This window comes from Bradyrhizobium sp. IC3195, assembly GCF_020193585.1.
GTDB lineage: Bacteria > Pseudomonadota > Alphaproteobacteria > Rhizobiales > Xanthobacteraceae > Bradyrhizobium > Bradyrhizobium yuanmingense.
In genome coordinates, this window is the sequence record NZ_JADYVG010000014.1 from 1 (window position 1) to 115,343 (window position 115,343).

The 115,343-nt window shown below is 58.9% G+C and carries 81 protein-coding genes and 6 pseudogenes (1 of these 87 running past the window's edge); 47 read left to right on the forward strand and 40 right to left on the reverse strand.

The genetic code is table 11. The features are described 5' to 3' along the window. Positions 1-854 (reverse strand): IS256 family transposase (locus I6F09_RS24160; protein WP_225189200.1); only part of this gene is annotated, 854 nt, incomplete at its 3' end. A gap of 1,935 nt (positions 855-2,789) precedes the next feature. On the opposite strand from I6F09_RS24160, the gene I6F09_RS24165 reads away from it, so the two are divergent. The 14 genes and pseudogenes from I6F09_RS24165 (at position 2,790) to I6F09_RS24225 (ending at position 25,223) form a co-directional block, all read left to right on the forward strand. Then, the gene (locus I6F09_RS24165; RefSeq protein ID WP_225189201.1) at positions 2,790-4,529 is read left to right on the forward strand and encodes a trehalose-6-phosphate synthase; all 1,740 of its coding nucleotides are present in this window, start codon (positions 2,790-2,792) and stop codon (positions 4,527-4,529) included. Positions 4,530-5,253: 724 nt separating this feature from the next. Beyond that, on the forward strand, positions 5,254-5,463 hold the full coding sequence (locus I6F09_RS24170; RefSeq protein WP_225189202.1) for a hypothetical protein: 210 nt from the start codon (positions 5,254-5,256) through the stop codon (positions 5,461-5,463). Positions 5,464-5,675: 212 nt separating this feature from the next. After that, positions 5,676-7,799: a prolyl oligopeptidase family serine peptidase gene (locus I6F09_RS24175; protein WP_225189203.1), complete on the forward strand. Its 2,124-nt coding sequence runs from the start codon at positions 5,676-5,678 to the stop codon at positions 7,797-7,799. A gap of 431 nt (positions 7,800-8,230) precedes the next feature. Continuing rightward, positions 8,231-8,365 carry a hypothetical protein gene (locus I6F09_RS37600; RefSeq protein ID WP_276573868.1) on the forward strand — a complete coding sequence of 45 codons (135 nt, stop codon included), beginning with the start codon at positions 8,231-8,233 and terminating at the stop codon, positions 8,363-8,365. 179 nt (positions 8,366-8,544) lie between these two features. Next, a complete protein-coding gene (locus I6F09_RS24180) occupies positions 8,545-8,751 on the forward strand; it encodes a cold-shock protein (protein WP_225145470.1) in 207 nt (68 codons plus the stop codon). 1,675 nt (positions 8,752-10,426) lie between these two features. Beyond that, positions 10,427-11,893: a hypothetical protein gene (locus I6F09_RS24185; RefSeq protein WP_225189204.1), complete on the forward strand. Its 1,467-nt coding sequence runs from the start codon at positions 10,427-10,429 to the stop codon at positions 11,891-11,893. A 9-nt stretch (positions 11,894-11,902) separates the two neighbouring features. Beyond that, on the forward strand, positions 11,903-12,559 hold the full coding sequence (locus tag I6F09_RS24190) for a prolyl oligopeptidase family serine peptidase (RefSeq protein ID WP_225189205.1): 657 nt from the start codon (positions 11,903-11,905) through the stop codon (positions 12,557-12,559). Between the two features lie 36 nt (positions 12,560-12,595). Next, positions 12,596-13,330 carry an aspartate/glutamate racemase family protein gene (locus tag I6F09_RS24195; protein ID WP_225189206.1) on the forward strand — a complete coding sequence of 245 codons (735 nt, stop codon included), beginning with the start codon at positions 12,596-12,598 and terminating at the stop codon, positions 13,328-13,330. 613 nt (positions 13,331-13,943) lie between these two features. Further along, positions 13,944-14,111, forward strand: a pseudogene (locus I6F09_RS24200) (transcriptional regulator); the annotation flags it as partial. Positions 14,112-14,184: 73 nt separating this feature from the next. Next, positions 14,185-15,297, forward strand: a pseudogene (locus I6F09_RS24205) (type II toxin-antitoxin system HipA family toxin); the annotation flags it as partial. A gap of 2,040 nt (positions 15,298-17,337) precedes the next feature. Further along, on the forward strand, positions 17,338-18,609 hold the full coding sequence (locus I6F09_RS24210) for a DNA repair exonuclease (protein ID WP_225189207.1): 1,272 nt from the start codon (positions 17,338-17,340) through the stop codon (positions 18,607-18,609). 3 nt (positions 18,610-18,612) lie between these two features. After that, the gene (locus I6F09_RS24215) at positions 18,613-22,155 is read left to right on the forward strand and encodes a YhaN family protein (protein WP_225189208.1); all 3,543 of its coding nucleotides are present in this window, start codon (positions 18,613-18,615) and stop codon (positions 22,153-22,155) included. Positions 22,156-22,434: 279 nt separating this feature from the next. Then, on the forward strand, positions 22,435-23,487 hold the full coding sequence (locus tag I6F09_RS24220) for an SIR2 family protein (protein WP_225189209.1): 1,053 nt from the start codon (positions 22,435-22,437) through the stop codon (positions 23,485-23,487). Beyond that, a complete protein-coding gene (locus I6F09_RS24225; RefSeq protein ID WP_225189210.1) occupies positions 23,484-25,223 on the forward strand; it encodes an ATP-binding protein in 1,740 nt (579 codons plus the stop codon). The genes I6F09_RS24220 and I6F09_RS24225 overlap by 4 nt, the downstream gene beginning before the upstream one ends. A gap of 161 nt (positions 25,224-25,384) precedes the next feature. Here the strand turns inward: I6F09_RS24225 and I6F09_RS24230 are convergent, their stop codons facing one another. The 5 genes and pseudogenes from I6F09_RS24230 to I6F09_RS24250 form a co-directional block, all read right to left on the reverse strand. Continuing rightward, entirely contained in the window at positions 25,385-26,011 is a 627-nt protein-coding gene (locus I6F09_RS24230) for a hypothetical protein (protein ID WP_225189211.1), read from the reverse strand. A gap of 110 nt (positions 26,012-26,121) precedes the next feature. Next, a pseudogene (locus I6F09_RS24235) lies at positions 26,122-27,424 on the reverse strand (type II toxin-antitoxin system HipA family toxin). Beyond that, positions 27,424-27,675, reverse strand: coding sequence for a helix-turn-helix transcriptional regulator (locus I6F09_RS24240; RefSeq protein ID WP_225189212.1), 252 nt, complete (start codon positions 27,673-27,675; stop codon positions 27,424-27,426). Before I6F09_RS24240 ends, I6F09_RS24235 begins: the two are co-directional and overlap by 1 nt. A 271-nt stretch (positions 27,676-27,946) precedes the next feature. After that, a complete protein-coding gene (locus I6F09_RS24245) occupies positions 27,947-28,291 on the reverse strand; it encodes a hypothetical protein (protein WP_225145479.1) in 345 nt (114 codons plus the stop codon). A 53-nt stretch (positions 28,292-28,344) separates the two neighbouring features. Continuing rightward, positions 28,345-29,511 carry a GSU2403 family nucleotidyltransferase fold protein gene (locus tag I6F09_RS24250; RefSeq protein WP_225129747.1) on the reverse strand — a complete coding sequence of 389 codons (1,167 nt, stop codon included), beginning with the start codon at positions 29,509-29,511 and terminating at the stop codon, positions 28,345-28,347. Positions 29,512-29,841: 330 nt separating this feature from the next. Here I6F09_RS24250 and I6F09_RS24255 point away from each other — a divergent pair, with 330 nt between their 5' ends. The 5 genes and pseudogenes from I6F09_RS24255 to I6F09_RS24275 all read left to right on the forward strand — a co-directional run. Next, entirely contained in the window at positions 29,842-31,371 is a 1,530-nt protein-coding gene (locus tag I6F09_RS24255; RefSeq protein ID WP_225189213.1) for a Wadjet anti-phage system protein JetA family protein, read from the forward strand. After that, positions 31,361-31,999, forward strand: a complete 639-nt coding sequence (locus I6F09_RS24260) for a DUF4194 domain-containing protein (RefSeq protein WP_225189214.1) — start codon at positions 31,361-31,363, stop codon at positions 31,997-31,999. The genes I6F09_RS24255 and I6F09_RS24260 overlap by 11 nt, the downstream gene beginning before the upstream one ends. Continuing rightward, the gene (locus I6F09_RS24265) at positions 31,996-35,430 is read left to right on the forward strand and encodes an SbcC/MukB-like Walker B domain-containing protein (protein ID WP_225189215.1); all 3,435 of its coding nucleotides are present in this window, start codon (positions 31,996-31,998) and stop codon (positions 35,428-35,430) included. The genes I6F09_RS24260 and I6F09_RS24265 overlap by 4 nt, the downstream gene beginning before the upstream one ends. Positions 35,431-35,432: 2 nt before the next feature. Continuing rightward, on the forward strand, positions 35,433-36,602 hold the full coding sequence (locus I6F09_RS24270; protein WP_225189216.1) for a Wadjet anti-phage system protein JetD domain-containing protein: 1,170 nt from the start codon (positions 35,433-35,435) through the stop codon (positions 36,600-36,602). Positions 36,603-37,527: 925 nt separating this feature from the next. Then, positions 37,528-37,653 (forward strand): annotated as a pseudogene (locus I6F09_RS24275) (integrase core domain-containing protein); the annotation flags it as partial. A gap of 775 nt (positions 37,654-38,428) precedes the next feature. On the opposite strand, the gene I6F09_RS24285 reads toward I6F09_RS24275, so the two are convergent. Both I6F09_RS24285 and I6F09_RS24290 read right to left on the reverse strand, forming a co-directional pair. After that, positions 38,429-38,614: a hypothetical protein gene (locus I6F09_RS24285; protein ID WP_225129740.1), complete on the reverse strand. Its 186-nt coding sequence runs from the start codon at positions 38,612-38,614 to the stop codon at positions 38,429-38,431. Between the two features lie 84 nt (positions 38,615-38,698). Further along, a pseudogene (locus tag I6F09_RS24290) lies at positions 38,699-39,079 on the reverse strand (hypothetical protein); the annotation flags it as partial. 1,215 nt (positions 39,080-40,294) lie between these two features. Between I6F09_RS24290 and I6F09_RS24295 the strand changes: the two are divergent. After that, positions 40,295-41,593 carry a glycosyl hydrolase family 28 protein gene (locus I6F09_RS24295; RefSeq protein ID WP_225189217.1) on the forward strand — a complete coding sequence of 433 codons (1,299 nt, stop codon included), beginning with the start codon at positions 40,295-40,297 and terminating at the stop codon, positions 41,591-41,593. Positions 41,594-41,807: 214 nt separating this feature from the next. Then, a complete protein-coding gene (locus tag I6F09_RS24300) occupies positions 41,808-42,845 on the forward strand; it encodes a pectinesterase family protein (protein WP_225189218.1) in 1,038 nt (345 codons plus the stop codon). 675 nt (positions 42,846-43,520) lie between these two features. On the opposite strand, the gene I6F09_RS24305 is transcribed toward I6F09_RS24300, so the two are convergent. Then, on the reverse strand, positions 43,521-45,347 hold the full coding sequence (locus tag I6F09_RS24305) for an NEL-type E3 ubiquitin ligase domain-containing protein (protein ID WP_225141989.1): 1,827 nt from the start codon (positions 45,345-45,347) through the stop codon (positions 43,521-43,523). A 689-nt stretch (positions 45,348-46,036) separates the two neighbouring features. Here I6F09_RS24305 and I6F09_RS24310 point away from each other — a divergent pair. The 3 genes from I6F09_RS24310 to nolL all read left to right on the forward strand — a co-directional run bounded on the left by I6F09_RS24310 (position 46,037) and on the right by nolL (position 53,172). Next, positions 46,037-47,776 carry an NEL-type E3 ubiquitin ligase domain-containing protein gene (locus I6F09_RS24310; protein WP_225189219.1) on the forward strand — a complete coding sequence of 580 codons (1,740 nt, stop codon included), beginning with the start codon at positions 46,037-46,039 and terminating at the stop codon, positions 47,774-47,776. 1,343 nt (positions 47,777-49,119) lie between these two features. Continuing rightward, on the forward strand, positions 49,120-51,375 hold the full coding sequence (locus I6F09_RS24320; protein ID WP_225189220.1) for a hypothetical protein: 2,256 nt from the start codon (positions 49,120-49,122) through the stop codon (positions 51,373-51,375). 714 nt (positions 51,376-52,089) lie between these two features. After that, entirely contained in the window at positions 52,090-53,172 is a 1,083-nt protein-coding gene (nolL, locus tag I6F09_RS24325) for a nodulation factor fucose acetyltransferase NolL (protein ID WP_225189221.1), read from the forward strand. A 244-nt stretch (positions 53,173-53,416) separates the two neighbouring features. On the opposite strand, the gene I6F09_RS24330 is transcribed toward nolL, so the two are convergent. The 3 genes from I6F09_RS24330 to I6F09_RS24340 all read right to left on the reverse strand — a co-directional run bounded on the left by I6F09_RS24330 (position 53,417) and on the right by I6F09_RS24340 (position 56,317). Further along, positions 53,417-54,706, reverse strand: a complete 1,290-nt coding sequence (locus I6F09_RS24330) for a carbohydrate porin (protein WP_225189263.1) — start codon at positions 54,704-54,706, stop codon at positions 53,417-53,419. A gap of 750 nt (positions 54,707-55,456) precedes the next feature. Continuing rightward, entirely contained in the window at positions 55,457-55,858 is a 402-nt protein-coding gene (locus I6F09_RS24335; RefSeq protein WP_225145103.1) for a hypothetical protein, read from the reverse strand. Between the two features lie 300 nt (positions 55,859-56,158). Next, positions 56,159-56,317, reverse strand: a complete 159-nt coding sequence (locus I6F09_RS24340) for a hypothetical protein (RefSeq protein WP_225183785.1) — start codon at positions 56,315-56,317, stop codon at positions 56,159-56,161. Between the two features lie 168 nt (positions 56,318-56,485). Between I6F09_RS24340 and I6F09_RS24345 the strand changes: the two genes are divergently transcribed. Beyond that, the gene (locus I6F09_RS24345) at positions 56,486-56,818 is read left to right on the forward strand and encodes a hypothetical protein (protein WP_225142002.1); all 333 of its coding nucleotides are present in this window, start codon (positions 56,486-56,488) and stop codon (positions 56,816-56,818) included. A gap of 414 nt (positions 56,819-57,232) precedes the next feature. On the opposite strand, the gene hemN is transcribed toward I6F09_RS24345, so the two are convergent. Next, the gene (gene hemN, locus I6F09_RS24350; protein ID WP_225189222.1) at positions 57,233-58,567 is read right to left on the reverse strand and encodes an oxygen-independent coproporphyrinogen III oxidase; all 1,335 of its coding nucleotides are present in this window, start codon (positions 58,565-58,567) and stop codon (positions 57,233-57,235) included. Between the two features lie 1,401 nt (positions 58,568-59,968). After that, positions 59,969-60,136 carry a hypothetical protein gene (locus I6F09_RS24355; protein ID WP_225183788.1) on the reverse strand — a complete coding sequence of 56 codons (168 nt, stop codon included), beginning with the start codon at positions 60,134-60,136 and terminating at the stop codon, positions 59,969-59,971. Positions 60,137-60,698: 562 nt separating this feature from the next. Between I6F09_RS24355 and I6F09_RS24360 the strand changes: the two genes are divergently transcribed. The 3 genes from I6F09_RS24360 (at position 60,699) to I6F09_RS24370 (ending at position 62,414) form a co-directional block, all read left to right on the forward strand. Beyond that, complete coding sequence (locus I6F09_RS24360) at positions 60,699-61,043, forward strand: hypothetical protein (protein WP_225129714.1); 345 nt, start codon at positions 60,699-60,701, stop codon at positions 61,041-61,043. A gap of 298 nt (positions 61,044-61,341) precedes the next feature. Next, complete coding sequence (locus I6F09_RS24365; RefSeq protein WP_225129713.1) at positions 61,342-62,151, forward strand: LuxR family transcriptional regulator; 810 nt, start codon at positions 61,342-61,344, stop codon at positions 62,149-62,151. A 65-nt stretch (positions 62,152-62,216) separates the two neighbouring features. Then, positions 62,217-62,414 (forward strand): helix-turn-helix transcriptional regulator, encoded by a 198-nt coding sequence (locus I6F09_RS24370; RefSeq protein WP_225189223.1) that lies wholly within the window; start codon positions 62,217-62,219, stop codon positions 62,412-62,414. 359 nt (positions 62,415-62,773) lie between these two features. Here I6F09_RS24370 and I6F09_RS24375 read toward each other — a convergent pair whose 3' ends face one another. The 11 genes from I6F09_RS24375 to nodD1 all read right to left on the reverse strand — a co-directional run bounded on the left by I6F09_RS24375 (position 62,774) and on the right by nodD1 (position 77,663). Continuing rightward, complete coding sequence (locus I6F09_RS24375; protein ID WP_225129710.1) at positions 62,774-63,496, reverse strand: outer membrane beta-barrel protein; 723 nt, start codon at positions 63,494-63,496, stop codon at positions 62,774-62,776. An 879-nt stretch (positions 63,497-64,375) separates the two neighbouring features. After that, positions 64,376-64,621 carry a hypothetical protein gene (locus tag I6F09_RS24380; RefSeq protein ID WP_225129708.1) on the reverse strand — a complete coding sequence of 82 codons (246 nt, stop codon included), beginning with the start codon at positions 64,619-64,621 and terminating at the stop codon, positions 64,376-64,378. A 679-nt stretch (positions 64,622-65,300) separates the two neighbouring features. Continuing rightward, positions 65,301-65,681, reverse strand: coding sequence for a NolY (locus I6F09_RS24385; RefSeq protein ID WP_225129706.1), 381 nt, complete (start codon positions 65,679-65,681; stop codon positions 65,301-65,303). Between the two features lie 1,558 nt (positions 65,682-67,239). Then, positions 67,240-67,983 carry an IS21-like element helper ATPase IstB gene (gene istB / locus I6F09_RS24390; protein WP_225189224.1) on the reverse strand — a complete coding sequence of 248 codons (744 nt, stop codon included), beginning with the start codon at positions 67,981-67,983 and terminating at the stop codon, positions 67,240-67,242. A gap of 11 nt (positions 67,984-67,994) precedes the next feature. Next, entirely contained in the window at positions 67,995-69,527 is a 1,533-nt protein-coding gene (gene istA, locus I6F09_RS24395) for an IS21 family transposase (protein WP_225189264.1), read from the reverse strand. 969 nt (positions 69,528-70,496) lie between these two features. Then, complete coding sequence (locus tag I6F09_RS24400) at positions 70,497-71,528, reverse strand: LLM class flavin-dependent oxidoreductase (protein WP_225189225.1); 1,032 nt, start codon at positions 71,526-71,528, stop codon at positions 70,497-70,499. Positions 71,529-72,092: 564 nt separating this feature from the next. Then, positions 72,093-73,205, reverse strand: coding sequence for a branched-chain amino acid ABC transporter substrate-binding protein (locus tag I6F09_RS24405; protein WP_225129700.1), 1,113 nt, complete (start codon positions 73,203-73,205; stop codon positions 72,093-72,095). Positions 73,206-73,471: 266 nt separating this feature from the next. Beyond that, entirely contained in the window at positions 73,472-74,191 is a 720-nt protein-coding gene (locus tag I6F09_RS24410) for a MerR family transcriptional regulator (protein WP_225129819.1), read from the reverse strand. Positions 74,192-74,312: 121 nt separating this feature from the next. Next, on the reverse strand, positions 74,313-74,729 hold the full coding sequence (locus I6F09_RS24415; protein ID WP_225189226.1) for a hypothetical protein: 417 nt from the start codon (positions 74,727-74,729) through the stop codon (positions 74,313-74,315). Between the two features lie 361 nt (positions 74,730-75,090). Further along, positions 75,091-76,083 carry a LysR family transcriptional regulator gene (locus I6F09_RS24420; RefSeq protein WP_225129696.1) on the reverse strand — a complete coding sequence of 331 codons (993 nt, stop codon included), beginning with the start codon at positions 76,081-76,083 and terminating at the stop codon, positions 75,091-75,093. Positions 76,084-76,718: 635 nt separating this feature from the next. Then, positions 76,719-77,663, reverse strand: a complete 945-nt coding sequence (gene nodD1, locus I6F09_RS24425; RefSeq protein ID WP_225183794.1) for a transcriptional regulator NodD1 — start codon at positions 77,661-77,663, stop codon at positions 76,719-76,721. Positions 77,664-78,115: 452 nt separating this feature from the next. Between nodD1 and I6F09_RS24430 the strand changes: the two genes are divergently transcribed. From I6F09_RS24430 to I6F09_RS24495, 14 genes are all read left to right on the forward strand, one after another. Then, complete coding sequence (locus I6F09_RS24430) at positions 78,116-78,445, forward strand: hypothetical protein (protein WP_225142020.1); 330 nt, start codon at positions 78,116-78,118, stop codon at positions 78,443-78,445. A gap of 56 nt (positions 78,446-78,501) precedes the next feature. Then, positions 78,502-79,134: a NodA family N-acyltransferase gene (locus I6F09_RS24435; RefSeq protein WP_225145091.1), complete on the forward strand. Its 633-nt coding sequence runs from the start codon at positions 78,502-78,504 to the stop codon at positions 79,132-79,134. A 44-nt stretch (positions 79,135-79,178) separates the two neighbouring features. Continuing rightward, positions 79,179-79,790 carry a chitooligosaccharide deacetylase NodB gene (gene nodB / locus I6F09_RS24440; protein ID WP_225129818.1) on the forward strand — a complete coding sequence of 204 codons (612 nt, stop codon included), beginning with the start codon at positions 79,179-79,181 and terminating at the stop codon, positions 79,788-79,790. A 17-nt stretch (positions 79,791-79,807) separates the two neighbouring features. Further along, positions 79,808-81,184 (forward strand): chitooligosaccharide synthase NodC, encoded by a 1,377-nt coding sequence (gene nodC / locus I6F09_RS24445; RefSeq protein WP_225189227.1) that lies wholly within the window; start codon positions 79,808-79,810, stop codon positions 81,182-81,184. A gap of 11 nt (positions 81,185-81,195) precedes the next feature. Beyond that, positions 81,196-81,825, forward strand: a complete 630-nt coding sequence (gene nodS / locus I6F09_RS24450) for a nodulation methyltransferase NodS (RefSeq protein WP_225129686.1) — start codon at positions 81,196-81,198, stop codon at positions 81,823-81,825. Positions 81,826-81,838: 13 nt separating this feature from the next. Next, complete coding sequence (nodU, locus tag I6F09_RS24455) at positions 81,839-83,548, forward strand: nodulation protein NodU (protein ID WP_225189228.1); 1,710 nt, start codon at positions 81,839-81,841, stop codon at positions 83,546-83,548. An 8-nt stretch (positions 83,549-83,556) separates the two neighbouring features. Next, positions 83,557-84,471: a nodulation factor ABC transporter ATP-binding protein NodI gene (gene nodI, locus I6F09_RS24460; protein WP_225189229.1), complete on the forward strand. Its 915-nt coding sequence runs from the start codon at positions 83,557-83,559 to the stop codon at positions 84,469-84,471. 3 nt (positions 84,472-84,474) lie between these two features. Then, positions 84,475-85,263, forward strand: a complete 789-nt coding sequence (locus I6F09_RS24465; protein WP_225142032.1) for an ABC transporter permease — start codon at positions 84,475-84,477, stop codon at positions 85,261-85,263. 324 nt (positions 85,264-85,587) lie between these two features. Further along, positions 85,588-87,612 (forward strand): carbamoyltransferase, encoded by a 2,025-nt coding sequence (locus I6F09_RS24470; RefSeq protein ID WP_225129677.1) that lies wholly within the window; start codon positions 85,588-85,590, stop codon positions 87,610-87,612. A 171-nt stretch (positions 87,613-87,783) separates the two neighbouring features. Next, positions 87,784-88,896 carry a nodulation protein NodZ gene (locus I6F09_RS24475; RefSeq protein WP_275945329.1) on the forward strand — a complete coding sequence of 371 codons (1,113 nt, stop codon included), beginning with the start codon at positions 87,784-87,786 and terminating at the stop codon, positions 88,894-88,896. Continuing rightward, positions 88,893-89,099, forward strand: a complete 207-nt coding sequence (locus tag I6F09_RS24480) for a hypothetical protein (protein ID WP_225189230.1) — start codon at positions 88,893-88,895, stop codon at positions 89,097-89,099. Before I6F09_RS24475 ends, I6F09_RS24480 begins: the two co-directional genes overlap by 4 nt. A 611-nt stretch (positions 89,100-89,710) precedes the next feature. After that, the gene (locus I6F09_RS24485) at positions 89,711-90,547 is read left to right on the forward strand and encodes an SDR family oxidoreductase (RefSeq protein ID WP_225129673.1); all 837 of its coding nucleotides are present in this window, start codon (positions 89,711-89,713) and stop codon (positions 90,545-90,547) included. Positions 90,548-90,731: 184 nt separating this feature from the next. Continuing rightward, positions 90,732-92,555, forward strand: a complete 1,824-nt coding sequence (gene nifA / locus I6F09_RS24490) for a nif-specific transcriptional activator NifA (RefSeq protein ID WP_225145084.1) — start codon at positions 90,732-90,734, stop codon at positions 92,553-92,555. A 655-nt stretch (positions 92,556-93,210) separates the two neighbouring features. Next, complete coding sequence (locus I6F09_RS24495) at positions 93,211-94,053, forward strand: electron transfer flavoprotein subunit beta/FixA family protein (RefSeq protein WP_225183802.1); 843 nt, start codon at positions 93,211-93,213, stop codon at positions 94,051-94,053. A 530-nt stretch (positions 94,054-94,583) separates the two neighbouring features. On the opposite strand, the gene I6F09_RS24500 is transcribed toward I6F09_RS24495, so the two are convergent. Beyond that, on the reverse strand, positions 94,584-94,814 hold the full coding sequence (locus I6F09_RS24500) for a hypothetical protein (protein WP_225183803.1): 231 nt from the start codon (positions 94,812-94,814) through the stop codon (positions 94,584-94,586). After that, positions 94,811-95,125, reverse strand: coding sequence for a hypothetical protein (locus I6F09_RS24505; protein ID WP_225183804.1), 315 nt, complete (start codon positions 95,123-95,125; stop codon positions 94,811-94,813). Before I6F09_RS24505 ends, I6F09_RS24500 begins: the two co-directional genes overlap by 4 nt. A gap of 107 nt (positions 95,126-95,232) precedes the next feature. On the opposite strand from I6F09_RS24505, the gene I6F09_RS24510 reads away from it, so the two are divergent. The 3 genes from I6F09_RS24510 (at position 95,233) to I6F09_RS24520 (ending at position 98,216) form a co-directional block, all read left to right on the forward strand. Further along, positions 95,233-96,375: a GFA family protein gene (locus tag I6F09_RS24510; RefSeq protein WP_225189231.1), complete on the forward strand. Its 1,143-nt coding sequence runs from the start codon at positions 95,233-95,235 to the stop codon at positions 96,373-96,375. 6 nt (positions 96,376-96,381) lie between these two features. After that, positions 96,382-97,059: a 2OG-Fe(II) oxygenase gene (locus I6F09_RS24515; protein ID WP_225129664.1), complete on the forward strand. Its 678-nt coding sequence runs from the start codon at positions 96,382-96,384 to the stop codon at positions 97,057-97,059. A 479-nt stretch (positions 97,060-97,538) separates the two neighbouring features. Beyond that, on the forward strand, positions 97,539-98,216 hold the full coding sequence (locus I6F09_RS24520; RefSeq protein ID WP_225129661.1) for a hypothetical protein: 678 nt from the start codon (positions 97,539-97,541) through the stop codon (positions 98,214-98,216). A 1,697-nt stretch (positions 98,217-99,913) separates the two neighbouring features. On the opposite strand, the pseudogene I6F09_RS37745 reads toward I6F09_RS24520, so the two are convergent. The 7 genes and pseudogenes from I6F09_RS37745 to I6F09_RS24555 form a co-directional block, all read right to left on the reverse strand. Continuing rightward, positions 99,914-100,243: pseudogene (locus I6F09_RS37745) on the reverse strand (hypothetical protein). A 96-nt stretch (positions 100,244-100,339) separates the two neighbouring features. After that, positions 100,340-100,660 (reverse strand): IS66 family insertion sequence element accessory protein TnpB, encoded by a 321-nt coding sequence (gene tnpB / locus I6F09_RS24530; RefSeq protein ID WP_346656750.1) that lies wholly within the window; start codon positions 100,658-100,660, stop codon positions 100,340-100,342. Between the two features lie 647 nt (positions 100,661-101,307). Beyond that, the gene (locus I6F09_RS24535; protein ID WP_225142047.1) at positions 101,308-102,624 is read right to left on the reverse strand and encodes a peptide ligase PGM1-related protein; all 1,317 of its coding nucleotides are present in this window, start codon (positions 102,622-102,624) and stop codon (positions 101,308-101,310) included. Positions 102,625-102,787: 163 nt separating this feature from the next. Then, positions 102,788-104,320 carry an AMP-binding protein gene (locus I6F09_RS24540; protein ID WP_225189265.1) on the reverse strand — a complete coding sequence of 511 codons (1,533 nt, stop codon included), beginning with the start codon at positions 104,318-104,320 and terminating at the stop codon, positions 102,788-102,790. 151 nt (positions 104,321-104,471) lie between these two features. Beyond that, the gene (locus tag I6F09_RS24545; protein ID WP_225130986.1) at positions 104,472-104,849 is read right to left on the reverse strand and encodes a hypothetical protein; all 378 of its coding nucleotides are present in this window, start codon (positions 104,847-104,849) and stop codon (positions 104,472-104,474) included. A gap of 851 nt (positions 104,850-105,700) precedes the next feature. After that, positions 105,701-106,825 (reverse strand): M20 family metallopeptidase, encoded by a 1,125-nt coding sequence (locus I6F09_RS24550; protein WP_249784588.1) that lies wholly within the window; start codon positions 106,823-106,825, stop codon positions 105,701-105,703. A gap of 626 nt (positions 106,826-107,451) precedes the next feature. Beyond that, entirely contained in the window at positions 107,452-107,736 is a 285-nt protein-coding gene (locus tag I6F09_RS24555) for a flavin reductase family protein (protein WP_346730129.1), read from the reverse strand. Between I6F09_RS24555 and I6F09_RS24560 the strand changes: the two genes are divergently transcribed. Then, a complete protein-coding gene (locus I6F09_RS24560) occupies positions 107,672-107,962 on the forward strand; it encodes a hypothetical protein (protein ID WP_225130982.1) in 291 nt (96 codons plus the stop codon). The two genes, I6F09_RS24555 and I6F09_RS24560, sit on opposite strands and share 65 nt — an antisense overlap. Before the next feature lie 281 nt (positions 107,963-108,243). On the opposite strand, the gene I6F09_RS24565 is transcribed toward I6F09_RS24560, so the two are convergent. The 5 genes from I6F09_RS24565 to I6F09_RS24585 all read right to left on the reverse strand — a co-directional run bounded on the left by I6F09_RS24565 (position 108,244) and on the right by I6F09_RS24585 (position 113,769). Beyond that, the gene (locus I6F09_RS24565; protein WP_225189232.1) at positions 108,244-108,429 is read right to left on the reverse strand and encodes a hypothetical protein; all 186 of its coding nucleotides are present in this window, start codon (positions 108,427-108,429) and stop codon (positions 108,244-108,246) included. Positions 108,430-108,684: 255 nt separating this feature from the next. Beyond that, positions 108,685-109,695 (reverse strand): anthranilate phosphoribosyltransferase, encoded by a 1,011-nt coding sequence (gene trpD, locus I6F09_RS24570; RefSeq protein ID WP_225130979.1) that lies wholly within the window; start codon positions 109,693-109,695, stop codon positions 108,685-108,687. A gap of 490 nt (positions 109,696-110,185) precedes the next feature. After that, entirely contained in the window at positions 110,186-111,775 is a 1,590-nt protein-coding gene (locus I6F09_RS24575; RefSeq protein ID WP_225189233.1) for a carboxyl transferase domain-containing protein, read from the reverse strand. 19 nt (positions 111,776-111,794) lie between these two features. After that, positions 111,795-112,298 (reverse strand): biotin/lipoyl-containing protein, encoded by a 504-nt coding sequence (locus I6F09_RS37750; protein WP_225142053.1) that lies wholly within the window; start codon positions 112,296-112,298, stop codon positions 111,795-111,797. A 1-nt stretch (position 112,299) separates the two neighbouring features. After that, positions 112,300-113,769, reverse strand: coding sequence for a biotin carboxylase N-terminal domain-containing protein (locus I6F09_RS24585; RefSeq protein WP_225142054.1), 1,470 nt, complete (start codon positions 113,767-113,769; stop codon positions 112,300-112,302). Between the two features lie 1,031 nt (positions 113,770-114,800). Here I6F09_RS24585 and I6F09_RS24590 point away from each other — a divergent pair. Continuing rightward, complete coding sequence (locus I6F09_RS24590; protein ID WP_225142055.1) at positions 114,801-114,944, forward strand: hypothetical protein; 144 nt, start codon at positions 114,801-114,803, stop codon at positions 114,942-114,944. Between the two features lie 243 nt (positions 114,945-115,187). Here I6F09_RS24590 and I6F09_RS24595 read toward each other — a convergent pair whose 3' ends face one another. After that, positions 115,188-115,343, reverse strand: partial view of a hypothetical protein gene (locus I6F09_RS24595; protein WP_225142056.1) — the 3' portion only. The gene runs 201 nt beyond the window's last position; the window shows 156 of its 357 coding nt (coding positions 202-357); the start codon falls outside the window, past its right edge; the stop codon is at positions 115,188-115,190.

Here is a 115,343-nt window from a genome sequence, read left to right on the forward strand (position 1 = left end):
GAGCTCAAGCTGATCCCGCTCCTTGCGCCCCAGCATCTCGTTTGCTCCGCCGATCGCGAATCGCCGACAAGAATGGAATCAGTCAATTCGGACTTTTTCAACGATCCCACGCGGCAGCGCTGCCAGGTGGCGTTGAGAACCTTTCCGACCGTGGCCTTGATCCCCTCATGGGCGTCGGAGACGACGAGCTTGACGCCGCGCAGGCCGCGGCGGGTGAGCTTACGCAGGAACGCGGTCCAGAACGTCTCGGCCTCGGAGGGGCCGATGTCCATGCCGAGCACCTCGCGCCGGCCATCGCCGTTGACCCCGACCGCGATGATCACCGCGACCGAGACGATGCGCCCATTCTGGCGCACCTTCACGTAGGTGGCGTCGATCCACAGATAGGGCCAGTCGCCCTCGATGGGGCGATTGAGGAAGGCCTTCACCTTGTCGTCGATCTCACCGCAGAGCCGCGACACCTGGCTCTTGGAGATCCCCGTCATGCCCATCGCCTGCACCAGATCGTCGACCGAGCGGGTCGAGACGCCCTGGACGTAGGCTTCCTGCACCACGGCGGTGAGCGCCTTCTCGGCCATCCGCCGCGGCTCGAGGAAGCCCGGGAAGTAGGAGCCTTTGCGCAGCTTGGGGATACGCAGCTCGACGGTGCCGGCACGGGTCTCCCAGCTCCGATCGCGGTAGCCATTGCGCTGGGCCTGGCGCTCCTGGCTCTTCTCGCCGTAAGCGGCCCCGGTCAGGCCCTCGACCTCCAGCTCCATCAGCCGGTGGGCGGCAAAGCCGATCATCTCGCGCAACAGATCGGCATCAGGGGTCTTCTCCACGAGCGCGCGCAGGTTCATCATGTCGTCGGTCATCGGTGGTTCCTCGAATCAGGTTGGTGTCGCAACCCAAACCTTACCGACGAATCATCGGTGACCACCCGCAAAGCCGCTCGCTCGCTACGGCGCTATGTGGGCGCGCGTCGCGAGCGGCTTTGCTAATCAGCTACACCACTCCTTGGGACACGACCCGCGGTGCTACTAAGTGGTATTGCCGAGAGGGACCGCAGGGCACCTACTGTCCTAGTGGGCAAGCCTTCAAAGACGCTGTCCCTACCGCGCCAGGGACGTCAAGGGTTAACGGCGACGTGACTCGGCGCTCAATCCCTGGAAAGCGCCGTCCCTGCCACGCGCCGCTAACCTTGGCACCAGCCTTGCCCCATTCGGTATGAATGCTGACACTTCGCCCCTCTAGGGTGCCGCCAAGTTGTAGGCTTAGTACGACTGCCAATCACCTACCTGAATTGGTTGGATCGTCCGCTACTTTCTAACCCTGGTTCGCTACCTTCGCGGAGAAATTGGAGATGCCCAGCATACTAAACCGCTCCGCTGCATGAAAAAGGCTTATACGCTGCCGCTCATGACAGAGCCCGAGAATGTTGCCGGTAAGACGGGAGGCATGGAAGCGATCGCTTGAAAGACCACACGCGTCCCTAAATTAAAGGTCGTCAATCTCCCCGGCACAAGCGGACCGCGTGTCCGTGCCCGAAGAAGCATGACAGTGCGGCTACCAGGGTCGGTTCTCCGACGCCGGAAGCAGCGCGGGCGCGACTCGGCGCCGGTCGGTTGGGACTGGATCGGCGCTGTCCCTGCCGCGCCAGCGCTGCAGATTGAGGTTAGCAGGAAGCGACTCGGCGCTGTCCCATTCTGGTAGTGGCGCTGTCTCTACCACGCTTCGCTAAGCCTAGCGGCTCTGTACTCACGCTAGCTTTCCAAAAGCTAACGAAACCTGTGCGGCAATTCACAAACGAACAGCAGCCGTTGTGGCCGATTGCGGACCATGCTCACTGACGGCCGCTGACCGGCCCATCATCGCACGCTGCCAAAATGAAACCAATCGCTCCCAAGCCTAGCACAAAGTATTTTCTCTGCGGTATAGGCGGGGCAAGTACAGACTTCAACGAACCCGGTCATCGCGACCAGGAAATTGGTCTTAGAGCATGCGTGTGCGCACAGCATGATAATGCATTGGTAGTCTGTTCAGTTGAAGGATCGTCCTCAGAGAGTGGGTGGTGCGCGCCAAATTCGTCTTCGCTTGGCCTCATATTCGTGAAGGCCACAACAGGCTGCGCAACGTGCTGTCGACCGTACCGGACCAGTGTTGTGGGCGGGCAGCATTGCTACCCTGGCTATATCGCGTGTCCAATCGGTTAGGCGGTCGGCTGGCGAGTTGTTCAAATGACGAATACACATTCGTTGACCGCATCCCCACAGCGGCAGGAAGTCGCAGTGGATCACCGTCTCCAATTAACGGCCAGCCGCTAGGAGCGGGTTCATCAGGCGCGAATAAAGCTCAGGATCGTCAACCGGCCATCGATGAGTCGAGGCAATATCACATGGCTCCGGGCCGCGCCGCCCCGTTTTCCGAGGTGCAGCCAACGCCATCGACTCCGATCGGTTCGATGCGACAGCATCGGGTCTGCGAACTAACGCGCGCCAACGCGTAACTACCGCATAAGAGTGCTGTCAATTGTCACTACCAGATCTGAGTGTTTGGGGAAGCAGTACTTGCCTCGTAAGGTTACGGAAAGGCCGGATGCGCATATGCGTGTTCCCATCAAGCTTCGAGACGCGCAATGCCATGGCAAACATGAATCTCAGCTTCCAATCCTTTGCCGACGCATGCGCGCGACAGCCGACCCTCACCGATCAAGAACTCACCAAATTTAGAGCACTGGTCCCGAGACGTTCAGGTTTCCAGACGAGACGTGTCATGAAGCCAATAGCGCGGCGCACCTGGACGAGATACCGTTGGAGCAGGAGCAAGAAGGAGGTGCAGGTCCTTCCCAAGCTGTTGCCTCGGGCGACGTGGAGCATCGCACGGTAAGCCAGCAACCCGACATGAAGCTGGTCGTCATTTCGAACCGCGGCGCGCCGTTCGACCCAAATAAACCCCAGACCGGCGGACTTGCCGCAGCCCTCGAGCCGGTCGTCGAACGTTCCGGCGCGGTCTGGATGTTCTCCTTGGAGAACCGCGGCGACGGGACTGAGCGGCCCCTGCCACTCGTGAAGGCTGGTGAAGGCCATGTGGCCGAACTCGATCTGCCGGCCGCGCACCATCGCGGCTACTATCGAGATTATTCGAATTCAACCTTGTGGCCGGTATTACACTCCCTGTCCGACCGGATGTCGCGCGCGGAAGAGGGATACGACAGCTATCGACAGATGAACAACTTCATCGCGCGTGCGGCGTTCGACTTGCGGGATCGGGACGCATTCTGGGTGCATGACTATCATTTGCTTCCGCTCGGGGCCGATCTGCATAAGCTCGGCATCCAGCGGCCGACCGGCTTTTTTCTGCACACGCCATGGCCGACGCCCGACATGATAGAGCGCGCACCCAATCATCGCGAACTGATGAAGTCGATGCTGGAATACGATCTGCTCGGCTTTCAGACGAACCGGGATCTGAACAATTTCTTGGCCTGCCTGCGAACCTGTTTTTGGCTGGAGAGCAAGGATGGCGTCGTGACCACGGAGCGTGGCCAGACGCGACTTCAAAAATTCCCAATCGGTATCGACCCCAGGCAATTCGCAGAGTATCTTGCGGCAGAGCTCTCGCCCGCAGAGCAAGAAAAAATCTCGTCGATATTGCAAAACTTCGAGGGCGCCAAGTTTGCGATCGGCGTAGACCGGCTCGACTATACGAAAGGTATCGACAAACGCGTCGAAGCGTTTAACCAGCTCTTGGCGGCCGAGCCGGGCAGCATCTCGCTGTTGCAGATCGCGCCGTCCTCACGCACCGACGTCGACGAGTATCGAAAGTACAAGGAGGACGTGGAGAATGCGATCAACCATGTCAATGCCGAGCATGGCACAGATGAGTGGAGGCCGATCCACTACACGAATGACCCGTTCAGCCAGGCTGCACTCGCGCGTCTTTACCGCGCGGCACATGTAGGTGTCGTCACGCCGCTGCGGGACGGCATGAATCTGGTAGCGAAAGAATATGTTGCTGCCCAAGATCCGAAGGATCCCGGCGTTCTGGTACTATCGAAGTTTGCTGGGGCGGCTGAAGACTTCAACGAGGACGAGGCGCTGCTGGTGGATCCAAACCATCCCGAAGAAATCGCAGCCGCCATTTCGAAAGCGGCCAATATGCCGCTTGAGGAGCGTGTCAGGCGCTGGCGGTCGATGATGGATAAGATTGAATCCTATACCATCCACGACTGGTCGGCGGACTATCTCCAGGAGCTGGACAAGGGCCGCATCACCGTTCCGGCTGATCAGTTCCACCATCTCGGTCTCGGCTGGACCAACGAGGCTCAAATGCCGCTGTATCAAAATTATGCCGCGGCGCTGACCGCCTATAACGAGGTCGATCCCGCTGATGCCGCTTTGAAGGAGGCTGCCTATGCAGACGTGAAGTCGGCCTTTGTGGCTTTAGCGGCTCCACTGAAGCATACACAGGACAGACTCTGGGATCTGCCGGCACCGACAGCTTCACGCGATGGTCATCGGCGACAAGAGCTCGATGCCCGCGAGGACTGATCGGGCGAAAAGCATAGCACGCGGATGCCAGGCTTCTGTAGCAGGACAGAGGAGCAATCCTGACGCGGTTCTTGCGGGCGGCGCAGAGGCGCATGAAATCAAGACATCATGCGAGTGGTCCATGATCAGAAGGGGGCGATACGGCCAACTCATCTTCTATCTCTAAACGACGTTGATGCGAGTGATGGCGGCGCAGCCGGCGCGCTGCTACCCTTAGATCGTTCTGCCCCGGAAAGCGGCGCTTGCTCTAGGCCGCAACGGCACGATTGCGGAACAGTTCGCAGTGAGCGTTGCACTAGCCTTGAACCAGCCCGGATGATCCGGCAGCAGCGGGCATTCTCGATCGAGAATCTCGCCCTTGATCTCGTTTGTGTAATAGGGCTTCGATGAGGACCACGGCTCGTGCGTGGGTCCCCGCCGGGTGGATCAGGATCGTTTTAAGCTGGACCGTAGCTCCCTCAATTGCTGCTGATGCCCAGCTTCATTTCGCCGTTTTGCGCCGAAGAGCCTGATCTGATGCTTGTACGTGTTATTGATTGTTCGCTCAATCTGAAGACGTGTTGCGACGTAGGGCGTTTCTAGGGCGTTTTTGCTCTCCTCGTCTCGAGCGCAATCCTGTTGGCAATCAGTCAACGAACCGAGCTATCGGCGTGACTTGTGGGCTTCGCGAGGAAAAAGCTCGTCCAAATCGGCAGCGCTTGCAGTCAACGACTCGGAGCTCGCCATGCATACCACCCTTGCCGATGTCAACCTGACTGCTGATCAATGCGCTGCTCTTTGTCGGGATAATGCCCGTCGACAAGTCTGCCCAGTGACGCCCGAGAACGAGCAACCTCATATGCGGAGGAAAGCAGCTTCGCTGTGTCCCGGATCTTTGCCACTGAAGATCAAAGCGCTGGCGCTGTTTGGCAGGCGTTTCGCCGACACGCTGTGATGTCCGCTTGGCAACCAATGTCGGCAAGCGAACATGGTCGTGCAGCCGCGAACGGCTGAAACGCGACTCTTCAGCCGGCACGCAGCTTGCAATAAGGGGGCGCGACACAGCGTAAGCCGCGCTACGTCATGCGCTTGCGTGCTTTCCGCCGCTTCTGCTTGACGCGCCAGGGCCCGCGAGCCTAGCCGCTCGACCTCCGCCGGAGCAAGTCCATGAATGCATCTCGCTTCTCCGCCACGCTACTTTCGAACGCCTGCATCACCTCCACGGCGCTTTCACAGGAGCGGGCGGATGCGGCGGTGACTGACGACCCATTCCTTTGGCTCGAGGAGATCGAAGGGGCAGGCGCGGTGGCTTGGGCTCGCGCCGAGAACGAGAAGACGCTCGGGGTGCTCCAGTCAGATCCTCGCTATGGGCACTTCTATGGACAGGCGCTCTCCATCCTGCAGGCCAAGGATCGGATCGCATATGTTTCATTGAAACGGCGCGGCTTGGAGAATTTCTGGCAAGACGAGAACCAGGTGCGCGGCGTCTGGCGGCGCACCACGCTCGAGAGCTATCGTAGCCAAGACCCACAGTGGGAAACCATTCTCGACGTGGACGCCTTGGCGGTCGCCGAGAACAGGAATTGGATCTTTCAAGGTAGCAGCTGCCTTCCGCCTGAAGAGCGCCTCTGCCTGATTAGTCTTTCCGATGGCGGCAAGGATGCCGCGTCCATACGAGAGTTCGACTGCGACGCCAAGACCTTCGTTGCGGATGGCTTTTATCTCCCAGAGGGCAAGCAGCGCGTCAGCTGGGTCGATCGTGACACACTCCTTGTTGCCCGGGGCTGGGGCGAGGGCACTTTGGCGCAAGCCGGCTACCCCTTTGTCGTGAAGGAGCTCAAGCGCGCTCAGCCGCTCAGTGAGGCTCGCGAGATCTTTCGTGGCGAGTCCACCGACGTCCAGACGTCCCCCTTCGTGCTTCGTGACAGCGACGGCCATATTCATGCAACCGGCGCGACGCGCGTGATTAGCTCTTTCGAGTACGGGTATGTGGTCTTCCGCCCCGATGGGGCCATCAAGCTCAATCTGCCGAAGAAGGCCGCGATGATCGGACTGGCGGGTGGTCACCTGCTTGTAAGACTTGATGAAGATTGGACGCCGCCAGGCCTTGTCAGCTTCGCCGCCGGATCGCTGATTTCGTATGACCTCAACGAATGGAAACAGGATCCGCTGCGCGCCAAAGCCTCGCTTGTCTTTCAACCTGGGCCCCGCCGGGCCCTGAGCGGGGTAGGCGCCACGAAGAATCTGTTGATCATGACGATCCTTGAGAACGTTCAGAGCAAAGCGTTCGCTTATAAGTACGATCAGGGAGCTTGGTCGGCGACGCCGATCCCACTGCCGGAACATGCAGATGTCAGCCTGTCAGCCGCCTCCGATGAAGCGGACCAGGCCATGTTCGCTGTCTCGAGCTATCTCAGCCCTACGTCAGTCTGGTATTTTGATGCCGAAAGCAAAAGCCTTGAGGAATTGAAGAAGACACCTTCTGCCTTCGATGCGTCCAACCATGTCGTAGAGCAGCTCGAAGCCACTTCGCGTGATGGCACGTCAATTCCCTATTTTCTGGTGCGGCCGAAGAACGCAAGGTTTGGCGGCGCGATCCCGACACTTCTCCATGGCTATGGCGGGTTCCAGATCCCGCTTCTGCCCTCTTATCTGGGGCCGGTGGGGCGGCTCTGGCTCGAACAGGGCAATGCCTGTGTGGTTGCGAACCTGCGCGGGGGCGGCGAGTTTGGCCCACAATGGCATCAAGCCGCGCAGGGAGCAACGAAGCAGACGACATGGGATGATTTCATTGCCGTTGCCGAGGACCTGATCCGCCGCAAGATCACGAGTCCACGCCGGCTGGGCGCAATTGGCGGCAGCCAGGGCGGGCTGCTCGTTGGCGCCGCAATCACCCAACGTCCCGAGCTCTTCAACGCGGCGATCATCCAGGTGCCGCTGCTTGATATGCTTCGATACACCAAACTGGGCGCGGGCGCCTCCTGGATCGGCGAGTACGGTGATCCCGCCATTGCCGAACAGCGTGCGTGGATCGAAGGCTACTCGCCCTATCAGAAGCTGGTGGCGGGCAAGACCTATCCCGCTCCCTTAATTCTTACCTCCACCAAGGACGATCGCGTGCACCCAGCGCACGGCCGCAAAGCTGCGGCGAAGCTCGCCGCGCTGGGCCAGCCTTACTTCTATTACGAGAACATCGACGGGGGACACAGCGCCGCGGCCAATCTCATGGAATACGCGCGTCAACTGGCCCTTGAATACACCTATGCATCGAGGCGGCTTTGTTCTGAGTAAAGTCGGTTGACGGGCTGATCAAGGAGACAAATAGAGACCATCGGTTATCTCAACGTCTTCACGGTGCTCAGCTGAATTCATCGAACCCAAGGCGACAGGCCTGATGAGCCGCCGGCTATGCGACGAAGTTCGTCAGATGCGCAAGTTACCGGTTTGAACAGGCTCCATCCTTGCCGAGCGGGTTTGCTGGCTTGACAATTACAACATGACGAGCGGATAACTTGCCAAATGCGCTTTCTTGAGGGTTGTCTCAGCAAACCCTGTTCGTTCGATAGGGCGCGACCTGCGGTTGACATCCGAAGACGAACAGCTAAAGCGCAGCCCTGCGGGCGTCTTCGTGCTTGAGAAAGAATGTCAGGTAGCTTCAATATAGGCATGCGCGGATTGATAATCCTGCTCCAGGCTGGGCAAAGGAGTTCACGATCGCCCTGTTGTTCAACGTCGATGAAAACGATCCGCCGGCTCTGGATGAGCGCGGCATGTTCGAGGCTCCGCAAGTCTTCTGTAAGCCGGTGGCGAGCGACGACTGGAGCGAAGGTCAAACGTCATCTGGGAGGAAGCCTTGAGGCGAAGAGTCGACGTCAGGCCGCTTTTTGTCGTTCGCACAATGAGGCCGCAGCTAGACCACGCGATAAAAAAAACGAGCACGTGACCAGCGCAGCGACGCTGGGCGTCTCTTGCCGGCCATCTTGATGGCCGGGAGACTCTTCGCTAGATCACAACGGTTCACTATGGAGATGCCGCCGTGGCAATGGGTATTGTGAAGTGGTTCAACTCGACCAAAGGTTATGGGTTCATCAGGCCTGAGGACGGAAGTCCCGATGTCTTCGTGCACATCGGTGCCGTCGAAAGGGCCGGTTACACGACTCTCGAAGAGGGAGCCCGGGTAAGTTATCAGCTCAAGGCCGGGCGTTCGGGTAAGATGTCAGCTGAGGATCTCCGGGTTGGCTGATCCGACCCGCCCCCGGAAACTGCTCTCTGCAAAGCGTGTTCTCGCACCCGTCCGGCGATGCCTTGTGACGGCGCGCCGGCCGTTTTGGCCTTTCGACGGTCTCTTCCGCCCATGAGGCTGTCTCTTGAGGCCGTCGACCGATCACTGCCGTCAGAGTTACAGGAGTTGCGAGCCCGGTCCCAGTGTGGGCGTGGAAAGATATTCCTGCCAGCCGGCCACGAGCGGCCCGAACCGTACGCTCGTGACCAAGGCGCCGCGACTGGTGCTCCCCTGTCCGGGCGTGATGCATGTAGGGCATAAAGGTGCTCGCACAACCGGGCTCGTTCGTTGGCCGGCTGCGCTGAGGCTGCAGGTCTGTTTCTGCTACATGCCGTGAGCCTTCGAGGGCCGGTGTAAACAAAGCCGCATTGGCTTGGTGCGGCGCGGCAAGCTTATAGATTTTCAAATTTGCTAAGCCGGACATGCGAAAAACTCGTAACGTTTGGATATAGTGCGCAGCCATGGGTGATACGCGGCAGGCTCAGCAACTTGCCGAGCCGGTGAGCGAGGAGGAACTTGGCCGATTGTCCTCGCCGACCCGTCGTCTGCATCGCCAGCAGCAGGTCCGGCGCACGCTGGATCTCGACGATGATGGTGGCTCAGTCCAAGCTCCAGATCAAACCAGCGGGGTCGGCGGCCTCGCGGACCGTCTGATCGCGCCGGCCCGGCGCGGTCTTACAATCAGGATCATCGGGGTATCCGAAAGGGCTTCTTCCGCTCAACGTTCAACGAACCGCTCCAACACGCAAACTCTAAAATCCCGGTCGATTAGAACTATCAGGATCGGCTGATGGAGGTCATGAGAACGGCGACTAGCTGGAAGCCTGGAAAACCTTATCCCCACCCCGGCACTTAACTTCTAAGGCTTCAATCGGAATTCGCAGATGTAGAGCGAGATCGCCCGCGCCAGTACTCGTCAGCATCATACAAAGGCGCGCGGCTGGCCCGACACGGCACGCGTTGGGGTGGTGCCGTTACATGGAATTGATCGGCAATTATCTCGGGTGGATCGCGTACGCGTGTCCTATCTCAGGCGCAAAAGCACAGCGCATCCCGAAATCCCTGCGCTTGGAAGGAGATAGATAAATTTGGCCCTCACTTCACGTTGCCTTTCAGCGTCCCAATGAAATTAAGCTGGTAGTGTCGTGTTGCGACATCATCAAATCGGCGTTCGCAGGTATGCCATGAACACGGCCTTTTCCTGGCGGCGATTTGGCTACTGCTCAATGAGCTCTTCTTTGTCGCACGATGCCCGCTCGCAAATCAGGCCGCCAACACTCAGGCCGCTAAGAGCTCACACGCCCTCTGTCCGAACGCAAGCGAGAAGCAGCCCCGCCGCAATATCGCACTGCTGATGCGGTTCCGCGGTCGAACCGGCGGCCTCAAAGGGTGATGCCGAAACGTTACTCGGCGGACACCTTATTGTCACTTCAGAGCCAATGTCGGGAAACTGGCATGGCGATGCGGCACGATGCGGCGGAAACCTGCTGTTTGTCGGCGGCATGCTGCTTGCACAGATCGAGCTGCGAGTGGCGCGACACAGCGCGTGCACGGTCGCAACACGAATTTCGCTACGTTCGCCCACACGCAAGAACTTGTGGGCTCGGCCTGCGTGCCTGGTCCGAGGATAAGCCGAATGAAGAAGTCCCTTCTGCGCGCCGCGTTGCTCTCGATGATGTGTTTCACGGTCGCGCTGCTCCATGGGCAGTCTGGTGCGACTCCAGTGGACGATCCGTTCCTCTGGCTCGAGGAGGTCGAGGGACCGCGCGCATTGGCCTGGGCACAGGCCGAGAACGAAAAGACGCTCGGCTTGCTGCAATCGGATCCTCGCTACGATCGCTTTTACCGGGACGCGCTGACGATCCTCCAGGCAAAAGACCGGATTCCGTTCGTTTCGCTGAAACGGCAAGGTCTCGAAAATTTCTGGCAAGACGAGAGCCATGTGCGCGGCTTCTGGCGGCGCACTACGCTTGAGAGCTACCGCGGCCAGGATCCCCGATGGGAGACCATCCTTGACTTTGACGCGCTCGCTCTCGCCGAGAACAAGAACTGGGTCTACAAGGGTCACAGCTGCCTTGGGCGGCGCTGCCTCGTCAAGCTCTCCGACGGTGGCAAGGACGCCGTGTCCATACGCGAGTTCGACAGCGAAGCCAAAAGCTTTGTTGCAGGTGGATTCCAACTGCCCGAGGGCCGGCAGAGCGTCAGCTGGATTGATCGTGACACCGTCCTTGTTGCACGTGATTGGGGCGAGGGCACCACGACCGAGGCCGGCTTCCCTTTCGTGTTGAAGGAACTCAAGCGCGCTCAGCCGCTCGATCAGGCGCGCGAAGTCTTTCGCGGCCAGCACACCGACTTCAAGACCTTGCCGTTTGTGCTTCGTGAAGGGTGGATGGATGTAACCGGCGTCGTCCGTCAAATCAACTTCTTCGAGCGGCAGTATGTGCTGTTCGGGCCCGCCGGGCCGATCGAGCTCGATCTGCCGAAGAAGGCCTTGATCGTCGGGATCGTGAGTGGCCGGCTACTTGTGAAACTGGACGAAGACTGGATCCGCTCCGGCGATGCCAGCTTCAAGGCCGGCTCAATGATCTCGTATGATTTGGCCGAATGGAAGCAGGATCCGCTGCGTGCGAAACCCTCTGTCGTTTTCCAGCCGAACTGCCGGCAGGCACTCAGCGGATTTGGCAGCACCAGGAATTTCCTGGTCCTGACCATCCTTGATAACCTTCAAAGCAAGGCGTTCGTCTACAGGTACGATCAAGGTGCCTGGCTTGCCACACCAGTCCCGCTGCCGAAGAATGCGACAGTAAGCCTATCAGGCACTTCCGCGCAAAACGATGAAATGACTTTTACCCTCTCTAACTATCTCACGCCAACATCGCTTTGGTACTTTGATGTCGAAAGCAAACGGCTCGAGCTCTTGAAGACGGCACCTGCGACGTTCGACGCATCGAAGCATGTCGTGGAGCAGCTCGAGGCGACTTCGCGCGATGGCACGCGGATCCCGTATTTTCTGGTGCGGCCCAGGGGCGCAAGATTTGACGGCTCGACCCCGACGCTTCTCTATCGTTATGGCGGGTTTCAGATTCCGCTTCTCCCCTCCTAGGGAGGAGCTTTGGGTCGGTTATGGCTCGAACAGGGCAATGCGTACGTCGTTGCCAACCTGCGGGGAGGCGGCGAGTTCGGTCCACCATGGCACCGGGCTGGCCAGGGAGCAACGAAGCAAAAGACATGGGATGATTTTATCGCGGTCGCCGACGATCTGATCCGTCGGAAAGTCACAAGTCCGCACCGGCTCGGCGTGATCGGCGGCAGCCAAGGGGGCCTGCTGGTTGGCGCCGCAATAACCCAGCGCCCCGAGCTTTTCAACGCGGCGATCATAGGGGCGCCGCTGTTCGACATGCTTCGATTCACCTACTTGGGCGCGGGCGCGTCCTGGACCGCGGAGTATGGCGACCCGGCCATTCCCGAACAACGAGAGTGGATCGAAGCCTACTCGCCGTACCAAATGCTGGTACCGGGCAAGACGTACCCGGAGCCTTTCATTTTTACCTCAACCAAGGACGACCGCGTGCATCCTGCGCACGGCCGTAAGGCCGCCGCGAAGCTCGCTGCGCTCGGCCAATCTTATTTTCACTTTGAGAACATCGATGGGGGGCACAGCACTGCCGCAAATCTCATCGAACGTGCACGCCGGCTGGCTCTGGAATACACTTATGCATCCAGGCGGCTTTGCAACAGCGCCGAGATTTTGCCGCCGAAAGCGCGGTAAACTGTGCCACCTTCGCAATGAAGTGGAGATCTCAAAGTGCAGCGGACGATTGGGCTGATCGGAGGGATGAGCTGGGAAAGCACGGCCATCTATTACAAGGAAATCAATGAAATCGTTCGTCAGCGCCGCGGCGGTCTCGCCTCGGCAGACATCTTGCTGCGCTCGGTTGATTTTGGCTACATCGTCACCCTTCAGAACGCAGGAGATTGGAAGCAAGCCGCGGCTTATTTAACGAGGATAGCCCGGCAGTTGGTTGACGCGGGCGCCAGCTGCATCCTGATCTGCACCAATACGATGCATGTGATTGCCGACATTGTTGCTGCCGAGCTGAGTGTGCCGCTCATCCACATCGTCGATGTGACCGCTGCGGCTCTTCTCGCTGCTTCCTTCAAGCGACCACTGTTGCTTGCGACGCGCTATACGATGGAGCAGCCGTTCTATTGTGATCGCCTGCGGCAGCGCTTCGGCCTTTCACCTGTCATACCGGGGGAGGGCGAGCGGAGCCGGATCCACAATGTCATCTTCGATGAGCTGTGCTGCGGCACTGTTTCTGATCTGTCGCGCCAGGAAGTTATCGACATGATCGCGCGCGGTCGGACACGGGGCGCCGACGCCGTTATCCTCGGCTGCACGGAGATTGGCCTTCTCATCGGCCCGGAACATTCAGAATTACCGGTGTTCGATTCGGCGAGGCTGCACGCCACAGCGGCAGCTGATTTTGCTGAGGGTAAGCTGTCAGTTGGTGCCGTCTCCATAAACGCGCGGCGATGATCGCCTCGCCGATCGACACTTGATCTTGTCCTCGGTCATGCCGACCTCGGCCTTAGCCGGGGTCCCAACGCCGCTGCACCTAGCCCTGGCGGGCAGCGCGGTAGCGCAAGGCAATTGTCAGCTTGTGGCAAGATCAAACCGGCGTCCCGATCACGATGAGCTGCCGCCGCCCACAAGATCGCCGAGATCGTTGTGGGGCCGGCAGCGCCGCTCGACATCGAGCGGACGCTCAGGAACATGCTTCGCTCGACGGAGATTTGCGCGGATATTTTCCCGCCGGTGGTCTCGATCTCCTTTTCAATGAACCCAGTTGCTCGGCAGCAGAATTCCCGATCGGTAACTTTCTGGGCCGCTCAGCGTTGGCTTGAGGCAAATGTTCCCGCCCGGTAACTTTTATCCTTCTTCACTTGGAGTGGTAAGAAAAGTTCCTGATCGGTAACTTTTTGCTGGATATCTGCTGTTTAACCCATAAAGTTCCCGTTCGGTAACTTACGACGAGAGAGCTATGAACATGCCTCCAAACGGCACTCCCCCCTCGGGCGGAAATGAGGCTCCTGGCGAGACCGGTGTCGCCCGCCAAGCCGCAGAGTTTGCTGCAGCATTCGGTCGCCTCATCCAGAAAGAACGCAAACGCCAGCGCCTCCGGCAGGACGAGCTGGCTATGGTGAGCGGGACAGGAAAGCGCTTCATCGTCGACCTCGAGGCCGGAAAAAGCACCTGTCAGCTCGGGCGCAGCCTGCACGTGGCAAACGTGCTCGGGCTGCGCATCGAGGATGTTCTCAAGGATGCCCAGGCCCGCCGCGCGAACACTTCCGAGACACCGGACATTCCCGACAGCGACGAGGAGGAGCCTCATGGACCGTCTTCCGGTCTACTTTGAGACGCGAGAGGTCGGCTGGATCACGGCCGCCGACGAAGCGTCAGGCTTCACCTATGCCGAATCCTGGCGCGGGCTGACCGGCGCCTTCCCTGTGTCGCTCACCATGCCGCTCACGCGGGCGTCGTACGATGCCTCGGTAATTCTGACATGGGCGGCAAATCTGCTGCCGGAGAACGCAACTCTCGGGACCGTAGGTCATATGCTCGGCAAGTCGCCGGCCGATGTCATCGGTCTTCTTGCCGAGATGGGCCGCGACACTGCCGGCGCGCTCTCCGTCGGACAGCCTGGCACCGGGCTGATCGCCGGCAAATGGCGAGAGATCCCCGACAAGGCCTCCCTCGAGCGCATCTTCAATGAGTTACCCCACAAGCCCTTCCTCGTCGGCGAAGATGGCGTGTCGATGTCGCTTGCCGGTGTGCAGACGAAGCTCGCCGTCGCTCTGGATGGCGACACCCTGTACATACCGATCGACGGCGCGCCATCGACCCACATCATCAAGCCCGATGACGAGCGCTTGCCTGGCGCCGTCCAGAACGAGGCATTCTGCCTGACGCTCGCGCGCATGATCGGAATCCCGACGCCGAAGGTGACGACCGGGACGGCAGGCGAACGTACCTACCTGCTGGTTGAGCGCTATGACCGCCGTCATGAGGGCAAGAGGTGGCGGCGGCTGCATCAGGAGGACTTTTGCCAAGCCCTGGGCCGACCGCCAGCTGCCAAGTACCAGAACAACGGTAGAGGCCTAAAAGGACCATCATTGGCCGACATGGTTGGCGTGACCCAGCTCCATATGACAGCACAGGAGACCGCCCGCTTCGTCGATCTTGCAATCTTCAATCCGATGGTTTGGAACACGGATTCTCACGCCAAAAATTACTCGCTGATGCTATCGGCGCGCGGCGCCGCCATGGCGCCAGGCTACGACATCGTCTGTGCGGCGCCCTATCCGAAGATCACCCGCAACATGGCGCAGAAGATCGGCGGGCAGAAGCAGGCTGACCAGCTCGGACGCAACCACTGGGAGCGCTTCGCCACCGACTGCAAGCTCTCTCCAGCGCAGACGATCCGGCGCGTCTCCGAGATTGATCAGGCCGTGACGCACCAAGCAATGGCGGCCAAGGCCGAGGTCGAAGCCATGCCTGCCGGCGGCGATCCCGTCCTGGACATAGTGGTCGAGGCGGTGATTTCGCGCGCACGCGGCTACCTAGAGCGCCTGAAGCAAGCGGAGCCAGCGCCGGAAGGCGCAGCAGCCCCATCATCGTTGGCGCGATCGCGCAATCGACCACGCAGAGGCGTGTCTGGAGGGCGGCTGAAGCTGTAGCGGATCATCGTCCGATCAGCGCTGACGCTCGAACAGGCCCGCCGCTCCCCGGGAGAACGCCGCCCAATGTGCTGAGGTCTTCGCGCACGACCAGCTGATCTCTGATCCGGCCGCTGACGCGCGATCGCTTCTGCAGCCGCGGCCGGATCACCGGCCCCTGATCGCGTTAGGCGAGCCGTTTACGAATATCGAGCTGCACGCCTTCGCGCGATATGGATCGCAGTCGCGCTGAAAGGCTTAGACAATCCAGGACGGCCAGCCCTGGTGAGGTGAGGCACTTGGTATAGGTGTCCCGTCCATTTGGCGTTAGTGGAAAGGTTAAGCGCGCTACCGAGGACGCGGAGAGGAATTGAGCGCTATCTACCGTAGTTGTACGGAGTTCACTCGGCATTTAGATACCGATAATTTGGCCGTCGCCGGGGCTGGAATTTCATCCCGAAGTCGATTGCAACCGGCAAAGGGGGCGCTGAAGGGCGACCCCTTTTCGATTGTATCGCGCTGTTCGACTTCTTCGAATCGCACATCACCGCCTGAAAACATGGCGCGCTGACTCGCTATCGGCCTGCACGCGCGTCCATTCCAATCCGATATCGATAAATCCCAAATTGGTATTTGGCGTGATCATTGGCGGCGATGGCGTATCTGCAGTACCGCATGGGTACATCGATGCAGTTGATTTCTTCGATGAACTCCAGCGCGAAATGAGAAAATTCGCTTGATATCTGCGATGCCCGGCAGAAATTGACGAATTTTCCTCTTCGTGACGAGATAAGTTTTCCGTTCTGGACGGTGTCCGGCCGACGGGCCCGGGTCCGGACCAAGACTCAAGCCGAATGAGCTCACGCAGCAGCAGGTTTCTATCGATGCCGAGCAGCGAGGCTGCTTCGGATGCTGCGCACCAGAGTTTCTGACTCCGGAGTTGCAGAAGATGAAGGTGGGGGATCGTCGCGAAGGCTTTAAGTCTCTCCGAGGAGCGACAACTGGAAGTGATCAGGCACCTCGGCAATTCGGCTCGCTGCGATCGGGTTCCGTGCGAGTGACAAAAGTTGGTCGTCTCCAGAGCGGCAGCTCCGATTCTTTGAACGCGCCGCGTGAATTGTGGGCTCGTTTTCGCGCTTGCACTTCCACTGCACAAGCTCGGAGCCCCGTTTGGCTACAACAACGAATCGGCTGTAATCGGGTCGATTTCTACGGGGCCGAAAAGCCGTGCGATCCTTTTGCATTGGTACCACAAGGCCCGCGACTACTACTCTCCGGCCACGGCGGCGGTCCATGTTTGTAGCGATAATTCCATCGCGCGTCAGGATTGCTGCCTCGCGCAGTGAAGAGCCTCTTTACCATTATGGCGGCGTCTTACGTTGCGACGGGGCGGCGGTATCGACTGCGAAGTCGATGTCGCAGCGGCCTGTCTTGGACCGGTCCGACGACCAAAGTCGTCATGAGACGAAGGCCCTGGGCGGATAAACCGCGGTTGCGGCACGGTGTGTGTTCCCAACCGATCGCCGCATTTGCGAGAATTTCGACGCAAGGTCGCTAGGAAAGCGGCTCGCAGGACTGAGGAGCTAGCTCAGATACGACCTTGTCCGAACTGTTACCAAAGACACGCTGTCCGCAACATGAATAACGCGATACTCATGTTAAACGTGCCACCGAATCTTCGCGTCACCCTCAAATTCGGCGGCCCCTTCGAGCCCTCATCGACAATCCCTTTCCGCGTTTGCGGATACTTGGTGACAACACTCCGCTCAAGATTGCGATAAAAGGATTTTCCTAGTTTGTTCTGATTGGAATTAAGCGAGTCCTGTTGTGAGCACTTTCCAATTTATCCATACCGGCGACATACATCTGGACAGCCCCCTGAGAGGCCTGAGCGGACAGGAGGGGCCAGCGGCCGAGCGCATTCGAACGGCGACCCGAACTGCCTTTGAGGACCTCATTACTCAGGCAATCGATAGACAGGCGGCTTTCGTGGTCATAGCCGGAGACCTCTACGACGGCGATTGGCGCGATTTTCACACCGGCCTGTTTTTCGTTCGGCAGATGGGTCGTTTGCGGGGGGCGAAAATCCCCGCCTTCGTGTTGCACGGCAATCATGACGCCGAAAACCAAATCACGAAGCGGCTGACGCTTCCTGACAATGTTGAGGTGTTTAGCTATCGAAAGCCCCAAACTTTCAAGCTCGATGATTGCCGCGTCGCCCTTCACGGTCAAAGCTTCCGCCTGCAGGCGACGACGGAAAATCTGGCAGCAGCCTATCCCGCGCCGATCAAAGGCTATTTCAACATCGGCGTGCTGCATACTGCACTCGGCGGAATGGGTAGTTCTCACGAGAACTACGCCCCTTGCACGCTCGAAGAGTTGGTCAACAAGGGGTACGAGTATTGGGCGCTCGCGCACGTGCATCAGGGCGGCGTACTGCATCAAAATCCGCACGTGGTGTTTTGCGGCAATCTACAGGGGCGCCACATCCGCGAAGCCGGCCCGAAATCGGCGCAGCTCGTTACGGTCCAAGACGGAGCGCTCGAAGGCGTTGAGCTGCTCCAAACGGATGTCGTGCGATGGATGCATGTCGATGTACCGGTCAGTGGTAGCGCGCGGTTCGGGGATGTTGTAGATCAAATCAAACGTTCGATCGACGAGGCGGCCAAGAACGCAGAAGGCCGACTGCTGGCTTGTCGCATCAAACTAAGTGGCCCGACGGCTCTTCACGCCGAACTGATGGCGTCTGCGCCGCAATTGTTGGCTGAAGCGAGAGCCGCAGCACTGGCTCTTGGCGAAGAGGTTGCATGGATCGAACGTGTGATCAATGCGACCGTGCCTGCGACAGCAGTTTCTATCCAGTCAGAGGGCAGCGCGATCAACGATCTCAAAGTCCTGCTAGCTCAGGCTGCGGGGGATTCCGATCTCGAGGCAGAAATCGCGAACGATCTGGGCGACCTTGTCCGCAGGCTTCCTCACGACGCGGCACTTGATGTTGACGATTTGCTTCTCGAAGCGGTGATCGCGAAACAATACTCGGCTGTGATTGAGCAGGCTGGCGAATATCTGAGCGCACGTCTGACTGCGGAAAGGCGTTGATCCGTGCGTATTCGTTCTCTTGACCTGGTCCGTTACGGACATTTCACCGGCACGACGCTTCATTTTCCGTCAGGCGAACCAGACTTTCATGTCGTGTACGGCGAGAATGAGGCTGGAAAGTCGACGACGATGTCGGCGATTGAAGATCTGCTCTTCGGTATTCCCGGGCAATCATCCCGTAATTTCCTGCACGAGAATGCGGCCCTGCGCATCGGCGCCGCCCTAGAACGTGACGGCGCGCTGCTTTCGGTCCGGCGTCGCAAGGGCAACAAGGACACGCTTCTCGGTCCGAACGATCTGCCGCTTGCGGCTGGCGATGGCCTGCTTGCTCCTTGGCTCGGCGGGATGGACCGCGCGTTTTTCTGCCGGATGTTCTGTCTTGACCATGAGCGCCTGCGGGCTGGGGGGCGGGATATCACCCAGGCCAAGGATGATATCGGCGCGGCATTGTTCGCCGCCGGGGCCGGCGTGTCAGGTCTCCGCGATCGGCTGGGTGCGATGCAGGCAGAGGCGGATGGGCTCTGGGCCAGCCGCAAGGCGGGACACCGAAAATACTACCAAGCGGAAGACCGCCTTAAAGAGGCTGATGCGGCGTTGCGTCAACACATGGTGAGCGCAAGCAAATGGCAGGAATTGAAATCCGCCCTTGAAGAGGCGCGCGGGCTTTGCAATCAGATCGAGAAGGAGATCGAAGATCAAGTTTCCGAACTTGCGAAGATTTCTCGGGTCCGGCGCGTATATCGCGGTGTGCGTCGGCTTCAAGAGATCGAAACCGAGATAGTGGACCTCGGCGCGGTGGTCGAATTACCTCCCGACGCGGCTAGGCAATTTGAGGAGGCCTCGGGCGATAACGCTGCTGCAGAGGTGCGTATAAGCGCATTGCGTGAACAGATCGCAACAATCGGCGCGGAAATTTCCGGACTTGTGGTTGACGATAGCGTTCTGCTCCACCAAACGGAGATTGAACGCCTCTCGAAGCGCAGCATACAGCTCTCTTCGGGCCGGACGGACTTACCGAAGCGGCGGGGCGAACTCGCCGCAGCGGAAGAAGGCCTGAAGCGCGCGGCGATTGAATTGGGTTGGACAGGTCCCGTCGCCGACCTGGTCGAGAGAATTCCGCCGCGGGCCAAGGTTGCAGCAGTCCGCGGACTGTTGACATCGCGTGGCAGCCGATTTGCCGCCGTTGATAGCTCTGAAGCAGCGCTAGAGGATGCCAACGAAAAACTCGCTGATATCCAGGCGCGGATTGAAGCGATCGGAGCGCAGAAAGAACTTTCGGCGCTGGCTGGGGTCGTCGAGTCCATTCGTGCGCTTGGCGATCTCGATGCGCGTCTTCTGAGTATCCATCAAGAGCATCAGGATGCCGATAGATCATGTCAGCGGCAAATGGCTGATATGAATCCGCCTATCGTGAGTGAAACGAGTTTGCAGGCCTTGAAAAGTCCGGCGGAAGAGGCGGTAAGGGTGCATCGCGATGCTGCCCGGGAGCTTCAGGCGCGTATTCAGCGCCAGCAAGCTGTGACGCGTGAGCTGACCCGTACAGTCGAAAACAACCGAAAATCTTATGCTCGTCTTGTGTCAGATGAAAGAATCGTCGGCGTTGAGGAGTTGAAGAAACTGCGCGAACGGCGGGATGCCGGATGGTCTATCATCAGGCGCAGACATGTCGACAAGATCATGGTGCCAGAATCGGAAGAGCTCGCTTTTACAAGTGGCGAGCCGCTGCTCGATGCCTATGTGAAGGCCATCGAAGACGCCGACACCGCGGCGGACCGTCGTTTTCAGAATGCGCAGTCGACGGCTGCGGCCATGGTGCTGGCGCGGCAAATCGCTGAAGAGCAAGACGTCCTTGAATCTGCCAAGCAGGAGCTTTTTTCGTTAGCCGAAGAGCAGAAAGCATTGGCCGAGGCTTGGGCGATCCTGTGGAAACAGGTGACCGATAACCCGCGTTCTCCGGACGAAATGCTGGATTGGCTCGATGCGAGGGCTGGCGTGCTCGATCAAATCGCCAAGCGCGACGCCGCGCTTCATGCAGAGTGCTCGCTCCAGCAGCAAATTGCGAAAGCCAAGCAACAGCTCGCCAGCTTGATGGCGGACACGGCAATCGCAGCCTCGATAGATAGTCTGCCGCTGAACGGAATTGTTGGGGCTGCCGAAGCGCGCCTCCGCACGGAGGAGGGCAACACACAAAAGAGGAATGAACTCGCGCTCGAGGAACGGAAGGTCGCAACAGAAGTCGAACGCAGGCGTGTGGCTGTTGAAAACGCTGCGAAAGAGCGTGATGTCTGGAACGCGCAATGGAAGGAGGCCCTGAGGGGGCTCAATCTGTTACCCGAAGCCCCGCTTGAGACCGTTCAAGAGCAAATCGAAGCAATCGACCAGATGCGGGAGACGTCTGCCAAGATCGCGGATTTGAAGCACGAGCGCATTGGAAAGATCGAGCGGGACATCACGGCGTTTACGGAGGATGTCGAAAAGCTCGTAAATGCGATCGCGCCGCGGTTTTCCGGGCAGAATGCAGATGAAGCAATCCTCCAACTCCATGCGCAATTGAATGCGGCGAGGCAGACTGTCGTGTCCCGGGACGAAAAAACTGAGGCGATGCGGCGCTTGCAGAAGAAATTGGAAGAATGCGACAAGTCCAGGACGAACGCAGAGGCCGTAATAGATGGCCTCAAAAGGGGTGCAGCCGTCGATTCGATCGACAGATTGCGAGCGGCTATTCTTCAATCCGATCTACAACGCGCGCTTAGGGATGAGCGGTCGCGCTTGCGGACCACGCTTGAGGCTGATGGCGATGGGCTTGGTGTCGAACAACTTGCCGAGGAATGCCGCAGCGCCGATCCCGATCAAATAACGGCTCGGGAGCAAACGCTAAAGGCAATACTCAAAGATGCCAGGGAACGCCAGCTGATCGCAATTCAGACTCGCAATGATGCTGAGCGTTTGTTCGAAGCCGTCGCCGGCGATGCCGCTGCGGCCAAAGCTGCTGGTGATCGTCAGCTGGCTTTGGCCGAGATGAAGGAGGTGGCGGCGCAGTATGCGCGCGTTCGCTCCGCAACCATCATCCTGAGGTGGGCGATCGAGCGGTTTAGGCGCGAAAAGCAGGCACCATTGCTCAAACGGGCTGGAGAGCTGTTCTCTATTCTGACCGGCGGCTCGTTCCAACGCCTTACGCTCGAATACGACGAAAAAGATGTGCCACATCTGGCGGGCGTGCGTGGAAACGGAGGAGCGGTGCCCGTATCAGGTCTCAGCGAAGGAGCCGCCGATCAGCTCTTTTTCGCGCTGCGCATTGCTGCCGTTGAAGAGTATCTGATGCATGCTGCGCCGGTGCCATTTATTGCAGATGATCTTTTCATCAATTATGACGATGCGCGCGCCTCGGCCGGTTTCAGGGTGTTGCAACTGCTTGCGGAGAAAACGCAGGTGCTTTTCTTCACTCATCACCAGCACCTGCTTGATGTGGCGTCTACTGCGTTTGGCAGGAGTGTTTCGACGGCAATGCTGGAGCCTCGTCCACATCAAATGAAGAACGTTGCTTAGATGGATTGCAGAATGCATGTCTCGACATCATTATCGCTAATTTCAAACGCCGTCCGCGACGCGGAGTTTCTCGGAGTTGCTTTGGGAAAATCAATCCGGAAAATTCACGGTCCTGCAGGCCCTTCGTCGTCTCGACACCAAGCGTAACCTGATCGGCTAAGGGCTAATTTCAGATTTAGCGAGGATGCAATCCTCGCCGAAATTGATCCATTCACTAAATCTCATAGGGATGACGACGGCTGTAGTGGATACAGTCGGCGTTGGCCGGGAAGGGGCTGTATGGCGGCCAAGAGCGCGCCGGAGATAGCGCAGGAATTCGCGCAGGCGGCGCTCAGCGCCGCACCGGTGATCATTCTGGGCAGCGGCGCCTCGGCTGCGCACGGTGTGCCCGGCATGGGCGCCTTGGCGTTGCAGCTTTCCGCTGTCAAGCCGCCCACGAGCTGGACAGCAGACGAGAGGAGCGAATGGGATAAGTTCGTCGCGCAGCTTGCGGCCGGCGATGATCTCGAAAGCGCCCTCCAGGCCGTGCGCCCGACGGAACGCCAGACCCAGTTCATCGCCGCCGAAACCCGCGCTTTCTTGCTGCCGCACGATCTTGGCGTTCTCAAGACGCTGCTGGCCGACCGGCGCGCGCTGCCGCCGCTCTCGCGGCTGTACCTCCATCTCTTCGACAGCACGCACAAGACCGTTAATGTCGTCACGCCAAACTATGACCGGCTTGCCGAATATGCCGCGGACGCCGCCGATGTAAGCACGTTCACCGGCTTCAACTACGGTTATCTGCAATCGCTCGCCCGCAATCCCAACACGCGCATTTTCGTCAATCAGCAAGCGACCCGTACCGTTGCCATCTGGAAAGTGCATGGCTCTCTCGACTGGTTCCAGGATTCCGCCGGCCAAATCATCGGCGTCCGCGGAATGCCCGACGTGCCGGCCGGATACTCGCCGCTGATGATCACGCCGGGCATCGACAAATACCGGCTGACACATGGCGAGCCGTTCCGAACGATCCTAGGCCGCAGCGATGCCGCGCTCGAGAACGCCCGCGCCTATTTCTGCGTTGGTTATGGCTTCAACGACGAGCACCTTCAGACCAAGCTGATCGAGCGTTGCGACCGCGATTCCGTCCCGCTCGTCGTGATTACCAAAGAGCTGACCACGTCCGCCCGGACCTTCCTCGGCGGCGGACGCTGCCGGCGCTATCTCGCGATCGAGGAGGGGACGATAGGCGCGCGCGCCTACATGCACGACGTGCCCAACGGGTTTGACGTAGATCAACCGATCTGGCGACTCGACCGCTTCCTCAATGAGATGACAGGAGTTTCCGCGTGAGCATTCTGAATTTTGCGGACGAAGAAGCGCTTGGCCGCGTCCAATCGGTCGACACGACCACGGTAATCGTCCACGTCGATGATGTCGAGGCGCTGCGGGCGCTGCAGGTGAACCGGCTGGTTGCGCTCCAGAGCAGCCTTGCCGGCCACAAGTTGATTGGCGTGATCCAAAAGATCATCCGTACCGCGCTCGGTGAAGCGAAGATCGCCGATGTCGAGCTAGGCGAGGCCGCGCATCCCGAAGTCAATCTGGTGCGGATTATGTTGATCGGCACGCTGCTCGATCGGGACGGACCGCGCGCCAATGTCTTCCGCCGGACGCTTGAGACCGTCCCGGAGATCGATGCCTGCTGCTTCGCTCTCGAAGGCGAGTGCCTTACGCGATTCATGGGCGTGATTTCGGAGGTGACCGGCGGCGCGCAGCGCCTGTCGCTTGGCGCCTATACGCTCGATCCCAACGCTCAGGCGTTCGTCAATGGCAATCGGTTGTTCCAGCGTCATGCGCTCATCGTGGGCAGCACCGGCTCGGGCAAGTCGTGGACGACCGCTCGCCTGCTCGAGCAAATCGCTGAGCTCGACAGCGCCAATGCCATCGTGTTCGACATGCACGGAGAATATGCGTCCATGGCTGGCGACGGTTTCGTCCATCTTCGTGTCGCGGGCCCAAGCGACATCGAAGCGGGGAAGGGGCTGAACGATGGTGTGCTGCATTTGCCCTATTGGCTTATGAGCTACGAGGCGCTTGTCTCGATGTTTGTTGACCGCTCCGATCAGAACGCCCCAAACCAGGCCATGATCATGTCGCGTACCGTCGTGGACGCCAAGACGGGCTTCCTGGAAGCCGGCGGTCATGTCGAGGTGCTCGCCAACTTCACGATCGACAGTCCAGTGCCTTTCAGGATGGAAACCGTGCTCGGCGAGCTCAACCGGCTCAACACAGAGATGGTACCGGGAGCCAGGACGGGGGAGAAGCAGGGCGATTTCCACGGCAAGCTCAGCAGGCTAATCCAGCGCCTCGAGGGCAAACGCACCGATCGGCGCCTCGGCTTCCTATTCCCTGCGTCCGGCGTGGCGGACAGCTATGATTGGCTCGATCGCGCAGTTGAGCTGCTGCTCGGTGGCAGGGCGGCCAAAGGCGGCCACGGTGGCGTCAAGATCATCGACTTCTCCGAAGTTCCCTCCGACATTTTGCCGCTGATCGTCGGCATGGTCGCGCGCATGGCCTTCCACGTGCAGCAGTGGAGCGCGCAGGGGCTTCGCCATCCGGTGGCCCTGTTCTGTGACGAGGCACATCTTTATATTCCACAGGATCCGACTTCGGGCGCCGCGGAGAATGCGATCGCTACCTTCGAGCGCATCGCCAAGGAGGGGCGGAAATATGGCGTCGGGCTGGTGGTGATCAGCCAACGCCCCGCCGAAGTGAACCGCACGGTCGCCAGCCAGTGCAACAATCTCATCGCGATGCGGCTAACCAACGGTGACGACCAAGCCGTCGTGCGGCGGCTGCTGCCCGACAGCCTCGGCGGCTTCGGCGACCTGCTTCCGGTCCTCGACACGGGCGAAGCACTCGTCGTTGGCGATGCGATTCTACTGCCCACGCGTATCCGCATTGCCAAACCGATAAACGAACCGCTTAGCGGCACGATCCAGTTCTGGGATCGTTGGGCCGACCCAGCGGCTGCGGCGACGCTCGATAAGGCTGTCGAGAGCTGGCGCCGTCAGACGCTTGTCAAATAGTTGCCTTCCGGCAAGCCTCTGGCGCATCTCGATGCTGGGCCAAAAATGACTCGCTCATCGACATTTGTGAAGTCTGAAGTGAGTTGTCGCTCGCGGAACCAAGCTTAAGGTTGCTTCTTCACCACAGTAACGATGCCGTAGATATACTGCGGAGCGGGCCTCTAAAGTTCACATCCGCTCCTTAGGGAAGGCAATCGCAGATTTCCGCAGATTGCGCGGCACCCGCGCTTCGCCTCTGCGTTCTCGAAAGATAGAATATATCCCCTTGTCATCTCGCTCGACCTGTCGATCACCAGCTTGAAGCGGCTGGCGAAATGGTCGGTGTCGGTCACGTGACGCGGATTGCGGTCGCCCTCCTGATGTGCGAGTCGACGGAATGGCGGAAGCGCATCGAACTGAAGTTTGTGTTTTGGCTGGCGATAGGTTTTAAGCCCTTCACTCCATGACCTCGGCGTGAACGGAAGAGGCTCAAGGGGGCAGTTGACGGGCGGCCTCAGCGCGTGGAGCGTGAAGTGAAGAACGTCGCTCATGTCTAGTTGGAAACGCAGTCGCTGTTGGAGCTTGCATACGGACTGCGCGGGCCGCTCGCCGTCGAAGGAGAGCGGCAATCGCCGTTCTTGAACCGGGCCCGTTTCTTGAGCCGCTGGTTGGCTGCTTTCGGGCAACGCTCCCTGTTTCTGATCGCGCTGCTGCTCCTCTGATAGGCAGCTTCCAGGTTTGGATTGGTCGATCAGGTCTTCCTGCCACCGTTCACGGAGGTCATCGTAGCCGGCTGGCAGCTTGCGCAAGCCGGCGAACTCTATGACGTGTCCGCGAGCTTGCTGCACGCGTTGAGCGGATTTCTGATCTCTGTTGCCTTGATCGTTCCGCTTGGTTTGGCTGTGGGCAGTCAGCCCGGCTAGGCAGCCAGCGAATTCACACGGCGCTTCGCGCCATCAGTAATCGATATCGCCATCTTCTCCGGAAATCCTTTTGGAAGCGCGTTCAGCACCTGATCTATGGCTTTTGCGGCTGTATCGCCGAGCTGCTGGATGACAACCTTGACTGTTTTGTCGGGGAGACCGCAGGTTTTCGCAGTCTGCACGAAATGTCGGCCGAGAACCGTGTGGACGACGTAATGCCGGTTGCTGCCGATCGCCATGGCCAGCTTCATTTGGTTTTGACTGATCTGTCCAGCGTCCAAGCTCGGTTGGGTCGAAATGATGTCGTAAAGCGGGGTAAGATGAAAACGTCCGCCCGGCGCCAAATGAATGCTAAAATTCTTCGCGTGGCCATCGGTGGTGGCGAGCAGCCAGAACACGATCTGCGCCTTGAAGAAAATGGCCTGGTCGTCCTCAGGCGTATCGCTGCCCTTGAGGAAATCCGAGATTTTATGGATGCCGGGTCCGCCCGGATTCATACTTGCGCGCGGGCGGAACGGACAGCGCCTGGCAGCAGTCTTCCTGCGGCAGCCGCAACAGGCGGCCGTCGCGCGTCCAGATGCGATCGAACCGTTCAACTGCGAGCACGCGGCGCCCGGCGAAATCGATGATGCTTGATTTGGCGACGGGCAAGCCGAGTGCCGCAACCAGCTCAAGGCACAGATGCTCGTTTTCAACGCTGCCGGTCAGGTCGATTCCGTTCGGCAACTTCCCGATCTGCGGCTTGATAATGTGCGTAGTTGCGGTCGTGCCATGAGGCACGTGCCACCTGTCTTTCCAGTAAAGCAGCGCTGTCTTTTCCTGCGCGCCCGCGAGAGAAATGCGGAAGTCCTGGTCGGCGCCGATGCCGAGCGGATTGCTGGCAAGATTGCCGAGAATGGCGGCGACCTCCTGATCGCTAGCGGCGCGGCCATCAATGGCGCCGGCGCCCCCGGGTGCGGTCCCGTCGGGAAGGAATTGCAGCGCGCCGATGCAATCGCGGCCGATTGCGGAGAGCAGGCTGTAAGCGTCGGCACCATCAGCATGCGCGCGTTCGGCGACGCGTCGACGGATGTCGTCATTATCGGGCAGAAGATTGTCAAAAACAGCGACGACGGGATCGCCGATATAACGATCCTCCCGTAATGGCAGCGACACCGAAACCGGGATGGCATTTTCCCACGCGAGCCACTGCTTGTCATACTGGAAATCGATTGCGCCGCTGCTCTCGCGCCGCAGCTGCCCGACCAGCCGTGCGTTGAGATACACGTTAAGCGGCGCGCGGGCAGGACGACGCGCCATCAGAACAGATCCTCAATCGCTTCAGCCGTCAATTTGGTCCGCGGCCGGATGACCAACTCGAGGTCGAGCGCGGCCAGCGCATCCATCAAGGTGCGCAGCCGCGTTGCAGCTACACCGGCTTCCAGCTTCGAGACCGTCGCTTGACGCGCATGCATCTTCTCACCGAGGCCAGCCTGGGTGAGCTTCTTCTGCCGCCGGTAGCGCCTGATCCCGGCGCCAACTTGTTGGGGAGTGCGGGCAATCGTATCCATAAGTTACCATACGCGAATGCGTATATATCGTCAATATACGCGATCGCGAATATCAGCTGATTATACGCGCCCGCGTATATCTGTGCATAATACGCAATTGCGTATGAAGCCCCGCGATTTCCCACAACCTTATTGAAATTATTAAAAAACCATCACGGGCCCCTGCTCGTATCTGCCAGTCGGGCGTACGTCGCCTTGATCAGGTCGTCCAACGCCGCAGCGGCGTCCTCGTTGAGATTGGGATCTTCGCGCAGGATGGACGAGACCTGGGTCAAGGGGCTGGCCGCGCCGAAAGCGACTTTGAAAAAGACACCCGGGCGGCAATCCGGGCCAGGGCGGAGGTCATGGCGGTGGCCCCGACAAGCCCGTCAGTCCGTTCGTCATCGAAAAACCGGTCACGGTCGAGGACAAGAAGCAGACCGGCCATCAAACAGGCCAGCACGTTCCGATCCAGCTCTACTTCGTGCTGAGCCTCGAGCGCGTCGGCGGCAAGACCGAGCTGATCGAACGGCATGATGCACATCACCGGCATGGTCAGCTGCATCGGCAGCGAGATGATCAGCGAGCCAATCACGTGATTCGGCATGCCGACGCCGCCGATGATCAGCAGCAGCACCGGCGCGCCCGTCGCCGATGATGGGCGAGAGAGCCTCGTCGACCGAATTGGCATCACGGCGTTGGCGACGCCGTCGGCTTCGCAATTGAAACGCGCGCCAGAAGACCTTCCTTGCCTCCCGTAAGCCCGTACTCCTCTGCCGGCTTGCCGTCGAGTTTGGCCGCTTCGGCTACGCCCTTCGCGAGCATGTCGAAAGTGTCGTCCGAAAGACGCAGGGCGCCAACACCAAGCCGTCGTCGCCATCTGGCTCCGCGTTCCCAAGCTTCGATCCACCCAAAGCCTAGGTCGCTGCTACGTTTGACGGCATTGAATGCTTGAATGAGCGCGCCAGCCTGGTTGATGTCCTTTTTGGCCTTATCCGCAAAGAACACATTCCGTTTGGTCGCGATGATCAGTTTGTGGACGGCGTAGCGCTCCGGGGCCGGTACAAGGACCGGCACTCCGGCGTCGTGCAAGACCACAGAGCGGATGGGCTCATGGATCAGGTAGTCTAGGAACCGCAACACCTGCGCACCTACAGACGGTCCCAATGAAGGCATCTGCGTCAGTCTGGAGGAGTAGTCCTCGTCGCCACGGTTTGGTGTAAGGAATTCGACCTTGAAGCCGGTGGCATTGGCAAAACCGCTGAACAGCTTGGTTTCATCGGGGGAGAATGAGGGCGCAAATGTCGGATCCACCTTTTTCAGGATCTCTTCGATGTCGGGCATGCTTTCATCGATCGAGATCGAGATGCCGTAGAATTTCGCGATGTCCAGATCCTCGGTCGTCACGAGCTCGTCGGGCAGCTTGACGCCGAGTACGCCGCTGTATGTCTGATAGGCCATCGAACCGACGAGCGTGGCGCGAAGCCGGAAGAGTCCCGCGCGCGCGAGTTCGTTGACGACGAGACCTTCCATGTGGGGAGGGGCAGGGTAGCCGGCCCGCCTCAACTTCGCTGCCAGCTCGCGTCGCGCGCGATAGCCAATCTTGGTGCGCTGGAAAGCTTCCGCGCGTTTGGCAATCTCGGGATCATCGGCCGGACCGACATATTTGAGAGTCGTCTTCGTCGGTCCCTCGCCACCGGAGGGCTCGTAGGCCTTGTAGTAATAGTATTCGCGGTTGGCTCGCTTCTGTTTGAGAAAGGTCCCGTTTTCCGGGAAGTTCTCGTCGAAATCCGCGTCGGTCGCCTTCTGAACCAGGTCGGAGAACATGACTTGGTCGATGTTGGAAAACTGCTTCATAGGTATTTGTTACCATTTTGGCGAAGTGGTAACAATGGTTTTGTATCCATCCTGCCAAAATGGTAGCAAATTTGTATCCATTTTGCCATAATGGTAACAACAATGAATTCAATGACTTGAGGCCGGATTGTTCCGATCTACGACCGGCACTAGCTTCGATCGGACTTTTGGAGTCTCGACAGCGATTGAGCTGGAAAGCTATATTAGAACATACTAAGAACTGATCTTCCGGTTGTATTTTCCAAACCCACTCTCAACAACATTTTGCCCGGCAGGCCGTGCGTTTAACGCCGCCGACCCAAGATGAAGTCGGGCCCAGGAGCTGCGTCATTGACCTTGTTCCGCCATTTGCATGACGATGCGTTTCTAGCTTTTTCGCGCGATCACAAGCACCTGTACGCAGCGTGTCTGCTCGATCTACATGAACGCTTCTTTTCAGGCGCCCCGTCGTTCCCGACGCCGCAGCAGGTGGTCCACGCCATCTACGACGTCATGCGCGTCAACCCCGCCCTCTGGAACGAGGGCGATGATTTCGGCAGCCTGCCGGAAATGATTTCCGCGGGACGCCGCCGGATCCGGAAGGCCGACGTCGCGCTCGCTTCCGAGAAGGGCGACAAGGCGCTCGGTCTTGCCCGACAATTGTACGCCCGGCTGCTCGCCTGGGGATGGCTTGAAGAGGAGGAATACGGGCTTCGCGTCACCGTGGACATGGCTATGGGACCGCTGCTCGTGATCCAGCGGCTCGCGAGCCTCAACAAGGATCTCTCGCAGCGATTCGGCGGCTTGATCGTGCAAATCCGCCTCAACCTGGAGGCCGTCGAAAAACTGAGGCCCGAGATCACCGACCGCAAGCAGCGCGAAGCCGCGCTCGCCGTCCGCGAGGCGCGCAATCAGGCCGACCAGTTCACTAAGAGCCTGCGTGCGATTCTGGCCGACCTGAAGCGCGTCCGACGGACCGTCATGGAGTCGAAAACCGTCGCTACCCGGCTGGAAGCCTTTTTCGAGGAGTTCGTCGACCAGCTCCTGTTGAAGGATTTCGAGTCCATCCTCACCGTCAACCATCCGTACCGCTTCCGCGACGCCATCGTCGATCTCGCGCGGAGGATCTCCTACACCCCGGAAACCATGCAGGTCCTCGCCGAGGAGTACACAGCTTCCAGCATGGCAGCCGACATCGAGGACGGTCGAATGGCCGCGGCCGACGACCTGCTGGCCATCGAAAGCATCTTCGATCAGATTGGGGAGATGTTCGATAGGATCGAGGCCTTCCGCAGGCAGCTCGAAGCCCGCGTCCGCAACACCATTAAGTACGCCGAGCGGGGCGGGCAGGGACTCGTCGGCCGGGCCGGCGACCTGGTGCGGCGCCTGGATGCCCTACTGCGAGACGGCAGACACCACAAGGCGACAATCGAATGGAGCATCGAGCCGCTGCGATCCCCCTGGTCGGAGCACCATCAGGCGACGGCCAGGCAGCCACGCCGTCCCGTCGAAGCAAGGGAGCTCTCCGAGCCGCCGTCGGATCCGTTGTACGAACTGCGGAAGAAGCTCCGCCTCGAGTACATCGCTCGCATCGCGCCCCGTCCCGAGGATGTCAGACGATTCCTCGAGGGCCAGGTGCCGCCCTTCACGACCAGGGAAGCCCGCTTCATGGAAATCGATACCGTGGACGACTTTCTCGCCTTCGATTGCGCCCGCCGATATGCGTTGACGGGCGAGATTCCGGCGCAGGTCGCGGCCGGGTTCGAACTCGAACCGTACCCCGACACGCCACCACACGACAGCGAATGGCTCCGTTGCGCAAACTTCCTGGTCAAGCGATCGGGCGCACTCCGGAAGGCGAGGGCGGCTCATGCTCAGTGAATTCGAAAACGTCGAGCGCTCCTTCGGCGCGGAAAAGGCAGCCGACCTCCGCAAAGCGCTGCACTTCCTGCTACGGCGGCAGTTCGTGTTCGCGGGAGACCCCCGGACCGGGGCAGTCTACAACACGATCATGGATGGCCGCTTCCGCGACGTGGTCGACGGCTTCTTCGATAGTTGCGGATACCGCGTCCATCGCGATCCGGAGGCGCAGTGGGCCGGCATTGTCGCCATGGACGAGGACGTGCCGCTGCCCCGGATGAAGCTCGACGAAACCATCGTGATGCTGGTGCTGGCGGCATACTGGCAGCAGGAGGTGAACGTCGGAGCAGTCGAGGACCGGGCCGTCGTAGTGGCCACTTTGAACGACCTGTTCGATCGCTACCGCGAGATGGCCCAACACGGCGGCGGTGGCGCGATCTCGCCCGCCCGCTTCCGGGACATCCTGCGCGAGGCCGCCCAACGCAGTTTGGTCGAGATCGGTGATTTTGACGACGAGCAGCAGGACTGCGAGATCAGGATCCGCGCGATGATCAAGCTGATCAGTGGCGGCGATGCCCTCCAACGGCTTGAGCGCTACGTCCGTAGCGAGGAGGCGCGGTTTCCGCAGCCCGCAGGAGACGAGGCATGATGGAGCTGCGACACCTCACGATGGTGAACTGGCACCTGTTCGACGTCGCCGACATCGACGTGACAGGACACGTCGGGGTGCTGGGCGAGAACCGGTCCGGCAAATCGACGATCCTCGACATGGCACAGGTCGTCCTCACCGGCGGGAGCCGGCGGTTCTTGCGCCTGAACGCGGTCGCCGGCGATAGCGGAAAATCGCGCAGCGGCTCGAAGCGCAGCGTCGTCGATTACTGCCTTGGGACGCTCGGCGAAGACCAGCGCCGGCGCGACGAGGCGCGCACCTACATCGCGCTCGGTTTCGAAGATACGGAAGGCGCCCGGCCACCGGTCACGATCGGCATGGCGCTCGAGGCGCGCAAATCCGACAGCAGGGAGACTGTGCTGGCACTGTTCGTCGCCGGGGGGACCGTTTTGAGCTCCAAGGACTTCATCGAGCAGCGAGGAAAGTCGCAATTCCCGGCGCAGTGGGAGGACGTGCGCGCCCGGATCGTCGCGGCGGTCGGCGAAGGCAACTTCGTCAATCATCGCGACCGGGCGAGCGATTACGTCCGCGAGTACATGCGCCATCTTCTGCCGCATTCGCCCTATGGCGAGCAGAACGCCAGCGCCCTGCAGAAATCAATCGTCAACGCGATGACGCTCGACCACAACCAGACCGCCACGCAGTTCGTGCGGAACTACATCCTCGAGGACAGTCCGATCGGCATCAAGGAGCTGCGCGAGTCGATCCAGACATACCGTAACATCAGCGAAACCATTCGAAAGATGCGCCTCAGGCTCGAAGCCCTGAGGGCGCTCCGGGGCGTCCTCGGCACCCTTGAAGAGGCGCTCGAGACCAAGTTCAGGGAGGAGTGGATCGCAAAACGCGCGACTTGGCTCGCGGCGCGCGCGACAAACCTGGACTTCAAGACCAAGCGCCGTAGCGAGATGGCGCGCCGGGACGCCGCAGCAAAAGAACTCGAATTCATCGACGACGACGTCAAGGCCGTCGACAACGAGATCGAACGGCTCACGGCCGCGATCGCCGAGCACGATGCCAAGACCGGCAGAAAGTCCCTGCAGCAGAGCGCCGATGTCGCCGGGCAGGCGGCGCACCGCGCCTCGGCGGACTTCAACGCTCGCATGGAGAACATCCGTCGCCTGGAGCCGCTAAGGGCGATGTGCGCGGACGGTTTCGAGGACTTCGTTCCTGCGCTTGAGCGTCTTGTGACGGCCACCGCCGGGGCGGACATCGAGGGCGTCTCCGACGAGGTCACCGCGGCCGAGAAGTCCTTCGCGGCAAGCGGCGCCAAATGGCTGCCGAAGATCGACGAAGCGCGTCAAACGATCATCGCGGAGCTTTCCGGGCTCCGAGGCCGGCGCGACGAGGTGCTCGAACGGATCCGACAGCACGCCGCCGGAGGGGCGCGCGCCTATCTCGGCGACGACACTGAACTTCTTTGCCGCAGGCTGCGGCAGAGGGGAATGGTGCCGCGCGTGCTCTGCGACATCATCGACGTCGCCGAACCCGAGTGGATAGGAGCCGCCGAGGCGCTCCTCGGCCGCGACCGGGAAGCCGTGTTCGTGGACAGAGCGGATATCAGCGCCGCCACGTCAATCTTCAAGGAAGGTCGCCGCGAGTTTCGCCATGCATCGCTAGTGAGCCTAAACAAGCTCGAGCAGTTCAGGGCCAAGCCGGAGGGCGGCACTTTTCCCTCCATCTTCCGGAGCCAGGATCCGGACGCGATGGCCTTCATCATGCGCCGCTACGGCAATGTCCGTCTCGCGGACACGCTCGACCAGTTCAACAGGCCCGGCCGGGCTATCATGAAGGACGGCCTCTACGACGACGGACTCGTCCGGAGCCATCGCTGGATCGAATCCTCGCAGCATAAGATCGGAAAGGCAGCCCAGGCGAACGCTCTGCGATCCCTGCAGGATCAGGCCGAGGAGCTGGGTCGGATCCTGACCGACAAGGGGAAGGAGGCCCATGCCGCGGAGCAGGCTTTTGCCGCTCTGAAGAACATCTGCGAGGAACGTAATGACCTGGGGGCTTGCGCGGCCGCTTTCGCGGCCGCGCAGACTGAGGTCGCTGAAGCTCAGGCCAGGCTCGATGCCCTCGATGGCGCGGGGGACGGCGGGCTTCGCGACAAAAAGAGGGCGCAGCAGAAGCTGAAGGAGAAGAGGCTGGAGGAGAGAAAGACGCAGCAGAAGGCGTTCGGCGAGCACGACGGCGAGGTCAGGTCGGCGGAGAGGAGGCTCGGAGACGGCGAGAACGTGCCCGGCTCCGAACTCAACCTCAGGGTCGCCCGGTCGATATACCGCAAGTTCTTCCCACTCTACTCCACCGCGAAAGGCAGGGCCGTCTACCGCGACCGCCTCGATGCCGCAGCCCAAAAGGGCTCCGCGGAGAAACACCGGGCCATCGCCGAGAAGGCCTTGAAGGATGCGGACGCGTCCGACAACGAGCGCGCCCGGATCGAGCGACGGGTCCGCGAGCTTCTTTACGATTACTTTGACCAGTTCGGGATGAGTTCGCAGGTCGGCGCGGAAAGCGAGCCGTTGCGGGAGGTGAAGCCGTGGATGGAGCAGCTCATCTCGGATATCGAATCCAACGAGCTGCGCCAGTACGAACGGCAGGCGCGGGAAGCGGCGGAGAAGGCGTCCACCCTGCTGCGCGGCGAGTTCATCAACGCGCTCACGGCCCGGATCGGAAAGATGGAGCGGGAGCTGCAATCGTTGAACCGTAGCCTCTACGCACATCCCTTCCATAACGAGCGATACTCATTCCACCGCACCCAGATGGTGGAATTCCAGCCCATCCTGAAGATCATCGAGATCGCCAAAACCTCTCCGGAGGCGCTCGATATGCTGTTCCGGGGCGACGTGCCCGATGACTTCCCGCACAAGGATACGATCGTCGCACTCGAGGCGCTGCTCGAGGACCCCGACAAGGATTTCACCCAGTTCGAGGACTACCGCAACTTCTACACCTTCGAGATCCACATGGAGGATGTGGCCACCGGCCGCTCGACCCGCTGGGAGCAGCGGCGCGGCACCGGGTCTGGCGCCGAACAGCAGGTGCCTATCTACGTTGCCATCGGCGCTTCGCTGGCCGCCGTCTACGGCAGCGCGGAGCGTCGTGCCGGCAAGCCCGCCGGTTTTGCCTTGGCCATGTTCGATGAGGCCTTCTCCAAGATGGACGGCAAGAACCAGCGGCAGATGATGAGCTTTTACAAAAACCTCGGCCTGCAGTTCGTGATTGCCGCGCCGTTCGAGAAGCGCGTCGCCGTGCTCGAGCACATGGACACCATCGTGGAGGTGGACCGGATCGGCGAGCAGTCCAGGGCTACCGTGGTGGAACTCAAAGAGAAGGCCAAGCGCGAACTCATGGCCATCGATCCGGACCTGATGTCCGAAGATGAGCTCGCCACCCGTCTGGCCGCCGAGTAGCCATGGCTCGGCGTTTCACGGATGCGCTCGGCCTGCTGAACGACCTGCTCAACCGCTTCGAGGCGGGGGCCGCAAGCCCGATCGCCCACCCGGACTACCCCGCCTTCCCATCAGTCGTCGCGGCGGACGCCTTCCTGAAACAGATCAGGGAAGCCGAAAGTGCCGGCGCGGTCTCCATCCGCTGGGGGCGCGGCGCCAGCCGAGACCAAGTGGCGCACGTGCGGTTGGTCTCGGCGGAGATCTTATACCGATATCTCGGCCGCACCCCGGCCTCACGCATCGCGGAGCATGCCGCCGTCCGGCTTGTAGCCGGAGTGGCGCTGCACGAGTCCTTGAAGAACAGCGGCTCTCAAATCGCAGAGGTGTGGGCGCGGGGTAAGACGTGGCACGGATTCGGTTCGTCCGACGTCGACACGCTGCGCCACGCATTCGTTCTCGCCCAGGCGATCCTCGACAACAAGCATCTGGACGTCGACTACAAAACTTTCTCGCGACGTACGGTGGGGCACAGCAAGATACTCGAGCGCATCGAGGGGGCCGTGGTCCGGCTTTTGAGCGGCATGATGGACTTTCCGCCTGGCGCCCGCCCCCGCGAGGCACTGCGAGCGATCGGGCTGGAGCGCTTCGCGCCGCCCCTGCTGATCGCGGGCAAGATCGACCTCGACGGAGCCGATCTTTCCAGGATATCTCCGCATTATCTCGGAATCACTCCCAAGGAGGCTGATCGCGTCCGGTTCCGGGAGCGGCCAGCCTACGTTCTGACGATCGAAAACTTCGCAAGCTTCAATCGGCACATCGCCGAGGCGGACCCAGGTCGATTAGGAACGACCATGTATGTCGGCGGGTACCCCTCGCTTGCCACCCAGCAGGCGCTGCGGACAATCGCAGGATTGGTATCCGAACAGACGCCGATCTTTCATTGGTCGGACATCGATCCGGACGGCACCTGGATCTTCCACACCATCGAGCGCGCCGTCGATCGACCGATCCGTCCCCACCTCATGAGCGTCGAAGTTGCCGAGCGTTTGGGACAAGTGCCGTTCAAAAAATCGGTACCCGCTCGATGTCCAGCGGACTCCGGTATCGCAGCTCTGGCAGCGTACCTGGCGAAAGATGGAGCCAAGACGCTCGAGCAGGAAGAACTCGATCCAGTCCTGCCAGAGTTTCATTAGAAAGTGCGCGGATGCTCGTGGTTGCGACCTTGGCTGTCTCGCTCAAGACGCCGTTTGTTTCAAGCGCGACAACAACACCGCCTGCAACTACGTGCTGCGGGAAAACCGACATCGTTTCTTCATAAAAACGCTCAATCGGCATTGGCATGCCGGTTGCTTGAAGATGTGACGAAACCACCTGTGACTATGATGCTCCTTCAGCATCCGGTCGAAGTATTCAGATGAAACTTGCCCGCTTGATCGATGGCAGAGGTCCCCTGATGCGCTTTCCAAACCGTGCGCCTGCCTCGCGAACTCTGCGATCTCCAGGTCGCGCTCCGGTTTGCCGGGCAGGAGCCGATTGTCTTCTAAGGGGCTCGCAACGAATGGTGGTTCTCAACGAGAACGCCAGCGTAAAGGCGTCCTCTGGGCGGTCGTTGGACATCGCTTTAGCCCATGGCTCAGGGTGGGGCATCTGCGACATGCGGAGCCTGCATTCTTGAAGCTAGGTGCCGGCCTTGCATCGGTGCTTGCAGATGGTCAATGAGCTAATGCAGAACGATTCGGATCTTGAGAAAATACTCAGGCAACAGGACGAGCTCAAGGTCAAGCTGCTTCGCGCCCAATCGGTTGTCGCCGAATGTAAGGCAGGATTGGCGGATCTGGAGCGGAGGCTTGAGTCTCGAGCGGTCTCATCGTCCATCGATGAACGCCAGCGCAACTCTGCGGCAAACAATTCAATACGTAACGCACGACCGCCCAAATCGCGAAGCGTCGATGATCCTGTTGACCCGGATGCAGCCGTGGCGTTTCCGCCTCGATCATGGGACCGTTGAAAGCTGCCGCCGCGCACGTTGACGGCGACAGGTTTGGTCACGGACCTGGCGAAGATCTGCCGCAAGGCCGGGATCAGCCAGGCGACCTATTTCAACTGGAAGAAGCTGCGGACGCCCAGCAAAAAGTGGAGACTTGGCGTAGATACTATAACGAAGAACGCCCCCACGGCGCGATCGGCAATCGGCCGCCGATTGTGCTCCAAAATCACGTCGGCGCCACCAGCCCGCCAACGTGATCAGAGGCGCAAAACTCTAGTTCCGGGTGGTCCAAAGTTCGGTCTCGCTGCAGCACAGAGGCGCAAAACTCTAGTTCTGAGTGGTCCAAACTTCGGTCTCGCTGCAAAAACCCCGAGACTCTAACTGCGGCTGGATGAAAAGCAATGGCAGGTCACTCCTTCGTCAAGCTAATCGCTGTCGCTCAGGGATGCTGCTCATGTACCCTTGAAGCACGACTCAACTTTCAGGAAAAGTGGGGACTACGCTAGGCCAATGCCACGGCTATTCATGTATTCGCCACTTCGAAAACATGGACAACAAACGCTCTAAAACGCAGTGCTTGGACCATCTCGCGCCAGCTCTCGTGGGGTCATCGCATCCCGGCTTGGTTCGGTCCGCGCCAAGATGTCGAAGTCCAGGGGAACGTTATGGACCCTCTGGAACTGGTGGACGAGTTGGAGCCGACGCCTTGCGCTTCACGCTGACCGCCATGTCCGGAGCTGCACGCGATCTCAAGCTCTCGCGGCAGCGCAAACCGCGGAGATAAACTGCGATGAGTGCGGCGCAACTGCGCGCTGAGGCTTTCTATCGTTGCGGCTTCGTCTGTGGCCGACGTACCAATCTACGGCATCGCGGGTAATCTGCCGGGCAAGGTCACCGCTTGTTTGGCCAGAGGTTGAACCGTCGAGAAGGAGAAATAACACGGCATCGGCGCGCACTCCGACTCCCCCGCAATCCCGGTTATCGCGCGTCCTCTTTCCTTGCTCACTGCGCCAGTTGATCTCCATTCCCCTCTCACTCGCCAGCATCGCTCTGGCTTATGGCAACAAAGCGCTCTCGTACAATATCGACCCGGCCTTCAGGTCCCTTGATATTCCCGTCGAGGAAATGGTCAAAATCCTCATGACCTAAGAGCGCTTTGAACTTCTCTGCAATGTAGCAGCGAACATCATCGTCTGCGTTTTGGATTTCAACCGCCAACAAATACTAGCCGCTCGCGCAGTTCATCTCCCAAAGATTGCGCGACCGTTTGCAACATTTGAAGCAATCGGCCTTTAACGGTGGTCATTTTCTGAGAAGCCTTTCCGATAGACGCTCGGCCGCGAACCCAGCCTCCCTTTGATTTCCAAGCCTGACACCATCGATAAGGGCCAGATATTCATACAGACGATCGTCTTTTTGAATGGCCTGGGGTACGCTTTTGTACAACGGTTCTACCGCCTGCCCCATGTCTTTGCCTTTTGCATACGGCCAGACATAAATGTACTCTCCTGCGCTGATAAGATTTTTAAGCGGGGCGGCGGCAAAGGCGGTGGGGATGCCCCGGGTCATCGCACCCGGTTTAGCCGGAAAAACGAACTTCAATCCGTGCACCACAAAATTATGAAGATTGCGGCGGTTAGGCTTTGCGTGGCCGGATTCCCGATCTTTGACCGCAAGTCCCGACCTCCATGGCCGCCCAGTCCTGGTTCCCGGTGCGAATGCGATCCGGAGCCGGCTGTAGCCTCGTCAGCTTCTCGAAAGATTCTCCGAGTACGGACTAACCCACTGATGTGATCCTGGACGGGAGACTGGCATGGACTCGCACAATTTCGAGATATCCAACACAGGACCTCCGCCATCGGTACAGCACGCCGTCAGACGATCAGCAGCCGAACCAGCCGGTAGAAGACGCCTTTGAGCAGCGATTGGATGCGGCGCGCGGGAACGGTTCCGCTGGCCTTGCCCGACGCCTCGCCCGCAAACCGCCGCCGAATGTGTCGCGCGGATTTTGATTACATTCACGAGATGATGAGCGGCGTCAGTGCTCGACAAAAACTGTCGCGGCGACTGCTGAGAAGTATCTTCAAATGCTTTACAAGGTGGCGCGTTTCCCGGCGAGCGCGACCAGTCACTCGAAGCCAGTGATGACAATGCACGAAATCGGCTCTCTAACACCGTGTTCAAGGAGAACAAACACGTAGGTATGGCTTTGCGGGCGCTTCAAGAACAGCGAGGAGGTTCATCAGCAGTCAAGGTCAGGCGCGTGCGGGCTGCGGCTTCGGCGAGGTGTCGGGTGCACACCCGTGGCTCCCACTGAGGCGATCTGGCAGCGGCTAAGTGACGAGGCCCAATCGGAGCGCCGCGGATCGCCTTCGACAGCTCCTAGCGTCAGCGGCGGTGAACAGTCGATTTCCTTAACCCCGCGAGCGCTCGACCTCGATCTTGCCGCCGTGAAAGCCGATCGCCCCGCGTTCGTCCAACGACGTGTCGCTACAAATGTTGCGGTGCGCCCTGCTGGCTGAACGGCAGCTTCGGTGGTCAGGTGACCGTGGGCGCTCCTGTCACTTCTTGTAGTGCGGCTCTTCGATCAAACGTCGATCCGACGCAGCGTCCGGATTCACGCGCAGTTGTTGATGCCGAAAATCGGGGCCGGTTGGGCACTCTCTCAGTGTGAGAACGCTGAGAAGCTGTTTGGATTTTGGACTATCGCACAACGCTTCGTCTTGTTCGCGCATAGGCAAGGTGCTGCTGCGCAATCGTAAGGTTCAGGCCTCTGCTGCGTCTTATAAATGTCATCTTGCGCGGGCCAGTGACGCGCGCGACGGCTCGATCGAGCCAGCGCTCAATACCAGAAAAGGCACGCGCCAAACGTGGGCGTGACAAAGCACGAGCAGGTCAATGACAAAGCGTTTTCGCAGCTGGGCCCTATTATCCATACTCGCCTCCATGGTTGTCTGCCCCGCCGCAAAAGCGCAAGACCGCCGGACTATCGCCGAACCTGTTGCACCTCAGACGGTCTGCGATCGCCCTGTGCCTTCCGGCAAGAACGATACAGTTAGCCTACAGGACGCCATTCAACATTGCCCCGATGGCGCTGCAGTCTATCTCGGGCGCGGCGAGTTTCACTCAGGTCCACTCGAGATGAAATCGGGCGTGACCTTATGGGTCGGACGCGGTGCGACACTGATCGCCATCCCCGAACCTGCTGCTTACGACAAGGGCCTCGGACAATGTGGTCGCATTGCAGAAAAGGGCGACGGTTGCCGGCCATTCATCAGCTTTTCTAAAACGCGCGGCGGCGGCATCTACGGAGAGGGCATCATCGATGGTCAGGGCGGCGCAATGATCGGCGGCGGCGCGGAAACCTGGTGGCAGCTAGCCCGCCGCGCCCAAGCCCAGGGCGGCAATCAGAACGCCCCACGCTTGATCCAGGTCGATCATGCGCTGGACATCACGTTCTCTGGTGTCACCTTGCGCAACGCTGCCAATTTTCATGTCGCGATGAACCGGGTTGAAGGTGCCACGTTTTGGGGCCTCACGATCGATTCGCCGGCGGATGCCCGCAACACCGATGGCATCGATCTTGGCGCCAGTCAGGATGTGACCATCACCCACAGCGTGATCCGTACCGGTGACGACAACGTCGCAATCAAGGCCGGCGACAATGGCTCAAGCAGCCATATCTCGATCATTGATAATTATTTCGGCTGGGGGCATGGCATGTCGATCGGCAGCGAGGTGAATTCCGGGGCCAGAGACATATTGGTGCGTAATCTGACGCTGGATGGTACGACGTCGGGCCTGCGCATCAAGAGCGATGTTAGTCGAGGCGGTCTAGTCGAGGGCGTGACTTATGAGTACGTGTGCCTGCGGGGCAACCGGTGGCCGCTGGCCTTCGATACAAAATATGATCCGCGCGCTCAAGGCACGAGGATTCCGGTCTATCGGCAAATCGTTCTCCGTCATGTGCATGGCGACGCTGGTGTGCTGCTGATGCGCGGCGTAGACGAGCGGCATGCCCTGGACGTGACACTCGAAGATGTCCGATTCGCCAATTCCGCGACTTGGCAACTTGAACATGCGAAGGTCACCGCAAATCACTCTGACGTATGGCCCCCGCTGCCCGGACGAGCTACACAACCGCTGCTGCGCGGATCGGAGGTATGTTCCAGGGCATTCCGCGACGGCAATCAGTAAGCACTACACCCGGCACCGAACTCAGATGGTGAGTTCCGCATCTGGGGCCAAGATTACTGTACGCGGTCGGCCTCATGTCCCGAGTTGGTTGCAATTTGGCGAGGGTTTTGCAAGGCCGAAAATGCCAAGGTGACGAGCAGGTTCTGATTTGGCGTTGAAAATCTCGTGTCGATGCGCGGCGACTATCCCGCTGAGAAACGAAGTGTGAGATCACATGCGAATTTTCATTTCCGCCGCTGCACTTCTGGCGGGATGTTTCTGCATCTCGGCAGCGTACGCTCAGGCTCTATCGGTGTCGCATGCCGGAACTGCAGACTATCACTCCTTGCAGCAAGCCATCGACGCGTTGCCGGCGGAAGGCGGAAATATCCGGATCGCGCCGGGCGTCTATCGCGAGAAGGTCAAAATCTCCAAATCCGGTATTCATATCGAAGGGACTGGCAGGAAGCCGGAGGATACGGTCATTGTGTATGGCGACGGCGCGATCAATGTAGGAGGAACCGCCCGTTCGGCGACGCTGGATGCCGCCGGCGATGACTTCCGGCTCGAGAATCTGACCATCCAGAACGACTACGCCCTCGATCCGGCCAATCCACCCTCGCAGGCGGTAGCGCTGTCCGTTACCGGAGATAGGGACGTCATTACGCGCGTCCGTCTGCTCGGCGCCCAGGACACGCTGTTTGCGGGCAAGGGACCAAACGGCAGAATGTCACGACAATACTTCTCGAACTGCTACATCGAAGGGCATGTCGATTTCATATTTGGCAACGCCAAGGCCTGGTTCCGGCAATGTGAGTTGCACGGCATCGCCAATCAAGCGGTCATCTACACCGCTCAGAGCAAGGCAGTGCCGGATGAGGACAGTGGCTATGTGTTTGATCATTGCAGGCTGAGTGCCGACCCTGCTGCGCGCTCTATCGCACTTGGCCGCCCCTGGCGCCCCTACGCCACCGTGGTCTTCCTGTCGGCGAAGATAGATGCCCCCGTCACCGCGGAAGGGTGGCGCGAATTGACGCCCGGCAAGACGAATACGTTGAGGACAAGCTATTATGCTGAATACAGATCCTTCGGCGTCGGGGCTAACCCCTCAGGCCGCGAGCCTCATTCCCATCAGCTGACAGAGGGCGAAGCTGCGAGATGGTCGCTGAGCGTGTTCTTCGGGGGTGTCACAGATTGGCTGCCAACGACTCAGGATGAAACAAAGAGCAACGTTCACGGGGAAGGGGTTCGACGGCGATCCTCGGGTGAATGACGGGAGGAGAGCCTGATTGTGATGGAGAGTCTTGTACAGCAACCCAACTGCCGCCGGAGTCACACCGACAGAAGGGGCAGGCGCGACGATCTCATCGGTTCGCGGTCCGCCCACAGCGCCCGCTCCAGCTCGCAGATCATCTTGTCCGTTTTCGGCGGATCAGTGTCGGCAAGCTCTACGGACCGTCACGTCGGCATCGTCGTCATCGCTCGGGAACGGCTGATTTTCTTGCTCAGCGCCTGCGCAGATCTCCGGAGAACGAAGTGCGCTGATGCTTCGCGGCTATCTTCGTTCGGTCAGTGATGGTCAGGCCCCTCGTAGCTCAGCCAGCAGCCGGCGCCTCGATCAGCCGATACGCGCGGTGCAAGTACGGTGCAGTCCGGCGTTCTTCCATGCCGGCTCCGAAGCCGTACAAACGCGCGTATCGGCTCTCCGATTTCGACAATTTGCCCGTATCCATGCGGCCCTCGATAGCAGCCGACGATCATCCGCCTCATCGCGAGATCGGCCATCGTCGCTTTCGGGAAACACCCGCTGGAACGAGTCGAGCAGCGCCGGTTTCTAGATCGGCGCCGCTCCGCTTGCTGCGCATCACGTGAAGGCTCTCGGGCACAAACCGGCGCACCAGAGGGAAACTGTAGCAGGAATTAACAGCCTCCTGCAGCAAAGCTGGCTTCACAGGGTGAGGCCGAGATCATTGAGCACCTTGTCTCTTAGAGCGCCCTTGATCTCACGGGCGATCTCTTTGCGAACTGCGGCACCCAACACTCGCTTGGCATCTTCGACGAGGCCAGCTTCAGCCCCGGTCAGGCCTTGATCGGCGAGCTGTTGCTCCATTCGGCTGTCGAACTCCTTTCCCATTGCACCAATGAGCTGGTCCTGCGTCTTGGCATGCTCTTCAGGTGCGATGCGGCGAATCACATCGTCCCAAGGCTGCCAATCCATTGCCAAATAGTCGGCAAATTCCGCCGCCTCCCTGTTCCGCACGGATGTCTCTGCTCTGTCAACGTCAGAGTCGGTAACGCCGGAGACTTCAAAGAAGCGCATGTCCGGCGCGACGTGTTGTAGTCCCAGCCGCTCGCGCAGTTTGTTCTGATAGGCAAGAAAGACTTCAACGGCGTCGATGTCTTCTACGTTGTCGACCGAGGCGAGCGAGTGAGCCTTATCGCGCGCGATCGCCTCGAGCGCGTCCATGCGGAACATGACGCGCCCCAATTCGACGAGATCGGCAAGCCGTGCCTTGTTGTCATAGAGGCCGTTCTCGACTTCCGCGATGAGGCGCGCGGTCTGCATTCCGTTCCAGGTTAATGTTCTGCGGTCCTCGCAGCTCTGGTTGGCATCCCATGCCAGTTGAAAGTACTGGGCACGCAATTGGGGGTTTTTTGCCGCCTGACGCAGATCATTGGCCACCGATTGCCGGAACCCTTCATTGCCAGAGCTGACGGACTCGAACAGCTTGGCGAGGAAAAGCCCGTATTCCCGAGCGCCCGGCTCTTCTGCAAAGTTCTGCCAAGCGGCAAGCACCTCCCGATCGACCTCCTGTGGATTGCCCTTCAGCCATTCTGCAACTGTTTCAGCGAGAGCGTCCGCCTGCTCATCGTCTGTCCCGGACGATTCACTTTCGTCGTCGTGCGAAAGGTGGACAGTCGGGCCGACATAACCCTCCGCGCCTAGGATTGTACTCAGGTTCGCCAGCACCTGCTCAGATAGCGGATTTTCAGTCAGAACTAGGGTGCCACCATCGCCCAAGGCCGTCAGCAGGTCCTCGGGCAGACTCGTCAAATGGTTTTGGCTTACGTCGAGAAACCGGAGCGAAGCTGGGAGAGCCGGCGGCAGATCCGTCAGTTGATTTTGGCTTACGTCGAGAAACTCGAGCATAGCAGGGAGCGCCACCGGTAGACTCGTCAGCTGATTGTGGCTGATGTGGAGAAATTGGAGCGAAGCCGGGAAGGCTTCAGGTAGGTTCAGCAGCCGATTGTGGTTGGCGCAAAGAAATTGGAGCCCGGCAGGCAGGACGGCAGGTAGGCTCTCCAGCCGGTTCGAGTTCACGTCGAGGCCTCTGAGCCCGCCCGGAAGCGGGGGCAGGCTGCTCAGCTGATTGCCACTGACATCAAGACGCTGGAGCGAAGCGGGGAGTTCGTCAGGCAGATTGGTAAGCCGGTTGAAGGGCACATCGAGCACGACAATTTCGCTTGGAAGTCTGGGCAGACTGGTAAGGGACAGCGACTGGAGATCCAGCATGGCGTCTTCACCCAGAGCATTGACCCGCCTTGCCGCTTCGTCCCGGTCCTCGAGAGGACCCACGTGCGGTTCAGCAGCCCAATTCTCGAGCGCCTCGTCTTGTTCGGCCGCCGCATGGGTTGAATGCCCGGAGTTTGCTGCGAAGCCCGTCACGAAAGCATCCCATTGTGCCGCCCCCCGGCCTTCCGCCCCATCTTGTTGGGAAGATGCAGAAGGAGTGCCTCCGCCGCGCCGAATCTGTCCTGCCTCAAAAGGATCCATTCCACTCCCCTTACGACACTGAGCCAACCCAGCCCATGACAACACGCTCTAGGACCTAGGACACTTATCTTTCGACAAGCTGACAGCCCTATCGCCGTAAGGGCAACGATGGCACCAAAGCCGGCAGAAGTCGGTAAAACGATTTGGAGCAAGAAATTGATCGCGGTCGCGGGTAGTTATCTCCCGTGCGCAGCAGCACTTAAACGCCGCGCCCAGCGCGCCGATGGTGCGATATCTCAATGGCAGGCAAATGAAGCCTTTTCGGCCGAGTGCGTGAAAGACGAAGAGCGGCAGTCGCTCGAACGCTCAACTCCGCGGCGGTCCTTTCACCTGCCAACCCAATCGGTGCCACGCTGGTCTTTGCCACTGGTGATAAACCGAGCGACTTGGATGTTCTGCAGCGAGGCTCGTCAGCTAATCGACAGGTGACCGTGCTAGGGGCAGAACGCTTTCGCGTTGGCGGTCCTCCGGATCTGTCCGCCCAACGAAATGGCAGCAAACGTTGCAGCAGCATTGATCCATTCGCCGCCTCCAACTCGTGTGAAGCTGTACCGCTTCGACCAGGAGGGGGGCGCCCCGACCCACGTGCGCTCGCTCGAATGATTATTGTGGCAGCGGGCAACCTCCTGCTTCGTAGCCTTGCGCAGCGGCAGGCGTATTCTTCAAGTTTCTGGCGAGGGAGAAAGTTGATGGACATAGGACAGGCACAGCGGAGCGCAGGTTCCGCCCCGGATACTTTTGAAGAAGGGGAGCGGGAAAGCTACCTCGGCGGCTTCAATCGTGCCGTGGCGAATTTGGTCGAAATCTTGACAGGGTATCGGACCCCAGCCTCCGCGCGCGCGCAGATCCTGGACAATTGGGTTGCCGAAGAGGGGCAGGGCGAAGCCGAGAATAGGCGACAGGGGCGCCGACGAATCAGGAATTCGGATAACACAGGTTCGCACTCGCTCGATTTGTCCTCCCTCTCGCTGACCGCTCTGCCCGCCGCACTGCCGCCAAGATTGCTGGAACTGCGCGCCAGGCACAACGAGCTAAGCAGCCTGCCCGCTATATTCCCACCCGGTCTCCAGCATCTTCTCATTAGCCATAATCGCTTGACCAGTTTGCCGGACGATCTTCCGGCAACCCTCTCTGAGCTGGAGGTCGCTGATAACAGGTTGACCAGTCTGCCGGCAAACCTTCCGGCCGGACTGCAGATCCTGAACGCAAACGACAACCGGCTAACCAGCTTACCGGACGCTCTCCCGAGCGGGCTCACCGCGCTTGCGGTCAGTGGCAATCAGCTGACCGACATCCCCGAGTCCCTCCCCTCGTGGCTCATTGAACTCAATGTCAGCGGCAATCAATTGACCAACCTCCCCGACCCTCTTCCGAGCACGCTCCAATCACTCAATGTCAGCGGTAACCGGCTGACCAACCTGCCTGAAGGTGTTCTAGAAGCTCGTGTACCGCATAATAGCCTCTACTACCCGCATCTGGAGAGCCTCGACTTCTGGGATAACCCGCTGCCGGACGATGTTCTCGCTCTGGCGCCTGAAGCGCCACCGCAGCTTGCGCAGCAATCCCTGCATGAGGCTGCCGCACACTGGCTCGCAGACGACCCGGCCGCGCTGGGCGAATGGCAGCACTTTGCGGATGAGCCCGGCGCCCAAGACTACGCACAGTTCCTGGAGAGGCTGCGAGCCACTGTGAACTACGGCAATGACGGGTTTCGGCAGGCAGTGGCTGATGATCTGCGGCAGGCGGCCGCCAATCCGACATTGCGCGAGCAGTTCTTTGCGCAGGCTTCCGAGGCCAACGCGAGCTGCGAGGATCGTGTCACCTTGAACTGGAATGGTATGCAGACCGCGCGCCTCAACGCTGACGTCGAGGACGGGGTATATGACGATCGGCTTGGCGATCTGATCCAGCGCGGCCGTGTCGCCTTCCGCTTGGAGGCGTTGGACGAGATCGCGCGCGACAGGGTCAACTCGCTCGCCAACGGCAACCCGAACGTAGACGACATCGAAGTCTACCTGGCCTATCAACATCGGCTGCGCGAGCCACTGGAGCTCAGTCATGTCGCCCCTGACATGCGCTTCCTGGCGGTCTCTCACGTAAGCGATGATGATGCGACGGAGGCGCTCAACCTGGTCCGGGGGCGGGAAGCAAGCCAGTTCACCGACTACATGGCAAGCCGCTGGCAACCCTGGGAGACGGTGCTGAGGCGCATCGCTCCGGACGAATATGCCGCGATGCGAGACCGGCTCGTCGAAGCCATGGGCGAGGAGTTTCAAACCCGCTTGGATCAGCGACTGGCCGAGCGTGGTCTTCTAGGCGATCCGGATGCCGAGCGGGTTCTCGGCGCCCAAGTCCGAAAGGAGATCGCTGGCGAGATCAAAGGCGAGGTCATGCACCGTGTGCTCGCAGAGCGCGGCCTGAAACTATGAGGCTCCCAAACCGCCGCAGAGATATTTATCATTGCTCTGCGGGCGATACGTAAAGATCGATCGTGAAGCCTCACCCATCGCTGCCAAGGTGCTTTTGCACCTTGGCAAGTGCGCTGCCGTCGATCAGGGCCTTTCGGTCTTGCCGAGCGACGAAAGTTCCCGCGCGCGAGGCGACGCGCATTTGCGTCGCGTCGAAAGCCGCTTCGGGACGAGAGCTCTGTCGGTCGAAAAGTTGTTCAGGAGATCAAGGCGCGCAGCGGTGAAATTATTGGTTGCGCAGGCGCTGGCTCAGCCAACGAACTCGGTTTGACGAGGTAGCTGACTGTTCGGCAGGTTTATTTGACTTCGGGGGCTTCCCGCGAGCTCCATCGTGGCAAGCAAGTTTTTCTAGTTCAAGCATGCACCGCGTTGGCAGCTTACGATGGCAAGCCGTCGTGCCGGTGAGGTCGTGCGCGCGCTCGAGCGCGGCGATCCCGAGACTGCACGAGAAACCTTTTGGTCCCTCAGTCAAAGACGAAGCCCGATTGAAGTGAGCGAATCGAAGTCTGGCGGATCTTCATTGCCAACTCGGCTTGCGAGGCCCGTAAGCAAACTGCGTGCTGATAAACTTTAAACCTATCCGATCCCGAGAGGCGCTCACCGTTACTGCTGCGAACTCAGGACGGCCTGCACATCTTCCCGAAAAACAATGTTTGGGTCGTTGACGCCTGAACGCGCTGGTGGCCACTGGGCGAGAATCTCGTCTTCAAGGGCGGAACGTCCCTTTCCAAGGCTTACGGCGCAGTTCGCCGGTTCCCGGACGACGTGGATCTCACATACGGCATTCGAGCAACAGCTCCGAACCTGGCGAAACACAATCGATGACAATTCGGTCCCTCAGAACTGCAGTGAAAGCAAAAATGGAACTCCAAGGCACGAGAACGCCTCCCGGTCTGCGTCGGGGAAAAGACGTTGTGCGTCATCAATGAACGCCTACAACAGGACAAGCTCACTATCAAACATGATGCCAAAGACGACAAGATGCTCGTCACGTATGATCCATTGAGACTGGTAGCAGCTATGTGAGTCCCGCCGTGATGCTTGAATTCGGCGATCCACCGGCGACCAATTTCGTCGGCTCGAATACGAGACCGGCCAAGAGGTGCGGCAAAATTGGAACGACCCCGTCCGTCGTCAGGCGGGCGCCGATGCGACGCCGGTCTCGCGCGCAGCAATATCCTGATCTCGTCAGCTTTTTGAAAGGTTGCGGCTACAACAATCGAGAATCTGAACGAGCTGCTATCTCGCCGTAATCCAGGTCGTATGGATTGCTGCAGAGTCGATACAAACATGAGGAGAGCAGGATGGATCCGGTTGACCCATTCTTCGATTCAGGAGCCTGGATGCGGGAGTACGCCGCGCTGCAGGGGCGGGCGGGGCAGCGATCGGGCGAGTCAAGCGAGCAAGGCGACTTTGAGCAGCGGATGGAGGATTTGCATCTCGGTCCGTCTGATCAAAGCAAGTCACCTTCGCCTGATCGGCCTCCCGCAGGAGGTGGTCGAGCAGTCCGGCGGGACGATTTCGGCGGTTCGATGCGGGCGCCGCCGCACTCCGCTTTTAGGGAGGGTGCGCTCGGCGACACGCGCCGGAACGTAGACATTCTCAGCTTTCAGCTTCCCGCTTCGACGCAAGTGCCGCAGTCTGGTTTGCGAGATGATCTGTTCAGCAGCGCACGCTACAGCTTTCCGGACCCAGAGTCTGCCGCGTCGGCCAAGAGCGGAAAAAGCCGCGGATTATGGTCACGCTTCAAGTCGGGAATCGGCAAGGCGCTTGGCCGGAGTGGCAGCGAAAAGTCGTCGCGCGAGGCGGGGCAATCTGACCTCTTTTCGACGAATTTACGAATTGATTATGCGAGGCAGCCGGGCCGGACGCGCGGGGTCTCTGCGGCCGATGAGGAGCTCATTAAAGATTTCCGAAACAAGGCGGCGGGTAAACTCACCGACGGCACGATCAAGAATGCAGCAACCGATTTGCGCCATTTGAGCGCGCGCTTGAGCACGGCCGGCAGGCCCTCAATTGCGGATCGAATTAGCCGGGAATTGGATAACGCGCAGCAGGACAATCCCGAGGTGGAAAACCACCAGCTGGAAGCTGAGCTCGATGAGGACGTCGACACTTATGCAAAGGACCGCGTCACGCGCATCAAGGCGGCCTTGAAGAAGCTCCGTGAGGTCGGTGCCGGAAACGCCCTGGCGCCTGATCTCCGCCGACTGGCTCCTCACGGAGCGGACGCAACCCTCATCGGCATGTGGGTGGCGGCGGAAAAGGCGACACAGAGGATCGAGCCGGCGACGATCGACAGGCAAGCTCGCCGCATGTCTAAGCTGAGTGAGTGGCTGCAGACCCATGACAGGCCACCAATGGCCGGCCGACTTTCCACCCCCGCGTTTGTCCGGGATCTCGAGGAGTACAGGCTCGAAACCAACGATAAGAAGATCAACGCTGATCTGGTCAAACTTGGCCGATACCAGCAGATCCTGGAGGCGAACAGGGCGCTTGGATTGAGGCCTCCTGAGGATCCGGGCCAGACTTCTCGGGAAGCTGCTCGACAGCCGCATGCAGTGCAGGATCCTCCCGCAACGCCAGGTAGCCCGAGCGCGGGAACCTGGGATTGGCGTGGCGAGCAGGTCCCCGGGCCCAACATATTGATGCCGCCGCCGCCCAGCCATTGGCAGGCCGGTTCGTCGCAGCAGCTTCCCGCAACCCCGGCGACGCCGAGCGCCGGAGCCTGGAACTGGCTTGGCGAGCAGATCCACGGACCCAGCTCACCAGAGCCAGCGCCGCACTGGGCCGCGCATGCGCATCCGCCACTCGAGCTTCCTGCTACACCGGCCACCCTCGGCCAGGGAGCCTGGGCCTGGCTTGGGCAACAGATGCAAGACCCCGCATCGCCGTCGTCCGTCAGGCCTCGATCGTCAAACATCTACGGCGGTCTGGACTCCTTCGTTGATCTGGATCCACCCACACCTCACAACTTGCGCGACGATGCGCGCTCTGCGCCAGTATCTGAATTTGCAGACGCCTCGTCGTTCGCGGGACCGCCGGGGGCGGCTCCGGAGGTGCGGGATATTGGCGCGATCGTTGGCACCGGCTGGCGCCACGGCTCCCAGGCGGCTTCAGACGTGTTGATCGATGTATTGGGCAATATCCATCTGCTGCCAAACCAGTTCGGGCCAAGTCAGTTTGTGATCAATGGGGAGCGCTATTCGGCGACGCTTGGACCGGGAGGCCGCAGGGATGTTCGCCTGATCCATCATCCCCGCGTGAGCCAGCCGGATGAACCTGGCCCGTCTCAGTCGCTCCATCGTCCCCGGCCGATCGTATCAGCCGCGCAATCCGGTGAGGGGCCTGTTGATCTTGGGTATCTGATCCGCGGGGGATGGGAGCACCGAGAGCGATTCCTGCCGGATTACCTTATCCGCGTCCTTGAAGGCCAGGGCATCATGCCCGAAGTTGGGCGCCCGACTTATTTCGAGATCCGCGGAGTGCCTTACAAGGGCGAATTGGTGGAAAGCGAAGGCGGCCGCCAGCGCGTACGCATTTATCCTGAACGTGGCTGAAGAGGCAGCAGGGCTGCAATCGGACTTTCGGCGGGGCAGCTCGCGTAAGGCGTTCTATGTTGGCGAGGCTATTGGCAGGCGATGAATCGGTTGCAGGGGCACGGCCTGAACCGTCCCGCCGTCCTGCCTTCTCTTTGCAGAATCTGCCAAGCTCAACGGATTCTACGAATTTGGTGCATGCCCGGACCTGCTTTCTGCATCCCTGATCCTTTCACATAGTCCGCCAATTCTTGTCTTGAAAACCGCAGCTACTACGGATTGAACGCATTCGTGATCGACGGAGCACCGCGCCGCGTGCTGGCGATGGACAAGTGCCCAAATTCCTCGGCGGGCGCGGTAGTTCGCAACCTGCATAGCTTAAGCCTTCATGCGCAGTTCAGTTATTGCGCCGCTATGCAAAGTCTCCTCGCGCCGCAAACACCGGGTCCGCTCGGGAGCAGAGTGCAAGTGCCCGCTGGACCCGGGAAGCCGATGAAAGCGAGCTGGTGCGACAAAAATCGATAAACCATCGTATAGCTCGTTTCCCCCTTCCTTTCGGTCTTTATCGCACAGTCAGCTATTGGAGCGTAGACCCTCGGTGACAATTGTCTCCGCTGTCATCGGATATCTCGATTTCCATGCAAACAGACTACCTACGCAAGAGCGACGTGCCATTAACAATAGGTGTTGGCCAACCCCAGCATGTATTCGGCTGGTTGGATAAAGTGTGCCGAGATGTTGATAGATCATGTAACAGGAAAGGTTGTGCCTGAGACAGCGCACGATCGCGATCTCGCTTTGGACTTCACCAAAGGAGTGCTCATCATTTTAGTGATCGCCGGTCACCTGATCCAATATATCCTCTACCAAAATGAAGGATTTTGGGATTCGGCATGCTTCAAATGGATCTACATGTTCCACATGCCCCTCTTTATGGCGATAAGCGGTTATCTTTCTTGCCGAGCGCTACTGGCAAAGTCGTTCACGCAAGCTATCGGCAGTCGTGCGACGCAGCTCCTGGTGCCGATGCTGTTTTGGTGCTCTCTTCTGGAGTCATTAAAGTTTGCCGTGTTTCCCCGATCGGCGGGCGCACCAGACACCGTTTTGCAGTTCCTGAATGAGTTCGTCGGCACATACTGGTTCGTATGGGCCGCGTTCATTTGTTTCATCCTCACTAAAACTATTTCGATCTTCAATCGTTGGTTGCCCTGGGCCTTGTTCGTATCCGTCATTCTGGTCGTGCTTGCGCCTCTGACTTTTTCCATATTCCCTCTTATAAAGTATATGTACCCGTTTTTTTGCCTGGGATTCTTATTTGCGCAGTCGAGAGAACGGTGGACGAGCATAATGCGCTCTCACAGGGTGTTCTTGATTATGTCTGCCTCAATAGCGGCTATGATGTGCTTTCTGGCCTGGCGCAACGACACTTATGTCTACAACAATCTCGCTGTGGTCCAGGATTTGCAGTCGGCAAAAAATGTGCTTCTGATGTTTCTCGGCTCCGCAGCTGCCTCAGTGGTAATGATTGAGGTCCTGCTTCGATGCTGGAATATTGGTCGCTCAAATCGGGTGGTCCGCTTTATCGCCGAAAAACTGGGGCCGAGCACGCTCGTGCTGTACTTGATTCAGGGTACGGTATTCCGTCTCATGGATTCCATACAGTATGGAGAACTTTGGGACCCCACAATGAGGTCTGCCGCGGCTGCATTTCTCGGGACAACGATTGTTGCCGTCGCGCTAGCGGTTCGCTGGACCGTGCGCGACATTCCTTATCTGTCCCAGCTCATGCTCGGAGTGCCACCCCGCTCAATTCGATAAGTAGCTGTAACCGAGATCTGATCAGGAGGCTCTCGCAAATCATCGTAGGTTGCGTGCCTTGCGAACCTGCTGTCTATGCAAGGCGAGACAATCTGGAAAATGTCCGCGAAAATTGGGTCGTTGCTCCACGTAGTTTGCTTCCCTCGAACGTCTAGCGCAGATGCGGCCGATCCCTTCAAGGGGATCGCGAAGGTCCGGTCCCATGCGTCACGATAACGTCGGAGCAGAACGGCGCTTGCGATGATCAGAAGAATATCAACGTAGATACCAACAGATTGAGCGCGTGTTCCGTTTGGGGCGTGTGTGTGATGCTTGTCGGATAATGAATGTATGACAGTCCGACGCTTGCATATATCCCCGGAGCGAGATGCGCGATGTATGTTCCCGTGACTGCTGTGCTATCGCGGTGCGCAAGCTGGCCTTTAGCCAGAGCAGCATCCACTGCAAGCTTACTCCAGGCCGTGTTGGTCGCAACGAGGGCAATCAGATCACTGGGCCGGTTATCAAAAGGTCCCTTCGCATAAAGACGAAGCTCGTAATACCGGCTGATCCTGTTGCGTTCAGGTGGAGCTCCCATGACGGAAAAGCCGCCGTAGATGCCGCGAGACGGCGACCCAAGGGCGTCACTCTGCCAGAGCTGCCTGTCCGCAGCGATGTAGTGAAAATTATTTCCGCTCTCCCTTTGTTGCTTGGGATCCGCCAAATCCGTGTAGCGGCTAGTGTTGAAGCCAATGCCCGCCCGCAGCCACGTGTCGGGTAAGCCGGGAGCAGCCTTGCTCTTGTAGCCGGCTTCTTCGACGAAAAGGATGCCTGCATTGGCCGTGCTCCAGTTCAAGCCAGTGGGATTCTCCGTTATGTGGGCATAGGGACCATCGGGACTGATTGAGCGCTGGACGGAGACCTTCTTATACAAGCGATCGTCGAAATTGCACTTCAAGTTGACCGCCGGCGTGGGCGCGGCATTGGTGCTCATCCCTGCCTGGAACAAGGCAGACATGTTCGATCCTGTAATCCCTCCGAACAATGTACCGGTGAATTCATTCTGGTTTCTGAGGTAGCCAATTTTGAGCTCTAGTGTCCTGTCGAAGAAAGTCTGGTAGTAGGCGAGCGTATTGAGTCCCACTCGATCTGGCCCTGGGCGATCCCACGTCCAGTATTGCTGCTCGGCTCCTACGACAATCTGTCCGTCGGCAATGCCGAACCGGCTCAGATCGTAGGTGACGATCATGAGGTTCGCCGACGCGAAAGTCGGATTCTGGCCCATATAGAGCTGGTTTGCGATAGTGCTTCTGGCTGCATGCGGTAGCTGGTTGCTTGCAAAGGAGTTATGTGTCCACCCGATATAGCCGATGCCGACGTCCGCCAGCGCAGATCTAACGCCCCCCTTGTCCTGATCAATCGTATCTGCAGGACCAGGGATGGGGAACCACAACCCTTTTTCACGCAAATTGTCGTACCTTTGGAAGGGATCGATCGTTTTTTGCGGTCTCGTCTGAGCAGCCCTGTCCGCATTGCCGCGCTTCTCCAAAGGCACTCCGGGACCTGCTGCTGGCGCCGGGGCAGGAGGGCGGATTGCCTGACGGACCAGGTCGATCGGGAGCTTTGCGGCCCGGTCGGAAGTCTTTCCTCTTTTGCCGGTCTCATCCACAGGGTGGTTACTAGGATCAAGTCCGCTGGCGGTTTGTGCCCGTACGGAATTGCCGACCAGACAAGCCGCTAGCGAAAGTGCGATAGCAAGCCCAGATTGCTTTCGCCTTGGTCTGTAATTGAAAGAAAGTGCTGACCTAGCCGAGCATGTTCGAGGCGAGGTCGTCGCAAGAAGGCAATCACGCATGGCGTAGTTCGGGTCCATGTCTGCCGGACATGAATAGATTGAACTGCGGCCTGATTGGCCCAGAGTGAGCTCCCGGCGGAGTGTGCCACGCGCCTGCTTCCACATCGTCATTGCGAGCGCAGCGAAGCAATCCAGAATCCCTCCGCGGCGGCAGTCTGGATCGCTTCGTCGCCAGCGCTCCTCAGCAAGCGGCATCGCCGGCGTCCTTTCGCGTCCGAGGGCGAGGGGGACGAGCCAGAACGCGATCTATCCGAACAGAGCCACTCAGGCTTCCTGAACCTCTCAGCTCGCGGCGCGATGATGATCTGGTCCGAAACTTTGCTTGTGAATGACGTCGGTGCGCCGAGAGCCAGCGGAGAGCGCTGGCTCGGCAAATGCTCACGACGAGCGCGCGGGGCTTGCTGTCCTGGCCACCAGAACATTGCGAATGTCCACCTTGCTCACTGCGAGTCAGGCGGTGGCGCGCATCTGCATCGAAGGCGGCTTTCTGGACCAAACGGCAGCTACCCGAAAGCAAGGCTCGCCATGCAAGAGGCGTGGCTTCACGAAGCGCTTCATTGGTATCGTTGTCAGCGAAACACGAGACAATCGGCGGGCTTGAAGGCCGAAGAGCCTTTGAATTTGCGCGCGCGGCAACCACACCACAACATCCAACGTGATGGCCCAGGAGACCGGACGAATCAGCCATCGAGCAGCTCTGGCGGATATCGGCGAGCAGTTGCTGGTTGCCGTTAGCGCGGCAAAACTTGTCTTGCATCCGAATCCTTGATGTGCGCGGCGTTCGTTGGTCACGCTTGGCACGTGCCCGTCATCTCGAACAACCTGCCGGAACTGGTAGTTGATCAGGTGCAATGGTTGTCAGTCCAATCGGCCATTGCGGCTCGGCCGATCAGCCGTTGCGCTTACGTGGCCCGTCCCAGATGAAGTTGCTGGTCAGGCAAGGCGTAAGGCGGGAGTCCATCGAACACACTGCCGGATCAGTGGACGGTTTGCATTCGTGCCGGGGCAAGAAAAGACGATCTGCAAGGTTCTTCTGAATGATGAGAAAATGCTGCGCCATCGCCGACGAAGACGAGAACCATTGCTCGCTGGTGGCGCTATCATGGAGAACGCGCGAAAATTGTCGCGTTGCGTTGCTCAAGAAGGAGCGTTTCATAGGAGCAGGCGCAGCCGATCGGGAAGCTCGCCAAGATTGATTATTGTCGACGCTGGCAGCTCCTGGAGCGCGGGAGCATCGCGGGCGATCGCGTCGACAAAATAAGCCTGCTGGAATGGGATCTTGAGCGAGGAACAATGGACTTGATTGAACATGCGGCCGCTTCAGACTTGCGCCCGCTCTTGCACGGGCCGTCAAGACGGATTCTCCCGGTCTTGGTGCTCCCGCTTGTCCTCGTCGGCTCGTGTGCTGCTGGCGCCTGGCTTTGGGCTAACCTTGAAGAGCCTGTCGAGACGTCAGAAAGCAGGGATGTCGCTTCAACAATGAGCCTGTCACTGGAGGACAGGGCATCCCTATTCGAGATAAAGTGGGCACAGCAGAAAGCTGGCGATGAGATCGCAGAACTCAACCGCCAGATCGATGCCCAGCGGGATGTCCTCAAAGGGATCCTGGATCAGATCACCATGCTGACTTCGCGGATCGATGCGCTGCAGAGTTCAACACCTGTCCCTTCTGCTGCTTCCGAGCCTCCTTTGTCGCCACCCCGGGCTGTTTCGAGCGTCGCCAGGAAACGCTTCGGGCGGTCCAAACCACATGGACCTGTTTCCGTCGGAGGCGCGCCAGTGATTGCCGGACCGAAGACAGCCGAGCCTTGAGTCTGAGACGCTGCGGGCGTGGTCGAGTGTCCAACTGTGCTCGAGGAGGTGGACCATAGCTTCGCAAAGCTGCCTCCAGCCGTAAAATTCCCGAAGCTGGTGCGGACGCCGGCGTCTCCAACGGCACGTCGCGCTGAGGCAGTCACCATTATCAAGAGCACTCAAGGAGAGGTGGGGCAGAACCCTTTCGGCATGATCGAGCCGTGGCCCTGAACGGCGGAATCCGCTGCGCTTCTCCTTCAAATCAGCTTCCTTTTAGTCAGCCCTCCCGGTTTGAGGCCATATCTGAAAGATTGTTGTCATGACACCGCCGCTGCATCCTCGAAATCTGGCCTGTCTGCCGGAGGTGCCTCTTCAGATCATTCCGTCGAGAAAAGCTTAGATCTTTGGGATCTGCTCACATGCGCGGCTTAGTTAATAGGGGGTACGGTCGAGATAAGTGTCGAATGCGGCAGCAACAGCACGAATGACAAACCGGTGTTCCTGCTTGACCCGAATGAATCCCTCTTCAATGTCCACTATCCCGTCTTCGGCAAGCATTCCCAGCCGGTCGGCCGAATTGAGAAGAGGAATCGGATCAAATCCGTGAGCAGCACAGATCGCTGGTACGTCGGCCTGCAAATCGCACATCAGACGCTCGATAATTGCGGCGCGGAGCCGATCTTCGGGGGAGAGACAGTAGCCTTTTGAGGTTGCCAGACGACCAGCCTGAATGTGTTGGCCATAGGAAGCGGTTGCGCTCTCGTTCTGGACGTAACCGTCACGCAGACGGCCGATGGCTGACGGACCTAAGCCGATTACGGTTTTGCAGGTATCAGCTGAATAACCCAGGGAGTTGCGGCGCAGCTGACCGGCTTTCTGCGCCAGCGCCAGCTCGTCGTTGGGCAGGGCGAAATGGTCGAGCCCGATCAGGCGGTAGCCGGCCGAGACCAGCGTATCTGCAATAGCCGCGGCTTGCTCGGCGCGGGCGACATTATCCGGCAGCGCCGTCTCATCGATCTGGCGCTGACGTTTCATATAGGAGGGGACGTGAGAATAGCCGAAAACCGCAAGCCGGTCTGGCCGCATCGCCAGGGCCGTCCGCGCGGAGTCCACGCAGGACCGCACCGTCTGATGTGGCAGTCCGAAGAGAAGGTCGAAATTGATGCGCCTTATCCCATGCTGGCGAAGGCTTTCGACGACAGAAGCCGTCTGCACCTCACTCTGGACGCGGTTGACCGCCCTTTGAACCACGGGGTCGAAGCTTTGCACGCCTATGCTCGCGCGACTGATCCCCGCCGCTTCTAACGTTTCGACCATCTCGGCCGTGAACGCACGCGGGTCGATTTCTATGGCGATGGTAGCTGATTTGCTGAACGCGAAGCAGCGACGCAGGAGTTCCATCAAGCCCAGGAAATCAGTCGGCGCAATGGTGGTCGGCGTCCCGCCGCCGAAATGCACGTCGCTCACCGGCAGAGCGGGCGGCGCTTGCTCTGCGACCAAGCGTATTTCATCCCGCACCGCCGCCAAATAATTGCGGATCGGACGCTCGCTGCGAGTGAGGCTTGTAGGGAAGCCGCAATACCAGCAGATCGAGCGACAGAACGGAACGTGGAGGTAGAGCGATACGGGTTCGTTCGGCGGCAGCCGCCTCAACCATGTCTCACAAATCTTGGGACCGACCATCGCGGAGAAATCCGGTACGGTTGGGTAGATGGTGTACCAAGGCAGGCGAGCATCGCAATACTTGTTTATGAGGGAGGTCTGCAAGGCTTAACTTTCCCATGCGCAAACAGCGTGAAACTGACCGGTGCCCTCTCTTGTGTCTTTGCGTTATGTCAAACGCGCCTAACTGTTCTTGAGATTGATCCCGCTCTCGATGTCACTGCCAACCCACCTTAGGGCCGGCAGTGGGAGTGAGCGTCGCTCCTTGGCGATTATCTGGAGTCTTGTGGGTAGAATGAACGTGTCTTAGGAGTACGGCCCAAGCGGCTCGACGTCCTCCGACTAGGCTGTGTGCAGTGTCAATCATTCATCCGAGGGCGCGTCGCTTCTGTACTCCCTGACATGCAGCCGTTTTGCGAGGAAGACAGGGATCTAAAGGCATCATCAAGAGCGGGCAGGCTGTCCCGAGACGTTCAAACATGTGCATGCTCGCAGCATTCGACCGGTGCCTCCCGTCCAAGGCCGGCGTGTCACGGAAAATACGTTGCTTGCTGGATGAAGAGCGCCAAGTTCGCGATCGTACAATGTGACGCTGCGTGCGATTCAAGTCCTTTGGAGCAGCTCACGAAAAACATTGTCGAAGTTCAAGTACAAAACGCAATGAGCCTCAATTCCGCCACGCTACTTGTCTCATTGCCGCGAGCATCATCACGGATGTACTGATGATGTTGGGGCGAGCCCGGCGCACTTTCACACCCGGCAAAGTGCGTCGGGTGCGCCTTGGTTCGGCGGCGTCTCGTTCCGGCTCCAATGCAGCTCGCCAACTCACAACAACTTGCAGGTCCTGCTTATAGCGAACGCGAGCCCGGCCAGAAACCTCACACGTGACACTATCTGCAGTATTCTATTTTGCTTCAGCGCTTGATGTCTTTTGTTTTTTGACATCGCCTTTGCGGCTAGCGGAACCGGCAGAGCGCGCACAATTGCAGTTGCCCCTCATTGGCCTCGCGATCAATCCGGTGCACCAGCAGCAGCTCTCACTGTTTCACATAGCCCGCCTGGTGAAGCGTCGATCATCCCGTCACAAGGAATCGTTCTCGCGCGGCGGCCTGGAGGCCATCTAGGCAGAAGCCAGCTCGGAGATCTTGCACGGGATCATTACACGGCGGGATCGCGCGCTGGCATTCCAGCCCATTCACACTGGATCGAGAAAGTTTACGCTTCATATGCCGATCGGGTCTGAAGATCATCTTCCGCGAATGAGAGCTGATGACGACTCCCCGCAAGACGGTTGGCAGCAACAATCAAGCACAGCGACGGCTACGTACGTCAGTATATGATCTGTGGCGATCATCGCCTTCAGTTCGCTGTTGAAACGTTTGCGGCAAATGTCAATACTTCACGCCCCCAAACCGCCTGACTCTATCAGCAGCCTTTAGCGAGACCGCGTGAGAGGGTCTCGGCGTGTTTCAGATGGAGATGGGATCGAAGAACGACCGCGTCGACTCACCATTGCGGCAGCGAGCGCCATTCCTGTTGTAAAACGGCGTCGAACTCATCGGAGAACCGGTGAAGGATGACTCTCTCGGCGTGCTTGATTTCATAGGGGCGGCGCGATGGTGGCAGCTTCGTGGCGGAGGGGGCGCATTGCCGCGCCTCCGCATCCTTGCCCATTTCGAATTGACTGCAACTTTCTGGCGCTCAGCACATCTTCCCTGACAATCTCCATTAGCAGCGCGCTGCAAGGACGGACTTAACCCAACTTTCTCCGAACTTGGACTAAGATGGCTTGCAGACTTAGTCGATGCGCGAGCCGATAACGAGATTGGCGCAGCTTTTCAGAATACTGATAAAGATCTCCTGGCCCCTACTGGTGCTGCGGCTCGCGCAAATGGCGCTGTCGCCTTTGCCTCCCAATGTCATGATTGCTTCAATGCACTTACCTTGCGACCAACCGGCCGCCTTTCAAGCCCTTGTCCCGGCGGTGATTTTCGCGAAATCAGCAGTTGGTATGACACTTGCTGGACTGGTGCGATCCGATCCGGGGTCCTCTCCCTTCTGGAGATGCGCATGCAAAGTGTCCTCTGCATCAAGCGGGTCTCGCGACTGCGAGTATCTCCCATTGCGTCTTTGACGTGGCCATTTTCTGCCCTTTCGACTCATTTGCGCCGGATCTGCCGGACGGACCCGCTGAGACGCCGGGAGATGATGCGAGGAGTATGGCTTCGGCTGTTCCGTGTTGCTCATCGATCGCGTCCCCGACGCCGTCATAGGGCGGAGCATCAGCCAACGGTTAGCGATGGCAATTCGCAAGATTGGGAAGAAAAATGACGCTCCTGTTGTCTTCGTCGGCAAGCAGAGAATCGATACCTACAACGCGCAAGTCGAGTCCGGCACCGCCAACCGCATGGGCGTGCTCTACCTTACCTGTATCGCGGAGTTTAGTGCCCAGCATGTCCTCGTGCTTGGCCTCGAGACAAAGCGAACCGTCTTTCGGACAGGACCATGGTTTCTCGCCATCCAATCTAAACAGAGCTGGGCCTGTGACCGCTCGTGCTGTTTGGTTCGTCTCGCCAGCTGAGTCGTCAGGGTCATCGGGCTTTCTATCACCGCCAGGCCATCAACACGGACGACCGCCCGGTGATCTCCGATTTCGCCAGTACGCTATCGGCGAGCTCGACCAATCACTTTGCCTGTGCAACGGCGCTTCGATTGCGCCGTGCCGTTCAGCCTCGGACCAGGGATGATGGCGGTATCTCGGCTGTTTGACGGGACGATCATGCCGGCGCAGCCAGCGGCAGGGCACGAATCCGGGAATGGCATCTGACGCAGGGTGTGGCGCTCAGACTTCACGAAGAACAAACCAAAGGGTTCAGGTCATGGATTTGAATTTGGCTCCGCCTGAAACAAGCGCAATCGAACACAATGACAGGGAGCTTGATCGAGGTTCTGAGGCGCCCATCACGGATCTCTTTAGCTTCACCGAATGCGCGAAACAGACGCATTCGCTCAGAGCGTTGTTCGAGCTTCTTGTAAGCTGTTCTACCAAGGAAGGGTTCAGTGAAGTCGCTTTCGGCGCTCTCAACTTCGTCGAGCCACTTCGGCTGGCGGAGTATCCACCTCCGGCTGTGGCTGTGAAGTGGCCGCCGGACTGGTGCGACCGATACTTCAAACACAAGTACCATACTATCGATCCGGTGATCCGGAGGACGCCGATGCAATCGCGGCCGTTTTTGTGGGACCAACTCGCCGACCGCTATCAACTTCAACCGGACGAGAGACGCGTATTGGACGAGGCGAGAGAGGCGGGCCTGAAGCATGGCATGAGCGTGCCATTGTTTGGCCCGTTGGGTCGGGTATCCGTGGTGTCGTTTGCATCTGCGTCCGACGATGCTGATCCTCAGGATCACATCGGTCATCTCAACGCGCTGGCGTCGCAGTTTCACACCGCCTATGGCGACATCGCTCGTCCCTGCGATAATGATTGCGAAAGAAAAATTGCACTATCGCAGCGGGAGATCAATTGCTTGCGGTGGGTGGGAGAGGGGAAATCGTCATGGGAAATTGGGAAGATCCTGAATATCAGCGAGAATACAGTCAATTTTCATATCAAAAATGCGATGCGAAAGCTGGGCGCGACCAGCCGGATTCAAGCGGTCCTTATGGCGGTTCGCCTCAATCTTCTTTGAATTCATCAGTCGAATGGAACGAGCACCAAGCGCCAATCTTGCTTCAGCTTCTGGCAGGTTAATCGATGCCCCGCGATAATGATTGCGAAAGAAACGTTGCACTATCGCAGCGGGAAATCAGTTGCTTGAGGTGGCTCGCAAGGGGGAAATTGTCTTGGGAAATGGGGAAGATCATGAACATCAGCGAGAATACAGTCAATTTCATATCAAAAATGCGATGCGAAAGCTCGGTGCGACCAGCCGGATTCAGGCGGTCACTATAGCAATTCGCCTCAATCTTCTTTGAATTCATCAGTCGAATGGAACGAGCACCAAGTGCTAAATCTTGCTTCAGCTTCGGGCAGGTTAATCGATGCTTATGGAGCTCCGCAACCTCACGCGGCGAGAGGTTTCGGACTTGCCTCAAGGAGTGTTGTATTTGCGGCTTCGCCGAAAGTGCCATCAGATGTTGAATCGACGGACCTCGTCCGCCAGTGTTGAGGTCAGGCGGCGTCGTTCCATCCAACCGGTGATCCCTGCTTAGACGAACTCGGACCTGGTGCTTCGGAAGGGGAAGGAGCGTGTGAAGAAAGAACCCCGACCGCGGTCGGGGCTCCCGATTCACGCAACCGCGTCGAGATCACTATTTGGCAAACCCAGGGCCGAACTTGTAATTGAGCCGTGCCGTGATGAGATCGACGTCCTGGTGGACGCGATCGGCCGCAACGGCCGCTGGGAAGCTTACGTTGCTGCGCTGCATGAACAAGTGGGTATACTCGACGCCAGCTGACCAGCTGGGCGCGAGGCTGACTTCGGCACCGGCGCCCAGCGCGCCACCCCAACGCACATCATTGTCTACAATCTCGGTGCCAGTAGCCACCGAGTTCAAGTGATAGGTGTTGCTGGTCACCGCAGCACCGCCCTTGGCGTACAGCAGCACGGCATTGAACGTGTAGCCAATATGGCCGGTGAGCAGACCGAACGCATCTGTCTTGGTGCCAATGGTGTTTGCTGGGAAGGCGGCGCTGACATTGGAGCCGCTGAAGTCGGCCCAATTGCCCTGGCCTTCGATCCCGTAGACCATGTTGAAGATGTGCCAACGATAACCAATCTGGCCGCCAACGGTACCGCCAGTCGAATTATGGCAACCCTCGGGAGTGACTCCATTGAAATCCCAGCAGTTGCGGCTCGTTCCCCAGCCGCCATTGACACCGATATAGTAGCCGGACCAATCGATAATCGGGGCTGCGACCCGGAGCGGTGGCGCCTTGACCTGGACGGGCTGCCCGGCGAGGTCCGTGCCGAATGCGGGAGCGGCCGCACTGAGTGCGCCGATGCTTGCGGTCAGAATCAGAAAATTCTTCATTCGAGTGTTGTTCCTTTCGGTGCCCCCAGCGCCGTGCGTTTAACAACATGATCGCGAATTGCTGTAACTGCCGCACAACATGTCCTCGAAAGAAAAGGGTCAAATCGCACGCCGCGTCAGATTGTGGCGCGCGAAACTTGCCATGCACTGCCTCGGCCGAAATGCTGCGGCCTGACAGTGGTCGCTTCGCGCAGATGCTTCTTTGAATACGAGCCGTTCGTGATGGCTTGTGATGGGACGCAATGCTGCGAGGTGTTTGGTTCCCTCTCGCTAACTAGCGACAAGGCCAGTCTGCGCCAACACGTCCCGTGCATGCTCGCTGTTCAGAGAGTTCGGCAAATGAAGACCGCTGATCGAAGACGTCTCGGGCGCGCAAAAGCTCATTCTTCCGGCAGGAGGGCCGTGCTGCCGCTTGCAGTCATGGGCGATGCGGCGATGATCGATCACATGCCTGGATCGCTTTGGCTCCGGACCTATCATAAGTGCAGCACGATTTTCCTCTGCTAAGACCTCGATCGACGATGCCAAGAAGCCGATGCGGCTGTGCCTGACGAGGCTCTCGCTTGAAGTTGAGCAAGCTCGTGCCGAGCCAAGGTCAGGAGAGAAAACGCTAGGGCGTTTCCGCTGGCGCGAGCGAATATTAGCGCGGCTGTTCCGTCCCGTCGCCGACTTGCTCTGGGTTCCAGGTTACTGGTCTGGGGTCACTAGAAGAGCTGCATAGGCAACAGTCGTCGCGAACGTGCTCGTCTTCAGCGGGGCTGAACGTGAGTGGAGGAAGGTCAGCTCGAGCACGCTCTGCCCCGGTTGTTTTCCCGCCGCATAAGGTCCCCAAGAGCCTTAACGAAGGCGAACTTATATGGCAGTAGAGGTTCAAGCGCCTTATTGCTCCGTCGACGGCGCCAGTTCAGCCCGCAAGCTGCGTATCGCCTCGTTTGCCAGATTTAAAGTATTCCGTTCGCCTTTCCTTATCGAAGACTCAAGGAAAGTGCGCAACCGGCTGTGGAGGACCGTCTTGAGATTATGCGCCAGCAACGGATCCTTCTCAACAAAGCGCCAGGCCTTATCAAATGCGACGCTCACGATAGCATCTGTCATCTGCACTTGCTCCGGTAAGAACTGATCCATCTCAACACTCCACGACGTCCTGATACAAGGAGGTACTTTGGCAAAGCTAACCGAGAGCCTGTGGCTTGTCCCAGCAAGTAAGACATCAGAGCAGCAGGACGCTCGGACATCGAGCTGCTCTCGGTGCTTCAATGAATCTATAGATGTTTGTTGAAGTTCCGATGACCCCGCAGTCGTATTGCCAGGCGCAATTCGAATAATTCTGAAGCGGCTGAAACGAGCACGCGTCGCGCGACTTCGTTACCGCAGCGCTCTTGTTGCTCGGCATCGGTCAATAACTGCGGCTCTTCCTGCAATCGGAAAATCGGCGCCATGCCAATCACGACTAAAGCCACAATGAAAATGGATCGTTCCGCTCCATTCGCAGTCTCAAGCTAAGAAGCGTTTCTGGAAGCGTGTGGCGTTTTCCGAACACTGCTTGTTTGCTTTCTGATACTGTCCGGGGCCGGTCGTCCTTTGCTCCGCCCTGCGCGTGGTCTCCTGCTCTCGGTGCAGGCTCCAGCTTTCGAGCATGGTGGCGAACAGTTGCGATATGGAAAAGCCAGCGGAACCGGCGCGCTTACGGGACGGTGTGCCCATAGACGCCAAGTCGTCGATCCCCGGTACGTACGGCCGCAGCAGTCAGCCCAGGGACGTTCGATAAGCGCGCCATCAACCGCAGAAAAAGGCAAATGAAATCTCAGTCGGCTGCTGCTGAACGTGACAGAATTAGTTTCGCGATCTTCAGTTGATTGGCGGGAGTTCGAAGCACTGCCGGTAATGCTGCCACGGCCTGATCGAGAAGGCGTCCCAAAACCTGAAGGTCTTCTGGGTAGTAAACGCCACGGTCTCGCGACAGTCGCGTCGTGCGCTGGTCGCTGGCGCGGCCCCCGGTACTGGTATCGCCTAGCTGGCCGAGCTCCACTTCCGCCGTAATCATTTGGTTTGTGAGTGCGTTCAGCAGTCGGATCGCTTCGAGCTCGTTGCCTTCTTCGCCTATGAGGGCGGCCACGATGTCGAGTTGCAGGTCGATGCGTTCCTCAAGGTCCTCTGCGCGTGAATTGGAAGGGTCAAGTTCCACGGTGTCGCTCCAAAGTGGTTAAATGCAGGCAGCAGGCTGAATAACGGTTGTGGCAGACGGCGATAGAACGAATGGCTGCTGCACAAGGCAAGGTGCGCACGCACGGTCGCCGAAGGGAGGGGATGGCAGGCATGTGCCGCGAAACGACCGCAAAGGCGGAATCGACGGTATAGAGCGCTGCGAACTGCTTGTAGATGGCCCGTCATTTGATTGGATCGTCGAGCCGGTCCAGCGCGTTGGGCCGTGGCAGTGACTCCAGCTAGCGGGGACACCGCTGATGACGGCAAGTCGAGAAGCGAGGCCCGAACTGCTGCGGGATTGCTTGCCGCCTGACATAGCGATCTAGACGTAACCGGAGGCCTCGCCAGACGAGGGATAACCGCGTCGGGATATGGTCGAAGAGCGCCGGCGCATAGAATGAGATAGGGTGGCGTCAGTCTGTAAGCAGTGGATGTGGGGGCGGCCCGCCGACGAGTACTGTGCATGCGAGCGGAGTGAGAATCCGCGATCACACGACGTATGGGCGTGGGCAGCAAGATCGCCAGACTGGTCTCATCACGCCGATCGACATCAGTGCATCGTCCTGGCCGGAGGATATGTCGCTTGCACTTAGCCTGGTCAGATAGCTGATCGCACTGCTTTGCCTGAAGGCCGCGACAGCGGCGGATTGTCGACGCTGCCCGCCTGGTCAGGGCGGAAAGTCCCGCCCGCACCGGTGTAGAGGGCAGTTCGACTGCCCGAATTCTATGCAGCGCACGCATTTACTTTGGCCAAGCAGTGTGCGCGAGAGCCGATCTTCTTGGAGCGCCTTAGTAAGATTGCAAAGGGGGAGGCGACAGCGCGATACGTTGCGCGCGAGACGTTGCGATTGGCCATCCGACTGGATTTGCGCCGCACGCGTCTCGATTCCAAAGATTGATGGGTGTCGTTAGGGATGCAGCCACGAGAAGCTTGAATCGGCCTGCGACTATGCTGATAGCAAGAAGGATCCATGGTCACACGACATTCGTGAAATGTGCTTTCCGGAAACCGGCGATCGACTTATGGGGTATTTGGCTGAAATTGGTAAAATCGAAAGTGTTGATGGGACGCATCCAGTTCGTGGATCGCGTACACGAGTAATCTCATCGCGTACATCGAAAATGGGTTATTTAGTGTTTTCCCGCAGTCTTGGTTCAGTGAGTTTGAGGGCCTTTAGGCGAGCCTGCTGATTCGTTGATGACCGGCCATGATAGAGAAGACAAAAAATCGCAGCGAATACGTCTAGATTGGACTCCAGATGTCACGAGGGTCCCACTGCGGATTCCGACGAAGTCGCCCGGGTGTACCGATATGAAGTCGCCCGGGGATTCCGAGACGATGTCGCCCACCTCTCCGATCTGATCTCGCCCGGGGGCGGGGCGTTCTGGCCGGCTGGTTCTCTGGCATCGGTCAAGCCGCGTGGTCAATCTGGAATCGCGGCTTGAATCTGTTTTTTCTTCTACTGTGGTTGCTGTGGGCATGTGGGCAACGCCTTGGCGTTGTCCAAGCGAAGCGGCATGTCCACAGCGCCACGGGCTCAGGCCTTTCGGGCGGATTGCCGGGTTCGGCGCAAGCTTTCGCCGGAGAGATCGAGCCGATGGGCGTTGTGGACGAGGCGATCGAGGACGGCGTCGGCGTAGGTGGGGTCGCCGATGAGCGCGTGCCACTGATCGACTGGGAGTTGGCTGGTGACGAGGGTGGAGCGGCGGCCGTAGCGATCCTCCAGGATCTCCAGGAGGTCGTGGCGGCCGCCGGCATCGAGCGGAGCCAGACCCCAGTCGTCGAGGATGAGCAAATCGACGCGGCCGAGCGCGCGCAGCAGGCGCGGGTGGCGGCCATCGCCGCGGGCGAGCGCCAGGTCGTCGAACAGACGCGGGACGCGCTGGTAAAGGACAGAGCGATTGTCGCGGCAGGCCTTGTGGCCGAGCGCCGAGGCAATCCAGCTCTTGCCGACGCCGGCCGGACCGCAGATCAGCAGGTTGGCGTGGTCGTCGATCCAGCGGCCCTCAACGAGGCCGGCGAATAGCACGCGATCGAGACCGCGCGGGGTGCGGTAGTCGACGTCCTCGACACAAGCTTGCTGGCGCAGCTTGGCGTGACGCAGGCGGGTGGCGAGCCGCTTGTCGTGACGCAGCGAGACCTCGCGTTCGAGCAGCAGCGCGAGCCATTCGGCGTGACCGAGGCTCGCGGCCTCGCCGGTTGCCTCGATGTCGACAAAGGCTTTGGCCATGCCGTGGAGGCCGAGCGCGTTGAGCCGGTCGAAGGTCGGATGGGTCAGCAAGGTATCATCTCCTAATTGTAGTAGCGCGGTCCGCGGATGTTGGAATGCAGGATCGGCAGGTCGTCCGCGGAACGCTGGGGAGCAGGACGCCGATCGAGGTTGTTGGCGAGGATCGACTTGACCGAGCCATAGGTGCGCGCGCCGATGTCGATCGCCCGCGCGGCTGCCGCGTCCAGGCGCTCGCGCCCGTAGGACGCGGCGAGCCTGAGGATGCCGAGACAGGCGCGGAATCCCTGCTCGGGGTGCGAGCGCTCGTCGAGAATGAGGTCGCACAACGCGCTGGTCGCCGGGCCGATCGCGGCGGCGTCCTGGCGGATGCGCACGATGGTCCAGCCGGCGTAGCGGCGATGGCTGGAGGCCATGTGCTCCGGCACGGTGGTGTGCTTGTGATTGCCGCTCATGCGCTGATGCGCGGCAATCCGCTCGCCCTTGTGGAAGATCTCGACGGTGCGGGCGGTGAACCGCACCTCGACCTCGGCACGCGCGAAGCGATGTGGCACGCTGTAGTAATGCTTCTCCACCTCGACGTGGTAGTCGAGGCTGACGCGGCGGATACGCCACTCGGCGAGCACGTAGGGGCTCGCCGGCAACGGCTTGAGCGCCGGTCGGTCGATCTCCTCCAGCAGCCGGCGGCGCGTCACGCCGAGCCGCCGGATCGGCCGTTCCTCGTTGAGCCTGGTGAGCAACTCGCCGATCGCCGCGTTGACGTCGGCGAGGCTGTAGAAGGTGCGGTGGCGCAGGCGGCCGAGCAGCCAGCGCTCGACGATGAGGACGGCTTGCTCGACCTTCGCCTTGTCGCGCGGCTTGCGCGGTCGTGCCGGCAAAATGGCGGTGCCGTAGTGGGCCGCCATCTCCGCATAGGTGCGATTGATCTGCGGATCGTAGAGGCTCGCCTTGATGACCGCGACCTTGGTGTTGTCAGGCACCAAGAGCGCCGGCACGCCGTCGATTGCGGCCAAGGTGCCGACGTGAGCGCTGATCCAGTCGGCAAGCCCCTGCGTCCACGTCGCCTGCGCATAGGTGAAGTTCGAGGCGCCGAGCACGGCGACGAAGACTTGCGCCGTCCTCCGCTCGCCGGTGAGGCGGTCGACCACCACCGGCACGCCGTCGCCCGCGTAGTCGACGAACAATTTGTCGCCGGCCGCGTGCGACTGGCGCATCGTCACCGACAGGCGACCTTCCCAGGCGCGATAGAGCTCGCAGAAGCGCGAGTACCGGTATCCGCCGGGTTCGGCGGCAATGTACTCCTCCCACAGGATCGACAGCGTCACGTGCTTGCGCTTGAGCTCGCGGTGCACCGCCGCCCAGTCGGGCTCGGCGATGCGGCGGTGACCCTGCCGGTTGCCGTTGCCGGTCTTGGCGAACAGGCGGGCCTCCAGGGCCGCGTCCGTGAGTTCGTCGGGCAACGGCCAGCTCAGGCCAGCGGCCTCGAACCGCCGGATGGTCAACCGCACTGTCGAGGGCGCCGCGCCCATCCGCCGCGCAATCTCGCGGCTCGGTAGCCCAGCCGCCTTCATCCTGATCACATCGCGCACACGGCGCATCGCAAGCCTCTCCGTCGGCATCCAGGGTCCCCCTTCGCAAAGCCGAAAGGGTTGACCTATGGGAGCCAGAAAAGGCCTCGTCACCCGGGCGACATCATCCCGGAATGGTGGGCGACATCATCTCGGAACGGGCGGGCGACTTCAAATCGGAATGCTGGGCGAGATCATCTCGGAATGCTGGGCGACATCGAGCGGAATCCGCATCCCACAAAAACTCCACCGATGTGCGTAAGAAGAGGAGGCCGTGGAATCTCGACGGCGACTATCCACCAGCTCCGGCCTCCCGCAGATGCAGGATGACCCTGAGCAATCGCTGGCCTTCATTGAAAAGGCCCGCGAGATCGAAGCGGACGAAGAGCGTCCGCCTGCGGATGAGTTGATAAAGGCTCGCAAACACTCCCTAAGCCAAAGCTCGCTCCCAAATAGAAGCGACAGGCGGGTCAGATATCGCCGATTTTCTCCAGTATAACGTGTACCGGACTACCTCAACCATGAGCGCCTGTGGCTTCCCATCTGAGAAGTTGGCAGGCCAATCGAGCGTCAGGCTCCATCTGTTGTCTGCCGGTACTTGAGCGCCAATTACATGCGTGCCGCCGGTTGGCGCATATAAGTGACAGTCCCCTTTATGCGGCCGCCTGCTCGATGTAGGTACCACTATAGCGAAGGTTTCCAACATCGACCCCGACAATCTTGCCGTTGCCGACGTAGACGGCACCGCCGCCAGTTCGCCCATGCAGACAGTCCATTGCGTAAAGCGCGCTCACAACGAAGAATTCTCTTCGAAAGCAGAGTTTCATGTGCCGAAGTAAGAAGAAGCGCAGTCAGAAAAAGTGAATGCTTGATCGTTGCCATTGAGGCTGACGATCGCCTTCGCGCAAAGGGCAAACGACAACCAAAATCGCAACCAGATTCGGACAACCTCAGTGCGCCGGTCTCCTTTGCCAAGCATATGATTCCCCAATGTAGACATTAGCCACCAAAGCTATCGAGAATTTCAGCTTTGATTGCGGTTGCCGTGTACAGGGAGACCTCCAGCGGAAGGTTTCCAAATGCAAGCTGGCAAAGCAAGTAGTTGGCACCTGCCTCTTCCATCTGCTGAAGAAGAAGCTGCCGGACGGAAGCTGGCGTTCCAACGACACACAATTCGCTCTCAAGTGCTGCATCGAAGGTCAGCGGAAGGGCGGGCGGCGTCGGAATGGCGTTCAGGTCGTAAAGAAACTTGAAGCTCTCCAGCCATCGTCCATACGCAGTTTTGGCCGCCGCATGAGCGTCCTGGTCAGACTTAGCAATTACGACCATGCGGGCGAGGCCGAGAAATGGCTCGCGGCCATGTGCGGTTGTATTGTGGCCGCGTTGGGAGCGGTAGGCCTCCGTAACTTTCCGGACAACAGAGGCGGGGCCTATGCACGCCAGATTGGCGCCATTTGCAGCGGCCCACTGCGCCGACTCGGCCCGACTGCTAGCGATCCAGGTCGGCGGATATGGACGTTGATGAGTCCTCAAGGTTAAGGGTATTTCGCTCAGCTCAAAGTGGTGTCCCTGATAGGATAGCGTATGTCCCTTCAGTGCAATATTCAGGATTTCGCTGGCTTCAGTATAACGGCCTGGTGCGGTTTCTGCACTGATGCCGAAATAGCCCCATTCAATCGGCTGGGAGCCGCGGCCGATCCCGAGCTCGAGCCTGCCGCCGCTCAACTGGTCAAGCATGCAGATCTCTTCGAATGCGCGCAATGGGTGATAAAGGTTGAGCAACAGGACGAGCGGACCAAAGCGCAATTGCCGGGTGCGCTGCGCCAGGCTTGATAGAAACAGGTTCGGCGAGGGCCCTCTGCCATGAGGTGTGCAATGGTGTTCGGCCAGGTGATAAGCGTAGAAGCCCAGAGAATCACAGGTCTCCGCCAGCTTGAGACGATCTTCATATTGTCGTGCGGCATCTCGACCGTCGTCATCCAAATGGTCGAAAATGCCGCACCTTAGTCTTGAAGGAAGGCCACTCTTCACTCGATCAATCTCCGATTATGGGCCGGGACGGCGAGCCCTGGTTGCTTCATGCCGTCGCGCTCAAAGAGGTGTTGTTCCTCATTTGACGGCTTAGGGCGTTTCTCTTTGGGTGCGTGGATCTGAGGTTGCACGTGTGATTGGGTCACGAGAATGCGTAGATGGCGGTCCGGCAGTTACTTTGAAAAGAGGTGGCGAAGCGCCTCCTCACCGAGCATGTGCTCGACCAGAAGCACCGTTAGCTTCGCGTTCTCCTCTTCTTCGCCTGCCCCAACGCTTGGCCGCAGAAATGTCCATGCCACCTAACCTAGCACCATTGTAGATGGCCGCTTCAGAGGTCATGTGCCCGCGAGCCGGATCAGCGCGACAGGCTACTATTTGTCTATGGTCGGACGCAGCGTCTCGTTCAGGTCGACATCAGGTAGCTCTGCGAGGGCTGCAGCGAACGCGACGAACGCTACGAAAGCTGCAATAATAAGAGAGCTTGCGAGTATCGCTGCTCCAACGTCCTGAGGGCGTCTCATCATCCGTGTCACTTTGGGTTTGGGGAGGCGGCGTTGACGCCAATCAGTTCTGCTCGACAGTTTCAACACGGCCGTCGCGCCAGCGGTAAACCAGAAAACCAGGAACCGCATTATCTCCCTTTGTATCGAACCGCACTGGCCCAATCACGGTATCGATCGCCCGTGAACGAAGTGCGCTGGCGACGCGCGCAGCATTGAGCGAGCCGGTCCGGTTCACCGCCTCTGCCCATGCTTGCACGGCAGCATAGGCGTAAAGCGTGTAGCCTTCAGCGGACAGGTTGGAAGCTTTGAGTCCGGCTACCACGCCGGCCGCATTGGCATTCCTGGCGGGATCCGGCATGAAGGTAAACAACGTGCCATTTCCAGCGGTGCTGGTAATGGCCCAGAATTCAGAGGTCATCAACGGATCGTTCGCCATGACGACGAGGCCCGCTCCTGCCTCTGATGCCTGGCGTACAAACAAGCCGATTTCGGTATGATAGCCGCCGATATAGACGACGCGCACCCCATCCTTCTTCATTCTTGAGACCAGGGCCCTGTAATCCTTTTCGCCGGCTACGTAGCTTTGCCGAATGACTTGTTCACCGAACCTCTGAAGCTGTGCCTCAACCACGTCGGCAATACCCTTGCCTGCGGTGCTCTTGTCGTCGAGCACTGCGATCTTGGCGTTAGGGTAGTTCCTGTGAATGTACTCAGCGGCAGCGGTGCCCTGTTGGTCGTCGCGGCCGCAGATCCGAAAGACGGTCTGAAGGCCTCGTTCTGTTAGCTGAGGATTTGTCGAGCCAGGGGAGACCTGAACGATGCCTGCTTCGGCATAGATGTCGGAGGCCGGGATCGACGAAGAGGAACAAAAATGACCAATGACCAACCGTACCCGCTCTGTTGTGAGCTTATTCGCGACTGCGACGGCTTGCTTCGGGTCGCAGGCGTCGTCGGCGACACTCATAACCACCCTGGTATCGGGAAGTAGGCCCGAAGCGTTCAGCGCCTCGACCGCCGCAGCCGCACCATCGCGCATTTGCAAGCCGAACGCAGCGCTGCTTCCGCTCATTGGGCCAGCCACGGCAATCTTGACTTCGGAGCCGCGCGCAGCCGAGGCGAGGGCGCAGAAGAGAAGCGCTGCACTCGCAGCAGAAGCGTAATGCCCATTTAACATTGTAGAGCTCCCAATGCTCACCTAAAGTGAACCGCCAACAGCTGTGATCAGACGTGCCTGCAGGTCGAGGCCGCCAGCCAAGCGAAGCGTGCGTCAGGTCGGCCAGATTGCGACCACGTAAGAGCCTACAATTTGACGTTACGTGCGGTTCAAGCCCCCTTTGAAGGGAGTCTCGATCAAGGCGTCAGGGAGCCCCGGATCGGCGAGGCCATGACGATCTGTCCGCTCGAACCCGTAAAACTGTCGGCCAGCATCAGAGCCGCCGATCAGCCAAAGTACGGCTGATCCTCCAACCCGCCAAGGGCGAGATCGAGATATTGCATGAGGCAGGGATCCCAACCAGCCAGACTGCGGGGGGCGCTTAATCGTGCAAGTACCTTCAGGATCATCGAAACGCGTGAATCGGCGCCGGCGATTTCGCTGATCAGCAGGCGGGCTGCAACTGCGACAGCTTTTGCTCGATCGCCGCAAGGGGGCTCGCCCCGATCCATACAATCACGCAGGTCGTCGCGGATCTGCCGCCACCGCTCCTCGCGATCTGCAGCTAGCTTGCAGGTGCATCGGGATTTCTGACTACGCGTCTCGACCCGCGACATGGCATTCAAGGTAGCTGGCAGGTCATCCACACTTACCTGGATCTCACTGTCGATGGTCATGTTGCGCAGGCGATCTCGCAACAGAGTTGCCCGAGCTACCTGAAGTTCTATGCGCTCTAGATGCTTGCGCAGCAGGTCGGTCAGTGAGGTCGTGCCCTCCATAGCTTTGCGGATCTCGACAAGGGAGAAGCCAAGCTCACGTAGCGCCCGAATCTGGTGAACCCGTTGAACACTTTCGCGGTCGTACATCCGGTGGCCGCCGTCAGTACGCTCTGAGGCTGCTAGGAGTCCCGTATGTTCATAATGATGCAGCGTGCGTACCGTTACTCCGGTCGCCTCTGCAAGTTCGCCAATGCGCCATCGACGCCTTCGTGGTGTAGCTTTGCTCATGTTGTTCAATTTCAAAGCCTACAACCTTACGTCACGTGTGATTCAAGTTATTTCAAAGCTCTAGCTGGATCGTCTTCCATTCCAGCGCGAGAGTGGTGACTATCCTCAGAATGGCGGGGGATCAACCCTGAGGGGAAATGGCGATCAACAAGCTCGTCAGGCATGCCAGTTGAGCGTCGCCGGCCGCTGTACGCTCCAAGATGAGTTTGGCGATTGCTTTGCGATTTTCCGGATTTCGCATCGATGGGGGTAGCGCGGTGACCGCACTATCATAAAGGCTTCCCAGGACGGAAAGCTCTTCCGGATCGAACACGCCGCTGCATTGCTCCAACGTCAGCTCCTTGTTTGTCATTGCGTAATGGCAGCGCACGTCGTCAAGACGTTTGGCGGCGATAGGGCCAAAAGAAGTCAGACCCGCGGCACGGAGCGACGAAGATGCGATGTACTCCAGGCTGATGCGATAGGGCAACACGCGTGCGCGATGCTTGCTTCGACAGCGCAAGAGATCGTGGTCATGTGCATGATCGATGACCACCACGCTCACTGTGCGTGGTGGTACGACTCGGTAACCGCAAAGAACCGTCTCCGCTCGTCGGGAGCCACTACCGATTCGGAGAGTTGACGACGACAACCCGGCGCCGATTCTGCTGTATCGAGGCAGGTGCGCCCGACGGCCAGGTGCAACGTGCGTCCCTGTCTCCAAAAGCAGGCCAACGGTCCAGCCGCCGCTCGCACGTCGAGCCTAATGCCAACGTGCGAAAGACCTACACAACGTCGTCATCATAGCCGTCCGCTGCGACGATCTTTATAGAGCGACCACGAATTCGAGAGAGGCGAGCCTAAATTGTGCGTTGAGACATTCGTTGGGATGTGAGGTTCGCACGATCTTGAGATCGTCCTTACGACAACGGCGAGACGGGTCGTGCGAAATCTCCGGCAGTATCCGGTCGTTCCGAAGTGCAGATGATGGAGGGCTCTTGTCCAGTTGCCATGCGGGTAGCCTCCTGCAACAATATCTCTCGCATCCACTGGCTTTCCGGATCGCTATTGTGAAGCACGGGCCATTGGACCGCCTCAGTGAAGGCGGGGAATGGCTGCGGAAGCTCGGCAATCCGAAGGGGGATCGTTCTTTGGAAATGCTTTACAATCCCTAATGGCATCGTCCCTATGCGGTTCGTGCCTACCAGCAGGGGCGGGATCATGCTGAAGCTCTGCACGAGAATGTCGATCCGCCGATTGAGACAGAGATCGAGTAGAAAGGATTCCTCGACCAGCGTCTTGCGCGCACCTCCGAGCTTAACCGCAACATGGCCCATCGACATATACCGATCAAATGTAAGCCGCCGTAGTAGTTGGCTGTTCGTGCAGCAACCTACACAAACGAGTCTCTCCTCGAATAGGGCCGCCCTGGGGTGCACGCTGGACATGAATAATTCCGGCAAGATAACAAAATCGACTTCGCCGCGGCGGAGAAGCTCATCGTGCTCATCGGTGAGCGTCACGAGTTCGAAGCTGACGGCAGGCGCTTCTCGCGCGACGCGCTCCACGATATTTCGAAAGAATACGACTGTTATAAAATCAGAAAAGCCGATCCTGAATCGCCGGTTCGATCGAGCTGGGTCGAACGCGTCCCGCGCGATTATTGAGAGCTCAATGCGCGTTAGAGCTTCGCGCACAGGAGCTGCGAGTCCTTCCGCGCGTGAGGTGGGGACAAGTTCCCGCCCCCTCATCCCAAACAGCTCGTCATCGAAATAGGAGCGCAGGCGGGCAACGGCTGCGCTCATGGCCGGCTGACTAAGGTTAATCTTGCGTGCCGCCGCGCTGAGGTTGCGCTCAGTCATGAGAGCATCCAGCGCGACGAGAAGATTTAGATCTAGACCTTTGAAACGCATGTCTTCTTATCCGGCAGGAACGTAACTGCGGCGCATACAACCAGCGGTGACGGCTGCGTCTGGAGAGGTCCTATTGGCTCGCCCGAATGGACATCGTTTCCATCCTGCGATCGCGAGAAGACGCTCGTAAAATGACCGCAACAATGGAGAGCAAGGCGGCCGGCCACCCAGCGGCGGCCAGAAACCGTCAGGAGTCCCGAAGCTGATCGGTCTCGCCGCTTCCAGCGAGCCACGCAACAGGACCCGATCAGTTGGTTAATGGCAGTTCAACCCAGTGTCCGGCCAGCGCCGTCAGTTCACCAAACCGCCCAGTCGACGGTCGCGTAGTGCAGCGTTAGCACGGCGGCCAACCTACAACCTGACGCGAGGTGCGATTCAAGCGATTTTATCGGGCAAGCCAAACATTGTCGCACCGGTGGAGGCGAGTTCTGACGCGATAGTGCCGGGCTTCGCCCGTTTGAGGTGCAAGCGCACCAAACCTCACCAGCGAGATCACCGCTCGCCACTCGGCAATTCTTCGCAACCGATCGCCATCTCTGGCCGCTTCGCGCCAGAAACGTTGGAGTGACGAAAGCGGCCGAGCATGTCCAAGGGTTCGGAGCGTATTTGGAACTTGCCGAGAGCGGCTTATGATTCTAGCAGCGCCTGCGAGTTGGAGGCTCCTGAGGCCCAGATGCCATGTTGGATGCTTCCTCCAGCAATATCCGCCGCATCCAAATGCTTGCCGGGTCGGTATTGTGGAACGCAGGCCACTGCACAGCCTCGGTGAATGTGGGCAGAGGGAGCGGTGGTTCGACGATCCGCACTGGCATCCGCTGTTCGAAGTGTTTGGCGAGTCGTAAGGGCATTGTGCCGATACGGCGCGTATCTAACAATATGGGCGGAATCAGGCTAAAGCCCTGCACAACGATCTCAATGCGTCTCTTGACGCCGTGCTCGAGCAAGAACCATTCTTCGAGGTTTGGTCTGAGCGCCCGTCCGAATTTCGCCGTAACGTGGCCCATCGAAATGTATTTCTCGAATGTAAGTTGCCGCGATAGCTGCTTGTTCGTGCGGCATCCCACGCATACGAGGGTCTCGTCGAACAGCGTCGCCTTAGGATGCGCGCTCGACATGAACAGTTCCGGCAGAATGAGAAAGTCGACCTCGCCCCGGCGGAGCAGCTCATCGGGTTCATCGGAAAATGGCAGCAATTCGAAGCGCACCGCGGGAGCTTCCTGTGCAAGACGGTCCACAATCTTGCGCAAAAAGACGATCGTCATGAAATCGGAGAGAATGATCCTGAAGCATCGGCTCGACTGAGTCGGGTCGAACGCGTCCCGTGATATGATCGAGAGTTGGATGTGCAGCAGCGCCTCGCGAACCGGGCCTGCAAGCGCCTCCGCGCCAGGTGTCGGGACGAGCTCTCGACCTCTCATGGTAAATAGTTCATCGCGGAAATAGGTACGCAGCCGAGCGATGGCAGCGCTCATAGCGGGCTGGCTCAGGTTAATTTTGCGCGCCGCCGCTGTGAGGTTGCGCTCCGTCATCAGAGCATCGAGCGCAACGAGAAGGTTTAGATCAAGTCCCTTGAACCGCATCTTGTAAGTCTATCCATCGTGTGGATGTGTTCCATCGGAACTATCGATTTTACCAAATAGCGGGATGTTGGATAGCAAACATCAGTTTGGAAAAAATAATCGAGTATATCACCATGGCTGCTGCTCGTTCACGCGGACTCAGAGAACAACTCCTGGACGTGCGAGCTGGCGCCGCATGTGTTTCGAGAGCGGCTATGGGCGCGCCGCGCGAGCCGCGTCGCTTCTTCTCTGTGCGAAGCTCGCTCGATCGAGACGTCAGGCGGACCTCGATAAACCTTGGTATGCGTGTTCCATCCCTTTCCATATTGCAGGTTTACCCGCGTACACTTGAGAGCGCGTTCAGCCGCATTCTAGTGTCGCGACATAACGGCAGGCGCAGATTGCGGATGCCAAGTAATTCAGGCGACTCTGCAAATGGCTCGCCTATCCACCGCATTCAGGGCGTGTCGAAGATGGATAAGAACCAGTGTGATTTGATGGCGTTCCGATGCGCCATCGATGAGGCCCCGCGCATCGAAGACCTGCCCTCAGACGTCAAAGCGTCGACAGCGATGCTAGACGAGGCGGCAAAGCTTCGTGGTGCAGACAGGCTCTCGCCAGTCCAATCGCCTCGTCGGCATCTTTCGGCATATCTCGCGCAGGGCTTTGGCCGGATCAAGAGCGCGAACCATGCGATATCTTCATCGCGAGCGAAGGCGCACGGCGCGGTGCAGGCGAGGAGTGCCGCGCTCCGACGGGTCATAGCAGCGCATTTCACTGTTGACCAGCGCTTCGGCGACTAGCGAGTTCAAGTGACCATCTCCGCTCTTCATTCCACTGGGGCACAAGGAAGCTCGCCATGAACATTGCCGTATCCCGGACTGCGGAAGCTCCTTCTACACGCACTCAAGTGCAGTGGAGCCGTCGCTGGGAAAACGAACTGCGGCTCACCGATCATGCCGAACTCGCCGAGTTCTTCCGCAAGAGCTACGGGCCGACCGGTGCGTTCAATGCGCAGCCATTTGAGGGCAACCGAAGTTGGGCCGGGGCAAGACCTGAGCTCCGCGTAATTGGTTACGACGCGCGCGGGATAGCTGCTCACCTCGGGCTACTACGCCGCTTCATCAAGATTGGTGGGGTCGATCTCCTCGTGGCCGAACTGGGATTGTATGCGGTGCGTCCGGATCTCGAAGGGCTGGGAATCAGCCACGCAATGCGCGTGATGTATCCCACACTGCAGGAGCTCGGGATTCCATTCGGCTTTGGCACGGTTCGGCCTGCGCTTGAGAAACACATGACCCGACTGGTCGGAAGGCAGGGGCTCGCCACCCTCATGTCCGGCATTCGCGTCCGCTCCACGCATCCGGATGTCTATCCCAATTTGTCGCCGACCCGCATCGAAGACGTGATCGTGGTGGTTTTCCCGGTTGGACGCTCGATAGGCGAGTGGCCGGCCGGGACGGTCATCGATCGGAATGGGCCTGAGTTGTGAAAGAGCATCTCCCCCTATCTGCTGTCCGTTGCGACTATGCTGACGTGGCCGGAAGTCGCCCCGTCTATTTGACGTTCGATGACGGGCCAAATCCATTTTGCACGCCAGAGGTGCTCGAGGTGCTGGCGCAACATGGGATTCCGGCGACGTTCTTTGTGATCGGCACGTACGCGGCCGAACAACCTGAACTCATTCGACGAATGATCGCGGAAGGTCACGAGGTTGCGAACCACACGATGACCCATCCGGATCTTTCCAGATGCGGACCAGCGGAGGTACGCGATGAAGTTCTCACGGCGAGCGAGGCGATCCGTTCGGCGTGCCCGCAGGCCTCACCTAGGCACATGCGAGCACCTTACGGCATGTGGACGCACGAGGTGCTCGCTGTGTCAGCGAGCGCCGGTCTCACAGCTGTGCACTGGTCGGTCGATCCGAGAGATTGGTCCCGCCCCGGGGTCGATAGAATTGTGAATTCAGTACTCGCGAGCGTTCGCCCGGGTGCAATTGTGCTCCTGCACGACGGATATCCTCCTGATGAGGAGCGACCGTGCACTGATGCCACGCTGCGCGATCAGACCACGATGGCCCTGTCACATCTGATCCCGGCACTACAACGGCGCGGGTTTGTAATCCATCCACTCCCTCAACTTCACTGAGCAAAAACTGACACCCTATGGACCTGCTCGCTACAACCAGTGCTGTCGCTGTTTCGTCTTATGCGCTGCTCTCGACGATCTACAAGAGCGCGCAAGCGCTTTATGCTCAACCGGCGATTAACTCATCGCTGCAGGACAACCTGGGACGATCGGAGGTGGTCCTTCCCAGTGTAGACGTCATCGTGCCGTGCTTCAACGAGGATCCAATCACGCTCGCCGAATGTCTGGAGTCGCTTGCGAGTCAAGACTACACCGGAAAGCTACAGGTTTATGTGGTCGACGACGGATCTGCAAATCGCGACCTTGTCGCGCCTGTGCACAAAATCTATGCGAACGATCCGAGGTTCAGCATCATCTTGCTGGCAAACAACGTTGGAAAACGCAAGGCGCAGATCGCTGCGATACGCAGCTCATCCGGTGACCTGGTCCTCAACGTCGACTCGGATACGATACTTGCCGCTGACGTTGTCACGAAGCTGGTATCGAAGATGCATGACCCGCAAATCGGTGCGGCCATGGGTCAATTGATAGCGAGCAATCGCAGCCAAACCTGGCTGACCAGGCTGATCGATATGGAATACTGGTTAGCATGCAACGAAGAGCGCGCGGCGCAGGCGCGTTTCGGTGCGGTCATGTGCTGCTGCGGCCCATGTGCCATGTATCGTCGCTCCGCGCTCGCCTTGCTTCTTGATCAATATGAAGCGCAATTCTTTCGAGGGAAGCCGAGCGATTTCGGCGAGGATCGCCATCTAACGATCCTCATGCTCAAGGCGGGCTTTCGAACCGAATACGTCTCGGACGCGATCGCAGCAACAGTCGTCCCGGACCGCCTTGGGCCATATCTACGTCAGCAACTCCGCTGGGCCCGCAGTACCTTCCGGGACACGTTCCTCGCATTGCGCCTGCTGCCAGAGCTCGATGGCTATCTGACGCTAGACGTTATCGGGCAAAATCTCGGCCCGTTGCTTCTCGCCCTTTCATCACTCGCTGCGCTCGCGCAGCTCCTAATGGCAGGCTCTGTACCCTGGTGGACGGTATTGACGATTGCAGCAATGACAATGGTCCGGTGCAGTGTGGCAGCCATTCGTGCTCGCGAACTGCGGTTTCTCGGCTTCTCGCTCCACACACCGATCAATATCTTTCTCTTACTTCCTTTGAAGGCTTATGCGCTTTGTACATTGAGCAACAGCGATTGGCTCTCGCGCAAGGTCGCCAACGTGCCGCCCGACGGGGAAAAGCAATCTGTCACTCTGCACCCGAACGCTGGACGAAGTGCTGCAAGTAAATGGGGAATGTCTAGTATAAGTCGTAAGGCGAGGGTTTCCCAGAGCCCATCGAGCCTGACGGCAACAAAGAGTGTTTGCGGTAGCGATCGTTCGACTGCCTGCAAGTAGGTAATTGGCTCATGACCCTGGACGCAAACCATCAGCAATTAGCGCGAGAGCTGGCTGCCGACGATCCATGGCGTCTCGACAGTAGTGCCTTCGAGCAGGAGCGATACGCTCAAATGCTCCGGATGTCGGGTTGCAACGGAGATGTTTCGTGTGGCCTCGAAGTAGGATGTGCAGCCGGTGCATTCACGGACATGCTGGCTCCGCTATGCGAACGACTCACCGTGGTCGATGTCATGCCGCAGGCGATCGAGCGAGCGCGACTACGGACCAGGAAGTGGTCACATATCACGTGGGTGACCTGCGACATTCAGCGGTTCTCGACCACTGAACAGTTCGATTTGATCGTCGTGGCCGAGGTTCTTTACTACCTCAAGGACATTGTCGAGATGCAAGCGGCTATCCGCAACCTGGTGAGGATCCTAGCGCCAAATGGGGCTCTGATATTCGGGTCCGCACGTGATGCCACATGTCAACGGTGGGGGCTTGCTGCTGGTGCCGAAACGGTGATCGCCCTCTTCAACGAGAGCCTATCGGAGGTCGAACGTCTGCACTGCCACACCGAGTCAATCAACGAAGACTCCTTGATAGTCCGGTTCCGGAAGCCGGGTCACTCGTCAGAACAATCAAACGTCGGCCACTAGACCAGGGGATCGTATGCGCATCTGCGGCATCAAGTTAACCCATGACGGGGCAATTGCTGTCATCGAGGACGGGCGGCTTGTCTTTTGCACCGAGCAAGAGAAGTGCGGCAACGGTCCACGCTACCAATCCGTCGAGAATCTCGATGCAGTCGTGCTTGCCTTGGCGGAGCATGGCCTGGATCCGCGGGATATCGATCAGTTCGTCATCGACGGCTGGGATGGGGAGATTGAGTCGCAGTTCCAGGTCCTAAGTGGAGCTGTGCCGATCGCGCTGAAGGGGGCGCCATATGTCGAGCGCCATGCTGAGGGCCTTCTTGATTCCGTCGACGGCTTTGGCCTGATCCTCGGAGACAAGGTGTTTCCATATAAGAGCTACCCGCACGTCACAGGCCACGTCGCGTCAGCATATAGCACCAGTCCCTTTGCAGGTGCGGGAAAACCCGCGTTCTGTCTGGTATGGGACGGCTGCATCTTTCCACGTCTTTACTATGTCGAACCTCGGGGGGCACGGCTCATTGCATGCCTGTTTCCGATGATCGGACATGCCTATGCTGCCGCGGGCCTTCACTTCGGCCCATACAGGCAGCCGAACCGCTCCAGTTGGGATTTGGGCATCGCCGGCAAGCTGATGGCTTACATCGCGCTTGGCTCTGTCGATGAAAGCATCGTCGCAGTGTTTCAGGAGCTCTATGAAAAGCGCTTCGCCGCTGACACGGAGCAGGCACGTCGCTACCGCGCTGAGATCAACAATGCGGAAGCGTCTCTTGCAGCTCTGCACGACTTCTTCGAGGCAAGCGCTTTGCGCCTGACGGCCAAGCGAGCGGAGGACGTCCTTGCGTCGTTTCATGTGTTCGTGGAACGTCTTCTTGTCAAGGAAATGGCGATGGTTCTGCTGCAACACTCGTCGCTTCCGGGAGCGCGAAATCTATGTATCGCCGGCGGCTGCGGTCTCAATATCAAGTGGAACAGCGCGCTTCGTGCGACTGGATTGTTCGATGATGTTTGGGTGCCGCCGTTTCCGAATGACAGCGGCTCGGCGATCGGCGCTGCTTGCGGCGCGATGGCGGCGCAAAATGGCTTCGGGCCATTGGAATGGTCAGTCTACAGTGGTCCGGCCCTGCACGACAGCGAGCTTCCGCCGGATTGGGAGGCGGCGCCGTGCAGTCTGCGTGAACTTGCGGCGATTCTCGCGGACGACAAGCCGGTCATCTTCCTTTCCGGGCGCGCCGAACTTGGTCCGCGGGCGTTGGGCGGCAGAAGCATTCTTGCAGCCCCGACCTCCCCGGCAATGAAGGATCATCTCAACGACATCAAGCGTCGCGAGCAGTTCCGACCGGTGGCGCCGATCTGTCTGGAGGATCGGGCGCCGGAGATTTTCAGCCCAGGTACGCCAGATCCCTACATGCTGTTCGATCACCAGACCCGCGCGGAATGGCGCGACAGGGTCCCCGCTGTCGTCCATCTCGACGGTTCGGCGCGGCTGCAGACAATCTCCCGCAACTCTCCGCACAAAATCGCCGAGCTTCTCGTCGAATTTGAGAAGCTTACCGGCATTCCGCTGCTCTGCAATACCAGTGCTAACCTCCACGGGCGTGGATTCTTCCCGGATGCTGCCGCGGCCTGCCACTGGGGACGCGTTGAGCATGTGTGGTGCGACGGCCTGCTCTGGACCAAAACGGTGGTAGGGAAGCCATTGTCGGACGAACGACTTCTCTCAGCCTAAGAGTGATCATGTCCACCGTAGCAATCGACCTTGCCGGCGTGAGAAAATCATTTGGCGACAAGGTCATCGTCAATGAGCTGTCGTTCTCGGTCGCGCGCGGAGAATGCTTTGGCCTTCTCGGGCCGAATGGAGCCGGCAAGAGCACGATCGCGCGCATGCTGCTTGGCATGATCTCGCCGGACGGAGGAAAGATTACGGTGCTCAATGAGCCTGTGCCTGCACGCGCTCGTGTCGCACGTGTGCGTATCGGCGTGGTGCCGCAATTCGATAATCTTGAACTCGAGTTCACCGTACGAGAGAATTTGCTGGTGTTTGGCCGCTACTTCGGCATGAGCGCTCGCGAGATCGAGGCGATCGCCCCCTCGCTGCTCGAGTTCGCACGCCTCGAGAGCAAAGCGGACACGCGCGTTGCCGCGCTGTCCGGTGGCATGAAACGGCGGCTGACGCTGGCACGTGCGCTAATCAATGACCCGCATTTGCTCGTGATGGATGAGCCGACGACTGGTTTGGATCCGCACGCCCGCCACCTGATTTGGGAACGTCTGCGAGTTCTACTTGCGCGGGGCAAGACGATTCTCTTGACCACTCACTTCATGGAAGAGGCCGAGCGCTTGTGCGATCGGCTGTGTGTCCTCGAGGGTGGACGCAAGATCGCTGAAGGCAAGCCAGACGACCTGATCGACGAGCATATTGGCTGCAATGTGATCGAAATCTATGGGGGTGATCCACATCAGCTCCGCGAGCTGATCAGGCCGTATGCCCGGCGCGTTGAAGTGAGTGGAGAAACGCTCTTTTGTTATGCGCCATATCCGGAGCAGGTGCGCGTGCAACTGCATGGGCATGCGAGCCTTCGTATTCTGCAGCGCCCCCCGAATCTCGAAGACGTGTTTTTGCGGCTGACCGGGCGCGAGATGGAGAAGTGAGCGATGGGTGAAAGTTATGCGGCGGTGATGCCCGCTAACGCGTACAACTGGATCGCGGTATGGCGTCGGAACTTCCTCGCATGGAAGAAAGTCGCACTTGCATCGATTCTCGGCAACCTCGCAGATCCTCTAACCAATCTGTTTGGCCTCGGCTTTGGCCTTGGACTGATCCTGGGGCGCGTTGAGGGGACGTCGTACATCGCCTTCCTGGCGGCAGGCATGGTCGCGACCAGCGCCATGACGTCGGCGACCTTTGAAACCATGTATGCAGCCTTTGCACGCATGGACGCCAAGCGCACCTGGGAAGCAATTCTCTCTACTCAGCTAACGCTTGGCGATATCGTCCTAGGTGAACTGGTGTGGGCGGCCAGTAAGTCCGTTCTGGCCGGAACAGCGATCGCGATCGTCGCCGCCGCTCTCGGTTACGCATCATGGCTATCCATTCTCTATGCGATGCCAACAATCGCCCTTACTGGCCTTGTCTTCGCCAGCTTGGCGATGGTCGTCATATCCCTTGCGCCAAGTTACGATTACTTCGTGTTTTACCAGACACTTGTCCTCACTCCTATGGTGTTTCTGTGCGGCGTGGTCTTTCCGTCAAGCCAACTGCCCGACTCATTTCGGCACTTCGTCGGCTTATTGCCTCTCGCACATTCGGTCGACCTTATTCGCCCAGCGATGCTTGAGCGCGGTGCCGACAGTGCTGCCCTGCACGTAGGTGCGCTCTGCGTTTACGCGGTTTTGCCCTTTTTCGCGTCGACAGCACTATTTCGGCGCCGCCTGCTGCGTTGACGTGAGTTGAGCGAAACGGACAAAGTCAAATCGATGCAGTGTCACGATGCTTCTGCGGTAGCTCGGGGGTGACCTCGTCTATTAGAGCAGCTTCTGCAATGGCCTTAAGAGGCCGCAATCGAGCCGGTTCTACGGCCGCCTGTTCGGTCGATCGGTGTCGGGGGCTAGCAGCCTTGCTTCTGAGCGCCTGTCGCTAGGCGCCGAGATGGACCCAGCAAAGTTGTGTTGTGCTGTCTGGCACGCGCGCCCGGCGAGGCGCGACTGTACAGATTAGATCGGTGGGGCGGCAGTTAGCCTTCCTGTCATGTTCAAATGGAGAACGGGATGTTGTGCCTGGGAGTGAGTGGCGGTCTTGATAAAGTCTATGAGAGCTCTCCGGAGCTGCCGACTACATTTCTTCACGATGGCGCTGCGGTTCTTGTGCAGGATGGCCGCGTAATTGCTGCTGTCGAAGAGGAGCGCCTCAACCGCGTCAAGCACTCTAACAAGTTCCCGAGCAATTCGATCCGATACTGCCTTTCTACCGCAGGAGTCTCGCTCGGCGAGATCGACCGTATCGCGTTCTACGCGACTGAAGCCTACTGCAAAACCATGCTCGAGCGTCTTTCTGTTTCTCAGCCCGTTCCCTTGGACCCCAAACTGTTGCTGCGGCAGCTGCTGGCACGGGAGTTCGGCGCCGAGATCGATCCGTCTCGGCTTTCCTTCGTGAATCACCACGAGGCACATGCCGTGAGCGCGTTTTCCATGTCCGGGTTCGAGCAAAGTCTCGTTTTTACGATCGACGGCGGTGGCGATTTTCTCTCGGGCTTATTGGCGGCGGGGTCTGGCACTGAAATTGCGCAACTTGCAAGCTTCCCGGAACATAACTCCCTGGGACTGTTCTATCTCGAGACGATTCGATATCTCGGCTACGGGTTGTTCGATGAGTACAAAGTGATGGGACTTGCCCCATACGGTGATCCCACTCCCTATCGCGAACTCTTCGCGCAGTTCTACGAATTGTTGGACAACGGTGGCTATCGCGTTCACCTGGATCGAATCGGTCCGGCCCTGGTCCGCAACATCGATGTTCGGCGAAAAGGAATGCCATTCACCCAACAGCATCGAGATGTCAGCGCTTCGCTGCAGGAAGCGCTTGAGCGGATCGTGTTTCACATCCTGCGGCACCATCGTGAAGCGACGGGCATGAGACGCTTGTGCCTGGCTGGCGGGGTAGCCCATAATTGCACGCTGAACGGTAAGCTGCTTTATTCCGGGCTATTTGATGACATCTTTGTTCAACCCGCGGCGCACGACGCCGGTTGCGCGCTCGGCGCTGCATTGATGGTCTCAAACGAACTGGGGAGGCCAGCGCCGCGCGAGCGACTGCCGGACGTTTATTGGGGGCCTGATCTCGGGAGCGAGCAAGCCGTAGAGCATGAGCTCAACGCATGGTCAGGCCACCTCGACATTCAACGAAGTGATGACATAGCATCCAGTGCGGCAGACTGGATGGCAAATGGTGCTGTAATCGGCTGGGTGCAGGGCCGCTCTGAGTTCGGCCCACGTGCGCTTGGTAACCGCAGCATTCTTGCGGATCCGAGGCCTGCGGAAAACAAGGACCGCATCAACGCGATGGTCAAGAAGCGCGAGGGCTATCGCCCCTTTGCGCCATCTGTACTGGAAGAGGATGCGAGCGAGTTCTTTGAGCTGCCGGACGGCACGCGGCAGCTCCCCTTCATGAATTTCGTGGTTCGTGTGCGTGAAGCCAAGCGTAACGTGCTCGGTGCGGTTACCCACGTTGATGGGACCGCTCGGCTGCAGACAGTATCGCGAAGGACAAACCCCACCTATTGGGATGTAATTAGTGCGTTCAAGAAGCGAACGGGCATTCCGATACTTCTAAATACCTCGTTTAACAACAATGCCGAGCCGATCGTGCAGTCCGTGTCAGATGCGATCACCACATTCTTGACGACTGACCTGGACGGACTTGTTGTTGGCCCTTTCCTCGTCAGGAAGCGGCCAGCTTCACTGCAGGATTGGTGTGCACTGGGCGTGTCATTGCCGCCGTATGCATCCCTTCATCGTGTTCGATCCTACACAGCGCCAGATCGCCAGGAAACGGTGTGCGAGATCCGCACGGGACATTCCGCCCACCATAGTATGCGTATCTCACATGAGCTTTTCGAGATCTTGATGCGGATCGAGGGCGAGGCGTCGCTCAGCTGTCTTTTCGACGCAACCATGCTGGACCAGGCCAAGCGTGAAGATCTCGTGAAGGAATTGCGGCTCGTGTGGGAGGTGCGGGGCGTTCGCCTGCATCCTCCGCGCGCTCGAGGGCACAATAAAGTGCAAAACGAAACATAGCCCGAACTCATGAGCAATGGCCATGGCTATACCTGCATGTGAGGGGGCAAGGCTATCCAGCGCAGAGGGTGGCATCGGGCATCCGCCTGAAATCGGGTACGTCGACGCAACACCGCTGAAGAAAATACGCAAACTGTTGAAAGAACGCGGCTCACCAGGGATAGCGCTGCTATGAAGTTCTACCGACGCAGCTCGCCGGCACCGCGAAATCAGGCCATGGCCTCGGACGAGATGATACGTGAGATGTCTGCGATGACGTCTATTGTCCAACCAGGAGCCCGGGAAGAGGAAATGCAGATGCTTAGCGGTTCGAGGAATGACCGGTTCGTAGTTTCCCGGCGACGTACGGGGTTCGGCGATTGCCTGTGGTCACTGGCGGCAGCCTGGCGTTTTGCAAAGCAGACGGGACGGACGCTAGCCATTGATTGGCGGGGGTCTTGTTATCTCGATGAGCCATTCACCAATGCCTTTCCAGTCTTCTTCGAACCGGTTCAAGACATTGCTGGCGTGCGGGTGATTTGCGGTGACGAGATTAACCAGTGTTCATTTCCGGGACCATTCTTCCCGGCATGGTGGAACAAGCCATCCATCGATTGCGTCTATCGCCCGGACGAGCAGATTTTCCGGGAACGCGACGAACTCGATCAACTGTTCCAAAGTCAGAAAGATAGTGAGGCTAACACGGTTGTGTGTGACGCCTGCCTGATGTGGCGCTGTGATCAGGAGGCCGAACGAGAAATCTTTCGAAGCATCAAGCCACGACCTGAAATTCAGGCTCGGATTGATGCTATCTACCGCGAGAACTTTGAATCGTACAGCGTAATCGGCATCCATGTCCGGCATGGCAACGGCGAGGATATCATGGGGCATGCTCCCTACTGGGCTGACCCGGAGCGCGCCTTGCGACAGGTCTGTAACGCCATTGATAAGGCCATGGGGTTACCCCACGCAAAACCCGTGAGGGCTTTCCTGTGCACGGACAGCGCGCTCGTCCTTGAGAAGGTTTCGACTATATTCCCTGATGTTTTCACGATCCCAAAACGATTCCAGGCGCCTCAGGCTGGCCCATTGCACAACTCGGCGCTCGGAGCCGAGGGCGGCTTTTCCGCTCTCATCGAAATGTATCTCCTTGCGTGCTGCGACACCGTGATCCGTTTTCCCCCGACGAGCGCCTTCACGCGCTATGCGCGTCTCTTTGCCCCACGCGTTATAGAATTCGATTTGAATGATCCGAGCCGATTGATCTTGATTGAAGAAGAATCGAAAGATCTCGTAGCTTCATGAAAGTCGTAGCTCGATTGATCGATCTGATAGCCGCTCTTTGCATCCAGCAGTACTGGCAGTTCTTTTCGGGGCGGCAATTGTCTGTCCAAAGGGATGCGCTGCCGCGAACTTCCAGCGGAGAACAGAACGATGTGGCGGGCGAATGCCTTCCGCAGAAGCTCGACGTCGACAACAATGGCGGCAATGCGCTGCAGCCGCGTTAAACAAGTGGAACACGTCTTCGTCTTCCTCGGGCGGACCCGCAAGTCGAAGCTGATCGGCGGTCGATCGCGGATGAACATATCGAAAGGTTCGCCGTTCAGCCGGCGAGTTCCGTCGTGGCGGTCGGGCGCTCTCGAGATCCACTATTTTGGCGAAACAATCACGCCAGGTCGTGGTCTGGAATCAATCCGCCCGGCGATGTGCCGGTGCTGGACACAGCAGAACAAGGGCGCGATGAAGTCAGCATCAGCTGCCACAGAATCTAACGTACGAAGCTGGTGACGTCAGTTTTCGAGTTGACGCGGCTACTGGCCGTGGCCGCGATCCTGATCGATCGTTGCTTCGACGAGAGCACTGGCCTCCGCTGGCTCTTCCTCCTGTGCAGTCAGGAGATAACGTGCGTCTTGCCGCCGGGTCTTGGCGCAGGCGAGTGTGCTCGTGACGTTACGTAGCCGATGCACCATCGCTGTCACAAAGCAAACGCACCGTGTCTTGAATACGCCAAGCATTCCGCGTGCGCGACATTAGGACGCAAAACGGAAGCGGATTTACCTGCATCGCGGTGGCCCAAATCCTGCTACGCGTGCGGCGCGCAACAGGAGGGGAGGCGGGCGTGGATCTCGATCTGCCAAATGACGATCTGATCACAGGCTCGCTGCCCGAAACACATTTGGGTTGCCCCTTTCACGCCGATAAAGCCCGCGTTCATGGCGGAGAACAGAAGGCGATGCTGCTCACCGGAGCATCGCGCGGAATTGGTCATGCCACTGCCAAGCTGTTCTCGGAGGCGGGCTGGCGCATCATTTCTTGCGCGCGTCAACCGTTCGACGGCGAGCGATGTCCCTGGCACGCAGGGGACGAGGATCATGTCCAGATCGACCTCAGTAATCATCGAATGCTGCCGCGCGCGATCACTGAGGTCAAGAAGCGCTTGGCCGGTGCACCTTTGCACGCACTAGTGAACAATGCTGGTGTCTCGCCGAAAACGCCCGCTGGCGATCGGATGACGTCGTTGACGACGTCAACCGAGACCTGGATGAGGGTGTTCCATCTCAATTTGGTGGCCCCGATCCTGCTGGCGCAGGGTTTGTTTGACGAGCTAAGAGCCGCGTCAGGATCGATCGTGAACGTGACTTCGATCGCGGGCTCGCGGGTGCACCCGTTTGCCGGCAGTGCCTATGCGACGTCGAAAGCTGCGCTTGCGAGCCTCACACGCGAAATGGCGCACGATTATGCGCCGCATGGCATTCGTGTGAATGCAATTGCGCCCGGCGAAATCAGGACGGACATGTTATCGCCCGACACAGAAGCGCGTCTCGTGCCAAGCATCCCGCTGCGCAGAGTGGGAACCCCGGATGAAGTGGCCAAGGTCATCTTCTTCCTGTGCTCGGATGCGGCGAGCTATGTCACGGGGGCCGAGGTGCCGGTCAATGGTGGGCAACATCTGTGAATCGGCCGGCCTTGGCGACACAGCTAACTTGAGCTGCAGCAGCGGCGCTTATGGTCTCCGCTGACGATGCGCACGCAATCCGCAAAAATGAATGAAGGCACACTGTAAGTTTATCGTCGTGCCATGAAAAGGTGTCACGGTTCTATGTCATCTCGTCAACACTTGGCGTTAGATCGAGAGTGACATGCAAAACGAAGCTCGCCAACCAGGACAAGGTACCAGGGAGGACGATCAAGACAACGGAGGCCGCCTCATGCTGGATATCCCTTTCTCACACGAAAGATCTGCCTCGCAACCTGAGCCGGAGGGTAAGCCCCCGGGGGAGCCGTTGCGTGAGAGCGCGCTCACCGGCATCTTCGAAATATCGAAAATTCTTGCCGCTCCTTGTCGGCTCGAAGTCACGTTGGCCAACGTTGTTGGTCTTTTGCAATCGTTTGTGCAGATGCGACACGGCATCGTCTCACTGTTCGACGAGGACGGCATGCCGGATATTACGGTGGGCGCCGGCTGGAACGAAGGCAGCGACGAAAGTTACCGGATGCGACTGCCGCGGAACGCAATCGACCAGATCATCGCGACGGACAGGCCTCTTGTCGCCGAGAACGTGGCCGCCGAGCTGGTATTCAGCGCTGCCGACCGGGAAGTGCTCGGCGCCTCCGATAGTATGCCAGTGTCGTTCATCGGGGTTCCCATTCGCATTGACCGTAAGGTCGTGGGCACGCTGACGGTCGACCGCATCCGGGACGATAGGTCGAGTCTCCGGCTCGAGTACGATGCGCGACTGCTCGCCATGATCGCCAACCTGGTGGGTCAAACAGTGAAGTTACACCGCTTGTTCGCCTGCGATCGCGAACGACTGATGGCGGAGAAAGACCGGCTACAAAAGGAGGTATTAGAGCTCAGGCAACCCTCTCGGGAGCGCAAGAAGCTACACGCCCATGGGATCATTGGCGACAGTCCGGCGCTGCGCGGGCTGCTCGAGAAGATTGCCGTTGTAGCCAGATCGAACAGCACGGTTCTGCTGCGTGGTGAATCCGGCACCGGAAAGGAACTCGTAGCCAAGGCCATTCACGAATCATCGTCCCGCGCCAAGCGCCCGTTCGTTAAGCTGAATTGCGCGGCGCTTCCTGAGACCGTCCTGGAATCCGAATTATTTGGTCATGAGAAAGGCGCCTTTACCGGTGCGTTTAGCTCGCGCAAGGGACGCTTCGAACTTGCTGACAAGGGAACGCTTTTTCTTGACGAGATCGGCGAGATCTCAGCTCCGTTCCAGGCGAAGTTGCTGCGCGTTTTGCAAGAGCAGGAGTTCGAGCGCGTCGGGAGCAACCAGACTATTAAGGTCGATGTTCGAGTGATAGCTGCGACCAACAAGAACCTCGAAGAGGCTGTCGCAAAGAGCGAGTTCCGGGCGGACCTTTACTATCGCATCAGCGTAGTTCCCTTACTGTTGCCACCGCTACGCGAAAGACGCAGTGATATTCCTCCGCTTGCCAGGGAGTTCCTCAGAAATTTCAATAACGAGAATGGCCGTACTCTGACTTTGGAGCCGAGTGCGATCGATGTACTGATGAACTGCGGCTTTCCGGGAAATGTCCGCGAACTCGAAAACTGCATCGAGCGAACAGCGACGCTGTGCGCCGGATCATCGATCGTGAGAAGTGACTTTGCATGCTGCCACGGCCAGTGCCTTTCCGCGATGCTGTGGAAAAGCACGTCGGACGAGAGGAAAGAGCAGCCCGTGCCCATGCCAGCGGTGCCGGCAAAGCCCATCATTCCGCTAGCTGAAGCGAGCCAGCCGGTCCAGTCTGTCGGCGACGAACTGGCCTCACTGGGGCCTCCCGGCACAGTTCTCGTTAGTGGCGCGAAGATGGCCGATCGCGAACGGGTCGTTGCGGCCATGGAAAAATCTGGCTGGGTGCAGGCAAAAGCAGCGCGCCTGCTCGGACTAACGCCGCGCCAGATTGGCTACGCGCTGAGGAAATATGGGATCGAGATAAAGCGGTTCTGAACGACGACATCGGCCGGAACTGCTACTCCCAAATAGCTATATGAGGACGATCTCCGATAGGCAATCTCATCGCAATCTGAACGGAATGGTCCGCCCTGGGCGGCAACTTGGCCCCGAGCGAAACCACCCGCCCGCTTGCGGGACTGCTGTCGAAAGGCGGGTTTACCTGGTTCGGTGAGAGATGGACTCGCGCGCCATGACATACCGAGCGTCACCTGTGGGCCATGCAATCGCGAATCGTCGGTTGCTCACCTCTAACAAGCTATGATGCCTATCCGCCGATCCCCGGAAAAGTGTGAAGCGTTTTCCGAAAAGATCATGCTCAAACAAAGATCTAAAGCGCGATGACGATTCATCTTAATCTCATCGCGCTTTAGTGAGCGGCAATGCTCAATAAACGTCAATCGGTCCGCCGCCCGCTGGTGATTAGCGACGGTAATCTGTCAAAAGGCTGGCCTCACTCAGCTGGCGCGCCGTGCGGAACAGCGCTGTCGCAGCCCTGACTTATGTTGGCATTGTTCGTTGGGAAGAGCGAGCTAGAGGGGCGCATCACCCGATCTAAGCCTATGTGATAGCAAGCCGATGCCAAAGAGGCGGGTGATGGTACAACACTTGCTCTGCTCTTCGCAGCTGTCGCAATTGTTGGAGCAACACCGTGCACAATGTCGTCTGCATCAAACAAGTTCCGGACTCGGCGCAGATCCGCGTGCATCCCGTGACCAACACAATCATGCGTCAGGGAGTGCCGACCATCATCAACCCGTATGACCTCTTCGCGCTCGAGGCCGCCCTGGAGCTGCGCGATCGGTTCGGCGGTGAAATTACCGTGCTTACAATGGGACCGCCATCGGCCGAAGATTCCTTGCGAAAGGCGCTGACTTATGGTGCCGATCGCGCCGTCCTACTCACCGATCGCTGCTTTGCGGGCTCCGATACCCTGGCAACAACGTATGCACTTGCAACAGCCATCCGAAAAATTGATAAGGAATATGGCCCGACAAACGTCATCTTCACGGGAAAGCAGACCATCGACGGCGATACGGCGCAGGTTGGGCCCGGCATCGCAAGGCGGCTGGGCGTACTGCAGCTAACTTACGTTGCGAAGGTCAGATCCTTAGATCTCGCCAACCATACAATCGAAGCGGAACGTCGCTCCGAAGGCGGTGTCCAGGTGCTGCACACGAGGCTGCCCTGTCTCATCACCATGCTGGAGGCAACGAATCAGATTCGGCGTGGCGCGATGGCGGATGCCTTGCGCGCCGCGCGGGCCCAAATCGTCAAATGGAGCGCGCACGATGCCGGTATCGAAGACGTGTCCAAATGTGGCCTCAAGGGATCGCCGACCGTTGTCAAGCGAGTGTTCGCTCCCTCTGCGCGGGCCGAGAAGGCGGCGCTGGTTGAGGCCGCCGAGCAACCGGCGCAAGCGCTGATAGACGCCATTTTCAAGCGTCGACCGAAGCTCGAAGCTGAGCTTACGGCACTCGTCCGTGACGCGTGATCTGGAGAGTTCTAGCAAACGACAGATTGAAACGGTCCAAGGATGTACCAACGCCAAGAGGCACCGCGCTCAAGTGAGCGCGGAAGACATAGCTAGGCACCTCAGCCCGCGACCAGCGCATTCGGTGCATGACTTTCTCGATTGCTCGCGATCACCTGGGACCGCATGTTCCGTAGAGCACGTTATGGGCTCGATCGATGTCCGGAGTTGGACGCGATTGTCAGGCAGGCGTTCAGATCCCACTGCATGGTCGCGTTCGACGGCGTTGAGGCGACTGTTTCGCGCGTAGTTGTCACGGGCAAAGACGGATTACGTCCGCGACCGGGATCACCATACTAACGCCCGAGCGCCCAAAGCACTGTCGCGCTGTTGAGGGCGCGAAGCCCACCTATGTGGCACCTTTGGACCAATCTCCGCGATTCAACAGCCCTATACCCATTGTGAGTGGCGGCTGGCTCTTCCCCGTTTGGGTTTTGAAGGCCGTGCAAAGCGCTGTGAGGTTCAATGCACTTGTAATGAGGAATCGGTCGCTAGCGTTTTGTCAATGTATTCAGAATCTGTGGGCGAGTGAACGAGTTGGCACGGTGATTGCTGTAAACACGCAAGAAAACGGCGGGGTGGTGCTCGCGAAACGTGAAACCTAGCGGCGGTCTCTTTGAGAAGCTCGTGCCGGCCAGCAGCCGGCATTCGCGCAGCTTGCGGCCGAAGGCCCCAAGAGCCAGGTAGATGCGATAGTCCTTGTAATGCTGAACGAAGATCATAGCGGTTCGACCATGGCAGGAGCAGAAACCGAGAGGGCCTGCGCGGCGCAAATCTCATCTTGGCTCTGCAAGCGAATGCTGGCCGTGCCGGGAATTCGCGGCATCGGATTTTTCGCGGACCGGAATCCGTCTCGATCCCCGCCGCTCAGTTGATGAACGCGTTCCCTTCGAAGCGCGTGAGCAGGACTGAGCATGCCGATGTCTGCTACCGCGAAGGTGGCCACCGAGAATTTCGCATGGATGGTAAACGCGATCACAAGCCCATCGAAACCAAGGAAATCGCGATGGCCAATGGTTGGCCGCGATACCAAGTTGCTCCGTCAAGGACCTTTCTCTTCTCATCGCGTGGGGTCAAATGACATCTCAAGCGTCTCGATTTTCACCCGATCAGCCTCCGCCACGGATATGCTGCGAGTATTTGACTGAGCAAGCGCGAGCCCTGTTCGGCCCGCACCCGTTCGCTGCGGAGATGTCCCAGGACCAGGTCACTAGCCTGCTGCCTGAATATCTGGCGATGTCACAGGCGTTCCCGTACCTGCAGGCGGGGTCGCAAAAGGATCTCATATTCGATGCAATGAATCACAATCGAGATCTTGCGAGGGACGTTGAACTGACCAGCGTGGTCGCAAATTTCATCTGTTGGGATGAGACGGGTGGTTATGGCCAAATTCTCCAGGGCGGAAAGGCGGCGCTACCCGATATTCTGGTGACTGAAAACTTCCACTCGAACCTGTTTAGAAAGGATGCGTCGCAACTACTCGGCAGAGCAATACGGCCCAACTACAGCGCCACGACGAAGCGGTACCTGCATTCTCTCTATGCCGGATTGTCATCCAAAGATCCTTTGGTGCGTTGCGCCTACATGGTCGCTTTTGAGCTACACGCTGCAGATATGATCCAGTCGCTATGGACCACTCTGGTCAAAACCTTTAAGGCGCGGCCTGACGATCTTGAGTACTTCCGCAGCCATGTCGGCGGAGAAGATCCCGCGGAGAAGTATCACGGAGAAATGACAAGCCGGCTGATTGGCGAACTTGTCCCGGCTGACCGTAACGATCGCTTTTTGGATGAATTCGATCGAGCCTATCGGCTCAGCTTACAGTGGTGCCGCGATCTGCTCCGAATTGTCTCACTTCATGATGATCGGTCGGAGATCGAACACCATGGCCGTTGTCATTGTGGTTCTGTCAAGTTCTACGTCCAAGCGCCGCGAGAGCTCTCTGCAGTTCGATGCAATTGCTCAATCTGTCAAATGTCTGGATTTCTGCACTTGCTCGTACCTGGCAAAAAGCTTGGCATTGAGTGCGGCGAAGAATTCCTCACGGCGTACCAGTTCAACAAGAACATCGCTCGGCACACGTTTTGCCGGGTTTGTGGCGTAAAGCCATTCTATAGGCCGCGGTCGAACCCGTCCGGATTCAGCGTAAATATTCGATGTCTGGATAACAGGACCATCGAACGCATAACAATAAGCGACTTCGATGGCGAGCATTGGGACCAAGCATTCCGCTCGATGCACCAGGACCTGGAGCCCTGCGTCGAAGATAAAACCCTGGAGTGAACTCGAATGGCGCGCGCAATGAATCATAAATCCCGTCTGCTTTCAGAAGAGGCTTTGACAAAATACCGCATAGAGCTGTTGGTGAAGGGTACGGTCGTGATTGGCCCCCAGGTATTGTTCACCCAAGATGACTTGGCCAAGATCGATCAGCTGCAGGCTGAGATTCCCGAAGAAGAAGTGAGGGAGGGAGATGCCGGCGACTCGCACAATGTTTTCGTCAAACGCGTGAGGATAGACCCGCCCGGCCGCGCTCCTAGCGACGCGAGTGGTGCAGCTCCAAGGGAGATCATGGAACTACTTGAAAGGAAAGACCGCACCTTCGCGCTAAGAAAGATTTTGGGAGCCACGTCAGATTACGTGATTCGCCGATGCCAAATGCATCGGATGCCCCCTGGCTCCTTTGTTGGCATTCATCTGGATGCTGCGAGCGACCCGGATTTCGAGTACTCGGTGATTGTGCAGCTGGCGAGAGACTTTGAGGGGGGTGAGTTCGTGGTATATCCAAGCGGGTACGAACAGCAGGTGTTCCAACCGCCATTTGGTACGGTACTTGTCACCACATGTAAGCTCCGGCATGAGGTGATGCCTGTGCTGACCGGCGAGCGCCGATCGCTGGTCTACTTCTGTTCAAAGCGCAGCGGCGCGAACCGCCGGATCATCGAAAGCTCTACCAAGGGCCCTTGAATGAGGTGGCTGAAATGGCTTCGAATGAGTTGGGTAACGGGTGAGCTCTCAGGAGAGATTGGTAGCTTGGCCATCTTGTGGTCAGACTGTCGCTCGCAAAGGCTGCCACAATGCAGGTCAGAAGCCACAGCTAGCTTTGCTGCCTGTATAAAGGCCACCACGCGTAATCCGAGCAAAGGTTTGCTCAGGGTAGTTGTGGTAAGTCATCGTCGCTGCCTCGAACCGAGAGGCGTGTCGGCGCGTGATGGTGTAATCGCGCCGCGCGCGGGAAGGCCCTGTTGTCGTCAGGTTCTCGACAGCTACACACCTAGCAAACAGCCGAATGCTCGGGCTAATTTGCGACGGATGTGCGGGGACTGGGCCTTTGCAGGGTCCATCAGAAGAGAAGTCTCGTCTGAAGCCCCTAATCGCGCGCGGTGTTTTGCTCGATCGTCCTGCATTAGCCGAGTCCTGAGTATTCATTTCGAAAGAGAGAACGGATGGACTTTACCTCAACTCGAGGGAAGCTCCATGAGTCGGGCAGCGCGGGCCAGCAAAGAGAACTTGTCGGTCTCCCCGTCGGCAGACGCCCGGCCGACCACGCCCTCGTGGACGAGTTGCACAGGAACGATCCGGATCTCATCGCCCAGACCCGATTCGTTCAACCCGAGCAAGCCCAGCTGGTGCGCTTAATCCGGAGCCGGAGCGACGACGCACAAACCTTCCGGCAGATTGTCAATGATCAGGATGACAAAGGTACCGCCAACTTCCTGTTCGTGACTGTGAACGATGGTGGTGTTACTGGCGGCGGCGCCGACTGGTCGCTGCTGCTGGTTGATCGCCGCGTGCCCGCCGCCCCTGTTGCCTATCACTATGACTCCGCTGGGTCTCACAACAACACCGTCGCAGAGCAGCTCGCAGCACGTCTCGGCTCCCGTCTGCAAGCGGCCGGCATGGCCCGGCAGCAGAACGGCCTAATTGCGGAGTACTTTGTGGTAGACGCGAAGCGAGCGCTGATTAGACGATTGTCGCGAGGGGCGAGCGGCCAGACGAAGCCGCTGCACATCGAGCACCTCATCCGCCGAACCTGCCCATACGGTACAAATGGTTACCGATGTTCTGCTCCTGTGCAGCAAATAGCCAAAAGACTCCCGTTGTGTTCCTTCCAGGCCGCCTAGATTGCCTCGTGAGGCCACTCGTTCAGCGATGAAATCGTAGCGCTCAATGCTCAATGAAAACCGACTAATGCAACAAATCCCGCATGGGCGCCTAAATTCGGCATTCCATCGCCTTCTTTCGCGGTTTTGCTGCGCGTATTATCGGTTTGTCCGGCAGAGCGCGATGTTTGATCACTGCGCCTGCTGTGATCATCGATGAAAGCCCGCCATGTAGCGGATTACGAAGAAAGTCACGGCGACGACGGCGGACGTTACAGCGAGTGAAAACGCTACTCGCGCCAAGAACTGGCCAGGGCTAAGTCCGTCCCATGAACTCATTTTCGTGCTTGCCTTACGACTCGGATTTGCGCCTGCAGGATGATCGTACCAGACGCACTTTGCGAGTAATCAGCGGAATTCGGTTTGTGCGCGCCGCGAATCGTCGCGCCCCTTGAGGCAGTCACTCTGGAACCCTAAGCTCCATTAGGGTACAAAATTCCACTGCTGAGCAACTGCCCCGTTGAATTGGTAGAGCCAAGTAGGATTGCCATCTTTCGTGACGCGATTTTGTTGTCGATGCACAGCTTATTGTCGGCGATACTCAGAATAAAACCTGGACTCTTGAGTAATTCCCATCGCTGCTTGGGATCGGCAGGGTGTAGATTGCAAGCGTCAGCGCTACTTCCGGAGCGATGCGATCGCCCTTCTGTGCGATTGCGAGCTTACCTGCGCTTGAGTTCAATGTTGACACGCGAATGTCGGGTTGCAAACATTTTGCGTCCTAATGGACTATGGGACAGAACAAAATAGGACAAACTCGACAAGTACACACAGCCAGGCGAGGTAAAGCAGCCTTTTGAAAAAAGGCACGTTGCTTGCTTGGGTGCAGTGAGCGTCACCGGTCTTGCAGGGGCTGTGATGCTGGGGCGGGCCTGACATGTTTCAGTGCCATTTCGGGTCCGCCCCGCTATTGCTCGCGAGGCAACATGGAGCAGCGTATTCGAGCGGCTTCAGCGGCTATCGCGTTCGCTCATGCGTTCGGTCGTGAAGTCCTCAGCGTGTACGAACATGAAGGCCGCAGGTACAACAGAATCAGAGTCCGCGTAACCGGGAGCATAACAAACGGTTACGACTTCGAAAGTGAATGTCCCATGGCCGGTGCGCTACCGACTATATATCACTTCGGTGCGGAGCCGCATTGGCTACCGGCGCCCAAGTGCCCACGACTCTACAGCGGCCTTGATTATTGCACCTCAACCCACTTCTCCGTGAGAGTGACGGACAATGGTGCCCAGATAGTCGATTGGCGGAGGAATTCCTTCACATACACCGTCTGGTGGGTGGTCCGCGCAATAGAAGGAAGCCGACGATGGAAATTGCGCTAGCAATTGGCGCTGTGTTCGTTTTCACCGCAATCACGGTCGCTTGCCTGTGGGCGCTTGGAGCCCGGGGTGGCTGAGTATCATTGATGAATGAGGCCGATGGAGAAAAGCGTTTGCTACCATGCCGCCCCTTCTCGTTGAACTTCTGTGCGGTCCCACTTGGATTGGCCTGACGGACCCCCTAGCGGTCGTGCTGTTGTGGATGTTGATTGTGTGCGAATGCCGCCCGAACAAACGGGTGCGGACTGCTCGAAAGCTATACGGGTGCGGTGGTCTAACTCGCGGCCCGCTCTCAGGGCCGCGCGTTTTGAGCGGATCACTCCGCAAGCTTAAGGTTCAGGTAGTTCGGAGAGTAGAGCGGGTCAGCGGTTTCGTTGGCCTGGACAGCACCGAAACGTCCATCTTGAAGGCCATGATCTGATTGGCGCTTCCTTTGTAGATCTTCAGTTGCGGCCGCCTGAGCTCCTCAAGTTCCAGCTCCAATTGATCGAGCAGTCGCGCCGACCGCTCCGAGCGCGTCCCATAAAATGTCCGCCGCAGCTTCTCAATCTCGAGCTTGAGGTGGGAGATCAGCGCTTGCTGCTCGATTGCTTTGCTTGGGCATTGGCCGCTTCAGCAAGTTTGGCCCCCCGCCGCAAGCCTGGCCGCACGCTCGGCCAGGATCATTGCATGCGCGGCAGCGAGATCGGGCGGCAGTCCGTCGCCGGCGGAGTCCATGACCAAATGGAATCATGTTCGCCGCCAGATTCAAACGACAAACTCTCAGCCCACGCTGGTTGGACACAAGGACTCCTGGGGATTGCGCCAATCGATGCCGGACAAAAGATAGCTCATCTGTGCCTGCGAGATCGACACCACGCCGTCCGCCAGCGACGGCCATATAAGACGACCTCTCTCCAACTTCTTTGTAAACAGGCATGCTCCCTGGCCATTATGCCAGATCACCTTCAATAGATCGCCCCGGCGCCCGCGGAAGCAGAACAAACGACCGCTCAGGGGATCACGGCGCAGCACCTCTTGGACCTGCAACGAAATTGAGACGAAGCCTTTGCGCATGTCGGTGTGGCCCGTCGCCAGCCACACCCGAACTCCCGTAGGGATTGGAATCATCCCGGATCCGGAGCCTCGATAGTCCGACGAAGCGCCTCAACGTCGAGCCCCGCATCGACAATGACGCGCCGCTCGCCAGCCAGCTCTATCTCAATCCGATGCTCCGTCCAATGTGCTGTCGCGCTCTCCGATGAGGCCGCCACCGGGGCGATGCCTCACCCTCGGCCACAACTGCCCTGACAAAGCCAGCCTCGGATTTGGTCCGGTCTGCCGCGGCGGCCCTTCGCCAAGTCACCAGCAGAGAACGCGACAAGCCATATCGCCGCGCTGTCGCCGCAACCAGGCGTGGCTCGGACATGCTTTCCAAAGCAATCCGAGCCTTATCCTCTCAGACCAGCGCCGCCGCCGGCCTGTTTCCACCACCTCAAGTCGATTCAGCGCACTGATCTTCTCAGCTATCAGGCCAGTCCGCTGCAAGGCGTCTCTTCTCGGAGGCTTACCGCCGATCGGCACGCACTTCACGAGCGACTTAAGGGTAGCCGCGATTAGGGCTGACAGAGCCAGAGCGAGACGGAGCAGACATTCACGTCACATCCTCAGGTACGGGTTTCAAGGCGCGATCGAAAGCAGGGGCAAGTTCGGATCAATTGAACGGTCCAAGATATGGTCGATGGTCTCAATCAAGCAATTCTCAGTAGGCGGTGCTGCAGATCGCGGGCCGCGGGCCTGTCGCGCGCGATCACAAGGCACTCCACCGTGCCAGCCTCTTCGTCGGCAGCAAGCGGGATCACGCCCTCCTTGCGTGTGCGGTCGAATAGAAATCCTTCCTTGCCGAAACGATCATGCGCTGTTTGGAGGGATCGTGATCGAACATTTCTCACGGATAAAATAACCTTGCAACCGGAATAGTCGAAGCCCAGCAGCCGGACCGCAATACTGTGTAACACCGAGCCGCCACCCCAGCGGCCGTTCGCTTCATTAAACAGCAACCGACCGTGATTCGCGAAAATGGCGTCAATGTTGATCATTCCGCGATATCCCAGGTCTCGCGCAAGTGCCACAAATCGGTAGGCGTGTGCCTGGGCGGTCAACCATTGCTCGTTCGTCAGGTCACTTGGAAGCTCAAGTCCTGTCCAGATCAGAGCTCTTTCGGATCGATCTGTGCTTTTACGCAGACGTATGTTTCCACTGTTGATGAAAACGATTGAACCATCATCCTCGATTTCATACTCGAGATAGAACAAAGACCGGGCCAGGTGGTACGACTCCACGACCAGCGTCCTACACGACGCTGTTGTCATCTCAGACCAAAGCGCGTCAGGATCAAACGACGGCCATGAAATTCGCCGGGTATCTCTTGCCCCAGGTAGTGGATCGCTTTCTTTGCCGGTCAGGATGACATTTCCGACCCCACCGGCTCCATTGTCCAGCTTTACAATGACTCTGCCGGTCTCGGATCTGAGGGAAGTGACCGCTCTGAATAGTTCGTTTGAGTCCGTCGTGACAGATCCATTGGGCAGCGGAAGTGCGACGCTTGTCGCCAATTGACGGAAGTGGCTCTTGCGGTTCAACAGATCAGGCCCTCGCTGCAGAGCGAAGTCGTCGCCGGTCTGCGGTATGCCCAGCATGGTCGCCAGGCGTGCGACGCCTTCAGTAGAGTAGCAGGGATGCAATCGCCAGTTTGATTTCTGACGAATATGTCGGTTGATCCGCTCAACGACAGTCTTGGACAGCAATGTGCAGTCATCAAGGACCGGCGATTGGCGGCCGCCTTCAGGTACAAGGAGAAAAAGACTCGATGCGTCGAAATCGAGCGTCGCGCCAATGAAGGATAGCAGATCCGCCGGGATGACTACCGGGGAGACTATTAGGTCGCCGTGCTGGGCAAACCACGCTGAACGGTATGCCGAGTTGGCGGCCAGCGAAAGTTGAGCTGGTGTCAGATCGGCGCCCGACATTTGAGCCGTACCGGCATTCATGATCAAGATCCGCGGCATCCGCGACCTCCGGGCATCTGGACGCGATCAGACAGGGATCGTCAGGCCACAATGTTGAACTTGCTGCGCCGTGGTGAGGCACTGAGCGAAGGTTGATTTTGCGCCGTCTCGATATCACCTGCGATGTAGCGGGAGAGTACGGCGCGCCTCCAATCTGCCGATCTCAATTGATAGCTCCTTTCGGGCTGATCACGTGGCGATCCTTCAGCAAAAAATGCTGGATCTTGCCCAACGCGGTTTTCGGTAGTTCTTGTGTGAAAATGATTTCGCGCGGCACCTTAAAACGGGCGAGCTGTGACTGGACATGTGCCGTCAGCGCTTCCGCCTCGATCCGGGCGCCCGGTCGCTTGATCACATAAGCGACCGGTACTTCTTCCCAGCGCGCATCGGGTCGATCGACCACGGCGCATTCCGCGACATCCGGATGGTCCGCAAGCACACGCTCTACTTCTGCCGGATAGATATTCTCTCCGCCCGAAATGATCAGGTTTTTCTTGCGGTCGTGGACCCAAATATATCCATCTGCGTCGCAGCGGCCAATGTCCCCAGTGCGATACCAACCATTGCTCAGAGCCTCACGCGTTGCCTGTTGATTGCCCCAATATCCGCAGAAAACGTTGGGTCCACGGACTGCGATTTCGCCTGGGTTACCGGGCGGCAACTTGCGGCCCGAATCATCCAGGATCGCCGCTTCGCAGCAGAGACCTGCCAAGCCGCTTGAGCCCTCAGGCACGAGATTTCCGCCGAGCTTCGTATACACAGCGATCGGGCAGGTCTCCGTTGAACCGTAAACCTGCAGGACTGGAACGCCGCGCGCGACAAAGCGCTCGACAAGGTGCTGAGGCACCATCGTCGATCCGGTACAGATTGCTCTGAGCGAGGATAGGTCGGTGCTTTCCCATCGACCATTGCTGGCCAGGGCTTGCATCATGGCTGGCACCAGGGCTGCCAGGCTCGGCCGGTCACGCTCGAACGCATCAAGCATGGTCTCCGCCCCAACGCGGGTTTGGATACTCACCGTCGCGCCGTGATGCAAAGTCGGCGTCGTCTGGATGTTCAAGCCACCAACGTGGAAGAACGGCAAAACAGCCAGCGTGTGATCGGCCGAGGTGAGGTCATGCATGTGCTGACTCATGATGCCGTTCCAGAGCAACGCTTCCTGACGCAGCACGGCGCCTTTCGGTCGCCCTGTGGTGCCCGAAGTATAGACGATCAGAAGCGGGCAAGACGGCTCCGCGCGAGGATTGCGTCCGTCGCCACAATCTCCGTCCAGGAGATCGTCCAACTTGCAGCCGCCGAGAGGCGTAAAGTCCAACCCGACAAGAGAGGCATGGGGCACTTGCTTCGTCAGGACAGGCAAAGCTGCGCCGAAGCACTGCTCAAGAACGAGCAGTTTTGCCCCGGGGTCCGACAAAATGAAAGCGTGCTCGGCGGCCGCAAGACGCCAATTCAATGGTACGAGGATTGCGCCGAGCCTCGCGCACGCATAGAGCAGCGCCAGATAATCAGGCCTGTTGAGGCTGAGGATCGCGATCCGGTCTCCCCTTTGGACGCCGAGCTGGCTCTTGAAGGCGCGAGCGATCCGCTCGATCCGTCGATTGAGGCTGGCGTAGCTGAGACTCTGCCCTTCGAAATGGATCGCGGTTTTGCCGGGAGTATACGCAGCGTTTCGCTCGATCAGTGTGCAGAGATCCAACTTGTTATCCATGCGCCTCAGGCTCGCAAATTACGTTTGTCCCGACGCGCTTCAGCCGCAACCCGGAATTGCTTGGCGAGGCTCCGATCACATGCTTCGGTTGGCCCTTGTACAGGCTATGATCACACGGCCTAGGCCTTCTTGATGGATGTCATGGGTTGCGAACAATGGATATTGCTTGAGGGATCTCGGGCGATTGATCACTCACTCTCTGCTCGGCGGCGGTCGTGTGCATCTGTCGGTAGTGATAGGCACACCACGAAGACAGTTTCTTGCCGCGTCTTTGATATACAGGCTCGCCGCACATATAGGCCGCTCTGGCATCTCCATCTTTGAAGCCGATGATGCAACGGCATTGGCCTTCAATATGGTCGATTAACAGGACCTTCTTGACGTCGTCGGGCGCTTTCAACTTGCTGCTCCAGAATGCCAAGCAATATCTGCGATGCCGGGTGGTTGCGCGGAGCGGCACTTGCAGCTCAGGCTCTTTGAAAACCTGCGCAGGCCCGCCGTCTGCCTTGCCAGCCATGGGAAAGCAGTTTGAACAGAGCGGAAAGCCGGTTCGGCCAACTGATTTTGGCGCGGTGTCGCGCCAGAGGAGGGGTTTGGTTCAGATTCAGGAAGCAGCGACCCTCCGCAGGGGCTTCGGATGGAGGTCTACGTCCATCAATTCTGACCTCAACGCCTGTCCGGTGGCCCGGCCCAGCACAGTCACATAGTCTCGGTTCCGGAATGCCGAACCATTCAAAGCTACGTGCGAGCAGTAGCTCCGCAACCGGCACTCGCTGCATAGCCCTTCCGACCGACCCAGCATCGGGGATGAGGATTACGACCGACCATGGGGGCTTGGATCTGACCAGCTGAGACATTCTCAATCCTTCACAATCCCGGCGACAGACCGAGATAGGTGCTAACCTCAAGACCGTACAACTTAACGTTACGTGAGATTCAAGCCCTTTTTTGGGGCCTGTGACAACATGGCCAAGCTCTCAGGCTGCCGGAAAAGGGCCGCCGGCCGGTGTGCTGTCGCAAGCATTCAGCGCTGCGATGTGAGCCAAGAAAGTTCGTCTCCCGTCGAGATCAGGGTCGCCTGCCGATGAGCCCATTGCCGGAAACGCTTGCCCTTCGACCAGGCGCTCGCTGCCCTTGCAGCCGATTGCGCGCCTGAAGTCCGCTGCGCCGTCATTGAATAGCTCAGTCACGTCTATCTGGCGCCGACCGTGCGAGGCCAAATGCGGCCGACCGATAGTTTTCGATGAGGTCGGCCTGATAGGGGCACCAGCCTATAGCCCTTGCGGCGTTGGAGAAACGATCCCGCGAATGTGCCGGCGGGCGTCATCCAACGTACCTCGCGGTCACTGACTTCGCCTGGTGCTGGGATTATCGCAGCGTCTGATAGAGGCGGTACAGCAGCCGAGCGCGAGGTTCAATCGACGAGATGTAGAGTTGCTCATAATGCGTATGCGCGCCCTTGCCATCGACGCCAAGGCCGTCAAGGGTCGCGGTATGCGGCGCGGTGAAATTGCTATCGGAGCCGCCGCCGCTGAACGCGTCGAGCAGCTCGAATCCAAGCTCGGCAGCAAGCTGTTTGGCGTGTGCGTAAACCGCGGCGCCGGCGCTGGTCTTCTCATATGGCGGACGGTTCAATTCGCCTGATACCTTCACCTTGACGCCCTCGGTGCGCGAGCTGATGCCCAGAATCTTCGGCACCAGCTCGTCGGCATGGGCCATGGTCGGGACGCGCATGTCGACTTGCGCATAGGCCAGTTCCGCGATCACGTTTGGCCTGGTGCCGCCGCGGACGACGCCGACATTGACGGTGATACCGCGCGTGAGATCGTTCATCGCCTCCAGCGTCTGGATCACATGGCCGAGTTCCCGAATCGCGCTGCGGCCGTCCTCGGGGCGCGTGGCGGCATGCGCGGCCGCACCCTTTATGAATACCTCGAAGCGCGCAACGCCCTTGCGCCCTGTGATGACCTTGCCGCCGTCGCGCGCCGGCTCGGTCACGAGCACGTATTTGGCCTTGCGGCCCTCGGCCTCGATCAGCGCGCGCGAGGTTGGGCTGCCAATCTCTTCGTCCGAGACGTAGAGCTGGGTGATGCCGAGCGGCGGGCGTGCGTCATCGGCGCAGATCTGCCGGAATGCGTGATAGGCGAGGTAGGCGCCGCCCTTCATGTCGTAGATGCCGGGGCCGAACGCACTGTCGCCGTCGATCTTGAAGGGTAGCCGTTCGATGGATCCCATCGGATGGACGGTGTCGAGATGGCTCAAGATTAGAAGGCCCGGTACGCCCTGCCCCCAAGAAGAGCGGATAACCAAATGATCGCCGCAGCCGTCATGCCCCGCAACGCGCTCGACGCTGGCGGGCAGGTCGCGATAGCCTGCTGCGACGACATCAGCCAGTTTGTTGATCTGATCCGGCCGCTCCGTCGGAGATTCGATCATGACCCAGCGGCGAATGCCCTCGAGAATCGGGGCGATTTCGAACGCGTTGCTGGACATAGTTGTCTGACGCTTTTGAATTCGATTGTTATCGTTCTGCAAGATCATGACATCAACCATGTACTCACATCAGAATCGAGGCCGAACATCTAAAGGGTCGCCAGCCGTTGTGACCCAGGCGTGCCTCTGGCCGATCTTGCTGCGGCAACGATGTACGCGCCTGTCGATCTTAACTTGAGCTACCAAAGCTGGTAGTTTTCGACGGGATTATGCGGACCTAAGAAGAAGGCCCTTCTGGAGTTGGTCGTTCTGGTGAGCTGTAATTATTCTGATCAGGACCTTCCTGCGAGATCCGCGCAAATCGCATTGTCCTGACCAGGTGACCCCCACGCCTCTCAACGCGGAAGGTCGCCGGCCAGCGGCAGCATCGTACGAGCGGCGAAGCGCCGAAATCGCCGGAGCTGAGGGGACGGACCTCTCAATACGAGCTCTAATCAGTGAAACAGTTGCAGCCCGGTCGATTGTTCGACGACTGTCGCTGGAAGCGGCCAGGGATCGATGCCACCGCGCTCAGTCAAGCAGTAGGGTTCCGCGCCCCGGAAGTTGATCAATGGATTGCCACGGCCTTGTCGGGTCGCGATAAATTCATCCGATAAAGATGGTATGTGGTGCCAAGCACCTTGTGGTCATACAAAACGCATTCGAGCGCGCAAAATGCGTTCGGCAATAGCGGTGGGCGCTGTATCGAAGCGGTGAACACCCTTGGGCCCCTCCCGACCGCCAAAATGCAGGGCAAGGTCTTCCTGGTCACTGCGGAGAAGACTGACTCCAAAGCTGCCGCTGGCGAGGATCTGATCATGTGCCTCGCAGCGGGCATTGATGCCAACGACCAGGCACGGCGGCTCCATGCAGATGGACGTCAAAGAACTCACCGCCAGTCCACGTCGTCCGGCTGCCGTTCCGCTCGTCACGATGGCGACACCCGCTGGCCAGATTGCGCATGGTCTGACGGAACTCTGTCGGTCGGATAGACGGCATTTCAAACTGGTGGCTCATGATCTGCCTCTGGACTTGTACCCGATTCCGACTTTTATCCGTATTGGGCGGCCCCTAATAAGGTATCCGGTGTCGGAATTACGTGACGAGCAAGCTCAGGTCGAGCTCGGCTATGACTTCGATGTCCTCTGGATTAGCTGAAGTCATGACCAGACGGACGTGCAGTATCTCACCTTGTTATCGGGATCGGCGATTGCAGCGGCAGAACTGAGAATTGCCGCCGCCAGGAGTTTCAATAGGACCCTTCTCAAGCAGAACCGCGCTGAGCGGCCGCCGACGCGCCAGTGCACACAGAGTTGTGGTCGCGATCCGACCAGCTGGGCTGGAACCTCGCTGGGCCGCCGGGCGGAGGGGATGATGCCGATTTCGGTACCGGCGCGCGCCTACCAGAGTTTCTCCGCATGTAGACGGTATCTGCGTACCTAAAGCGCCTTTAGGAGAATACGTTTTTTTGCCTCGAGAAGATGCTTATCCAGCGTCGCGTGCAGCGCTCCCCGCAACTCCGGCGGGATCGAGCCATCTGTATCGATCAATTCTCGGAACTTCCGAATGATGTGTTCTAACACTGCAATAGATCCTTGTACTTCAACCTTCAGCCAGGACATCATCGATTCTCTCCTTTGGCGCGCAGCGCGCTTCCTCGTGGGTCCTCACCTCGGCAACTCTGGCTGCAACAGACTCTCGTCGAAAAAAGTTGGCGCTCGGGCCGCGTGCTCAGCGCGACTTGCTTTGATGAGGGCGAGCGCAGGCGGCGCACGCTCCTTGAAATCCCGCAGAAGTGACGCGCATTCGCGCCTGCAATACTTTCGCGCTCGTGAGCAACAGTCTTGGTCGGAATACTGGAACATCGGCCAGCTCGGCTGTCACGCGTTCGAAACCGCGATCAGGCGCTTCAGTCGAGCGGCTGCGGCGCCGCCATCAAGTGATTCTTGTCCAAGTGCTACGCCTTCCCGCAGGGTCGAGGCCCGCCCGGCCACGACCAATGCCGCCGCCGCGTTCAAAAGCGCAGCGTCGCGAAATCGACCTGGTACGCCATCAAGCACATTTTGCAGCGCAACGGCATTAGCCTCTGCATCGCCGCTCTCCAGCGCGTCGCGGCAGCGGGGGAGCCCGGCTTCTTCCGGCGTCACTTCGAAGGTGCGGACTATACCCGCCTCAAGCGCAGCAACAAAGGTTGGACCGGTAAGGGTTATTTCGTCGAGCCCGTCCGAGCCATGAACAACCCATACCGACTCGGCACCGAGGTTCTTCAAGACGTACGCCAGAGGCTGGACCCATTCGGGAGATAATACCCCAACGATCTGCCGCTTGACCCTGGCCGGATTGGACAGAGGCTCGATTAGATTGAAGATCGTGTGGATTCCAAGTGCTGTCCGGATCTGGCCGACGCGCTGCATCGCCGGATAATGGGCCGAGGCAAACATGAAGCCGATGTTGGCTTCCTGTACACAACGTGCAATAGCTTCAGGCTTGAGATCGACCTTCACGCCGAGGCGCGCCAACACGTCTGCGGTGCTTGAACCCGAAGACGCAGCGCGGTTGGCATGCTTGGCGACAGGAATGCCGACCCCGGCGACGATGAAGGAAGCACACGTCGACACGTTGACCGAATATATAGGGGTGTCGTTCGTGCCAGCGATACCGACGGGGTCGCATGCCGCCTCCACGCGCAGCATTCTATTCCGCATCGCGGAGGCGGCCCCGGTGACTTCTTCGACCGTCTCGCCCCGGACCCGCATCCCCATCAACAAGCCACCGATTTGCGAGGGAGTCGCGTAACCCGACATCACGCTGTCGAAGGCTGACGCAGTTTCCTCGCGCGTCAGAGTGGCGCCGCTGGCAACTTTGCCAATGATCGATCTAAGCTCTTCCATCGAACTTTACACGTTCCTTGTTCAAACCTCGATCTCTTCCGCGACGTTTGAGGCGGCAGTCGGTTGAGTGTGGGCGCCCTCGGCGAGGCTACAACCTGACGCTACGTGAGGGTCAAGCTCTCCATTTCGTGCCGTCGAGAGGAGATCGTCGGCCAGTAGAACACTGTAGTTTCTTGATGCCAGGACCGATGGCACTCTCTCGCGCCCGCTTGCCACGCCCGCAGCGGCCTCTTTACCGCGGTGTTCCGACCGGATCACCGCCAAAGCCTTTTAGCGTCGGGCGCCGCCGTCGTGGAGCATTGAAGCGGCTTCCTCTACCTGCTTCGCGAGTATTGGTGCTGGGGAGATGGAGCCCGATCTCAGCTGGGCTCTACAAAATAACGCCACCTGATTGTAAATGAAGGTGCGCAGGACAGCCTTCATAGAGCGATCGACGCGTCCCGTTGATCCGCCCGCATGAAGCGGTGAGCCAGCCGTGTTCGGTCCTGCCTTACAGTCGGAATACGCCGTATTGCGGCGCATCGATCGGCGCATTGAGCGAAGCGCTCAATGCGATTGCGAGGGCAGTTCTGGTATCGACAGGATCAAGAATGCCGTCGTCCCAGATTTCCGAGGTCGCATAATAGGCACTTGACCGCTCGCGATATTCTTCAAAAATTGGTGCTCGAATGGCTGCCAATTCCTGCTCCGAGAGGCGCCCTCCGGCGCGAGCCAATTGTCTGGCCTTGACGTGTGTGAGAACTCCGGCGGCCTGCTCGGCGCCCATCGCAGATATCTGAGAATTCGGCCAGCTGAACACGAATCGAGGATCAAACGCGCGTCCCGACATAGCGTAAGTTCCTGCGCCGTGCGAGCTATTGCAAACGATCGTAAACTTCGGCACGGACGCTCCGGACACCGCCATGATCAGCTTGGCGCCGTCCTTGGTGATCCCACGCCGTTCATATTCGCGGCCAACCATAAAGCCAGTTACGTTCTGCAGGAAGAGCAGGGGCGTCCGGTTCTTGTCGCACAGTTGAATGAAATGAGCCCCCTTTAGCGCGCTGTCGCCGAACAGCACGCCATTATTGGCAATGATCCCGATTTGATATCCATAAAGCCGCGCAAAGCCGCACACGAGTGATGTCGCATACCGCGGCTGGTATTCTTGAAATCGGCTGCCATCGACCAGACGAGCGATGATCTCTCGCATGTCGAACTGCGCTCGCGCGTCCTTTGGAATGATACCGTAGAGTTCGGACGCACTATAGGCGGGCGGCTCGGGGGCCACTCGATCGATCGAGGTCTTCGCCGGTTGGTGGAAGCGAGCAACGACGTCGCGGGCAATCGCAATCGCATGGATTTCGGAGCTTGCGAAGTAATCACAGGTGCCCGACACGCTGGTATGCATGAGAGCGCCGCCAAGTTCGTCGGCGGACACTTGTTCGCCGGTGGCAGCCTTCACGACCGGAGGGCCGCCGAGAAAAATCGCTCCAGTGCCTTCGACGATAATGTTGTATTCACTAAGCGCAGGGACGTAGGCCCCTGCCGCGGTGCAGTGGCCCATGACGATGGCGACCTGCGGCACCCCCATCTTCGAGAGAACGGATTGATTGCGGAGAATTCGACCGGCATGGTAGCGATCAGCAAAGAATTCCGCCTGCAAAGGCAGAAATCCGCCGGCACAGTCGCACAGGTGAACCACCGGCAGACGGTTTTCGATGGCTATATCCAGTGTCCGCACGATCTTCTTGACCGAGAGTGGATACCATGCGCCGCTCTTCACGCTGGCATCGTCGGCATGAACAATAACCTCTCGCCCCGCCACAATGCCGATGCCGACAACCTGGGCGGCGCCGGGCACCTCGCCGTCGTATGCCTTGTTAGCGGCCAGCGTCGAAAGCTCTAGGAACGGAGTTTCCGGATCGAGCAAGGCCGCGAGCCGCTCACGAACAAAAAGTTTATTCTGCCGACGCAGCCGCTCGAAGTCCCGCTCAGGCCTGTGGAAGCGGGCAACGCGTTGGCGCTCTTTCAATTCGGCGGCAAGTTGTCTGTTGTGCAGGTCGTTGCGACGAAATTCCTGCGAGTTCACGTTCGCCACGGAACCGATCCGCTGCATTTCAGCGCCCTTCTTTAGAGAGCGTGACCAGCACAGCGTCGTGCTCGAAGCTCTCACCTTCCTTGACGTGAATTCGATGGACGATGCCATCCTGTGGTGAGCGTATGATCGTTTCCAGCTTCATGCTTTCAATCGTCATCAGTGCCATTCCCGCCGAGACCGATTGACCGGACGAAACTGTGATCGCAACAACAAAGCCGGGCATCGGCGCCCGGGCCTCCAAAGCGTGAGTCTCGTTATTGCCGGATGCGCACGCTCGCAACGGGTCGTTGTAGCGCAAAATGCGCGTCCTGCCGCGGATGTGGAGGTGAATTAGCTCCCCCTCGATGGCGAATCTGACCGGTTCGCTCTGGCCCGCAATGGTCAAGATGCCGCTACTGTCATTGCAATGGCTGAACGCGACAGGGGTAATCACCTGGTCTCGAAGATGGAGCCTGTAGTCTTGCTGGTTGGGTGAAAGCCACAATTCATGATATACGCCGTCGACCTCGAATGAGTGATACACGTCAATTTCTCCAACTACCGAGCGCTGCGTGAAACTCGGGCACGGCATCGGCCGACTCGCGGACCGGTCTTGTCAGGAGAGCCGCAGATGCCAGGAACGCAGACATTTCGGCAGCAAAGTTGTCGGCGGCGAGATGTGGATTTTCTTCTAGGTATCCCGTATGGAACTGACCGCCAAGAAATGCCTCGTCGCAAAGAATCCGTGCGAGCAAGCTCGCGTTGGTCTCGCACCCAAGTAGAACCAGTTCGCGAACGGCGCGGTAGGCTTTCAGAGCAGCCTCTATGCGGCTCGGTGAATGCACAATGATCTTGGCGAGCATGGGATCGAATGCCGCCGTGATGTGCTGGCCTTGCATGATGCCGCTGTCGATTCGTGCGCCATCCGGATACTCGAGAAGAAGTACTTTGCCGGTGGTCGGGACGTATCCGCGTTCGGGAGCCTCGGCGCAAAGCCTGAGCTCGATTGCATGCCCATTTGAAAGAATGTCGGACTGCGAAAGTGCAAGTTTTCGGCCCGCTGCCGCATAGACTTGTTCGGCGATCAGATCGACGCCGGTGATCATCTCGGTCACCGGATGTTCGACCTGAAGGCGTGTATTCATTTCTAGAAAGTAAAACTCTCCGCCGCTGAAAATGAACTCGACCGTTCCTGCATTCTGATAGTTCGCTGCACGGGCGATGCCGACGGCGGTTTCGCAAATCCGGGTCCGCAATTCTGGTGATAGCGCTGGCGAGGGCGTTTCCTCGATGATCTTCTGGAAACGGCGCTGCACCGAGCATTCGCGCTCGAAGAGATGGACCAAGTTACCGAAGGCGTCACCGAGCACCTGTACTTCAATGTGTCGCGGTCTTTCGATATATCGTTCAACATAAAGTCGGCCATCTCCAAAGTAGCGACGCGCTTCACTGCTCGCCTGCTCAATGGCTGCCTCTAACGTAGCGAGGTCGCGTACAATCCGCATTCCCTTGCCGCCACCGCCAGATGATGGCTTCACGAGCAAAGGAACTCCAATAGCCCGCGCTCTCGAAACGAATGTGGCCGGATCATCTTCCTCGATGGCGCAGGGTGCGACTGGAAAGCCGTTGCTTTGAACGAACTCACGGGCGCGGATCTTATCGCCCATTAGCTCGATCGTTTCTGGAGCGGGTCCGATGAATACAATACCGGCCTTTGTCACTCTACTCGCGAATTCCGCATTCTCGGAAAGCATTCCATAACCGGGATGTATCGCGCCGGCGTTCGCCTTGCGGGCGGCAGCGATGATCTGCTCGATATCCAGATAGCTTGCGATCGGCGTGCGGCCGCTGATCGGAATAGCCAGGTCGGCCATTGAGACGGCCGGGGTTCCCGCGTCAACCTCATGGTAGGCAATTGCAGACCGAAGCCCAAGCTTGTTCAAGGTTTTGATGATACGTGCGGCTATCTCACCCCTATTGGCGATCAGAACGGTATCGAAGGGTAATTTATGCATTCGCCTATCCGGACAAGCGCGATTGAACCAGAGCGTCGGTCAATTGTAGGGGGCCATGCTCGTCATCTGACCTCGGGTGACCGTCCTGCAGGTCAGGCTTGGACCACTTCTGTGGATGAGGCAAACGAACAGGCAGCACATCTTCACTTCGAGTCGCTGCTTTTTTTGCCAGTGTCGCGCACGGAGATCACGTAGCGACATTGCTGACTGAGGCTCGCCTGCTTGGATCTGAGGCAGGCAGTGATAGCGGTGCGATCTGGTATGTGGCTGCTACAAAGGCGGAACACGTCCTCCATGCAAGCCTCTTTCTCCTCTGCGGTCGGCGCTTGATCGCGCGCGTTGACCAGCCTGGGTATTAGAGCTGTCATTGCGACGGCAAGAGCGACGGCGCAGTAGTAGAGTGTGAGGCGCGAAGGCAGCTGAGTTCGTTGATTTTGAGTCATGATATCCCTTTAGGTCGGTCGGGCTGCGGTATTGTTCTTCCTGCGCGAAGCGCCAACATGACCTGTCAACCGCGAAACAAGCCGGAACTGCTTAAGTGCGGTGCCGGCAAGCTCGTCCTTTCACTTTTGCGGTCTGACTGTACGGTGCTGGTCATCTGTCCGGCACGACGAAACGGCACCTGCCCTAGTGGTGGAGCTCCGCGAAGAGGGGAAGCACTGGCGGGTGAGCTGGCCAAACAAGTGATCATTTCGGAGCTTCCGGTGATTGTGCGGTTGTGCATGCTTGGATGTCGCGAGGCATTGCTTGGGCGTGACATGTGCTCAGGTACTCTGGCTGAGCCTATCCGCCAGGCGACTATTGACGCGGTAGCCGGCGACGGGAAGGGCCCGGGCCAACTATCGCGAGGCAGAGAGATCGGGCAAAAGCCAGGTGCGCTCAAGCCACGGTTGATGATGCATTCGATCGTTCAGAGCGAACCATGATGGCGCGGGCCGAGACTGTGTTTGGTGTAGTCGCGCCCGTGTTCGTTGGGTGGGGTATCTGAGGCGGAGCCTCCGTCTTGCGTCCGTTCCGGTGAGGCTACGGTGATGGAAGCGCCTGCCGTGCAGATCTCGAAACGCGCGACTTCGTCCAGCCGCGACAGGAACAGCTCCGACGAAGCGCGGACAACGATGCGCCTGGAAGATCTTATCGTCCTGATCGAGTCGCGCCAGGTGAGTTTAGATGTTTGAAACATTCGCAATTCTCATGATTGTCCGGACCGCTGGATTGTCGGAGGTGGTTCCCACTTGTCAAGGATCGTACAATCTAACGCTAGGTCCGATTCAAGCCCCTTGTGCATCCCATCGTCTGAGCATGTCGGGGCTGTGGATTCTTCGTACGAGCCTCGGCTGCAAGGCGCACTTTGGTGTTTCAGAATAGCAGCTGTGCATGGCGACTGCCCGCTTCGGCAACCGAGGCCACGAGCGTCGCTGTTACGTGATTATACGGAGCGCCGGTGTCGCATTTCTTTGATCTGCCAATTGCATGCTCTCGGCATGAATCCGAAAAGTAAACTCTACCAGCCCGACCACTGGCGAGGCCGTGCGGAAGCAACGCGAAAGAAAGCGGAAGCGCTCGCTGACGGAAAA

Excerpts from the sequence above, each read along its gene's own strand:
- I6F09_RS24170 (WP_225189202.1), top strand. The coding sequence starts at position 5,254 with ATGCATACCACCCTTGCCGATGTCAACCTGACTGCTGATCAATGCGCT.
- I6F09_RS24175 (WP_225189203.1), top strand. The coding sequence starts at position 5,676 with ATGAATGCATCTCGCTTCTCCGCCACGCTACTTTCGAACGCCTGCATC.
- I6F09_RS24185 (WP_225189204.1), top strand. The coding sequence starts at position 10,427 with ATGAAGAAGTCCCTTCTGCGCGCCGCGTTGCTCTCGATGATGTGTTTC.
- I6F09_RS24220 (WP_225189209.1), top strand. The coding sequence starts at position 22,435 with ATGGCGGCCAAGAGCGCGCCGGAGATAGCGCAGGAATTCGCGCAGGCG.
- I6F09_RS24240 (WP_225189212.1), bottom strand. The coding sequence starts at position 27,675 with ATGGATACGATTGCCCGCACTCCCCAACAAGTTGGCGCCGGGATCAGG.
- I6F09_RS24250 (WP_225129747.1), bottom strand. The coding sequence starts at position 29,511 with ATGAAGCAGTTTTCCAACATCGACCAAGTCATGTTCTCCGACCTGGTT.
- I6F09_RS24260 (WP_225189214.1), top strand. The coding sequence starts at position 31,361 with ATGCTCAGTGAATTCGAAAACGTCGAGCGCTCCTTCGGCGCGGAAAAG.
- I6F09_RS24265 (WP_225189215.1), top strand. The coding sequence starts at position 31,996 with ATGATGGAGCTGCGACACCTCACGATGGTGAACTGGCACCTGTTCGAC.
- I6F09_RS24270 (WP_225189216.1), top strand. The coding sequence starts at position 35,433 with ATGGCTCGGCGTTTCACGGATGCGCTCGGCCTGCTGAACGACCTGCTC.
- I6F09_RS24295 (WP_225189217.1), top strand. The coding sequence starts at position 40,295 with ATGACAAAGCGTTTTCGCAGCTGGGCCCTATTATCCATACTCGCCTCC.
- I6F09_RS24300 (WP_225189218.1), top strand. The coding sequence starts at position 41,808 with ATGCGAATTTTCATTTCCGCCGCTGCACTTCTGGCGGGATGTTTCTGC.
- I6F09_RS24305 (WP_225141989.1), bottom strand. The coding sequence starts at position 45,347 with ATGGATCCTTTTGAGGCAGGACAGATTCGGCGCGGCGGAGGCACTCCT.
- I6F09_RS24310 (WP_225189219.1), top strand. The coding sequence starts at position 46,037 with ATGGACATAGGACAGGCACAGCGGAGCGCAGGTTCCGCCCCGGATACT.
- I6F09_RS24320 (WP_225189220.1), top strand. The coding sequence starts at position 49,120 with ATGGATCCGGTTGACCCATTCTTCGATTCAGGAGCCTGGATGCGGGAG.
- nolL (WP_225189221.1), top strand. The coding sequence starts at position 52,090 with ATGTTGATAGATCATGTAACAGGAAAGGTTGTGCCTGAGACAGCGCAC.
- I6F09_RS24340 (WP_225183785.1), bottom strand. The coding sequence starts at position 56,317 with ATGTTCAATCAAGTCCATTGTTCCTCGCTCAAGATCCCATTCCAGCAG.
- I6F09_RS24345 (WP_225142002.1), top strand. The coding sequence starts at position 56,486 with ATGAGCCTGTCACTGGAGGACAGGGCATCCCTATTCGAGATAAAGTGG.
- I6F09_RS24355 (WP_225183788.1), bottom strand. The coding sequence starts at position 60,136 with ATGGGCAAGGATGCGGAGGCGCGGCAATGCGCCCCCTCCGCCACGAAG.
- I6F09_RS24365 (WP_225129713.1), top strand. The coding sequence starts at position 61,342 with ATGGATTTGAATTTGGCTCCGCCTGAAACAAGCGCAATCGAACACAAT.
- I6F09_RS24370 (WP_225189223.1), top strand. The coding sequence starts at position 62,217 with ATGCCCCGCGATAATGATTGCGAAAGAAACGTTGCACTATCGCAGCGG.
- I6F09_RS24375 (WP_225129710.1), bottom strand. The coding sequence starts at position 63,496 with ATGAAGAATTTTCTGATTCTGACCGCAAGCATCGGCGCACTCAGTGCG.
- I6F09_RS24380 (WP_225129708.1), bottom strand. The coding sequence starts at position 64,621 with ATGGATCAGTTCTTACCGGAGCAAGTGCAGATGACAGATGCTATCGTG.
- istA (WP_225189264.1), bottom strand. The coding sequence starts at position 69,527 with ATGCGCCGTGTGCGCGATGTGATCAGGATGAAGGCGGCTGGGCTACCG.
- I6F09_RS24405 (WP_225129700.1), bottom strand. The coding sequence starts at position 73,205 with ATGTTAAATGGGCATTACGCTTCTGCTGCGAGTGCAGCGCTTCTCTTC.
- I6F09_RS24410 (WP_225129819.1), bottom strand. The coding sequence starts at position 74,191 with ATGAGCAAAGCTACACCACGAAGGCGTCGATGGCGCATTGGCGAACTT.
- I6F09_RS24420 (WP_225129696.1), bottom strand. The coding sequence starts at position 76,083 with ATGCGTTTCAAAGGTCTAGATCTAAATCTTCTCGTCGCGCTGGATGCT.
- nodD1 (WP_225183794.1), bottom strand. The coding sequence starts at position 77,663 with ATGCGGTTCAAGGGACTTGATCTAAACCTTCTCGTTGCGCTCGATGCT.
- I6F09_RS24430 (WP_225142020.1), top strand. The coding sequence starts at position 78,116 with ATGGATAAGAACCAGTGTGATTTGATGGCGTTCCGATGCGCCATCGAT.
- I6F09_RS24435 (WP_225145091.1), top strand. The coding sequence starts at position 78,502 with ATGAACATTGCCGTATCCCGGACTGCGGAAGCTCCTTCTACACGCACT.
- nodC (WP_225189227.1), top strand. The coding sequence starts at position 79,808 with ATGGACCTGCTCGCTACAACCAGTGCTGTCGCTGTTTCGTCTTATGCG.
- nodS (WP_225129686.1), top strand. The coding sequence starts at position 81,196 with ATGACCCTGGACGCAAACCATCAGCAATTAGCGCGAGAGCTGGCTGCC.
- nodU (WP_225189228.1), top strand. The coding sequence starts at position 81,839 with ATGCGCATCTGCGGCATCAAGTTAACCCATGACGGGGCAATTGCTGTC.
- nodI (WP_225189229.1), top strand. The coding sequence starts at position 83,557 with ATGTCCACCGTAGCAATCGACCTTGCCGGCGTGAGAAAATCATTTGGC.
- I6F09_RS24465 (WP_225142032.1), top strand. The coding sequence starts at position 84,475 with ATGGGTGAAAGTTATGCGGCGGTGATGCCCGCTAACGCGTACAACTGG.
- I6F09_RS24470 (WP_225129677.1), top strand. The coding sequence starts at position 85,588 with ATGTTGTGCCTGGGAGTGAGTGGCGGTCTTGATAAAGTCTATGAGAGC.
- I6F09_RS24475 (WP_275945329.1), top strand. The coding sequence starts at position 87,784 with ATGAAGTTCTACCGACGCAGCTCGCCGGCACCGCGAAATCAGGCCATG.
- I6F09_RS24480 (WP_225189230.1), top strand. The coding sequence starts at position 88,893 with ATGAAAGTCGTAGCTCGATTGATCGATCTGATAGCCGCTCTTTGCATC.
- nifA (WP_225145084.1), top strand. The coding sequence starts at position 90,732 with ATGCAAAACGAAGCTCGCCAACCAGGACAAGGTACCAGGGAGGACGAT.
- I6F09_RS24500 (WP_225183803.1), bottom strand. The coding sequence starts at position 94,814 with ATGATCTTCGTTCAGCATTACAAGGACTATCGCATCTACCTGGCTCTT.
- I6F09_RS24515 (WP_225129664.1), top strand. The coding sequence starts at position 96,382 with ATGGCGCGCGCAATGAATCATAAATCCCGTCTGCTTTCAGAAGAGGCT.
- I6F09_RS24520 (WP_225129661.1), top strand. The coding sequence starts at position 97,539 with ATGGACTTTACCTCAACTCGAGGGAAGCTCCATGAGTCGGGCAGCGCG.
- I6F09_RS24535 (WP_225142047.1), bottom strand. The coding sequence starts at position 102,624 with ATGCCGCGGATCTTGATCATGAATGCCGGTACGGCTCAAATGTCGGGC.
- I6F09_RS24545 (WP_225130986.1), bottom strand. The coding sequence starts at position 104,849 with ATGGCTGGCAAGGCAGACGGCGGGCCTGCGCAGGTTTTCAAAGAGCCT.
- I6F09_RS24550 (WP_249784588.1), bottom strand. The coding sequence starts at position 106,825 with ATGTCCAGCAACGCGTTCGAAATCGCCCCGATTCTCGAGGGCATTCGC.
- I6F09_RS24560 (WP_225130982.1), top strand. The coding sequence starts at position 107,672 with ATGCAGATGGACGTCAAAGAACTCACCGCCAGTCCACGTCGTCCGGCT.
- I6F09_RS24565 (WP_225189232.1), bottom strand. The coding sequence starts at position 108,429 with ATGATGTCCTGGCTGAAGGTTGAAGTACAAGGATCTATTGCAGTGTTA.
- trpD (WP_225130979.1), bottom strand. The coding sequence starts at position 109,695 with ATGGAAGAGCTTAGATCGATCATTGGCAAAGTTGCCAGCGGCGCCACT.
- I6F09_RS24585 (WP_225142054.1), bottom strand. The coding sequence starts at position 113,769 with ATGCATAAATTACCCTTCGATACCGTTCTGATCGCCAATAGGGGTGAG.
- I6F09_RS24590 (WP_225142055.1), top strand. The coding sequence starts at position 114,801 with ATGGAAGCGCCTGCCGTGCAGATCTCGAAACGCGCGACTTCGTCCAGC.